Source organism: Streptomyces sp. NPDC006208 (assembly GCF_040613775.1).
GTDB lineage: Bacteria > Actinomycetota > Actinomycetes > Streptomycetales > Streptomycetaceae > Streptomyces.
In genome coordinates, this window is sequence record NZ_JBEXSW010000001.1 from 168621 (window position 1) to 283963 (window position 115343).

General features: G+C 70.6%; 91 protein-coding genes and 3 tRNA genes (2 of these 94 cut by a window edge). 40 read left to right on the forward strand and 54 right to left on the reverse strand.

Annotation, left to right across the window (positions count from 1 at the left end; genetic code table 11):
- From ABZ208_RS00815 to ABZ208_RS00830, 4 genes are all read left to right on the forward strand, one after another.
- Positions 1–240: the final stretch of a lytic polysaccharide monooxygenase auxiliary activity family 9 protein gene (locus tag ABZ208_RS00815; protein WP_356907410.1), read on the forward strand. 348 nt of this gene lie to the left of the window's left edge; only the last 240 of its 588 coding nucleotides appear in the window; its start codon lies beyond the left edge, outside the window; its stop codon occupies positions 238–240.
- Between the two features lie 175 nt (positions 241–415).
- On the forward strand, positions 416–1675 hold the full coding sequence (locus tag ABZ208_RS00820; protein WP_356907411.1) for a sensor domain-containing protein: 1260 nt from the start codon (positions 416–418) through the stop codon (positions 1673–1675).
- Positions 1654–2304, forward strand: a complete 651-nt coding sequence (locus tag ABZ208_RS00825) for a response regulator transcription factor (protein WP_356907412.1) — start codon at positions 1654–1656, stop codon at positions 2302–2304. Before ABZ208_RS00820 ends, ABZ208_RS00825 begins: the two co-directional genes overlap by 22 nt.
- A gap of 150 nt (positions 2305–2454) precedes the next feature.
- The gene (locus ABZ208_RS00830) at positions 2455–2937 is read left to right on the forward strand and encodes a phospholipase (protein ID WP_356907413.1); all 483 of its coding nucleotides are present in this window, start codon (positions 2455–2457) and stop codon (positions 2935–2937) included.
- Between the two features lie 47 nt (positions 2938–2984).
- Here ABZ208_RS00830 and ABZ208_RS00835 read toward each other — a convergent pair.
- The 6 genes from ABZ208_RS00835 to ehuB form a co-directional block, all read right to left on the reverse strand.
- Positions 2985–3061, reverse strand: a tRNA-Lys gene (locus ABZ208_RS00835).
- A 189-nt stretch (positions 3062–3250) separates the two neighbouring features.
- Complete coding sequence (locus ABZ208_RS00840; protein WP_356907414.1) at positions 3251–4009, reverse strand: IclR family transcriptional regulator C-terminal domain-containing protein; 759 nt, start codon at positions 4007–4009, stop codon at positions 3251–3253.
- A 167-nt stretch (positions 4010–4176) separates the two neighbouring features.
- A complete protein-coding gene (ehuA, locus tag ABZ208_RS00845) occupies positions 4177–4929 on the reverse strand; it encodes an ectoine/hydroxyectoine ABC transporter ATP-binding protein EhuA (protein WP_328400271.1) in 753 nt (250 codons plus the stop codon).
- The gene (gene ehuD / locus ABZ208_RS00850; protein ID WP_328400273.1) at positions 4919–5569 is read right to left on the reverse strand and encodes an ectoine/hydroxyectoine ABC transporter permease subunit EhuD; all 651 of its coding nucleotides are present in this window, start codon (positions 5567–5569) and stop codon (positions 4919–4921) included. Before ehuD ends, ehuA begins: the two co-directional genes overlap by 11 nt.
- Positions 5566–6225 carry an ectoine/hydroxyectoine ABC transporter permease subunit EhuC gene (gene ehuC / locus ABZ208_RS00855; protein ID WP_356907415.1) on the reverse strand — a complete coding sequence of 220 codons (660 nt, stop codon included), beginning with the start codon at positions 6223–6225 and terminating at the stop codon, positions 5566–5568. The genes ehuD and ehuC overlap by 4 nt, the downstream gene beginning before the upstream one ends.
- Positions 6222–7076, reverse strand: a complete 855-nt coding sequence (ehuB, locus tag ABZ208_RS00860; protein WP_356907416.1) for an ectoine/hydroxyectoine ABC transporter substrate-binding protein EhuB — start codon at positions 7074–7076, stop codon at positions 6222–6224. Before ehuB ends, ehuC begins: the two co-directional genes overlap by 4 nt.
- A gap of 69 nt (positions 7077–7145) precedes the next feature.
- On the opposite strand from ehuB, the gene ABZ208_RS00865 reads away from it, so the two are divergent.
- Positions 7146–7646: a DUF3830 family protein gene (locus ABZ208_RS00865; protein ID WP_356907417.1), complete on the forward strand. Its 501-nt coding sequence runs from the start codon at positions 7146–7148 to the stop codon at positions 7644–7646.
- 451 nt (positions 7647–8097) lie between these two features.
- Here the strand turns inward: ABZ208_RS00865 and ABZ208_RS00870 are convergent, their stop codons facing one another.
- On the reverse strand, positions 8098–9513 hold the full coding sequence (locus ABZ208_RS00870; protein WP_356907418.1) for an amidase: 1416 nt from the start codon (positions 9511–9513) through the stop codon (positions 8098–8100).
- Positions 9494–10456, reverse strand: coding sequence for a D-2-hydroxyacid dehydrogenase (locus tag ABZ208_RS00875; RefSeq protein ID WP_356907419.1), 963 nt, complete (start codon positions 10454–10456; stop codon positions 9494–9496). Before ABZ208_RS00875 ends, ABZ208_RS00870 begins: the two co-directional genes overlap by 20 nt.
- Before the next feature lie 130 nt (positions 10457–10586).
- Between ABZ208_RS00875 and ABZ208_RS00880 the strand changes: the two genes are divergently transcribed.
- The 4 genes from ABZ208_RS00880 (at position 10587) to ABZ208_RS00895 (ending at position 15212) form a co-directional block, all read left to right on the forward strand.
- On the forward strand, positions 10587–11408 hold the full coding sequence (locus ABZ208_RS00880; RefSeq protein ID WP_356907420.1) for a decarboxylase: 822 nt from the start codon (positions 10587–10589) through the stop codon (positions 11406–11408).
- Entirely contained in the window at positions 11405–12145 is a 741-nt protein-coding gene (locus tag ABZ208_RS00885) for a decarboxylase (RefSeq protein ID WP_356907421.1), read from the forward strand. The genes ABZ208_RS00880 and ABZ208_RS00885 overlap by 4 nt, the downstream gene beginning before the upstream one ends.
- Before the next feature lie 75 nt (positions 12146–12220).
- The gene (locus tag ABZ208_RS00890; protein WP_356907422.1) at positions 12221–13294 is read left to right on the forward strand and encodes an LLM class flavin-dependent oxidoreductase; all 1074 of its coding nucleotides are present in this window, start codon (positions 12221–12223) and stop codon (positions 13292–13294) included.
- A 208-nt stretch (positions 13295–13502) separates the two neighbouring features.
- Positions 13503–15212, forward strand: a complete 1710-nt coding sequence (locus tag ABZ208_RS00895; RefSeq protein WP_356907423.1) for a glycosyl hydrolase family 18 protein — start codon at positions 13503–13505, stop codon at positions 15210–15212.
- Positions 15213–15333: 121 nt separating this feature from the next.
- On the opposite strand, the gene ABZ208_RS00900 is transcribed toward ABZ208_RS00895, so the two are convergent.
- A complete protein-coding gene (locus tag ABZ208_RS00900) occupies positions 15334–17166 on the reverse strand; it encodes an EAL domain-containing protein (RefSeq protein WP_356907424.1) in 1833 nt (610 codons plus the stop codon).
- A 440-nt stretch (positions 17167–17606) separates the two neighbouring features.
- Between ABZ208_RS00900 and ABZ208_RS00905 the strand changes: the two genes are divergently transcribed.
- Positions 17607–18836: a M6 family metalloprotease domain-containing protein gene (locus ABZ208_RS00905; RefSeq protein ID WP_356907425.1), complete on the forward strand. Its 1230-nt coding sequence runs from the start codon at positions 17607–17609 to the stop codon at positions 18834–18836.
- 110 nt (positions 18837–18946) lie between these two features.
- On the opposite strand, the gene ABZ208_RS00910 is transcribed toward ABZ208_RS00905, so the two are convergent.
- The 4 genes from ABZ208_RS00910 to ABZ208_RS00925 all read right to left on the reverse strand — a co-directional run bounded on the left by ABZ208_RS00910 (position 18947) and on the right by ABZ208_RS00925 (position 24968).
- A tRNA-Lys gene (locus tag ABZ208_RS00910) sits at positions 18947–19020 on the reverse strand.
- The gene (locus tag ABZ208_RS00915) at positions 19011–19673 is read right to left on the reverse strand and encodes a hypothetical protein (RefSeq protein ID WP_356907426.1); all 663 of its coding nucleotides are present in this window, start codon (positions 19671–19673) and stop codon (positions 19011–19013) included. The genes ABZ208_RS00910 and ABZ208_RS00915 overlap by 10 nt, the downstream gene beginning before the upstream one ends.
- Before the next feature lie 242 nt (positions 19674–19915).
- Positions 19916–20257, reverse strand: a complete 342-nt coding sequence (locus ABZ208_RS00920; RefSeq protein WP_328400294.1) for a hypothetical protein — start codon at positions 20255–20257, stop codon at positions 19916–19918.
- Positions 20258–20432: 175 nt separating this feature from the next.
- A complete protein-coding gene (locus ABZ208_RS00925; protein WP_356907427.1) occupies positions 20433–24968 on the reverse strand; it encodes an FG-GAP-like repeat-containing protein in 4536 nt (1511 codons plus the stop codon).
- 726 nt (positions 24969–25694) lie between these two features.
- Between ABZ208_RS00925 and ABZ208_RS00930 the strand changes: the two genes are divergently transcribed.
- Both ABZ208_RS00930 and ABZ208_RS00935 read left to right on the forward strand, forming a co-directional pair.
- Positions 25695–32738, forward strand: a complete 7044-nt coding sequence (locus tag ABZ208_RS00930) for a polymorphic toxin-type HINT domain-containing protein (protein ID WP_356907428.1) — start codon at positions 25695–25697, stop codon at positions 32736–32738.
- 100 nt (positions 32739–32838) lie between these two features.
- Complete coding sequence (locus ABZ208_RS00935) at positions 32839–33447, forward strand: hypothetical protein (protein WP_356907429.1); 609 nt, start codon at positions 32839–32841, stop codon at positions 33445–33447.
- A gap of 400 nt (positions 33448–33847) precedes the next feature.
- Here the strand turns inward: ABZ208_RS00935 and ABZ208_RS00940 are convergent, their stop codons facing one another.
- From ABZ208_RS00940 to ABZ208_RS00960, 5 genes are all read right to left on the reverse strand, one after another.
- Positions 33848–34384: a putative immunity protein gene (locus ABZ208_RS00940; RefSeq protein ID WP_356907430.1), complete on the reverse strand. Its 537-nt coding sequence runs from the start codon at positions 34382–34384 to the stop codon at positions 33848–33850.
- A gap of 150 nt (positions 34385–34534) precedes the next feature.
- The gene (locus ABZ208_RS00945) at positions 34535–35875 is read right to left on the reverse strand and encodes an AAA domain-containing protein (RefSeq protein WP_356907431.1); all 1341 of its coding nucleotides are present in this window, start codon (positions 35873–35875) and stop codon (positions 34535–34537) included.
- Positions 35872–37458, reverse strand: coding sequence for a hypothetical protein (locus tag ABZ208_RS00950; protein WP_356907432.1), 1587 nt, complete (start codon positions 37456–37458; stop codon positions 35872–35874). The genes ABZ208_RS00945 and ABZ208_RS00950 overlap by 4 nt, the downstream gene beginning before the upstream one ends.
- Positions 37459–37543: 85 nt before the next feature.
- Entirely contained in the window at positions 37544–38689 is a 1146-nt protein-coding gene (locus ABZ208_RS00955; protein WP_356907433.1) for a hypothetical protein, read from the reverse strand.
- Positions 38619–39497 carry a phosphatase PAP2 family protein gene (locus ABZ208_RS00960; protein ID WP_356907434.1) on the reverse strand — a complete coding sequence of 293 codons (879 nt, stop codon included), beginning with the start codon at positions 39495–39497 and terminating at the stop codon, positions 38619–38621. Before ABZ208_RS00960 ends, ABZ208_RS00955 begins: the two co-directional genes overlap by 71 nt.
- A 137-nt stretch (positions 39498–39634) precedes the next feature.
- On the opposite strand from ABZ208_RS00960, the gene ABZ208_RS00965 reads away from it, so the two are divergent.
- Positions 39635–40231, forward strand: a complete 597-nt coding sequence (locus tag ABZ208_RS00965) for a histidine phosphatase family protein (RefSeq protein ID WP_356907435.1) — start codon at positions 39635–39637, stop codon at positions 40229–40231.
- Between the two features lie 68 nt (positions 40232–40299).
- Here ABZ208_RS00965 and ABZ208_RS00970 read toward each other — a convergent pair whose 3' ends face one another.
- Positions 40300–41718, reverse strand: a complete 1419-nt coding sequence (locus tag ABZ208_RS00970; protein ID WP_356907436.1) for a tetratricopeptide repeat protein — start codon at positions 41716–41718, stop codon at positions 40300–40302.
- A 239-nt stretch (positions 41719–41957) separates the two neighbouring features.
- Here ABZ208_RS00970 and ABZ208_RS00975 point away from each other — a divergent pair, with 239 nt between their 5' ends.
- Both ABZ208_RS00975 and ABZ208_RS00980 read left to right on the forward strand, forming a co-directional pair.
- Complete coding sequence (locus ABZ208_RS00975) at positions 41958–42401, forward strand: hypothetical protein (RefSeq protein ID WP_356907508.1); 444 nt, start codon at positions 41958–41960, stop codon at positions 42399–42401.
- A 62-nt stretch (positions 42402–42463) separates the two neighbouring features.
- The gene (locus ABZ208_RS00980) at positions 42464–43348 is read left to right on the forward strand and encodes a fused MFS/spermidine synthase (protein WP_356907437.1); all 885 of its coding nucleotides are present in this window, start codon (positions 42464–42466) and stop codon (positions 43346–43348) included.
- A gap of 157 nt (positions 43349–43505) precedes the next feature.
- Here ABZ208_RS00980 and ABZ208_RS00985 read toward each other — a convergent pair whose 3' ends face one another.
- Positions 43506–44054: a hypothetical protein gene (locus ABZ208_RS00985; protein ID WP_356907438.1), complete on the reverse strand. Its 549-nt coding sequence runs from the start codon at positions 44052–44054 to the stop codon at positions 43506–43508.
- Positions 44055–44142: 88 nt separating this feature from the next.
- Here ABZ208_RS00985 and ABZ208_RS00990 point away from each other — a divergent pair, with 88 nt between their 5' ends.
- The 3 genes from ABZ208_RS00990 to ABZ208_RS01000 all read left to right on the forward strand — a co-directional run bounded on the left by ABZ208_RS00990 (position 44143) and on the right by ABZ208_RS01000 (position 47993).
- Positions 44143–44865 (forward strand): response regulator transcription factor, encoded by a 723-nt coding sequence (locus ABZ208_RS00990; RefSeq protein WP_356907439.1) that lies wholly within the window; start codon positions 44143–44145, stop codon positions 44863–44865.
- Positions 44866–44919: 54 nt separating this feature from the next.
- The gene (locus tag ABZ208_RS00995; RefSeq protein WP_356907440.1) at positions 44920–46314 is read left to right on the forward strand and encodes a HAMP domain-containing sensor histidine kinase; all 1395 of its coding nucleotides are present in this window, start codon (positions 44920–44922) and stop codon (positions 46312–46314) included.
- Between the two features lie 191 nt (positions 46315–46505).
- Positions 46506–47993, forward strand: coding sequence for a cellulose binding domain-containing protein (locus tag ABZ208_RS01000; RefSeq protein ID WP_356907441.1), 1488 nt, complete (start codon positions 46506–46508; stop codon positions 47991–47993).
- A gap of 241 nt (positions 47994–48234) precedes the next feature.
- Here ABZ208_RS01000 and ABZ208_RS01005 read toward each other — a convergent pair whose 3' ends face one another.
- The 8 genes from ABZ208_RS01005 to ABZ208_RS01040 form a co-directional block, all read right to left on the reverse strand.
- Positions 48235–49647: a GH1 family beta-glucosidase gene (locus ABZ208_RS01005; RefSeq protein ID WP_356907442.1), complete on the reverse strand. Its 1413-nt coding sequence runs from the start codon at positions 49645–49647 to the stop codon at positions 48235–48237.
- Positions 49648–49719: 72 nt separating this feature from the next.
- Positions 49720–50682: a carbohydrate ABC transporter permease gene (locus tag ABZ208_RS01010; RefSeq protein ID WP_356907443.1), complete on the reverse strand. Its 963-nt coding sequence runs from the start codon at positions 50680–50682 to the stop codon at positions 49720–49722.
- Between the two features lie 9 nt (positions 50683–50691).
- The gene (locus ABZ208_RS01015; protein WP_356907444.1) at positions 50692–51690 is read right to left on the reverse strand and encodes a sugar ABC transporter permease; all 999 of its coding nucleotides are present in this window, start codon (positions 51688–51690) and stop codon (positions 50692–50694) included.
- 11 nt (positions 51691–51701) lie between these two features.
- Positions 51702–53015 carry an ABC transporter substrate-binding protein gene (locus ABZ208_RS01020; RefSeq protein WP_356907445.1) on the reverse strand — a complete coding sequence of 438 codons (1314 nt, stop codon included), beginning with the start codon at positions 53013–53015 and terminating at the stop codon, positions 51702–51704.
- A 726-nt stretch (positions 53016–53741) separates the two neighbouring features.
- Positions 53742–53814: transfer RNA gene (locus tag ABZ208_RS01025), tRNA-His, on the reverse strand.
- An 80-nt stretch (positions 53815–53894) separates the two neighbouring features.
- Positions 53895–54497 (reverse strand): oligoribonuclease, encoded by a 603-nt coding sequence (gene orn, locus ABZ208_RS01030; protein WP_356907446.1) that lies wholly within the window; start codon positions 54495–54497, stop codon positions 53895–53897.
- 10 nt (positions 54498–54507) lie between these two features.
- Positions 54508–55722, reverse strand: coding sequence for a helix-turn-helix domain-containing protein (locus ABZ208_RS01035; RefSeq protein ID WP_356907447.1), 1215 nt, complete (start codon positions 55720–55722; stop codon positions 54508–54510).
- A 386-nt stretch (positions 55723–56108) separates the two neighbouring features.
- Complete coding sequence (locus ABZ208_RS01040; RefSeq protein WP_356907448.1) at positions 56109–56579, reverse strand: hypothetical protein; 471 nt, start codon at positions 56577–56579, stop codon at positions 56109–56111.
- Positions 56580–56833: 254 nt separating this feature from the next.
- Between ABZ208_RS01040 and ABZ208_RS01045 the strand changes: the two genes are divergently transcribed.
- A complete protein-coding gene (locus ABZ208_RS01045; RefSeq protein ID WP_356907449.1) occupies positions 56834–57355 on the forward strand; it encodes a universal stress protein in 522 nt (173 codons plus the stop codon).
- Positions 57356–57604: 249 nt separating this feature from the next.
- Positions 57605–58174: a GPR1/FUN34/YaaH family transporter gene (locus ABZ208_RS01050; RefSeq protein ID WP_328400340.1), complete on the forward strand. Its 570-nt coding sequence runs from the start codon at positions 57605–57607 to the stop codon at positions 58172–58174.
- Positions 58175–58431: 257 nt separating this feature from the next.
- On the opposite strand, the gene glmS is transcribed toward ABZ208_RS01050, so the two are convergent.
- From glmS to ABZ208_RS01065, 3 genes are all read right to left on the reverse strand, one after another.
- A complete protein-coding gene (gene glmS, locus ABZ208_RS01055) occupies positions 58432–60249 on the reverse strand; it encodes a glutamine--fructose-6-phosphate transaminase (isomerizing) (protein ID WP_356907450.1) in 1818 nt (605 codons plus the stop codon).
- A gap of 65 nt (positions 60250–60314) precedes the next feature.
- Complete coding sequence (locus ABZ208_RS01060) at positions 60315–60593, reverse strand: hypothetical protein (protein ID WP_328400343.1); 279 nt, start codon at positions 60591–60593, stop codon at positions 60315–60317.
- Positions 60594–60660: 67 nt separating this feature from the next.
- Entirely contained in the window at positions 60661–61551 is an 891-nt protein-coding gene (locus tag ABZ208_RS01065; RefSeq protein WP_356907451.1) for a DUF4429 domain-containing protein, read from the reverse strand.
- A gap of 209 nt (positions 61552–61760) precedes the next feature.
- Between ABZ208_RS01065 and ABZ208_RS01070 the strand changes: the two genes are divergently transcribed.
- Complete coding sequence (locus ABZ208_RS01070; RefSeq protein WP_356907452.1) at positions 61761–63383, forward strand: beta-N-acetylhexosaminidase; 1623 nt, start codon at positions 61761–61763, stop codon at positions 63381–63383.
- Positions 63384–63833: 450 nt separating this feature from the next.
- On the opposite strand, the gene ABZ208_RS01075 is transcribed toward ABZ208_RS01070, so the two are convergent.
- From ABZ208_RS01075 to ABZ208_RS01100, 6 genes are all read right to left on the reverse strand, one after another.
- Complete coding sequence (locus ABZ208_RS01075; RefSeq protein ID WP_356907453.1) at positions 63834–64673, reverse strand: siderophore-interacting protein; 840 nt, start codon at positions 64671–64673, stop codon at positions 63834–63836.
- Positions 64674–64675: 2 nt separating this feature from the next.
- Positions 64676–65710, reverse strand: a complete 1035-nt coding sequence (locus ABZ208_RS01080) for an ABC transporter substrate-binding protein (RefSeq protein WP_356907454.1) — start codon at positions 65708–65710, stop codon at positions 64676–64678.
- Between the two features lie 189 nt (positions 65711–65899).
- A complete protein-coding gene (locus tag ABZ208_RS01085; RefSeq protein WP_356907455.1) occupies positions 65900–67060 on the reverse strand; it encodes an acyl-CoA dehydrogenase family protein in 1161 nt (386 codons plus the stop codon).
- A gap of 5 nt (positions 67061–67065) precedes the next feature.
- Positions 67066–68007 (reverse strand): hydroxymethylglutaryl-CoA lyase, encoded by a 942-nt coding sequence (locus ABZ208_RS01090; RefSeq protein WP_356907456.1) that lies wholly within the window; start codon positions 68005–68007, stop codon positions 67066–67068.
- Positions 68004–69971 (reverse strand): biotin carboxylase N-terminal domain-containing protein, encoded by a 1968-nt coding sequence (locus ABZ208_RS01095; protein ID WP_356907457.1) that lies wholly within the window; start codon positions 69969–69971, stop codon positions 68004–68006. Before ABZ208_RS01095 ends, ABZ208_RS01090 begins: the two co-directional genes overlap by 4 nt.
- A gap of 30 nt (positions 69972–70001) precedes the next feature.
- Positions 70002–71618 (reverse strand): carboxyl transferase domain-containing protein, encoded by a 1617-nt coding sequence (locus ABZ208_RS01100; protein ID WP_356907458.1) that lies wholly within the window; start codon positions 71616–71618, stop codon positions 70002–70004.
- A gap of 88 nt (positions 71619–71706) precedes the next feature.
- Between ABZ208_RS01100 and ABZ208_RS01105 the strand changes: the two genes are divergently transcribed.
- The gene (locus tag ABZ208_RS01105; RefSeq protein ID WP_328400357.1) at positions 71707–72300 is read left to right on the forward strand and encodes a TetR/AcrR family transcriptional regulator; all 594 of its coding nucleotides are present in this window, start codon (positions 71707–71709) and stop codon (positions 72298–72300) included.
- 103 nt (positions 72301–72403) lie between these two features.
- Here the strand turns inward: ABZ208_RS01105 and ABZ208_RS01110 are convergent, their stop codons facing one another.
- A complete protein-coding gene (locus ABZ208_RS01110; protein WP_356907459.1) occupies positions 72404–73015 on the reverse strand; it encodes an ABATE domain-containing protein in 612 nt (203 codons plus the stop codon).
- A 121-nt stretch (positions 73016–73136) separates the two neighbouring features.
- On the opposite strand from ABZ208_RS01110, the gene ABZ208_RS01115 reads away from it, so the two are divergent.
- From ABZ208_RS01115 to ABZ208_RS01130, 4 genes are all read left to right on the forward strand, one after another.
- On the forward strand, positions 73137–73880 hold the full coding sequence (locus tag ABZ208_RS01115; RefSeq protein WP_356907460.1) for a metallophosphoesterase: 744 nt from the start codon (positions 73137–73139) through the stop codon (positions 73878–73880).
- 126 nt (positions 73881–74006) lie between these two features.
- Positions 74007–74795 carry a phosphatase gene (locus tag ABZ208_RS01120; protein ID WP_328400361.1) on the forward strand — a complete coding sequence of 263 codons (789 nt, stop codon included), beginning with the start codon at positions 74007–74009 and terminating at the stop codon, positions 74793–74795.
- Between the two features lie 496 nt (positions 74796–75291).
- Positions 75292–75957: a response regulator transcription factor gene (locus tag ABZ208_RS01125; protein WP_356907461.1), complete on the forward strand. Its 666-nt coding sequence runs from the start codon at positions 75292–75294 to the stop codon at positions 75955–75957.
- Positions 75954–77039, forward strand: coding sequence for a histidine kinase (locus ABZ208_RS01130; RefSeq protein WP_356907462.1), 1086 nt, complete (start codon positions 75954–75956; stop codon positions 77037–77039). Before ABZ208_RS01125 ends, ABZ208_RS01130 begins: the two co-directional genes overlap by 4 nt.
- 41 nt (positions 77040–77080) lie before the next feature.
- Here ABZ208_RS01130 and ABZ208_RS01135 read toward each other — a convergent pair whose 3' ends face one another.
- The 5 genes from ABZ208_RS01135 to ABZ208_RS01155 all read right to left on the reverse strand — a co-directional run bounded on the left by ABZ208_RS01135 (position 77081) and on the right by ABZ208_RS01155 (position 82451).
- The gene (locus ABZ208_RS01135) at positions 77081–77353 is read right to left on the reverse strand and encodes a hypothetical protein (RefSeq protein WP_356907463.1); all 273 of its coding nucleotides are present in this window, start codon (positions 77351–77353) and stop codon (positions 77081–77083) included.
- 66 nt (positions 77354–77419) lie between these two features.
- Positions 77420–78301, reverse strand: a complete 882-nt coding sequence (tesB, locus tag ABZ208_RS01140) for an acyl-CoA thioesterase II (RefSeq protein WP_356907464.1) — start codon at positions 78299–78301, stop codon at positions 77420–77422.
- Between the two features lie 22 nt (positions 78302–78323).
- Complete coding sequence (locus tag ABZ208_RS01145) at positions 78324–79481, reverse strand: acyl-CoA dehydrogenase family protein (RefSeq protein ID WP_356907465.1); 1158 nt, start codon at positions 79479–79481, stop codon at positions 78324–78326.
- Positions 79482–79938: 457 nt separating this feature from the next.
- Positions 79939–80421: a hypothetical protein gene (locus tag ABZ208_RS01150; RefSeq protein ID WP_356907466.1), complete on the reverse strand. Its 483-nt coding sequence runs from the start codon at positions 80419–80421 to the stop codon at positions 79939–79941.
- Positions 80422–80672: 251 nt separating this feature from the next.
- A complete protein-coding gene (locus tag ABZ208_RS01155; protein ID WP_356907467.1) occupies positions 80673–82451 on the reverse strand; it encodes a PucR family transcriptional regulator in 1779 nt (592 codons plus the stop codon).
- A 141-nt stretch (positions 82452–82592) separates the two neighbouring features.
- Here ABZ208_RS01155 and ABZ208_RS01160 point away from each other — a divergent pair, with 141 nt between their 5' ends.
- Genes ABZ208_RS01160 through ABZ208_RS01170 form a run of 3 tightly spaced genes read left to right on the forward strand, consistent with a single transcriptional unit; the run spans position 82593 to position 86805 of the window.
- On the forward strand, positions 82593–84092 hold the full coding sequence (locus ABZ208_RS01160; RefSeq protein WP_356907468.1) for a sodium:solute symporter: 1500 nt from the start codon (positions 82593–82595) through the stop codon (positions 84090–84092).
- A gap of 53 nt (positions 84093–84145) precedes the next feature.
- Positions 84146–85126 (forward strand): agmatinase, encoded by a 981-nt coding sequence (gene speB / locus ABZ208_RS01165; RefSeq protein WP_356907469.1) that lies wholly within the window; start codon positions 84146–84148, stop codon positions 85124–85126.
- A complete protein-coding gene (locus ABZ208_RS01170) occupies positions 85123–86805 on the forward strand; it encodes a thiamine pyrophosphate-binding protein (RefSeq protein ID WP_356907470.1) in 1683 nt (560 codons plus the stop codon). Before speB ends, ABZ208_RS01170 begins: the two co-directional genes overlap by 4 nt.
- Before the next feature lie 94 nt (positions 86806–86899).
- Here ABZ208_RS01170 and ABZ208_RS01175 read toward each other — a convergent pair whose 3' ends face one another.
- From ABZ208_RS01175 to ABZ208_RS01190, 4 genes are all read right to left on the reverse strand, one after another.
- The gene (locus ABZ208_RS01175; protein WP_356907471.1) at positions 86900–87313 is read right to left on the reverse strand and encodes an SgcJ/EcaC family oxidoreductase; all 414 of its coding nucleotides are present in this window, start codon (positions 87311–87313) and stop codon (positions 86900–86902) included.
- A gap of 69 nt (positions 87314–87382) precedes the next feature.
- Positions 87383–87739, reverse strand: coding sequence for a hypothetical protein (locus tag ABZ208_RS01180; protein ID WP_356907472.1), 357 nt, complete (start codon positions 87737–87739; stop codon positions 87383–87385).
- 47 nt (positions 87740–87786) lie between these two features.
- A complete protein-coding gene (locus tag ABZ208_RS01185; protein WP_356907473.1) occupies positions 87787–88158 on the reverse strand; it encodes a hypothetical protein in 372 nt (123 codons plus the stop codon).
- A 120-nt stretch (positions 88159–88278) separates the two neighbouring features.
- A complete protein-coding gene (locus ABZ208_RS01190) occupies positions 88279–90276 on the reverse strand; it encodes a TerD family protein (protein WP_356907474.1) in 1998 nt (665 codons plus the stop codon).
- A 338-nt stretch (positions 90277–90614) separates the two neighbouring features.
- Here ABZ208_RS01190 and ABZ208_RS01195 point away from each other — a divergent pair, with 338 nt between their 5' ends.
- The 5 genes from ABZ208_RS01195 to ABZ208_RS01215 all read left to right on the forward strand — a co-directional run bounded on the left by ABZ208_RS01195 (position 90615) and on the right by ABZ208_RS01215 (position 99238).
- Positions 90615–94346 (forward strand): ABC transporter ATP-binding protein, encoded by a 3732-nt coding sequence (locus ABZ208_RS01195; RefSeq protein ID WP_356907475.1) that lies wholly within the window; start codon positions 90615–90617, stop codon positions 94344–94346.
- A 168-nt stretch (positions 94347–94514) separates the two neighbouring features.
- Positions 94515–95774 carry an LPXTG cell wall anchor domain-containing protein gene (locus ABZ208_RS01200; protein ID WP_356907476.1) on the forward strand — a complete coding sequence of 420 codons (1260 nt, stop codon included), beginning with the start codon at positions 94515–94517 and terminating at the stop codon, positions 95772–95774.
- A 149-nt stretch (positions 95775–95923) separates the two neighbouring features.
- Complete coding sequence (locus ABZ208_RS01205) at positions 95924–97192, forward strand: LAETG motif-containing sortase-dependent surface protein (protein WP_356907477.1); 1269 nt, start codon at positions 95924–95926, stop codon at positions 97190–97192.
- Between the two features lie 98 nt (positions 97193–97290).
- Positions 97291–97704 (forward strand): hypothetical protein, encoded by a 414-nt coding sequence (locus tag ABZ208_RS01210; RefSeq protein WP_356907478.1) that lies wholly within the window; start codon positions 97291–97293, stop codon positions 97702–97704.
- Positions 97705–97804: 100 nt separating this feature from the next.
- Positions 97805–99238 carry a S28 family serine protease gene (locus tag ABZ208_RS01215; RefSeq protein ID WP_356907479.1) on the forward strand — a complete coding sequence of 478 codons (1434 nt, stop codon included), beginning with the start codon at positions 97805–97807 and terminating at the stop codon, positions 99236–99238.
- An 81-nt stretch (positions 99239–99319) separates the two neighbouring features.
- Here the strand turns inward: ABZ208_RS01215 and ABZ208_RS01220 are convergent, their stop codons facing one another.
- Together ABZ208_RS01220 and ABZ208_RS01225 are read right to left on the reverse strand one after the other, a co-directional pair.
- Positions 99320–101125, reverse strand: coding sequence for a glycoside hydrolase family 3 protein (locus tag ABZ208_RS01220; protein WP_356907480.1), 1806 nt, complete (start codon positions 101123–101125; stop codon positions 99320–99322).
- Between the two features lie 337 nt (positions 101126–101462).
- On the reverse strand, positions 101463–102374 hold the full coding sequence (locus ABZ208_RS01225; protein WP_356907481.1) for a LysR family transcriptional regulator: 912 nt from the start codon (positions 102372–102374) through the stop codon (positions 101463–101465).
- 128 nt (positions 102375–102502) lie between these two features.
- Between ABZ208_RS01225 and ABZ208_RS01230 the strand changes: the two genes are divergently transcribed.
- The gene (locus ABZ208_RS01230; protein WP_356907482.1) at positions 102503–103432 is read left to right on the forward strand and encodes an EamA family transporter; all 930 of its coding nucleotides are present in this window, start codon (positions 102503–102505) and stop codon (positions 103430–103432) included.
- A 3-nt stretch (positions 103433–103435) separates the two neighbouring features.
- On the opposite strand, the gene ABZ208_RS01235 is transcribed toward ABZ208_RS01230, so the two are convergent.
- The 3 genes from ABZ208_RS01235 to ABZ208_RS01245 all read right to left on the reverse strand — a co-directional run bounded on the left by ABZ208_RS01235 (position 103436) and on the right by ABZ208_RS01245 (position 106433).
- On the reverse strand, positions 103436–104221 hold the full coding sequence (locus ABZ208_RS01235; RefSeq protein WP_356907483.1) for a sugar phosphate isomerase/epimerase family protein: 786 nt from the start codon (positions 104219–104221) through the stop codon (positions 103436–103438).
- A complete protein-coding gene (locus tag ABZ208_RS01240; RefSeq protein ID WP_356907484.1) occupies positions 104218–105156 on the reverse strand; it encodes a helix-turn-helix domain-containing GNAT family N-acetyltransferase in 939 nt (312 codons plus the stop codon). The genes ABZ208_RS01235 and ABZ208_RS01240 overlap by 4 nt, the downstream gene beginning before the upstream one ends.
- A 206-nt stretch (positions 105157–105362) precedes the next feature.
- A complete protein-coding gene (locus ABZ208_RS01245) occupies positions 105363–106433 on the reverse strand; it encodes a LacI family DNA-binding transcriptional regulator (protein WP_356907485.1) in 1071 nt (356 codons plus the stop codon).
- Between the two features lie 136 nt (positions 106434–106569).
- Between ABZ208_RS01245 and ABZ208_RS01250 the strand changes: the two genes are divergently transcribed.
- From ABZ208_RS01250 to ABZ208_RS01270, 5 genes are all read left to right on the forward strand, one after another.
- Positions 106570–107721: a Gfo/Idh/MocA family oxidoreductase gene (locus tag ABZ208_RS01250; RefSeq protein ID WP_356907486.1), complete on the forward strand. Its 1152-nt coding sequence runs from the start codon at positions 106570–106572 to the stop codon at positions 107719–107721.
- Positions 107718–108875: a dihydrodipicolinate synthase family protein gene (locus tag ABZ208_RS01255; protein ID WP_356907487.1), complete on the forward strand. Its 1158-nt coding sequence runs from the start codon at positions 107718–107720 to the stop codon at positions 108873–108875. Before ABZ208_RS01250 ends, ABZ208_RS01255 begins: the two co-directional genes overlap by 4 nt.
- A gap of 26 nt (positions 108876–108901) precedes the next feature.
- Positions 108902–109699 (forward strand): sugar phosphate isomerase/epimerase family protein, encoded by a 798-nt coding sequence (locus tag ABZ208_RS01260; protein WP_356907488.1) that lies wholly within the window; start codon positions 108902–108904, stop codon positions 109697–109699.
- 399 nt (positions 109700–110098) lie between these two features.
- Positions 110099–112300, forward strand: coding sequence for an ATP-dependent RecD-like DNA helicase (locus ABZ208_RS01265; RefSeq protein ID WP_356907489.1), 2202 nt, complete (start codon positions 110099–110101; stop codon positions 112298–112300).
- Between the two features lie 293 nt (positions 112301–112593).
- Positions 112594–113883, forward strand: a complete 1290-nt coding sequence (locus ABZ208_RS01270) for a citrate synthase (RefSeq protein ID WP_356907490.1) — start codon at positions 112594–112596, stop codon at positions 113881–113883.
- Positions 113884–114648: 765 nt separating this feature from the next.
- On the opposite strand, the gene ABZ208_RS01275 is transcribed toward ABZ208_RS01270, so the two are convergent.
- The gene (locus tag ABZ208_RS01275; protein WP_356907491.1) at positions 114649–114966 is read right to left on the reverse strand and encodes a heavy-metal-associated domain-containing protein; all 318 of its coding nucleotides are present in this window, start codon (positions 114964–114966) and stop codon (positions 114649–114651) included.
- 119 nt (positions 114967–115085) lie between these two features.
- Positions 115086–115343, reverse strand: partial view of a TetR/AcrR family transcriptional regulator gene (locus ABZ208_RS01280; RefSeq protein WP_356907492.1) — the final stretch only. Its footprint extends 420 nt past the window's final position; only the last 258 of its 678 coding nucleotides appear in the window; its start codon lies off the right edge, out of view; its stop codon occupies positions 115086–115088.

Below are 115343 nucleotides of genomic sequence, written 5' to 3' on the forward strand. Positions count from 1 at the left end.
ACGACCGACTTCAAGTACTACATCACCAGGAACGGCTGGAACCCGAGCCAGAAGCTCACCCGCGCCGTCCTCGAATCGCAGCCGTTCCTGACGATTCCGTACGGAGGCCAGCGCCCGCCGTCCACGCTCAGCCACTCCGGGACGCTGCCGTCGAAGTCCGGCCGCCATCTGATCCTGGCGGTCTGGACCGTGCACGACACCGGCAACGCCTTCTACGCCTGTTCGGACGTCCAGTTCTGACAGGCCCGCCAACCCCCCACCCGCCGCGGGCCTGAGCCGGCCCGCGGTACGGGGGGACGCGGGCACGGCGGCCGGGGTGAGCGGCCGGCCGGGCACGAGGTAGGCCCAGCCCTACCCTCTCCCGGCCCGCTGGGCCCATGGTCCACGCGCCGGGCCGCCGCCTACGGTGTGCCGCATGACCGTCGTCATACGCAATCCCTGGCAGGCCCTGGCCCGAGGCGGCTTTCTGCGCGGCGTCTGGCCCTGGCGCTCGGCCGGCTACCTCGCGAGCAGCGTGCTCACCGGGCTTCCCGCCCTGGTCGCTCTCGTCGTGCTCGCCGGGTTCTCCCTCGTGCTCGTCGTCCTGCCGCTCCTGGTGCTCGGTGGTGTGTCTCTTGCCGTCGTCGAGCGGCGGCGGCTGGGGATCGCCGACGACGAGCCCGCGCCCAGCCCCCACCGCACCCCCGCCGAACCCGGCCTCGCCGCCTGGCTACGGCTTCGGCTCGCGGAGCAGGCGACCTGGCGGGAGTTCGCGTACGGACTGCTGCACGCCCTCGTGCTGTGGCCGCTCGACCTGCTGGCCGTGGGCGTCGCGATCGGGCTGCCGCTCGGGATGGCCGCCGCCCCTCTCCAGCTCGCCCTCGACGGCCATGAGGCGCGTGTCGTCAAGACGGTCCTGGTCACCGGCTACCCGCAGGCGTTCGCCGCCGCGGCCGCCGGGGCCGTGCTGCTCGCCGTACTGCTGTATCCGCTGGCCGCCCTGGCCGGTGCACGTGCCCAGTTGACCAGGCTGCTGCTCGCGCCGCGCGAGGGGGAACTGCGGGACCGGCTGACCGAGGTGACCCGCTCACGGGCCCGGCTCGTCGCCGCCTTCGAGGCGGAACGGCGGCGCATCGAAAGGGACTTGCACGACGGAGCGCAGCAGCGGCTGGTCGCCCTCACCATGACGCTCGGCCTCGCGCGTCTGGACGCCTCCGCGGGACAGCAGGCCGACCGGCTCGAGGCCGCCCACGGCGAGGCCGGGCGCGTGCTGACCGAACTGCGCGAGCTCATCCACGGAATCCATCCCCAGGTGCTCTCCGACTACGGGCTCGGCGCCGCGCTTGCCGACGCCGCCGACCGGTCGCCCGTGCCCGTGGACGCCGACCTCCGGCTCCCCCGTCTCGACCGTTCCGTCGAGACCGCCGCGTACTTCGCGGTGAACGAGGCGCTCGCGAACGCCGCCAAGCACAGCGGGGCGGACCGGATCCGGCTCGATGCCCGGTACGGGGACGGGCTGCTGGTCATCGAGGTCCGGGACGACGGCCGGGGCGGCGCCGCCGCGGACAAGGGCACCGGACTGACCGGACTGGCCGACCGGCTCGCCGTACTCGATGGGACACTGACGATCACCAGCCCGACCGGCGGGCCGACGTCCCTGCGAGTGGAGATCCCTTGCCGAGCTCTCTGCGGATAGTCCTGGCCGAGGACAGCGTGCTGCTGCGGGAAGGGCTCATCGGCCTGCTGACCCGCTTCGGCCATGAGACGGTCGCCGCGGTCGGCGACGCGGACGCCCTGAAGGACGCGGTCACCGCCCACGACCCGGACATCGTCGTCACCGACGTGCGCATGCCGCCCGGCTTCCAGGACGAAGGGCTGCGTGCCGCCGTCGCCCTGCGCTCCGAGCGTCCCGCCCTGCCGGTCCTGGTGCTCAGCCAGTACGTGCAGCGGACCTACGCCGCCGAACTTCTGGACACCGGCGACGGCACCGGGGTCGGCTATCTGCTCAAGGACCGTGTCGGCCAGATCGAGGAGTTCATCGACGCCCTGGCCCGGGTCGCGGCGGGCGGTACGGTCGTCGACCCCGAAGTCGTACGTCAGTTGCTGCGCCGCCGCCGCGATCCGCTGCAGGCGCTGACCCCGCGCGAGCGCGAGGTGCTCGCCCTGGTCGCCGAGGGGCGGTCGAACGCGGCAATCGCCCGGCACCTCGTGATCAGCGAGGCGGCCGTGGGCAAGCACATCGGCAACATCCTGGGGAAGCTCGACCTCCCCCCGGCCGAGGACACCCACCGCCGGGTCCTGGCCGTTCTCACCTATCTGCGCTGAGCGTCTCCCGCGTGCGCCGGTCGGAGAAAATTCACCCGCTGCTTGTGACGCGAAGACTGTGCAGGACGCGCGTATAGCGGGACTCTGGATCCGCCCGTGGACCGGCCACGTGGCGCGCACCAACTCCCGTCCTACGTACGGAGGTTCTGCATGCGTCGCCGTTCTGCCCTTCCGCTCGCCGCCCTCGCGCTGGCTCTGCCCGCCGCCCTGATCCCGGCGGGGGCCGCCTCGGCCGCCCCCGCCGACAAACCCCAGGTCCTCAGCTCCTGGACGCAGACCAGCGCATCCAGCTACAACGCCTGGGCCGCCGCCCGGGCCAACCAGGGCGCCTGGAGCGCCTACGGCTTCGACTGGTCCACGGACTACTGCTCCTCCTCGCCCGACAACCCCTTCGGCTTTCCTTTTCAGATGTCATGCGCACGCCATGACTTCGGATACCGGAACTACAAGGCAGCCGGCACGTTCAGCGCCAACAAGGCGAGACTCGACTCGGCGTTCTACGAGGATCTGAAGCGCGTGTGCGCCCGCTACTCGGGTGCCACGCGTACCTCCTGCAACGGCACGGCTTGGACGTACTACCAGGCGGTGTCGATCTTCGGGTACAAGGCCCCGGCGGAAACGCCGGCCGCCTGACGCACGCATGAGAGGCCCCTCGCCGAAACGAGGGGCCTCTCATGAGATGGTGCGCCGCCAGGGACTCGAACCCCGGACCCGCTGATTAAGAGTCAGCTGCTCTAACCAACTGAGCTAGCGGCGCGGGCTGCCGTTCCGCCGCCTTCGGCGGCTGACGACGGAAGTAATACTACCTGGTCCCGAGGGGTGCTCCGGACCACCCGCCGCGCCACCTGCCGAGCCGCCCCCAGAGCCCTTCTTCCGGATCCTGCCAGGCGCGCGTGCCCTGGCATCAGACCCGCTCACTGATCCGGCGCGATCCGGAAGAAACGCCCTAGATCGCCAGGGAAAGGACCACCGGAGCCGCTCTGCGGTTCAGCGTGTCCGCCGCCGCGCGCAGCCGGTGCGCATGCTCGATCGGCAGCGACAGTGCCAGGCAGCCCACCGCCGAGCCCGCCGTCAGCGGCACCGCCGCGCAGACCGTGCCCACCGCGTACTCCTGCAGGTCCAGGACGGGGACGGTCGGCGGCTGTGCGTCCAGCTTGGAGAACAGGAGCTTCTCGCTGGTGATCGTCCGGGAGGTGAGCCGGGCGATCTTGTGCCGGGACAGGTGGTCCCGTCGCCCGTTCACGTCGAGCTGGGTCAGCAGGCACTTGCCGACCGCGCTGGCGTGCGCCGCGGAGCGGAAGTCCACCCACTCGTTGACCTTCGGGGTGCGCGGGCCGTCGGCGAACTGCGTGATCTTGACCTCGCCGTCGATGTACCGGCTGATGTAGACGGCCGCGCCCACCGAGTCGCGCAGCTCGGTGAGGGTGTCCTGGAGCTTGGCCTCCAGGGCCTGCTGGCGGGAAGCCCCCGAACCGAGCAGGACCAGCGAGTCACCGATCACATAGGCGCCGTCGGCGACCTGCTCCACGTACCCCTCGCGGCGCAGCATCGACAGCATGGGAGCCAGATGACCGGTCGGCAGACCGGTCTCGCGTGCGATCTGGACATCGGTGACACCGCCACCGTGCTTGGAGACCGTCTCCAGGACGCGCAAGACGTATTGCACCGAGTGGAACGGCGCGGTCGGCTCGGGCTTCAGCGCCACGGTTTCCCCCTACCAGGTTAGGACCGCAAGCTTCCGTACCACGATAGCGGTCAAGAGCCGTTTGGGGGGCGGCTGTTGGCGGAAATGATGCGGTGCCCCAGCCGCATACGCTGGGGCGCATCACACTGGCATATGCCACGGACATTCCTACATGAAAGAGTGAGAGGTCAGAGCACCGCACCGAGAAACTCGCGGGTACGCGTCTGCTCCGGCTCGGAGAAGATTTTCTCCGGCGGACCAGATTCGATGACCTTGCCGGAGTCGAACATCAGCACCTCGTCGGAGATGTCCCGGGCGAAGTTCATCTCGTGCGTGACGCACAGCATGGTGATGTCCGTCGAACGCGCGATGTCCCGCAGGACGTCCAGCACACCGGCGACCAGCTCGGGGTCGAGCGCCGAGGTCACCTCGTCCAGCAGCAGCACCTGCGGCCGCATCGCCAGCGCGCGGGCGATCGCCACCCGCTGCTGCTGGCCGCCCGACAGCTGGGTCGGCCGGGCGTCGCAGCGGTCGCCGAGGCCGACCATCTCCAGCAGCTCCCTGGCACGCTCCTCGGCCTCGTCACGGGACAGGCCGAGGACCCGCACCGGGGCCTCGGTGATGTTGCGCAGCACGCTCATGTTGGGGAACAGGTTGAACTGCTGGAAGACCATTCCGATCTTCTTGCGCGCCTCGCGGCGCTCCTTCTCGGGCGCCGGGTGGAGCCGGTGCCCGTTGACCTGGATCGTGCCCTCGTCGGGCGACGTCAGGGTCATCAGCAGCCGCAGGATGGTGGTCTTGCCGGATCCGGACGGGCCGATCAGTGTGACGTGCTTGCCGGGCCGGACCGAGAAGCACAGGTCGTCCAGGACGGTGGTGTCGCCGAACCGCTTGGTGACGTTCTCGAAGCGGATCAGCGGGGTCTTCGTGTCAGCGGACAAGGCGGCGCTCCAGGGTTCGTACGAGCAGGGAAGCCGGACAGGCGATGAGGACGAAGGCGATGCCGACCACCGTCAGCGGCTCGGTGTACTGGAAGGTCGAGGCGCTCTCCAGCCGGGACAGCTGCAGCATCTCCAGCACGCCGATCGCGGCGAGCAGCGGAGTGTCCTTCAGCATCGCGATGACGTAGTTGCCCAGCGCGGGGGTGATCCGGCGGATCGCCTGCGGCAGGATCACCGCCAGCCAGGTGCGGTGGGCGGGCAGGCTCAGCGCGGTCGCCGCCTCCCACTGACCGGCCGGCACGGCTTCGATACCGGCCCGGTAGACCTGTGCGGTGTACGTCGAGTAGTGCAGCCCGATCGCGATCGTGCCCGTGGTCAGGGCGGAGAACTGGATGCCCCACTCGGGCAGCACGAAGTAGAAGAAGAACAGCTGCACCAGCAGCGGGGTGGTGCGGATGAACTCGGTGAACACGTGCACCGGCCACCGCACGAAGCGGGTCGGCGCGCGGAAGCCGATCGCCCACACCAGGCCGAGCGTGAACGAGATCAGCGAGCCCAGCACCAGTATCTGGAGCGTGAGCAGCACGCCTTCCCAGAAACGCGGCATGAAGTCCGCGACCGCGGACCAGTCCCAGGTCACTTGACCACCACCCCGATGTTGGCCTTGGTCCGGCGCTCCAGCGCCTTCATGGAACGGGTGATGGCGAACGCGATCACGAAGTAGATCACCAGCACGACCGTGTAGATCTGGGCGCTCTCCTGCGTGGCCAGGCGCACCAGATAGGCGGCGAACGACACGTCACCGACGCCCAGCAGCGACACCAGCGCCGTGCCCTTGAGCAGCTCGACCAGCAGATTGCAGAACGAGGGGATCATCTCCGGCACCGCCTGCGGCAGCAGGATCAGCCGCAGCCGCTGCCAGGGCGTGAAGCTCAGGGCGATGCCTGCCTCGCGCTGGGATGCGGCCACCGAGTTCAGCGCGCCGCGGACGATCTCGGCGCCGTACGCCCCGTAGGACAGGCCGAGCGCGAGGACCGCGGCCCACATCGGGACCAGCTGCCAGCCGAGCAGCGGCGGCACCACGAAGAACAGCCAGAACATCAGCACCAGGGCCGAGGTACCGCGGAAGACCTCCGTGTAGAAGCCCGCGAGGAAGCGGACCGCACGGGAGCGGTGGGTGCGGGCCGTACCCACCGCGAAGGCGACGGCGGCGGCCAGCACCGCGCTGTACACCAGCAGTTGGACGGTGATCCAGATGCCCGGAAGCACCCAGTTCTGCCAGAGTCCGGCTGTCATCGGCACAGCTCCTCGGCAGTGAGCGTGGTCATCTCCTTCTCCGTGAAGCCGAACGGCTTCAGGATGCGGAAGAGTTCGCCGCTCTTCTTCATCTTGTGGATCTCGACATTGAACGCGTCGCGCAGTTCGGTGTCGGTGGGGCGGAAGGCGAAGCCGCCGCCGTCGATCTTCTTCTCGCCGTCCACGACGGCGGCGAACGCCTCGGTCGCCTCGGCCTTCGCGCTCTTGCGGACCACCTCGCGGGTGGTCAGCGCGGTGCCGGCGAACACGTCGACGCGTCCGGACTCGACTGCGTTCAGCCCCGCGACCTGGTCCTGGAGGATGACGATGTCCTTCTCGGGGTACCCGGCGGCGACCGCGTAGTCGATCTCCGCGTAGCCGGTGCCGGTGGCGAACTTCGCCTTGGCTTTCACGACGTCCTCGTAGGTACGCAGATTCTTGGGATTGCCCTTGCGCACGATGAAGGAGTCGAGCATCTGGTACTCGGGGTCGGCGAATATGACCTGCGCGCAGCGCTCCTTGTTGATGTACATCCCGGCCGAGACGACATCGAACTGCTGCGAGTTCAGCCCGGGGATGAGCGAGGCGAAGTCGGTCGCGACCGGCTGGACATCGTCGATACCGAGCCGCTTGAAGATCACCCGGGCGAGCTCGGGGGCCTCGCCCGTGAACTCGCCCTGCTTGTCGACATAGCCGTACGGCACCTCACCCGCGATGCCGAGACGCACCGTGCCCTGCGACTTCAGCCGCGCCAGCGCATCACCGGAGGGCACCTTGCTGCAGCCCGCCGCGCCGGTCACGCCCAGCGCGCCGACGGCCGCGGTGCCGAGCAGCACGGTGCGTCTGCTCATCGATCCTCGTTGTCTTGTTCGAACCATGGGCGCGCGGCTACCCGGCCCGGCTCGGGGTATGCGTGGACAATGGCCGACCGATATCTGACCGTTGCCCTCGAGTCGCGCGGCGTCCAGTGCACCGCCCGGCTGCTCACCGACAAGGCTCCGCGCACGTGCGAGGCGGTGTGGCAGGCGCTTCCGCTCGCCGGGGGCGTCTATCACGCGAAGTACGCGAGGAACGAGATCTACGCCCTGTTCCCCGCGTTCGCCGCCGAGGAGCCGCCACTGGAGAACCCGACCGTGACCCCGATTCCGGGCGATTTGTGCTACTTCACCTTCTCGGACGTCCAGTTGGGCACGGCGTCGTACGGCTACGGCGAGGGGGCCCAGCACCAGGGGCGTTCGACCGTGGTCGACCTGGCTCTGTTCTACGAACGCAACAACCTGCTGCTGAACGGGGATGTGGGGTGGGTGCCGGGGATCGTGTGGGGGACGGTGGTGGAGGGCCTGGACGTGATGGCCGAGGCATGCCAGGACCTGTGGCGCAACGGGGCGGCGGGGGAGACGCTGAGCTTCCGGCGGGCCTGAGGTCCCCTACCCTCCCCCCTACGCCTGGCGGCGTGGGGACCCCCACTTCCCGTAGCTGGGGGCGAGCCCCCAGACCCCCCGTACGGCCTGAGGTGGGGGTACCTCCCACGCCCTGAGGGCGCGGCGGGAGTGTCCTCAAACGCCGGACGGGCTGGAAAGCAGCCTCGTGGGGGTCCCCCCGGACGGAGTCTGGGGGAGATTGAGGCGCGAGCCCCAGTCTGCGGTGGGGGTACCTCGCACTGCTGCCGGGCCGTAGGGGGACGGCAGAGAGGGGAACACGCCCGCCGCAGGCGCCCCGGTCCGACAGGCGCACGGGCTCGCAGGGCACCGGGTGTCCACCCCGCCGCCCGCGCAGCCGCGGCGCCCGCCCCGGCGACGGCGCGCACCCGGTGTCCGCCCCGTCGCCCCCGCAGCCGCGGCGCCCGCCCCGGCGAACGGCGCGTACCCGGTTCTACCCCGCCGCCCCCGGCAACCGGGGAGCCGGCACCTCCGCCGCACCCGACTCGTACAGCGCGTGCGCCGCCCTCAGTACCAGTCCGTCCGCATGCCGCGGCCCGATCAGCTGCACCCCGATCGGCAGCCCCTCCTCGTCCACACCGCACGGCACCGTCGCCGCCGGCTGCTGCGTCAGGTTGAACGGGTACGTGAACGGGGTCCACCCCGTCCAGCGGCCGAGGCCCGAGCCCGCGGGCACCTCCACCCCCGCCGAGAACGCCGTGATCGGCAGCGTAGGGGTGACCAGCAGGTCGTACGACGTGTGGAAGCGGCCCAGCCGCCGCCCCAGGTCCATCCGCGCGTCCACCGCCGCCAGATACTCCAGCGCACTGTGCCGCGCCCCCGCCTCGCAGATCTCGCGCAGCCCCGGGTCCAGCAGTTCCCGCTGCTCCGCGCCCAGATGCTGCACCAGCCGTGCCGCGCCGCTGAACCACAGCGTGTGGAACGCCTCCACCGGGTCGGCGAGATCGGGGTCGGACTCCTCGATGTGCGCGCCGAGCCCGGCCAGCGCCGTCACCGCCCCCCGGACCGCGGCCGCGACCGACGGGCGCACCGCGACCTGGCCGCCGAAGGACGCCGAGTAGCCGATCCGCAGCCCCTTCACGCCCTCGTCGAGGCCCTCGCGCACGCTGCGCGCCGCTCCCAGATGCGACCAGTCCCGCCAGTCCTCGCCGCTCATCACGTCCAGCATCAGTGCCGCGTCCGCCGCGTCCCGGGTCATCGGCCCCACATGGGAGAGCGTCCCGAACGGGCTGGAGGGGTACATCGGCACCCGCCCGTACGTCGGCTTCATCCCGAAGATCCCGCAGAACGAGGCCGGAATGCGCACCGAGCCGCCGCCGTCCGTGCCGATCGACACGGCCCCGGCCCCCAGCGCCACGGCCGCCGCGCTGCCGCCGCTCGATCCGCCCGACGTGCGGGACAGGTCGTAGGGGTTATGGGTCACCCCGTGCAGCGGCGAGTCGGTGACCCCCTTCCACCCGAACTCGGGTGTGGTCGTGCGGCCCACGAACACCGCGCCGTGCGCCCTCAGCCGGGCCACCGACGGAGCGTCCTCGTCCCAGGCGCCCTCAGCGCTGACGGTCCGGGAGCCGCGCAGGGTCGGGGTGCCGCGCTGCAGCAGGAGGTCCTTCACGGTCAGCGGCACCCCGTCCAGCAGCCCCAGCGTCTCCCTGCGGTGCCACCGGCGCGCCGACGCCTCCGCCTCTGCCAGCGCCGCCTCGGCGTCGATCCGGACGAAGGCGTTCACCAGGGGCTGCACCACCTCCGCCCGCTCCAGCGCCGCTCGCGTCGCGTCGACGGGGGAGAAGTCGCCCTGGGTGTAGCCGGCCAGCAGTTGGCGGGCGGTGAGATCAGTCAGCGGACTTGTCATGCATGGGGACGTACCCACGATTCTTGTCGACCACGTTCGGGAGCTGCTTTCCGGCCACCCACAGCTCGAAGAGCTCGACGAACTGCTCGCCGAGCCGGTCGCGCCAGCCGACCGTGTCGCCGCTCATGTGCGGCGAGACGATCAGTCCCGGTACGTCCCACAGCGGGCTGTCGGGCGTGAGCGGCTCCCGGTCGAACACGTCGAGCGCCGCTCCCGCCAGCCACCGGTTCCTGAGCGCCGCGACCAGCGCCTCCTCGACGACCAGCGGGCCGCGTCCCACATTGATGAACCGGGCCGAGGGCTGCAGCAGACCGAAGCGCCGCGCGTCGAACATGGCGCGGGTGTCGTCGGTGAGCGGCGCCGCGCACACCACCCAGTCGGCGCGGATCAGCAGCCGGTCGAGATCGGCCACGCCATGGACGCCGGGACGGGGGGTGCGGCCCACGACCGCGGTCCGTACGCCCAGTGCATCGAGGGTGCGGGCCACGGCACGCCCGATCGGGCCCGCGCCGACGACCGTCGCCCGGGTCCCGGCCACCGGCAGCCCCTCGCGGTGGCGCCAGCGCCGCTGCCGCTGCAGCTCCAGCGTGCCGGGCAGATCCTTGGCCATGGCGAGCACCAGGGCGGCCACGTACTCGGCGATCGGCTGGTCGAAGATGCCGCGGGCGTTGGTCACCACGGTGTCGGACTCCACCAGCTCGGGGCAGAGCAGCCGGTCCACACCCGCGCTCGGGGTGTGCACCCAGCGTGGCCGGGGACCCTCACCGGGCCAGGCGCGCCGCAGCGCGTCGGAAGTGAAGTCCCACATCAACAGGGCGTCCGCGTACGGCAGTCGGGCCGCGAGCGTGTCCTCGTCGGCGTACTCGACGCGGGCCCGTCCGGTCAGCCGGCCCAGTCGGGGCGGGGGGTCCGCGGCCAGTACGAGGAGGGTGGGTTCGGACATCAGGTGGGACCCGTTTCGTAGGGGGCACCTCCCGTGCCCGGCAGGGCTACGGGGGAGTCTGACATGTACGGATTGACCCACGCTCGCACCCGCACCTACCGTCGTCAACAAGACGCCAAGGGGGCCTGCGATGGATGTCTCCTTTCTCGGCGGACCACAGCCGCAGCACGGTGTCGGCGTGGTCGCCCCGTTCGATTTCGCGCTGGACCGGGAGCTGTGGCGCTGGGTGCCCGACGCGGTGTCCCTGCGCCTGACCCGTACGCCGTACGTCCCGGTCGGGGTCTCGCTCGATCTGGCCCGGATGGTCAGCGAGCACGAGACGCTGCGCGAGGCGGTGCGGGCGCTGAGCGCGTCCGAGCCCGAGGTCGTCGCGTATGCGTGTACCTCGGGCAGTTTTGTGGGCGGCCTCGCCGGGGAACGCGCGATGTGCGAGGTGATGAGCTCGGAAGGGGAGGTGCCCTCGCTGACCACCTCCGGCGCTCTGCTCGACGCACTCGACGAGCTGGGCGCCGGCCGTATCGCCCTGGTCACGCCGTACACGGAGTCGGTCACCCGGTCACTGGAGGACTATCTGGGAGAAGCTGGGGTCACGGTCACGGGCCGCGCCTTCCTCGGGCTGACCCGGCACATCTGGAAGGTGCCGTACCGGTCGGTGGTGGACATGGCGCGCCAGGCGGTCGTCGGAGCGGCGGACGCCCTGTTCATCAGCTGCACCAATCTGCCGACGTACGACGCGATTCCGCAACTGGAGGCCGAGCTGAGAATGCCCGTGCTGTCGGCCAACCAGGTGACCATGTGGGCCGCGCTGCGGACCATCGGGGTGCATGCGGTCGGCCCGTACCAGGCGCTGCTGCTCCAGCCCGATGCCGGGCCCGAGGTGCCGGACGAGGTGCCGCCCCCGGCCCCCGGCGCCCTGCCCGCACAGCCCGAAGAACAGGAAGGATGGACATGACGTCGGTCGGACTCCTCTACCCGGGGCACTCGGCAGAGGACGACTATCCACGGATCGCGGTTCTGCTCGACAGCGACATCCGGTTGCCGATCTTCCACACCGACATCGGCGTGGACGCGCACCGGGTGGACGCGCTCATGGAGATGGGTTCCCCGGCGCGGCTCGCGGCCGGGGTCGAGGAGCTGCGGCTGGCGGGAGCCGAGACCCTCATGTGGGCCTGCACCAGCGGCAGCTTCGTGCGCGGCTGGGACGGGGCGCACGAGCAGACGCGCGAGCTGGCGAAAGCGGCGGGTCTGCCGGCGTCCAGCACCTCCTTCGCCTTCGCGCACGCCGCACAGGCGCTGGGCGTCGGGCGGGTCGCCGTCGCGGCGACGTACCCGCAGGACATCACCGCGTCGTTCGCCGGCTTCCTGCGCGCGGCCGGCATCGAGGTGAGCGCGGTGCGGGCGAGCGGGATCGTCACGGCTGCCGAGGTCGGCACATGGGGGCGCGAGCAGGTGCTGGAGCTGGCGCGCGCGGGCGATCACCCGGACGCCGAGGCGGTGCTGCTGCCGGACACGGCCCTGCACACCGTGGCCCATCTGGAGGAGCTGGAGGAGGCGCTGGGCAAACCGGTGCTGACGGCGAATCAGGTGACGGTGTGGGAGGGGCTGCGGCTGGCGGACCGCCGTGTGTGGGCCGAAGGCATGGGCACGCTGTTCGCCCGCCCGGAGGACCGGGAGTGGGTCCCGGCATGAGGTCCCGGGAATAAACGGAGAGGCCCTCCTGTTGGCTGCGGACGTACGTACGACATCCCGCAGGAGGTCCCACCCGTGGACGAGATCCGAGGCGCGGCGGCCGGCACCGCCCCCGTACCCCTGTCCGTGCTCGACCTGGTCACCGTCGGCAGCGGCCGCACGGCGGCCGAAGCCCTGCGGACCAGTGTGGACATCGCCAGGCTCGCCGAGGCCCGCGGCTTCCACCGGCACTGGGTCGCCGAGCATCACTCGATGCCGGGTGTCGCCTCCTCGTCGCCGGCGGTGATCCTCGCCCATCTCGCCGCCCACACCGAGCGGATCCGGCTCGGGTCGGGCGGTGTGATGCTCCCGAACCACGCGCCCCTCGTGATCGCCGAACAGTTCGGCACGCTGGAGGCGCTCGCGCCGGGCCGTATCGACCTGGGCCTCGGCCGCGCCCCCGGCACGGACGGCGCCACGGCCGCGGCGCTGCGCCGCTCCGAGCGGCTTGCCGAAGGTGCCGACGACTTCCCGCAGCAGCTCGCCGAACTGACCCGCTTCCTGGACGACGACTTCCCGGACGGCCACCCGTACGCGCGGATCCATGCGGTCCCGGGGCCCGTGCAGGGCCCCACCCACCGTCCGCCGATCTGGCTGCTCGGCTCCTCCGGCTTCAGTGCCCGGCTGGCGGGCGTACTCGGCCTGCCCTTCGCCTTCGCCCATCACTTCTCCGCGCAGAACACGGTGCCGGCGCTCGATCTCTACCGCGAAAGCTTCCGCCCCTCGGCGGTGCTGGACGCCCCGTACGCGCTGATCGGAGTGTCCGCGCTCGCCGCGGACGACGAGAAGGAGGCCCGCCGTCAGGTGCTGACCGGCGCGCTGTCCATGCTCCGGCTGCGCAGCGGCCGGCCCGGGCTGATCCCGACGCCGCAGGAGGCGGAGGCGTATGCGTTCAGCGCGCCGGAGAGGCAGTTCGTCGAGAGCTGGCTGTCCAACATCGTGCACGGCACCGCGGACGAGGTACGTACCGGCCTGGACGACCTCCAGAAGCGCACCGGAGCCGACGAACTGATGCTCACGGCCAACGCGCACAGCGGGGACGCACGGCTGCGCAGCTACGAACTGATCGCCGACGCCTATGAATTGCCTGGTGGAGTGGTTCGTTCCTGAACCGTTCCACCGCAGCTCCTTAAAGCCGGCTTAAGCCGCTCGTCACCGATGGTGGCGAGCGGCTTTTTGTCATGGGTGCACGCCTCTGACAGGCGGTTTTTGGCTCAAATTGGTCTAGTCCTCATTTGGTGCAGACCATTGACGCGGACTTTGCGCGGCGGCTATCTCTTCTTCAACTTCCTTACTGCGCACCCCCCGGAGGCAGCACGTGCACGTCCGCAGACCCCTGATGGCCGCGCTCACCAGCGCCGCTCTCGCCGCCGGAGCGCTGGCGGCCGTCGCCGGCCTCGGCTCGGCCCAGGCGGCCGACGCCGCACCCGCCGCCGCGTCCACGGGCGGTGTGAAGATCGCCTACTACGACCAGTGGAGCGTGTACGGCAACGCCTTCTACCCCAAGCACCTCGACACCCGGGGCATCGCGGGCAAGCTCGACATCCTCAACTACTCGTTCGGCAACATCCATCCGACCGACCTGACCTGCTTCGAGGCGAACAAGGCGGCGGGTGACGACAACAACCCCAACGCCGGTGACGGCGCGGGAGATTCGTACGCCGACTACCAGAAGTCCTTCACCGCGGCGGACAGTGTGGACGGCGTCGCCGACACCTGGAACCAGCCGATCGTCGGCGTCATGAACCAGTTCAAGGAGCTGAAGGCCGAGTACCCGAAGCTGAAGATCAACATCTCGCTCGGCGGCTGGACCTACTCCAAGTACTTCCACGACGCGGCCAAGACCGACGCGAGCCGCAAGAAGTTCGTGGCTTCCTGCGTCAAGCAGTACATCCAGGGCGACCTGCCCGTCGAGGGCGGCTTCGGCGGTCCGGGCACCGCGGCCGGCATCTTCGACGGCATCGACATCGACTGGGAGTACCCGGGCTCGTCCGGCGGCCACCTCGGCAACCACTACGGACCCGAGGACAAGCAGAACTTCACGCTGCTGCTGGCCGAGTTCCGCAAGCAGCTCGACGAGTACGGGGCCGCCCACGGCGGCAAGAAGTACCTGCTGACGGCGGCTCTCCCGGCCGGCCAGGACAAGATCAAGTACATCGAGACCGACAAGATCGGTGCATACCTCGACTACGCGAACATCATGACGTACGACATGCACGGCGCCTGGGACGGCGACGGGCCCGCGTACCACCAGTCCCCCCTGTACTCCCCGGCCTCGGACCCGACCGACCCCATCGCGCCGGGCACCGAGAAGTACAGCATCGACAACGCCATCGACTCCTGGATCGACGGCAAGCCGGCCTACGGCATCGCCGGCGGCTTCCCCGCGAACAAGCTGACGCTCGGTTACGAGTTCTACTACCGCGGCTGGAAGGGCGTCCCGGCGGGCACGCAGAACGGCCTCGGCAGCAGCGCCACCGGCGCGTCCACCGCGCGGCCGGTCAGCCAGCAGGCGGGCATCGCCAACTACAAGGAGCTCGGCGGCATCGTCGACAACCCGGCGACCACGTTCTGGGACGACCAGGCCAAGGCCGCCTACTTCTACAAGGACGGCGAGTTCTTCACCGGCCTCGACAAGCGGTCGATCCAGGCCCGCGCGGACTACGCCCACCAGCGCGGCCTGGCCGGCGCGATGATGTACTCGCTGCTCGGGCTCGACGCCAACACCACGCTGCTGAACGACATCGTGGCCGCGGTCGGCTCCTCCCCGGCGGACCCCGGCCCGACCCCGTCGCCGTCCGACCCGACACCGACCCCGTCGCCCTCGAGCTCCGGCCCGGCGCCGACCCCCTCGCCGTCCACCCCGGCCGGCTGCTCGTCGGCGGCCTGGTCCGCCTCCGCCACCTACACAGGCGGCAACCAGGTCTCGCACAAGGGCCACCTGTGGAAGGCCAAGTGGTGGACCCAGGGCGAGGAGCCGGGCACCACGGGCGAGTGGGGCGTCTGGCAGGACCTCGGCGCCTGCTGACCCGCTGAGCCTCCGTCCCGCCGACCCCCAGGTCCCCCACGGTCCGCCGCCCCCGCCGGAAGTCCCTGCCGGCGGGGGCGGTCGGGCCGGCGGCCCGGTGGTGGCCGCCGCCGGCCGGTGCTCAGTGCGAGGTCGCCGCGTGGATCGCCTGCGGGCCCGCGCCCAGCATCTCCCCGATGCGCTCGGGGGACACCGCCCGTGAGTACAGCCAGCCCTGGCCCGTGTCACAGCCGATGCTGCGCAGCCTCGAGGCCTGACCCGAGGTCTCCACGCACTCCGCGGTGACCGTGAGGCCCAGCCGGTGCGCCAGGTCCACCAGCGCCTCGACGATGGTCTCGTCGGCGGGGTTGGCGTGCGCCTCGTCCTGGAAGCCGCGGACAAACGTTCCGTCGAGCTTCAGTACGGATACCGGAAGCCGGCTCAGATAGGCGAGGTTCGAGTACCCGGTCCCGAAGTCGTCGATCGCGATGTGCACGCCCATGTCGCTGAGCGCCTGCAGGGCCTGCAGCGGCCGGCCGGCCGACCCCATCACAGCGGACTCGGTGAGCTCCAACTGCAGCAGATACGGCGGCAGTCCCGTCTCGGCCAGGATCTCCGCGACATCCGCGACCAGGTCCGAGTCCCATACCTGCCGTACGGCGACATTGACACTGACGAACAGCGGGGGCACGTCCGGGTGGTCCAGCTGCCACTGACGCGCCTGGCGGCACGCGGTGCGCAGCACCCACTGTCCGAGCTGGACGATCGAGCCGTCCTCCTCGGCGATCGCGACGAACCGATTCGGCGTGAGCGTGCCGAACTGCGGGTGATTCCAGCGGACCAGCGCCTCCACACCGCGCGTGACTCCGTCCGCGAGCCCCACCAGAGGCTGGTACTGCAGCTCGAACTCCCCGCGCTCGACGGCCGGCCGGAGCGTGGACGAGAGCGCCTGACGGGTCATGCGGTGCGCGTTGCGCTCGGGGTCGAAGAGGGTCCAGCGGGCCTTGCCGTCCTCCTTCGCCCAGTACAGCGTCGTGTCCGCGGCCTGCATCAGCCCCGTCGCGCTGGTCCCCGCCACCGCGCGTTCCACCACGCCGATCGACGCCGAGACCGAGAGCCGCTGCCCGGACAGGTCGAACGGCTCCTGGAGCGCGGCCAGTACGGACCGGGCGAGATCGGCGAGCTGCTCCGTGCCGGTGGAGTCCTCGACCAGGATCGCGAACTCGTCGCCGCCGAGCCTGGCCACCAGATGACCGCCGCTGCGCCCGGAGCGGCTGCCCTCGGCGCAGGCGGCCAGCCGTGCCGCCACCTCGGCCAGCAGCCGGTCGCCGACCCGGTGGCCCAGGGTGTCGTTGACCGCCTTGAAACCGTCCAGGTCCAGGTAGCACAGCCCGATCCGGCCGGTGGAGCCCTGCTCGTACGCCGAGGACTCCAGCGCGGACGACAGCCGTTCGAAGAACAGCGTGCGATTGGGCAGCCGGGTCACCGGGTCGTGCATCTGCAGGTGACGCAGTCTCGCCTGCAGTTGTCTGCGGTCGCTGATGTCCGTGACGGCCAGCAGCACACTGCCGCCCTCCGCGACGGGGGTGACGCTGACCTCGGCCCACAGGGCCCGCCCGTCGGGGTGTTTGAGACGACGGGTGCAGCGGAAGCGGGAGCGGCTTCCGTGCAGCACTTCGCGGTACGCGTGCCAGGTGCGGGCGTCGGACGCGAGGTCGATGAGATCGGCCGCGTGCTGCCGGTGCAGCTCGGCCCGTTCCGTGCCCAGCAACACGGCGAGCGCGTCGTTGGCGCTCACGACGACGCCCTCGTGGTCGATGACGGCCATCGCCAGCTGGGCCGCGTTGAACGCGGCCCGGTAGTCGCAGAGTTCGGCGGAGGTCAGGCCAGTGCCGTGACGCTCCGTGACCGACGGTCGGGCCCGGCGGGAGACTGCGACGCCCGCGGGCCCTGGTCCTTCGGAGGTTCCGCTCACCGCTCACTCCCGCAGTGCAGTTGTGTCGAACAGGGTCGTACAGATGTGGTCGGCCGATGGCCGACCCACACAGTCGGCGAAGAAATCCGGGAAGAACTCGGGGAAAGTGTGCCGATCATAGAGGCTGCCGCCGGAGCCCTTCCAGCTTCGCCGTCGTGGGACGGGCCACTCGGGGTCGCTCATGACCAACGGCCGATCGTTTCTGCGCGGGTGTGAACCGGGGTCGACACCGTTCTGACCGAATGTGACGTTCAGTGAGCCATCGGAGTGTCGGCGCATACCGGCTCGGTCTCGGGGTGGTGTCGGGCCGGTCACCCGGGTGGTGCAGCGCAGCAGGGCGTACCGCCATAAACCGGCACAGGGTGGTTGTGGTGTCCCGCATTCCCCAGCCGGAGGTCCATGTGGAGGGTCAGCAGCCGCCCGAGGGAACACCCGGGAGAGTGGAACGAGTGCGTCTGCGCAGTGCCGCAGCCGCACTCACCTCTCTCATGGCGTTCACCGCGACCTCCCTCGTCGCGGGCCCCGCGGTGGCCGACGCGACGGCCGGGCCCTGCGCGCTGCCCCGCACCTCTGCCCACCACTCCCTCGGCCTGGACACCTGGAACGGCTCCTACACCCGGCCGGACGCCACCCTCGACGCGGTGATGATCTTCCTGTCGTTCCCGGACTCCGTGCCGCTGAGCACGCCCGACGAGCTCGTCGGCGACCACTTCCCGGCCACCAGCGACTTCTTCCGGCGCGCTTCGTACGGCCGGTCCCAGCTGCGCGTGCACCCGCTCGGCGCGTGGCTGGAGATGCCTGAGTCGTCGACCGCGTACGGGATACAGCGGGACTGGGACCCCGGGCGGCGCGGCACCTATCTGCACGACGCCGTCACCGCCGCCGACCCGACGGTCGACTTCTCGGTGTACGACATCGTCTATCTGGTCGCCGACCCGGACGCGCCCGGCGTCGACTCCGACGCCACCAAGGTCGTCAACTTCGACCGGCCGATGAAGGCCGACGGCACCGACATCAAGCGGGTCGTCACGGTCTTCGAACGCCACCCGCCGGACCGGAACGTGCTCGCCCACGAGACCGGGCACGTCTTCGACCTGCCGGACCTCTACCACCGGCCCATGGACGGCAAGGGCGACTGGGACACCTACGTCGGCGACTGGGATGTGATGGGCAGCCAGTTCGGCCTGGCACCGGACCTGTTCGGCTGGCACAAGTGGAAGCTCGGCTGGCTCGGCGGCGACGAGGTGCGCTGCATCACCGGCGGGGGGCACGGCGGGAAGCTGGTCACCCTGGAGCCGCTGGCGGCCGCGCCCGTGCGCGGCACCAGTCTCGGTACGCGGCTCGTGGTCGTCCGGACCGGTGAGAGCACCGCCCTCGCCATCGAGGCGCGCGGCGCCACCGGCAACGACCAGGACACCTGCACCGAGGGCATTCTGCTCTACCGCGTCCAGGCCGAGGCAGGCTCGGGCGGCGGTCCGATCGAGGTGATCGACACCCATCCGGAGTCCGACGCGTGCTGGGACGAGTCGGTCTACCCGGCGCTCGCGGACGCGCCGCTGCGGGTGGGGGAGACGTACACGATGCCGGGGGAGCCGGGTGGTCGGATCCAGGTGGAGGTCGTGGACCGGGCGGGTACCGGCGCGTGGACGATCAAGATCGCGATGGCGTAGAGACGCCATCGCGCGGACACGCGGTGGCGTGGACATGCGAGTGCGCGGACATGCGAGTGCGCGGACATGCGAAAAGGCCCCTCGCTCGCGCGAGAGGCCTTTTCCGTCTGTGCGCCGCCAGGGACTCGAACCCCGGACCCGCTGATTAAGAGTCAGCTGCTCTAACCAACTGAGCTAGCGGCGCCTGCTGACGTCGTAGACCTTAGCACCCTGATCGGCGGGAGGAAAAATCGATATGCGGACACTGCTGGAGGAGCCTGTGCGGGCGGCCCGCACGCACGCCCACAGCAGCACATCGGGCCCCGGCAGCCAGGGGTGCCGGGTGTCCGGGGCCACCACCCAGCGCGGCCCGGAACCCGCGCCCTCGCCGGTGGCAGGGGTCAGCGGCGGGATCGTGACGGCGTCCCCGGTGCCGTGGCACAGCAGCGGTGGCACGGCGTCCCCCCACTCCTCCCAGTCGAGCAGGGACGGCAGCCGCTGGGCGGTGCCGGGCGAGGCGAACAGCATCATGCGGCCGCGGTGCATCGCCACCGGCCCCGATCCGGGCCCCTCGGACCACAGCTGGTCGAGCATCCGGCGGCCGAAGATGTCGGGCACGTTCACGACGTCGAAGGCGGTGCCGCAGGGGAGCACCGCGGGGGAGGTGGGGGTGGTCTCCCACAGGGCCAGGGCGGAGCGGGGATACGCCTCCGAGGAGACGAGCCAGCCGGCTCCGGGTGCGGTGACCTCGGCCGCGTGATGACAGCTCTCCTCGCGCAGCAGGGCGAAGATGTCCGTCCGAGTCCGACGCTCCGGCTCGGAGGTGGTCAGCAGGGTTTCGTCCAGCCATGCGCTCATGTCGACAACATCTACCCGGAGTAACCATTTGGTTTCCCCGGGTTGGACGAAACGAGGACAGGTCGGGCTTCGGGGGAGTATCTTGTCCCGTCATATGCCATGGGGGAGTGGTCCTGACCATTGACGGTGGCCGGTCGGACCGCGGTCCACAGCTGCACCCGGATCAGTCTCGGATCTGATCCGGACCTGGTCCGGTCCTGTTCCGGAACCACAGCCGGACCGGCTACGAGGGAGCGGTCGAGCTACGAGGGTGCGGTGCCGCGCAGCAGATCGCGGCCGAACTCGATCATTTTCTTGGCGTAGTCCTCGGACCAGCCCGCCCGCTCGCCGATGTCCTGTGGCGTCAGCCGGTCGAAGCGGCGCGGGTCCGCGAGCTGGGCGGCCGCGATCGCCTGGTACTCCACCGCCCGGTCCGTCGCCGCACGGAACGCCAGCGTCAGTTCCGTGGCCCTGGACAGGAGCTCCCGGGGGTCCTCGATCGACTCCAGGTCGAAGAAGTGCTCAGGGTCGGCGGCAGCCTCCGACGGCTCGAACAGGAGCGGGGACGGCCGCAGCCTGCGCTCGGTCCGCTCGGGTTCCGCCATGTCCGTTCCTCCTCGCACCGTGGCCCGCGCTCCGGGGGCCGCCATCCATTGTCCCGCGCCTCGCAAGAGGGCCTCGCTGCCGGGGCCGTCCGGCGCATGAACCAGCCGCCCGGGCACCTTACGGTGCCCGGGCGGCTGTCAGCACGGATGTGTGGGATGCGTTACGCCGAACCGGTCACCAGGTGCCGGGTTCGGCGTGCCAGGACCGCTGCGGGTTCTCGAATCCGCCGTCTGCCCGGCCCGGGAAGGTGAAGGCCCGGGTGGCGCCGGTGGCGTAGTTGTACATGACCAGGACATCCGCCCGGCCGTCGCCGTCCGCATCCCCGGTGACCGGAGTGCCGGAACTGCTCGCGAACCAGCCGCCCGGCTGGGACTTCCAGCTCGTCAGCGGAGCGCCGAAGCCGCCGTCCACCTTCGCGAGGAAGGTGTTCATCGAGGTCACGCCGTCGTCGTACCGGTACATCACCGCAGCGTCGGCGCGCTTGTCGCCGTTGTAGTCGCCGCTCGTGAGCTCGATCCGGTCCCGCTCCCAGGCGCCGGCGGCCGCGCTCCACGACTTGAACGGCTTGTCGAGGGTGCCGTCGGCCTTGGCGAGGAACGTCCACAGGGCCGCTTCCCCGTTGGCGTAGCCGTAGAAGGCGATCAGATCGTCGCGGCCGTCGCCGTTGGAGTCACCCATCGTGTACCGGGCGTTCGTCGCCCACCAGTTGCCCTCGCCGGACATCCAGCCGCGGACGGGGTCGTCGAAACCGCCGTCGGCCCTGGCGAGGAACTTGTGGGTGCCCGTGAGGCCGTCGGAGTAGTCGTAGACGGCCGTCAGGTCGTCCTTCTTGTCGCCGTTGAGATCACCGGCCTGGATCGAGACGACCCGGTCCATGGACCAGGTGCCCTTGGGCAGCGCGGCGCTCTTGAGCGGCTTGAAGCCACCGTCCTTCTGGGCGATGAAGGACCACATGGCCACGGAGCCGTCCGCGTACCCGTAGAAGGCGGCGACGTCGGCGAGCCCGTCGCCGTTGAAGTCGCCCGAGGTCCACTTGGCCCGGCCGGCGTCGAAGCTGCCCCGTCCACTGGTCCACTCCTCCTTCGGCGGGCGGACCCCGCCGTCGGTGTCCGCGGTGAGGACATGGATGCCCGTCGAGGCGTTCCCGTAGTTGTAGACGGTGATCATGTCGGTGCGGCCGTCGCCGTTGTAGTCGCCGGCGAGGTCGGTGCGCAGGTGGGCCGTCCGGTCGTCGGGCTTGTGCTCGACGGTGGTGCCGCTGGTGCGGTTCCAGCGGATGTAGCCGTGCTGGAAGTCCGCGCGGACACCGCCGGTGACCTCGTACTCGTCGGAGGTGGGGAAGCCCAGGGCACTGTTCTCGTACTTGAGCGAGGCCCACTTGTCGTAGATACCGCCCCGCACATGCCAGGCACCGGTGGAGCTGGTCCAGAAGATCGCGGAGCTGTCCTCGGTCTCGTTGCGGAACCGGAACTTCTGGAAGCGGCCGGGGTTGGGGTTGGTGGGCCGCTCGTCGGTGGTCGGGTAGCCGAGGACGGCCGGACCGCCGAGCGCGCGGTACTTCGCGTAGATGCCGCCGATCATGGCGAACGATCCGGTTTCGCGGGAGTAGTAGATGGCTCCCGCACGGCCGGTCTTGCTGAAGGTCTGGTACCAGCCCACACCGTCACTGGTGTGCCGCTCGTCCGAGGTCGGATAGCCGAGAATGCCGCCCTCACGCGCGATCGCCGTCCACTTGACCCACAGCGATCCGGCGACCGACCAGGCACCGGTGTCCGGGCTCCAGTAGATCGAACGGTTGTCGGCCGAGGAACCGGGCGCGCGGAAGTGGGTGTAGCGACCGTTCTTGTCGGGGGCCGTCACGACGTCCGTGCTGGGATAGCCCCACTTGGCCGGCCCGCCGAGGGCCTTGTACTTGGCCAGGATCGGCCCGCACAGGCTGCGCTTGCCGGTGTCCTTCGACTCGAAGGTCTCGCAGGTGCCCCAGGGGGTGCCGGCGGTGACGAGCGGGCGGGCGGCACCGAAGGCGGAACCGTCCTTGAGCGCCTGGCCGGGGAACTCGACGGTGCTGCCCTCGGCGTTGCGCGCCCAGAGGTCCGCGAAGCCGTCCTTCTCGAAGTCGCCGTTGGTGGACAGGTGCGGGTAGGCCGCGGCCGTGAAGCCGGAGCCGATGGACGTCGAGCGCACCGAGGCGTCGGCGTACACGGTCAGGTCGGCGAACGTGACGTCGCCGTCGACCGGGTTCTTGCGGCTGGTGTACTGGTGGATCTTGCCGGACTTGGTGTCCCGGGCCCACAGCTCGGGCAGGCCGTCCTTGTTGAGGTCGCCGGGCGCGAGCATGGTCATGTTCTGCCAGTCGGCGTTGCCCAGCGAGACGGGCGCGACCTCGTCGAGCAGCGGGCTGCCCTGGTAGCCGAGGTAGAGCCACAGCTCACCGCCGGTCTTGACGAGTAGGTCGGGGGTGTCGTTGTCGTCGACCTTGCCGTCGCCGTTGTCGTCGCTGACGCTGCCGATGGAGAGCACCTGATCGGCGTTGCGCCAGTGGTTGTCCTCCTCGGAGGCGACGCCCAGCTCCCAGCGCTCGGTGTCCTCGCCGCCGAGCTCGCCATCGCCGCGGTTGCCGTAGACCCACAGCTCCTTGAGCATCGGGTCCTCCTGGCCGGGGCGCAGGGCGACGAGGTCCTCGTAGTAGTCCTCGTTCCAGCTGCCGCGGTGGGTGAGGACGCTGTTCGGGAAGGACGCCTCGTCGGCCTGCCGTCCCACGCCGAACTTGCCGTTGCCCTGACCCGGGTGGATCCACAGCGCGTTGCTGCCCGGATCGACGGTCCACAGGTCGACGGTGGTGTCGCCGTTGAGGTCACCGGGCTTGTCCCGCTCCGGTGCCCGGGTCGGGTAGAAGAGGTAGGTCCTGAGGTCCGAGCGGTTGCCGGCGGCGTCGAGGCTGCGGACGTACATGAACTGGGGACCTGCGTTCAGCGGCTTGTAGGTCACCGGCTCCTTCGCGGGGCCACCGGGCCTGGTGGCGTCCACGAAGTGCTCCTTGGTGTCCGAGTCGGTCCACCACACATAGCGCGTGACGTCGGTGACGCCGCCCGCCGTGAACATGAACTTGCCGTCCGTACGGGCCGGGTTGCCGTCCTTCTCGGCCGGGAACTCGTCCGAGGTGACGCCCGGCAGCTTCGACGGCCGCGTCTTGTCGAGGGTGAAGGAGCACTTGCTGCCCCACGGGCCGCTGCCCGCCCCGTCGTGGACCCTGACGTTCCACCAGTAGGTGCCGGAATTCAGCGTCTTGGCATCGATACGGAGGCTGGCGACCGTGCCGCGGCTGAAGTCACGCCTCGCCTTGACCGGTGTGTCGTCCCCGGCCGGGGCGTAGTTGAACTCCACCGAGAGGTTCTTGTCCTCGGCATCGTTGACCTTTGCACGCAGCGTGACGTAGTCCGTGGTGCCGAAGGTGCCGCCCGTGCAGGGGACGGACGGGTCGGTGGACTGGTCCTTCGGCCTGTCCGGGAGGGTGTTCAGATACGTCGAGACCCGCACCGAGTTGGGGTCGAACTTCCGCCAGGAAGTGTCGACCGCGCTGCTCTTGGAAGTCAGCACGAAGGCCCAGGAACCCCATTTCCCCTTGGCGGCCTTGCTGATCGCGGACGTCACGTCGAACTCGACGAGACCGGCGCTGTCGGCAGGGCAGTTGCGGCCGCCGAAGGACTCGCCCGAGGAGTCGACGACGCTGCCCCAACTGGGCTGCTTGTTCCAAGTGATGTTCGTGGGAAGGGATTTGCCGATGTCGCGAACGAGAAGCTCACCCGACTTGCACGACCACGAACCGGCGTGGGTCTGCTTGATGCGCAGCGTCGATTTGATGATCTGCTTGCCCCACACATTGCCCGTGGCGACACGGAAATACGTGTGGGCGCGTACGGTTCCGCCGCGCTGGGTGTCCTCGGCCACACCGACCCGGGCGAAATCGGAGATCGTTCCGCCGTTCCAGTAGACCGTGTCGTCGGAGCTGGGGTACGCGCTGTGCTTGTACGCGATCGACCAGGCGTTCTTCCAGGCGTCCTTGGCCCACATCGGGTCGATGACGACGGGGAAGACGGTGTCCTGGCCTCGCAGCAGCTCTTTGTCCGGCCGCAGGGTGAGCGTCCGGTCCGTCAGACCGACGCCGATCGCGGCCTGACGGGAGCCCTCCGTCGCGCCGCCGAGCGTTTCGGCGAGCGGACGGGGGTCGGCGTCCCCTGCGGCGGCCGATCGTGCCGACCGGACCTTGCTCGAGGTCTTCGCTGCCTTCGCCGCGCCGGCGACGGGACGCACGTCCTCGGATCCCGCCGAGTCCCACATCCGCGGCTGCGGAGCCGAGAAGACGGCCGTGCCGGTGGGGTCGAGGGCCTGGAGCTCGCCGTTCTCACCCGTCTTCACGTCGAGCCCCTTCTGCCCGATGCCGAAGGTGATGTTCTCGAGCGCGGGGTTCTTCGCGGCCTCCGCGTTCTTCACCACCAAGGCGTGGGAGAAGGAGTCCACATCGGCCTTGGCGGTCAGGTCGACGCCGGGAAGCACGTTCGTGTACGTCGCCGTGTCGCCGGAGACGTTCGGCTCGGGGAGCTTGCCCGGCCAGGACAGGGACAGCTCACGGCCGTCCTTGACCATCGTGGCGAAGGCCCCGTCGCCGCCGCCGGAGAACGAGACGGACATTCCGGTTGCCTTGGGCGCCACCCGTCCGTCCTCCCGGACGGAAAGGCGCGGATCGACGGATACCAGATTTCCGCTCTGTCGTACCCGGACCGGAATGAGCGCCCGGTCCACGGTGAATGTTCCGTCCGGATTGGCGAACACCTCGTCGGTCTCGGTCCGCCGGGAAACAATTTCGACGCGCTTTCCGGTCTCGGCGGCCTTCTTTGCGGCCAGATCGCTTTCCGTGCGCTGCTTTTCTGCAAGGCTATGTGAGGAATCGGGCCGGTTTGCTGATCCGGTCCGATCCGCAGCGGCGGCGTCAAAAGATGGAAGGGTCACCATTCCTGCGGAGAGGGCGATCAGCAGGGCAGCCGATATCGCTCTTCTCCCGGTCCCCCCGGGGCCGTTGACGACCCCTCTCGGTGTACTGCTCATATGGATTCTTTCCCGCCCGTTTCTTTACGTGCAGTGGTCAATAGGCGCAGGGCGGCGCACGAACATGTCGGAGCGGAGCATTCCGCTTTTCCCCCGGATCGCGCCCCGTCGCTCAGTGTGACGAATGGCGAGCGCGCACCCCCTCCGTGCTTTCTAGCAGGCCCGACCGGACGAACGCGACCCCGCCCCATAACAGGTGGCCTCGTCGGAAAGTGTGGGAACCCGGTGGTAACTTTGTAACGACTGTTTTTGATTTACGGGGGATGGAGTGGGGAAATCTCTATGCCAAAACGGGGTGGGCACACCTATGTCCACAGACGAATACGTAAGGCAATGCGCTGGTCACTGCCCGCGCTCGCCACGTCTCTGCTGCTGACCGGACTTCCGGCGATGACGCCGGACGCGCAGGCGGCCGGCGGCTCCCTGCCCGAGCTGCAGAAACTCGTGAATGTGCCGGGCAAACCGGCAAAGGGCGGCAAGGCCGGGACCGGTGCGAAGAACCGGATTCCGAAGCGCACTTGGAACGGCAATCCCGCGGTGGTCTGGCCGAAGGCCGGCGCCGCGGAAGTAACCGTTCCGGTCGAGGATGCCGCGCGGGTGAAGGCCGGCTCGCTGCCGGTGCGCCTGTCCGCGCCGGAGCACGGACCGAAGGGCCGGAAGGCGCAGAGCCGGAACGCCCCGGACGAGAAGCCTCAGCAGGTCACCGCCGAGGTCGAGCTGGCGGACCGTACGGCAGCGCAGAAGGCGGGCCTGGACGGCGTCCTGCTGAAGGTGCAGCGCACCGACAAGGCGTCCGGGCCGGCCCCGGTCTCGGTGGAGCTGGACTACAAGGGCTTCCGCAACGCCTATGGCGGCAACTGGGGTTCGCGCCTGACGTTCGTCGCCCTGCCCGCCTGTGCGCTGACCACGCCACAGAAGGCCGAATGCCAGCAGCGTACGCCGGTGACCACGGCCAATGACCCGGCCAAGGGCACCGTGACGGCGACCGTGCAGGCGCCGCCGGCGGGTGCCACCGCCAAGGCCAAGGGGGCCGCCCCGGCGTCACGTGCGGCGGCAGCCGCGCCGCGCGCCATGGTGCTGGCCGCCGCTGCCGCGCCGTCCGGTCCCACCGGTGACTACCGCGCCACCTCGCTGAGCCCGTCCGGCTCCTGGCAGGGCGGTGGCTCCTCGGGCGACTTCTCCTGGCAGTACCCGATGGAGATCCCGTCGTCCCTTGGCGGACCCGGCCCGAACCTGGGCCTGAGCTACTCCTCGTCCAGCGTCGACGGCCGGTCCTCGGCCTCCTCGCAGCAGCCCTCCTGGGTCGGCGACGGCTGGGACACGGGAGCGAACTACGTCGAGCGCACGTACGTTCCCTGCTCCAACGACCGGAAGGAGGGCTCGGGTTACAACAACCCGAAGAACCCGACCGGTGACCTGTGCCAGGGTCCGCCGATGGTGACGCTGTCACTGAACGGCTCGTCCACCCAGCTCGTCCTGGACGACAAGGACAAGAAGTGGCGCCCGTCCAACGACGACGGCTCCCGTGTCGAGCTCCTCAAAGGTGCCGCCAACGGTGACACGGAGAAGGAGTACTGGCGCGTCACCACCATGCAGGGCGTGCAGTACTACTTCGGCAAGGAGCGACTGCCCGGCTGGGCGGACGGAAAGGCGGAGACCAACTCCACCTGGACCGTGCCGGTGTACGGCAACCACTCCGGCGAGCCGTGCCACAAGGCCGCCTACGCCGACTCGGTCTGCGACCAGGCCTGGCGCTGGAACCTCGACTACGTCGTGGACCCGCGCGGCAACGCGATGACGTACTGGTACGAGAAGGAGCGCAACCACTACGGCTCCAACGTCACCGAGATGGGCAAGTCCACCGCTCGCGGCTACGACCGCGGCGGCTGGCTCAAGCGCATCTCGTACGGCCTGCGGGACGACAACCTCTTCGCGGCGGCCCCGGCCCAGATCGTCTTCGACGTCGCCGAACGCTGCATCAAGACGACCTCGTTCGACTGCGCCGAGTCCAAGCTGACCTCCGAGGCCAAGTGGGAGGTCACCCGCAACTGGCCCGACGTCCCGGCCGACCAACTGTGCGCATCGGGCAAGGAGTGCAAGGACCGCTACTCCCCGACGTTCTTCACCCGCAAGCGCCTGACCGCGATCACCACGCAGATCCTCAAGGCGGGCAAGCACGAGCCCGTCGACACCTGGACGCTGAACCAGGACTTCAAGTCCACCGGTGACGGCGGCGTGGCGGGCGAGTACCCGCTCTGGCTCAACTCGGTCCAGCACACCGGAAAGAACGGCACCCCGGTCTCGCTGCCGCCGGTCGTCTTCGAGGGCAAGCAGCTCCCGAACCGCGTCGACAACAACGAGGACGGCAACCCGCCGTTCCTGCGCTGGCGCGTGGAGACCATCCAGACCGAGACCGGCGCCCGGATCGCGGTCAAGTACGCCCCGACGGAGTGCTCCACCGAGGCGCCCAAGAAGCTGCCCGCCTCTCCGGAGACGAACACCCTGCGGTGCTACCCGGTCATCATCGAGGTCCCCGACCCGACGGACCCGACGGGCATCAAGAAGAAGCACTCGACCGACTGGTTCCACAAGCACCGCGTCGACCAGGTCCGTGAGGAGGACAAGAACGGCACCTCGCCGACCAAGGAGACCAACTTCCAGTACCTCGGCGCCCCGGCCTGGGCCTACGACGACGACAGCGAACTGCTGAGCGAGAAGGCCCGCACCTGGTCGCAGTGGCGTGGCTACGCGAAGGTCCGCACCCTCGTCGGTGTCGCACCGGACAAGCGCTCGCAGGTGGAAAACCTGTACTTCCGCGGCCTGGACGGCGACAAGCAGTCCGCCAAGGCCGGCGACAAGCGCTCGGTGCAGATCGAGGACAGCGAGGGCGGCAAGGTCGCCGACCACCGCCTGTTCGCCGGTCAGGTCCGCGAATCGCTGTACTTCGACGGCGAGGGCGGCCCGCTCCAGTCGGCCACCCTGTACACGCCGCGGGTCGACGGTCCCACCGCCACCCGTAAGCGGACCGACGGGGCCGAGCCCCTGCAGGCATGGCGCGGTGGCACCGCCAAGGTCGCCTCCCGCACGGTCCTGTCGGACAACCGGGGCATGCGGCGTACGGCCGTGGAGCACGAGTACGACAGCCAGGGAAGGCTCTCGCACACCACGGACCGCGGCGACCTGGCCAAGCAGGGTGACGAGTCCTGCCTGCGCTACGAGTACACCGAGGAGTTCTCCGCCCAGAAGCGGGTCGAGAGCCTGACGAAGGCCTGTGACGCGAAGGACATCGCGCGTCCGGCGGACGTCGGCAGCGACAAGGTGATGCACTACGACGCCGTCGGCAACGTGGTGAAGGTCGAGTCGCTGTCGGACTACAAGGACGGCAAGCCCGTCTACAAGCTGGACGCGTCACAGAAGTTCGACGCGTACGGCCGCCCCACGTCGTCGACGGATGTCTACGGCAACACCACCGGCACCGAGTACATCCCGGCGTCCGGAGCGCTCGTCACCAAGACGGTCACCACGAACGCCTTGGGCCACACGGACACGACCGAACTGGACCCGGCCCGCGGCCTCGCCCTCGCGAAGGAGGACGCGAACAAGCGGCGCAGCGTTCTGCAGTACGACGCACTGGGCCGGCTCGTGAAGTCGTGGTCGCCGGACCGTGATCCCGCGACCATGATTCCGGATGCGGAGTTCAGTTACACCGTCAGTCCCGACGGCCCGGTCGTCATCACCACCAAAAAGCTGCTGGAGAACGGTGGTTACCGCACCGGTTACGACATCTACGACGGCGCCCTGCGCCTGCGGCAGACCCAGCAGCAGGCCCTCGACGGCGGCCGTGTCATCACCGACACGTTCTACGACAGCCGCGGGCTGATCTGGAAGGAGAACGGGGCCCACTTCAACGACAAGGACCCGTCCCCGGGGCTGTGGACGTCGGACGACAACAAGGTTCCGGCCTCCACGCGCATGATGTACGACGGTCAGGGCCGTCCGGTCGCCTCGATCGCGCGCAAGTTCGGCGAGGAGACCTGGCGGACGACGACCACGTACGGCGGCGACTGGGTGGCGGTCGACCCGCCGAAGGGTGACACCCCGACCAAGTCGCTGGTCGATGCGCAGGGCCGCAAGACCCAGCTCCAGCAGTTCAAGGGCGACGGTCCGACCGGCGCCTTCGACAAGATCGACTACACCTACGAGCGCCGCGGCATGCTGGAGTCGGTCACCGACCAGTCCGGCAACACGTGGTCGTACAAGTACGACCTGCGGGGGCGTCCGTACGAGGTCACGGACCCGGACAAGGGCACGTCGAAGACCACGTACGACAAGGGCGACCGCGTCCTCACGACCACGGACGGCCGTGACCCGGCCAAGACCATTGCCTACGAGTACGACAAGCTCGGGCGCGGCACCGCCACGTACGAGGGTTCGCTCACGGGCAGGAAGCTCACCGAGCAGGTCTTCGACAAGCTGCCCGGGGCGCTCGGCATGCCGGTCTCGTCGACCCGCTACGAGGACGGCAACGCCTACACCCAGGCGGTCACCGGGTACGACACCGAATACCGCCCGCTCGGCACCAAGATCACCATCCCGGCCTCCGAGGGCAAGCTCGCCGGCGAGTACGAGTACACCAACACGTACACCAAAACGGTCGGTCTGCCGCAGACGGTGACGCATCCCGAGGTGGGCGGCCTGGCCCGCGAGCGGGTCACCGTCGGCTACAACGGCCTCGACCAGATCAACACGATGGCGGTCGCGGGCAAGGCGTTCGTGGCCAAGACCGAGTACTCGCCGCTCGGCGACTTCCTGCGCACCCGTGTCGGGCCTGCCGGTAAGCAGCTCATCACGAGCCGCGAGTTCGACGAGCAGACCCGCCGCCCGCTGCGGACCGTCCACGACCAGGAGGTCGGGGCGACCGGAACGGCCAGGATCAGCGATGTCCGCACGACCTACGACCAGGTCGGCAACATCCTGAAGATCACGGACGCGAAGGGCCCCAACCCCACCGCGGCCACGACCGACACGCAGTGCTTCGCCTACGACTATCTGCGCCGGATGACGGACGCGTGGACGGCCACCGACGACTGCGCCGCCAAGCCGGGCGGCTCGGGACCCGGTTCCGCGCCGAAGGTCGGCGGCCCGGACGCGTACTGGTCGTCGTACACCTTCGACGCCGTCGGAAACCGCAAGACCGAGGTCAAGCACGACGTCGCCGGTGACCTCACGAAGGACGTCACCCGCACGTACTCGTACGCCGACGACCCCTCGACCACCAGCAAGCTGGACAAGGTCCACACCAAGGGGCCCGAGGGCGAGCGCGAGGACCGCTTCGAGTACGACAAGGTCGGCAACACCACCAAGCGCACCGTCCAGGGCAACACCCAGGACCTCGAGTGGAACGTCGAGGGACACCTGGAGAAGGTGACGGAAGGCACCGGGGACAAGGCCAAGACCACCGAGTACGTCTACGACGCGGGCGGCAGCCGACTCATCCGCCGCGACCCGTCCGGCACCACGCTGTACCTGCCGGGTACCGAGGTGCAGCTCGACAAGGCCGGCAACGTCTCCAAGGGGACGCGCTACTACCAGCACCCCGCGGGCCCGTCCATGGTCCGCACGGCGCAGGCAGGCAAGATCACCACGTCCTACCTGCTCGCCGACCACAACGGAACGGCGACCACGTCCGTCGACGCCGCCACCCAGGCGGTCACCCGGCGCACGTTCACCCCGTTCGGCGAGGCGCGCGGCGAGAAGCCGTCGATGTGGCCGGGTGAGAAGGGGTTCGTCGGCGGCACGATGGACGAGTCCACCGGGCTCACCCATCTCGGGGCGCGTGAGTACGACCCGGCGCTCGGACGGTTCATCTCGGTCGACCCGATGATGGACATGGCCGAGTCGCAGACGATGAACCCGTACGCGTACGCCAACAACAGCCCCGTCACCTTCAGCGACCCGTCGGGCCAGTTCTGGGGCATCTTCCGCGTCTTCACGTGGGCGATGAACCAGTACAAGAAGGCGATGGCGTCGCTCTCCGGCGGCACCCCGCCGGCCCCGTCCAGGCCGACACCCAGCGTCAGCAAGAAGGACGTGGAGCGCGCCAAGTGGCTGAAGCAGCAGAGCAAGATGGACATGGTCGCGCATGTGGCCAAGGAGGCGGTGAAGGAGGCCAGCGGCTACAACGACATCGTCGACTGTCTGGGCGGAGCCGTCGGCACCTGCGCGATGCTCGCCCTGGAAGCCGCGGTCCCGTTCGCCGGCAAGGCAAAGCGTCTGCTGAAGGCGCTGGAGAAGGCCTGGAGCGCGTACCGGAAGTGGGAGGACGAGGTCAAGTGGGCCACCGGCATCATCCGCCGGATGGACGACGACGCGGCGGCCATGGCCAAGTACACGGAGGACATGGCCAATTGGAAGAAACAGGCGGACGCGGCCAAGAAAGCGAAGAAGGCCAAGGCCGACGAAGCCGAAGCGGCGGCGGCCAAGAAGGCCGACAGCGATAGCGACGGCGGTGGAGGCGGCGACAGCGGCGCAGGCGAATCCTGCCGGGTCAACAGCTTCACGCCCGAGACCAAGGTCCTGATGGCCGACGGCAAGTCCAAGGCCATCAAGGACATCAAGCCGGGTGACAAGGTCGTCGCGACGGATCCGAAGACCGGTGAGACGGCGGTCAAGGACGTCGCTGCCACCATCATCGGCAAGGGGTCGAAGAAGCTCGTCGAGATCACCGTCGACACGGACGGCGAGAAGGGCGACGCCACGGCGAAGGCCACGGCGACGGACGGCCACCCGTTCTGGATCCCGGAACTGCGTGAGTGGATCAAGGCGACGGACCTCAAGTCCGGCGACTGGCTGCGCACCGGCGCTGGCGCGAAGGTCCAGATCACCCAGGTCAAGCGCTGGACCCAGCAGGCGACGGTCCGCAACCTGACGGTCACGGACATCCACACCTACTACGTGGTGGTGGGGTCGGCTCCCGTCCTGGTCCACAACTGTGGGGAAGCCGACGGAGGCGACTGGACGCCCGATGAGAACTACTCGAAGAAGGCGATCGAAGAACGAAGCGCGGAGTGGAAGGCACAGTCGGGTCTGACGAAGAAGCACGACCTGCTCGCCCGGACGGTAGCGTCGAACCCGAACTACCCTCAGCGGATCTCGAATCAGCAACTCGACTACTGGAAGAATTCCGGAAACGCCAAGGGTTGGGGAGACTGGAAGGACTCGCCGATCTTTGACATGGAAGGTCCTGGTCTCGACATGGTCAGTCAGATCCGGGTGATGGTCCATAAGACCACCGGGGAAATAGCCTGGTTCCCGCTCAAGAACGGTGTCCATGACTACAACAATCCGGTCTTCTACAAGTATGCCAAGCGGTCATAAGTAGCCGTGCGCTGATTGCTGTGGTGAATGTGTACGGGCGGGTCGTCGGGTGTGGCGGCCCGCCTGTATTTTCGTGCAAGGAAGGTGAGGGTGAGTGGGTATGGACGAGCTGCATCCAGAGATCCTGGACAAGATTTCATCCACCGGCTTCAGATTTCATGAATTGACCGGGACTCGTGACGATCTCGTTCCGGTTCTCGTGGCGCGGGGGGTGACGCAGCTGTATCGGGAGGACGGGCGGCGGGATGTCAACATCGGCCATGACGAGCCGGACCTCGGTTCCAGGATCAACGAGGAATGGGAGCGGTTGGCACGTGAATGCGGCCTGTTCTCCTTGGCGAGTGATGGTCGGTGTGAGTTCCTGATCGGTATTGACACCGCGGTCGATGTGCCGGACGAGCCGGAATTCGAGTCCCATCGTTGGGTCCGTGTATCACTGGCCGAGGACTGGGACATCGCCGGTGCAGGCTGCGAGAGTGGCCTCCTTGGAATGGGCCGCAACAATCCGACTTTCGTCATGACGTCGGTGAGCGGCGATGTGGTGATGATCGCCGGGTACTGGCAGATCGGCATCGGCATCGGATTCGCCCCGCATCCGGAGAGGATTGCGAAACTCCGGGAACGCGCGGAGCGCATCACGTCCTACGACCATGTGGAGGCTGCGCAACGGGATTGGGCGGAGCGCTGGCTACGCAGTGCGAACGTGTGAGACGGCCACGGACCCGCTGAGGGGCGGGCGGAGTAGCTGGATCCGAAAGGCGCGTCGTCCCTCAGCGCAGGTGTCGGCGCGGCCCTTCCCGGCACCCGCCCCAGGTCTGCGGGGCTCGCGGGTGCGGGAGGCATCAGGTAGGTCGCGCCGGAAAGGCTCGATCCACCCGAGCGGGAGACCCGGTAGTCCATCTCTGTCCGCCGCCGGGTGCTGTCGCGGCACTCGTGCCCTGTGGCAGGACAGGCGCACGTCGAGCCGATGACGCGGTCGGCGTGACAGCGGTGGGGGAAACGTAGCTTCCGGCGGCGGGTCGTAAGCCGCCGTCGGACCTGGAGATGCCGCGCGGCATTGTCTCCGCCTCAACGGGTCCCTCTGCGGGCCTCTGGTATCTGATCGCGCCTCAGGCCCGGAGTGCGGCGTCGAGACCGCGAATGAACTCGCCCACGCGCCCGCCTCCGGGAGGTGCGGCGGGCAGACGGCCGAGCACCGCGGTGACCGCTGCCGGTGCGTGAAGGCGCGCCCATTCAAGGGTCCCCGCAGAAGCGACACTCTGGTCTTCTCCGGATGCCAACTCTTCGGCTCGTGCCGCATGTGCTGCCGCACCGAGAATGTGTTTCACCTGATGAGCGCTTGCCTTGGGATGCAGGTACGCAGCAGCGGCCGCATGGCTTGCCGCTCGTGCCGCGTCGGCCGCAGCGGGTGAAGCGGCTTCTTGCGCCGCTCTGTACGCCGCCCATGCGCTCTGCCGCAGAGCCCCCGTGCGCCGGCCGCCGCCAGCGAAAGCCTGTGCTGCATCGATGGCATCGCGAGGGCGTGTGTCAGCAGGAAGACTCTGTTCGAAGATCGACAGCGCCCTGCGCGCACAATCGGCCGCGTAGCCCGCGATCTCACGAAGTTCGTGTTCGCTCAGCTCGATCTTGTCCGACTCGTTTGGCACCGCTCAATCTTGCCCCGGGTCGCCGATCGGCGCGAATGAGTGGCATCTGACGGCGGGCAAATGCGCCAAGTCTCCGAGCCGGCAGATGTGTTGGGCCGAAAGTGACGTGAAGCAGGCGTGAGGGGCCTCCCCTGTCACTTGCGGCGGGCCCTACGGCCGCCACGCCACCCGGTGCTCCGACAGGTGCGCCAGCACCGCGTGGTTCGCCTCCCAGCCGTCGGGGAATTTGACCGTGACGCCCAACTGGACCGGTTCCGTCGACGGGTGTTCGTCCAGCAGGTCGCCGACGCCCGCCCGGCACACCACGATGCACGCATGCCGGTGGCGCGACGCCAGCACGCACAGGCGGCCCGTCTCCAGGTGGAACGCCGTCGCGTCCGGGCGGCCCGAGAGCGGGTGAAGCACCACCGTCACGTCGTACTCCCGGCCCTGGAGCCGGTTGGCCGTGTCCACGGTCACGTCGGGCACGCCCAGTTCCGCCAGCGCCGCGCGAATGGCGGCCGCCTGGTCGCGGTGGGCCGTGCCGACCGCGATCCGGTCGGCGGTGAGCGGGGCCGGGTCCGCATCGCCGCTGCTCGCCACGCCGCCGCGGTCCAGCAGCCGGCGCACCACCAGTGCCACCGCCCGGACCGCCTCCGGGTCCGTACGCGGGGTGTGCCGCGCGGGCAGTTCCAGCAGGCCCCAGCCCGATTCCGCGGCCTCGTCGAGCACGCGGTCGTGGGCCGAGCCGTCCGAGGCGACCTTGAAGTCCAGCCGCCGATCGCCCGGTCCCGTACCGCTGCGGAACGGCGTGTACGGGTAGAACGCGTCGGACACCAGCGGCGCCGCCGACGCCGGGAGCCGCCAGGAGACCGGCAGCCGGTGCTGCGGCAGCTCCGGATTGTGGGCGAGCAGCGTCGAGACCGCGCTCGCCGACGGGTCGTACGACAGTCCCGCCCACTGCTCGGAGCCCACCAGCGAGAACGGGTCCAACTGGCCCGGGTCGCCCACGAACAGCGCTTGCTCGAACAGGCCGGCGACGGCAAGCAGCGCATCCGAACGCATCTGGTACGCCTCGTCGACGATCGCGTGCCGCCAGGGCTCCACGCCCTGCACATGAGCCCACTTCGCGGCCGTCGAGATGACGATGTCCAGTCCCGCCAGGTCGGCCGCTTTCGACGACTTGCGGACGTGGTCGAGGTCGTCGAGCGCCTTGTCGTACGGGTCCGAATCGTTCGAGTGCAGCCGTCCGACCGGCAGGTCCGGCTCCTTGCCGGCGAGCCGCAGCACCAGATCGTCGACCTGCGCGTTGGTCTGCGCGACGACCATCAAGGGCCGTCCCGCCGCAGCCAGTTCGAGCGCCGCGCGCACCACGAGCGTCGATTTCCCCGCACCGGGCGGCGAGTCCACGACGACGCCGCGGGCGTCGCCGTGCAGCGTGTCCGCCAGGATGTCCGCGGTGGCCCGGGCGGCCGCGGCGGAAGGATCGAGGGCCGGCGCTTCGAGGGTCACAGCAGGTCCTCCGGCGTGGTGAGGTCGGGGTGCTCGGCGGCGCCGCCGGGCGGGCCTCCGTGCGTCCAGGGGGTCTCCTCCGGGTCGGGCAGCTTCGGCCCGCCCCGCTGGTCGTGCTCGAACAGGGTCCACACGATCCGGTCGCCCTTGTCCGGTACCGAGCCCTCCGCCGGGTCCTTGGCGCGCCCCATCCGGTCGGTGATCTGCAGGACGAACGTGCCGTCGCCGTCGGCCCGTACACACTGGGCCGTCTGCGGCTTGCCGTCCAGTGAGCGGTAGACCTTGACCCTCTCGCCCAGATGCGGGTGGTCGTCCGTGCGCACGGTGACCAGCGGGCGGGGGCTCGGCCGCTTCGACTCCGACCAGGCCATCACCACCTCCGTCACCTCCGAGGCGAACGCCTCGCCCGCGAGGCGGCGGCCCGCCAGCACCAGCGGATCGTCCAGCGCTTCCTGCGCCTCCAGTTGGGCCTGGGCGGTCTCCCGGGCGGCGAGCTTCTGCGCGGCGGTCACCGCGTCGTCCCGCCTGGGCTGCGGCGGCTCCCCGGCCCGTACCCGGTCGCGATGGGCCGTGAACGACCAGCGGTCGCGGGTCCAGCGGTCCTCGACGCGGGCGCCCTCGGGCAGTTCCCGCAGCAGGTCCACGGCGCGCCACACGGCACGCCAGGTGGGCTCCAACTGACCCGCGATCAGCCTCCGGACCTCTCCCTCGGCCCGGTGGAGCTCGCCGAGGAGCCGGTCGGCGCTCTCGCCGTCCTGGGCTGCGGCCAGTGTCGTGCGCGCCAGGTCGTAGCGCTCCATCGCCGGTGCGAGCAGCCTGTTGTCGAACGCCGGGTCGGTCGCGGGACCGGCCGGCGGGCACAGCAGCTGCCCGTCCCGGTTCCGCCCCAGCTCCGCCCGCAGTGCCGCCTGGGCACCCGACTCTCCCTCCGGAGGGTCGACCCATGCGAGCAGCGCGCCGAGATGCTGGTCCTCCAGCGAGGACTGGCCGCTCGCCCAGTGCCGGTTGAGCAGATCGGTCGCAGCGAGCAGCAGCGAGGACCCGGGCACCCGGGCGCGCTCGCCGTAGTGCGTCAGCCACCGGCCGAGCAGCGGCACCCGCGGCGGTGCGGGATGGGGCGTGTCCGGGTCCTGCTCTGCCGTACGCCGGAACCGCATCGAGCGGCCCAGCAGGCGCACGAACTCCACACCGGCCCGGCTCGGCACGATCAACTGGGGTGCGTCCGCGCACAGTTCGACCTCGACCTTGACCTTCTTTCCGGTCTCCGGGTCGGTCTCGGAGCGCTCGGCCGGCTCCACGTCGTCCCCGTACGCGTCGAGATACGGCAGCACCGCATCGGCGAGCTCCGTCAGGAACGCCGAGCGCAGATCGCGGTCGCGCGGCTGGGCCACGATCAGCAGCCGCGGCTCCTCGGGGTCCGTGCCGACCAGCGCGCCCAGCGGTGCGCCCGCCTCGCCCGCCGTGGTCAGCGGTACGAGGACCAGCGGCCGCTGCGACACCCTGCGGTGACGCACGGTGGCCAGCGGCTGGGCCCGGCCCGACTCGACGGCCTCCAGGCGCGCCAGTGTGGAGATCAGCGACACGACCGGCCTCCTTGCGACCGCAGAACGGGTCCGGGGCGGGGCTGCTTCGCACTCCGGCCGCACCGGCGACGGGGTTCACAGAGCCTCAGCATGCGAGAGCCTCCGCCCCGCGGTGCGCCGCCGCCTCCAGGGACTCGGCCCGCAGCGCCGCGGCCCGGCGCAGTGCCGCCACCGTCGGATCGTCCGGGTCGCCCGCCTCGCCGCGCGCCGCGGCCAGGACGTCGCCGACCGTGGTCAGCCCGCCCAGTTCGCCGCGCACCGGGCGGCCCAGGGTCTCCACGGCGCCCGCTTCCCGCGCCCGGTCACGGCAGTGGAAGGCCAGCTCGCAGGCGGCCAGGCACTCGGGCGCGTAGGCGTGGGGGACCGATTCGACCGCGGTCGTCAGCTCCTCGGCCGAGCAGGTCTCGAGGTCGAAGCTGAGGTCCTCGGGCAGTGCGGCCGCGATGTCCTCGATCCGGGTGAGCCGGGTCAGCTGGCGCCGGGTGACCGAGAGTTGCTTGCGTACGTCCACCACGGAGGCGGTGGGGAGGTTGGAGAAGTCCTTGGGGCACACCAGCAGCACGGAGTGGGCGACCGACGCCCCGTCCGTCAGCGCCGCGACCCGTTCCAGGGCGAGCACGTAGACGGCGGCCTGGCGGGCGGCCGCGCCCACCTTCGCCGCGTCCGCCGAGCCGTCGATCATCGGGAAGGACTTGATCTCGACGACCGTCCACCGGCCGTCGGGGTGCACGACCACCGCGTCCGGCTCCAGATAGGCAGCCGAGCCCGCCACCTCCAGGACGAGCAGCGGATGGTCGAGCAGTGTCCATCCGCCGGTGGCGGTGGCCTCGCGCAGGGCGAGGGACGTACGTGCCGTACGGCCCTCGGGCCCGGCCGCCGCCAGCTCGGGCACCGCGACCTCGGCGGGACGCTCCAGGCCGAGCAGCTTCAGGAGTTCCCGGCCGCCGTCGGCCTTGACCCTGGCCTCGAAGGCATTGCCCCGCATGAACGCGAACTGGGACTGCCCGAACGTGGCCGGCGATCCGAGGGCGGAGGCGAGCGCTCCCTTGTCCACCCCGGCGCCGTCCAGCAGCGCACGGCGCTTGCATCCGGGGTTGGCGGCGAGCGCGGCCAGTGCGCGGGCGTCGAGCGGATGGGGCTGCGCGGCGGGGCCGCGCAGCTCAGCGAGCCGCTGCCGGAGTGCTGTCGTCGGCGCCTGCGGAGGAGGTCCGCTGTCCAGGGATTCGCTCACCCGCGGAAGTGTCGCATCCGCCACCGACAACGGGGGACTTCGAGGGTGCGGGGGAGCCTTCCAGGCGCTCCCGCACCCGGTCGGCGAGGCGCATGGCGGGCCGGGTCAGCAGGGCGCCGATGCCCATCACGGCGACACCGGCGGCCGCGTCCAGGAAGTAGTGGTTGGCGGTTCCCATCACCACGATCGTGGTGAGCAGCGGGTAGGCGACGGCGAGCGTCTTCATCAGCGGCGTACGGCCGTGCCGCCACAGCATCACTCCGCACCACAGTGCCCAGCCGACGTGCAGGCTCGGCATCGCCGCGTACTGGTTGGTCATGCTGCCGAGCCCGCGTGGCGCGCTCGCCTCGCCACCCCACCAGCCGTACGAGCTGTACTGGGCCATCGTGTCGACGAAGCCGTGCCCGGCCTCGAGGAGCCGGGGCGGGCAGGTCGGCATCAGCGTGAAGCCGGCCAGGCCGAGGAGTGTGGAGCACATCAGCCAGGTGCGGGCGGCCCGGTAGCGGGCGGGACGGCGGCGGAAGAGCCAGACGAGGATCGCGGGGGTGACGAGGTAGTGCAGGGTGGCGTAGGCGAAGTCGGCGGGGATGCCGAGGGCCGGAACATCGGTGAAGAGACGGTTCAGCGGGTGTTCCGCGTTGAGCCGGAGTGCCTTCTCGGCCCGGAGTATCGCGAGGCCGTTGTCGACCGCGGTCGTCACATCGCCGCGGGCCAGCAGCCGTCCCGCCGAGTACGCGGCGTACACGACAGCGAGCAGCAGCAGTTCGGTCCACCAGCGTGGTCGATGGCGCGGCGCGGTATGCGGCATCCGAACGTTTCTCCGTCTTCGGTTCAGGCGGTGGTACCCGTCCTGGAAGGGGACGTCGAGATCTCTCCGGAGGTTGCCTGGCGTTCAGGTGCGCGATGATGAAAGTCCATCGGATCGTGAACTCAGGGAGCTGCCTCATGGCACCGCGGATCCTCCTCGCCCGGCACGGCCAGACGGAGTGGTCGCTGTCCGGAAAACACACCGGCAGGACGGACATCCCGCTGCTCGAGGAGGGCAGGCGCGGCGCCAAGCTCCTCGGTGAGCGGCTCCATCGCCCGCCGTGGTCGGGTCTCGAGGGCGTCGAGGTGCGCACCAGCCCGCTGATCCGGGCGAGCGAGACCTGCGCGCTCGCCGGCTTCGGGGAGCGGGCGCAGCCCTGGGACGCGCTGATGGAATGGGACTACGGTGCGTACGAGGGCCTGACCCCGGCGGAGATCCACGCGGTCGAGCCGGGCTGGCTCCTGTGGAACGACGGCGCCCCCGAGGGCGAGACCCTCGCCGATGTCTCGGCCCGCGCGGACGAGATCGTGGCCTGGGCGCGCTCGGCCGACCGCGATGTGCTGGTCTTCGCCCACGGCCACATCCTGCGCTCGATCGTGGCCCGCTGGCTGGGCGAGGACATCTCCTTCGGCGCACGGGTCAGGCTCGACCCGACGAGCCTGTCGATCCTGTCCTGGCAGTACGGCGCCCCGGCGATCGAGCGCTGGAACGACATGGGGCACCTGGAGGGCTGAGACCCGGGGCGGAACGGGTCAGGTCCGCGGGCGCCGTCCCTGGACCCCCGGCCGTACGGGGCGCGGTGTCACACCCGGCGGGTCGACGCCGCGTGACGGTCCAGGAAGGCGCCGACGCCCGCCGTGCGGCGGTGCGGGAGCAGGACGCGGGCCGTGTCCGCCAGCATCGTCTGGATGCGTGACGAGCGGACCTCGTCCATCAGGTCCAGTACCTGGCCGCCCGCGGCCGCTGCCTCGTCGGGGGATCCCGCCCGCGCCAGGTCCGCGGCCAGTTCCGCGCGGTACAGCGCCAGGTTGCGGGTGAAGCGGCGGTCCTGGAGGGTCGCGGCGCGGCGGGCGTGGCGGGCCGCGCGGGGCCAGTCGCCCAGGGCCGACCAGCACTGTGCCTGCAGCGCCTCGAGCTCCGGCTCCCCGAAGAAGGACATCCACTCGGGGTCCGCGTCCGACGAGCCCCGGTCGAAGTGCGCGTGCGCCCGTGCCAGCGACTGCTCGCAGGTCGTACGGTCCCCGAGCCCGGCCCAGCCGCCCGCCTCGCGCAGGGCCAGCAGGGACAGCAGTCGCGGCGACGTGATCTGCCGGGCGGCCTGCTGGCCCGCCTGCGCGGTGCGCACCGCCTCCCGGTGCCGCCCCGCGTCCCTGGCCAGGAACGACGTATTGCAGAAGGCGTGCGCCTCCAGCGCCGGGTCGTCCGCCACCCGGGCCGTCGCCAGAGCCTCCGCGTAGTGCGAGCGGGCTTCGTCGAACCTGCCCGAGTCGTGGGCCAGCCAGCCCACCGAGATGGCCAGTTCACCGGCGCCCGCGTGGAGCCGCTCCGCCGTCGATCTGCGGGCGGTGGTGCTCGCGTCGAGCAGCGCGTAGGCGGCCCGCAACGGCTGGGCGGCGCGCCGGTAGAGCCCGTCCGCGCCGTGCCGGTCGTCGAGCAGCCGGATCCGGCGTACCGCCTCCTCGACGGCTCTGACCTCGCTCTCGCCGACTCTTGCCCGGGCTTCGCCGGCCGGTCCCGCACGGTCGGGTGCGGGACCGGGCCCGAACCCGAGGGATGCGGCCGCCACCGTGGTGGGGCCGCTCGTGATGAATGCGCGACGCAGCACGTCGCTCTCCTCGTCGCTGTTGCTGTGACTGCTGTGCCGGTCGCTGTCGCGGAGGCCGAGGGGGCTGCACGGCAGGACCGGGCCGGCCTGTGGGCCGTCTTTCGTCCGCGTGCCCGCGCCCCGTCCGCGCACACGTTCCCTCGGCACGAAGCCGAGGTCGGCCAGTGTCAGGCCGGGGAACATGTGCAGGAACACCCGCTCGTACGCGTAGTTGGGACATCGGATCTCGCCGGACTCGACGCGCCCGATGTACCGCGGGTCGCACGAGACCTGCTCCCCGATCTCCCGCGCCGCCCTGCGCACCGCCGTGGCGAACTCGCCCGGCGAGCGCTGTCCGCGCAGCCGGCGGAACGCCAGGTTGGGAACCGCCCGTGATGCCTGTGACGATGACGCCATGGCCGAGCCCTCTCTCGGTGCTGCCGTGTTCCGGCGGAGCAAGAACGTACCTGCTGTGACAGACCGCTCACCCAGGGTTTGACTACAAAAGGGACATCTCGTCGGCGATCTGCCATGAACTGCCATCCTTTGCGGCGGCGTGCCGCCGTAGCCGTTGACGCCGACGGGCGTTGAACCGTACGGAGACCGTCATGTGTCTCCACTCGAGCGAGGAGGCGATCCCCTTGTTGGAGGTCGGCATGGAGACCAGCGCCCCGGACGACGCACACACCATCGCGACGACGGCCCGGCACCGGCCCACGCAGGACAGCAGCGCACCACCGAACAGTGATGTGGCCGAGCCCCTGGACCTGGTCACCGTCCCTGCCCGGCAGGGCCTCGAAGCGGTGGACATCCTGCGCCGCGCCGCCGAGCCCGCCGTCGGACCGGTCATGCACGACGGAGCATGCGACACCCTCGGCTTTCTCGTCCCGCCCGGCACCGCCGACGGCTGGGACATGCCGGGCAGCGCCTGTACGCAGACGTCGGGCCGCGGGCTGCGCATCCCGGCCGAGCCGCCGGGCAGCGGCTCGGGCTGGCTGCTGCCGCCCGACGACACGGACGCCGTCACCGACCCGGAGGTGCTGCGCGAGGCGCTGGGCGAGGCCGCCCGGCTCATCGAGGCCGCCGACAACTGCCGCTGATCCGCGAGGGCACCGGCCGCTGCGAGTGCGCGCGGGGGCACCCTGTCCGCCGGGCGCGGATAATGGGCAGGGTGGCGAAGAGCAAGAGGCGAGGACGTACGGGCGGGGGCGGAAGTCCCGACCCGGTCGTCGCGTCGGTGGACGGCGGGCTGGCGGAGCTGATACCCGACCGGGAGCGGCCGCGTGCCTGGACCCTGCTCGTCGACGGTGCGCCGCAGTCCCATGTGGACCTGGACGATCCGACGTATCTCTCCTTCGAGTACCAGCGCCGACTGGGCCATGTCGCCGATCTCGCCGCCGAGCCGGGACGGCCGCTCCAGGTCGTGCACCTCGGCGGCGGTGCCTTCACGCTCGCCCGCTATGTCGCCGCCACCCGTCCCCGTTCCACCCAGCAGGTGGTCGAGTTGGACGCGGCACTCGTGCAACTGGTGCGCGCGGAGCTGCCGTTGGATCCCGGGGCGCGGATACGGGTGCGGTCGGCCGATGCCCGCGCCGGACTCGCCAAGGTGCCCGACGGCTGGGCGGACCTGGTGATCGCCGATGTCTTCAGTGGAGCCCGTACCCCCGCGCATCTGACCAGCACCGAATTCCTCGGCGAGGTGCGCCGGGCACTGCGGCCGGGCGGTCTCTATGCGGCGAACCTCGCCGACGGACCGCCCCTGGCCCATCTGCGCGCGCAGGTCGCGACCGCCGCCGCGATGTTCGCCGAGCTCGCCCTCGCCGCGGATCCGACCGTGCTGCGCGGCCGGCGCTTCGGCAACGCGGTGCTGCTCGCGTCCGACCGTGTGCTGCCGGTGGCCGAGCTGACCCGCCGTGTCGCGGGCGACCCGCACGCAGGCCGGGTCGAACACGGCCGCGAGCTGGTCGACTTCACCGGCGGCGCGGCCCCGGTCACCGATGCGAGCGCCAAGCCGTCGCCGGTGCCACCGCCCGCGGTCTTCCGTTAGGGGCGTGGGGTGCGCGACGCGACGAGCCGGACGCCGCCCGGCGCGCCGCGGCCGCCTCGGCGTTCCGGGTGACCGAGCCTCGCTCGTACGAGCCGATGCCGGTGGTCGTCAGGCGCTTCGGCTTCGGCCCGGACGTGTCCCCTGTGGCCAAGCGCGCTCATCGCTCGTCGAACTGGGCCATCGGCGGATGGCCGTTCCAGGTGTAGAAGACCGAACTCTCGCGGCCGTCCTTGGTGAACGTCACCCGGATCCAGGTCGGCTGGGTCCACACCTGCATCTGCCAGCCCGCGGCCGGGGTCGCCGACACCAGTTCCGCCGAGGTCTTGCCGACGTCGAACACGGCCATGCCGCCGGTGACGGTATGGCTCTTCACCGTGCCCGGATCGCCGTAGCCGTCCGAACCTCCCGTATCTGACGGGGAGGGGGACGTGGTGGGCGATGTGCCGCCGCTCGGCTTGCCGGTCGGCCGCTTGGTGGGCTCCGGCGACTTCGAGGGCGACGGGCTCGGCGGGCGACGGGTGGAGGACGCCTGCGGCCCGACCGCCTGGGTCGTCGAGCTCTGCGCGGTGATCGGGAGTGCGCGCGGCCGGTCGTACGCGGTTCCGGCCATGACCGTGTGAACGCCCCACCAGGACAGCGTCACCGCCGCGCCGGTGGACAGCGACCACGCCACCGCATGTACGAGTCCTCTGCTCACGCGGGCCATAGTGCACCACGCACCCCGTGCGTGTCGCGCGTCCCAGGGTTCCTCCCGCACGGGACCGCGGTCCCCCGGATGGCGTACGGTGCCGCCCATGGCAAGTGTGCTCGTGGTCGAGGACGACCAGTTCGTGCGCTCCGCCCTCATCCGGCACCTGACCGACGCCTCGCACACCGTACGAAGTGTCGGTACGGCCCTCGAGGCGTTGCGCGAAGTGGCTCATTTCCGTTTCGACGTGGTCATCCTCGACCTCGGCCTGCCCGATCTGGACGGGGCCGAGGCCCTGAAGATGCTCCGCGGCATCACCGACGTACCGGTGATCATCGCGACCGCGCGGGACGACGAGACGGAAATCGTCCGCCTGCTCAACGACGGCGCGGACGACTACCTCACCAAGCCCTTCTCGGTGGAACACTTGTCGGCGCGCATGTCGGCGGTGCTGCGCCGGGCGCGCGCGAGCGCCGGGGAGGCGCAGCCCTCGCGGGTGATCCAGGTCGGCGGGCTGTCCATCGACCCGCTGCGTCGCCAGGCCGAGCTGGACGGGGCTCAACTCGACCTCACCCGACGGGAGTTCGACCTGCTGGCGTTCCTCGCCGGGCGACCCGGAGTGGTGGTCCCGCGCAGGGAACTGCTCGCCGAGGTCTGGCAGCAGAGCTACGGCGACGACCAGACCATCGACGTGCACTTGAGCTGGCTGCGGCGCAAGCTCGGCGAGACGGCCGCTCGGCCCCGCTATCTGCACACGCTGCGGGGGGTCGGGGTGAAGCTCGAGCCTCCGGGCAGCCACCGGACGCCCGGAAACGGTCACCGGCCATGAACAGTGGACTCCGGCTGAGAATCGGACACCGGCCTTGAGAAACGGACAACGGTCATGAGATGGGCGCTCGTCAAGGTTTCGCTGGCCGTCACCGTGATGGTGGTGCTGGCCTTCGCCATCCCCCTCGGCATGGTCATCAAGGAGATGGCCAGTGACCGCGCGTTCTCCAACGCCGAGCGGCAGGCCGCGACCATCGGCCCCACCCTCACCGTCACCACCGAGCGCCGGCTGCTGGAGCGTGCCGTGAAGTCCACGCCGGCCGGCTCGGCCGGGCGGATGGCCGTGCACATCCCGTCGACCGGTGAACCGGACAGCGTGCCCCTGGAGATCGGCATGCGGCGCGCGGCGGCCGAGGACCTGGCGACCACGCAGCGGATCGGAAAGGCCTCCATCACCGAGGTGACCGGCGGCTCCGCGCTGCTCCAGCCCACCGCGATCGGCACCGGACAGATCGCGGTCATCGAGATCTTCGTGCCCGAAGGCGAGGTCACCAACGGCGTCAGCACTGCCTGGCTGGTCCTCGCCGGCGTCGGTATCGCCCTGGTCCTCGGCTCGGTTGCGGTCGCGGACCGGCTCGGCGCGCGGATGGTGCAGCCCGCTCAGCGGCTCGCAGGCGCGGCGCACGAGCTGGGGGAGGGCAAGCTGGGGGCGCGCGTTCCCGAGGAAGGTCCTGCCGAACTGCGCTCCGCCGCCATCGCGTTCAACTCCATGGCCGACCAGGTGGTCCAGCTCCTGGCCAACGAGCGCGAACTGGCCGCGGACCTCTCGCACCGGCTGCGCACTCCGCTGACCGTGCTGCGGCTCAACGCCGCCTCGCTCGGGGAGGGTTCGGTCGCCGAGCAGACCAGGGCCGCCGTCGCCCAGCTGGAGCGCGAGGTCGACACGATCATCCGCACCGCGCGGGAGTCGAAGCCGCAGACCGCGGCGACCGGGCCGGGCGCGGGCTGCGACGCGGCCGAAGTGGTCCGGGAACGGATGGAGTTCTGGTCGGCGCTCGCCGAGGACGAGGACCGCAAGGTGCGGGTCGCGGGCGTCGAGCGTCCGGTACGTATCCCGGTCGCCCGCCCCGAACTGATCGCCGCGCTGGACGCGTTGCTCGGCAATGTCTTCCGCCACACACCGGAGGGCACCGCTTTCTCGGTGGACGTGCACAACAGCGACGACGCCGTCATCGTGCTCGTCTCGGACGCCGGCCCCGGCATCGCCGATCCGGACGCGGCGATGGCCCGTGGCAACAGCGGTGCCAGGGACGGCTCGACCGGACTCGGCCTGGACATCGTGCGCCGGGTCGCGGAGTCGACGGGCGGCGACGTCCGCATCGGCCGCTCGGTGCTCGGCGGCACGGAGGTGCGGGTGTGGATCGGCCTCGACCCGCGCGAGGCCGGGCGCGTCGAGCGCCGCCGCGGGCACCGGGGGAGGGTCGCGGGCCGCCGCAGGGCCTCGGTCTGAACACGGCCCGGCGCGGATGCGTACCCCTGCGCGGGCCGGGCAGAGGTCTCTACCATTAATCCGCTCCGATGCCTTCCTTAAGGCCGCCCTAAGAAGCGGAACCCCTGTCCAGAACCGGCTGTTTGTCCGATTCGCTGTCGCTAGCGTGCTGCCTCGGCACCCACCCCCCGCAATGCAGAGGCAGGCACCCGATGGGCAGCAGTACGCACCGGCGCAGGGCGAGCGGCAAGACCAAGGCGATCGGCGCGGCCGTGGTGAGCACGGTGATCACCGGCGCGGCGCTCGTGCTCACCGGCACCGCCCAGGCGGCGGCCGTCGGCGCCGCGTACACCAAGACCAGCGCCTGGAGCGGCGGCTACACCGGGCAGTACGTCATCACCAACGCGACCGGCGCGGCGCAGTCGGACTGGACGCTCGAGTTCGACCTGCCCGCCGGGACCACGATCAGTTCGCTGTGGAACGGGGAGCACACGGTCAAGGACGGGCACATCACCGTGAAGCCCGCGAGCTGGAACAAGAGCCTCGCCCCCGGTGCATCGGTGACCGTCGGGTTCGTCACCTCCGCGAGCGGCACCGCTGCCGACCCGACGTCCTGTCTCATCAACCGGATCAAGTGCTCGGTCGACGACGGGGCCACGCCGCAGCCGACCGGCCGGCCCACCGAACAGCCCACGCCCACGCCGTCGGCGACCGCCACCCCGAAGCCCACACCCACCGCCTCGACCCCGACGCCGACGCCGACCCCGACTCCGACGGCCACGGCCACGGCGACCCCCGAGCCCGGCACGGGTGCCCGTTACGCGCCGTACGTCGACACCTCGCTCTACCCGGCGTACGACCTGCTGGACACCGCCGCCAAGACGGGCGTCAAGGAGTTCAACCTCGCCTTCATCACCTCCGGCGGCAGCTGCGCCCCGCTGTGGGGCGGCGTCACCGGCCTCGCCGACGACAAGGTCGCCTCCCAGATCGGCGCCCTGCGCGCCAAGGGCGGCGACGTCCGGGTCTCCTTCGGCGGTGCGGCCGGCCACGAGCTGGCCCTGAACTGCTCCTCCGCGGGTGAGCTGGCCAAGGCGTACGGCAAGGTCATCGACACCTACAAGCTCACCAAGGTCGACTTCGACGTCGAGGGCGCCGCCCTGCCGGACACCGCCGCCAACACGCGCCGCTCACAGGCCATCGCCCAGCTCCAGAAGGAGCACCCGGGCCTCGACGTGTCCTTCACCCTGCCCGTGATGCCCGAGGGCCTCACCCAGCCCGGCGTGGACCTGATCGCCGACGCCAAGAAGAGCGGCGTGAAGATCGGCGCGGTCAACATCATGGCGATGGACTACGGCCCGGCGTACAGCGGGGACATGGGCACCTACGCGGTCCAGGCCGCCACCGCCACCCAGGCGCAGATCAAGGGCGTGCTCGGCGTGACGGACGCGGCCGCGTGGAAGACCGTCGCCGTCACCCCGATGATCGGCGTCAACGACGTGACCTCCGAGATCTTCAAGGTCGACGACGCCACGCAGCTGGTGGACTTCGCCAGGTCCAAGGGCATCGGCTGGCTGTCGATGTGGTCATCGACCCGTGACAAGCAGTGCGCGTCGGGCGCTGTCGGCCACGCCGACGCCACCTGCAGCTCGATCCTCCAGGAGCCGCTGGCCTTCACGAAGGCGTTCTCCGCCTACAAGTAGCGCCTGCAAGCAGCTCTCTGCGCGCAAGGCCCCGCAAGCACTCCTTCCCCGCACCCCCACCGCGCGCGCCCCGGCCGGGCTTCCCCCACCCCCGGCCGGGGCGCGTCCCTGTCCTCTGCGGCACCGTGCCACCGGCACATCGGAGGTGCCGGCGACAGTGCTGGTCGAACTCGTCCCGCGCCGACGACCGGGGCACCGGTGCCCCTGGGCACGGACCTTCGTTTCGGGGCTCCGCCGCCGGTCAGGCCACCGGTGGCGGCAGCTCGCCCGTACGCGCCAGCTGCCCGTACCAGTGGGCGCTGGACTTCGGGACACGCGCCTGGGTCTCGTAGTCGACGTACACCGCGCCGAAGCGCTTGCCGTAGCCGTACGACCACTCGAAGTTGTCCATCAGCGACCAGAGGAAGTAGCCGCGTACGTCCGCCCCGTCGGCGATCGCCCGCTGCACCGCGGCGAGATGGCTGTGCAGATAGCGGATGCGGTCGGGGTCGTGGACCGTGCCGTCGGCGGCCGGCTTGTCGTCGTACGCCGCGCCGTTCTCGGTGATCATCAGCGGCAGCCCGGGGGCCTCGCGTGCGTAGTGCAGCAGCAGGTCGTACAGGCCGCTCGGATCGACGGACCAGCCCAGCGCGGTGCGCTCGCCGGGCGGTTGGTGGAAGACGACCCGCTCGGAGGCGGGCCAGGGCGAGTGGTCGCTGGGGGCATGTCCGTCCCGGCGCGGGCCCGCCCGGCGGTCCGGGTCCGGGGCCGAGACCACCGCCGGTGCGTAGTAGTTCAGTCCGAGCCAGTCCAGGCGCTGCCGGATCACGGACGGATCGGAGCCCTGGACGAAGGACCAGTCGGTCAGCGACGCGGTGTCGGCGATCAGGTCCTGGGGGTAGGCGCCCTTCAGCAGCGGCCCCGCGAAGATCCGGTTCGCCAGCGCGTCGATACGGCGCCGGGCGTCATGGTCGCCGGGTGCGTCGCTCGCCGCCCTCACCACACTCGGGTTGAGGCTGACCGAGATCTGCGCCCGGGCGGGCAGCGCACTGCGCAGCGCCTGTACGGCCAGTCCGTGCCCGAGATTGAGGTGGTGGGCGGCACGCAGGGCGGCCACCGGGTCGGTGCGGCCAGGGGCGTGCACACCGGAGCCGTACCCCAGGAATGCGCTGCACCAAGGCTCGTTGAGCGTCGTCCACAGCTCGACGCGGTCGCCGAGCGCGTCCGCGACGATCCCTGCGTACTCGGCGAAGCGCTGCGCGGTCTCCCGGGCCGGCCAGCCGCCCGCCGACTCCAGCTCCTGGGGGAGATCCCAGTGGTAGAGGGTCAGGACGGGGCGGATGCCGTGGGCCAGCAGATCGTCGACAAGGGCCCGGTAGAAGTCGAGGCCGCACTGGAGGGCGGGCCCGCGACCGGTGGGCTGTACGCGGGGCCAGGAGACCGAGAAGCGGTAGGCGCCCAGCCCGAGGTCCCCCATGAGCCGCACGTCCTCGGCGCGGCGGTGAAAGTGGTCGACGGCGATGTCGCCGGTGTCCCCGTTCTCCACCTTGCCCGGCGTACGGCTGAAGGTGTCCCAGATCGACGGGGTGCGGCCGCCCTCGGCCGCGGCGCCCTCGATCTGGTACGCGGCAGTGGCGGTGCCCCACAGGAAGCCGGGCGGAAAGCTGACGGGCATGGTGAACTCCCCACATGTACGTGACAACGACTGGATGGGTGACGATGCGTCAGTCCCGGGTGCCCGGGCGGCTCAGCCCTTGATCGCGCCCTGCATGATGCCGCCGACGATCTGCTTGCCGAAGAAGACGAAGGCGAGCAGCAGGGGCAGCGTGCCCAGCAGTGCGCCCGCCATGATCACGGACTGGTCCGGGATGTAGCCGCGGCCGAGCCCGGTGAGCGCCACCTGGACGGTCGGACTGCCGGTCTGGGTCAGCGCGATGATCGGCCAGAAGAAGTCGTTCCAGGCCATGACGAAGGTGAGCATGCCGAGGACGGCCATCGCGGGCCGCGCCGCCGGAAAGACGACATGCCACACCACCCGCCAGCTGTTCGCGCCGTCGACCCGGGCAGCCTCGATCAGCTCGGACGGCAGCGCCTCGGTGAGGTACTGCCGCATGAAGAACACCCCGAAGGCGCTGACCAGGGTGGGCAGGACGACGGACTGCAACTGGTCGGTCCACGACAACTTGGCGATCATCATGTACAGGGGTACGACGCTGAGTTGCGGCGGCACCATCATCGTGCCGATGACCAGCAGGAGCAGCAGGTTCTTGAGCCTGAAGCGCAGCTTGGCGAAGGCGAAGCCGGCGAGGGTGGAGAAGACCACCGTGCCTGCCGCGACCGAGCCGGCCACGATGGTGGTGTTGAGCAGCGCGGTGCCCATGTTGGCGTCGGTCCAGGCGATCTCGAGGTTCTTGAGGAGATTGCCGCCGAACCAGAAGGGCGGCGGGGTCTGGGCGAGCCGTGTGTTGTTGCGGGAGGCCGCGACCGCCGTCCACACCAGCGGGAACAGCGAACCGGCCGTGAACAGGATCAGCACCGCATAGGTGAGTTTCCCGCCGTACAGATGCCGTCCGGCGTGACCGGTGCGACGAGTACGACCGGTGAGTCCGGGGCGAGCCGCGCGACCGGCGGGACCGGCGGGACCGGCGGGACGGGCCTGCTCGGCGTGACCCGCATGCTCGGAGTGCTCGGTAGATCGGGCATTGGGCATGTCGTCCCCCTACGCGCTCTTGCTCAGCCGGCGGGCGAGCAGCCAGTTCACCGCGCCGACGATCAACAGGATCAGGAACATCGCCCAGGCGATCGCCGAGGCCCGGCCCAGATGCAGATTCACCCAGCCCTGCTCGTACAGGTACAGCCCGAGCGTCTGGTACTGGTGGTCGGGTCCGCCGGTCGCCCCCGCGCCGCCGTTGAACAGCAGCGGCTCACCGAACAGCTGGGTCGCGCCGATCGTCGAGACGACACACGTGAACAGGATCGTGGGTCGTAGGGACGGCACCGTGACATGGCGGAACTGCTGCCAGCGCGAGGCGCCGTCGAGCGCGGCCGACTCGTACAGATCGCTCGGAACGGCCTGCATGGCCGCCAGATAGATCAGCGCGTTGTAGCCGGTCCAGCGCCAGATCACGATCGTGGAGACCGCCAGCTGCGAGGTCCACTCGCCGTTCTGCCAGTCGACGTGGTCGAGGCCGGCCAGGCCGAGCACCCAGTTGATCATTCCGTAGTCCCGCCCGAAGAGCAGCACGAAGACCAGGGTGGCCGCGGCGACGGAGGTGGCGTACGGAGTCAGGACGGCCACCCGGAAGAACATCGAGCCGCGCAGCCGGTAGTTGAGCAGATGGGCGATGCCCAGCGCGACGAGCAGCTGCGGCACGGTGGACATCAGGCCGATGGTGACCGTGTTCCGCAGCGCGTTCCAGAAGAACTCGTCCTTGAGGAGCCGGGTGAAGTTGCGCAGCCCCACCCACTCCATGTCGGTGGGCGCGGTCAGCTCCACGCGGTGCAGTGACGCCCAGCCCGTCCAGAGCAGCGGGAAGAGCCCGAAGGCGAGGAAGAAGAGGAAGAACGGTGCGACGAAGGCGTACGGGCTCCACTTCATGTCGAGCCGGTAGCGGCGGCTGCGCCGCGCGCTTCGGCGCTCCTCGGCCGCGCCGGCGACGCCGGTGGCCGGGGCCGCGCCCCCTTCCTTCGAGGGCGCGGCCGGAGCGTCGGATGCCATGTCCGTCACGGTCACTGGTCCAGGGCGTTGTCGATCGCCTTGACCGCGGCGTCCCATCCCTCCTTGGAGGAGCGGCCCTTCTGGTCGACCTGGAGCATGCCGATGTCGGACAGGTTCTGCGCGATGACCAGGTCCTTCGGGCCGACGATCTGGACCGGCACTCCCTCGGCGGCCTGCGAGAAGATCTGGCCTATGGGTGCCCCCGCGAAGTAGGTGTGCTTGGCGCCGGAGACGGCGGGCAGCGCGTACGCGGCCTTGGCGCTCGGGAAGCTGCCGCGCTCGGTGAACAGCTTCGCCTGCTGCTCGGGGGCGGTGAGCCAGGCGGCGAGCTTGGCCGCCTCGGTCTTGTTCTTCCCCGCCTCGGGGACGATCAGGAACGAGCCGCCCCAGTTGCTGGGCTTCGGAGCCGGCGCCACGTCCCATTTGTCCTTGCCCGCCTCACCGGCCTTGTCCTGGATGTAGCCGAGCATCCAGGCAGGGCAGGAAACCGTGGCGAAGGTGCCGTTCGCATAGCCCTGGTCCCAAGCGGGCGTGAACTGCTGGAGTTTGCCCGTGAGGCCCTCGGTGGCGAACGCGGCGGCGATGTCCCAGGCCTTCCTGACGGCCGGGTTGGTCTTGTAGACGACCTTCCCGTTCTCGTCGTAGAAGCGCTTGTTGCTGCTGCCGTTGATGGCGTTGAGCACTCCGGACGCGGAGTCGACGAACGCGGTGCCCTTGGAGGCCTTGGCCTTGAACTTCTTGCCCGCGTCCAGGTACTTGCTCCAGTCGCCCGACCACAGCTTGCCGACCTCCTCGCGGTCGGTGGGCAGCCCCGCCTCGGCGAACAGGTCCTTGCGGTAGCAGATGCCCTGCGGTCCGATGTCGGTGCCGAGTCCGACGGTCCTGCCGTCCTTGGTGGTGGCCTGTGCCCATTTCCAGTCCAGGAACGCGTTCTTGTCCACGCCTTCGGTCTTGCCGAGGTCGACGAGCTTGCCGGCCTGGGTGGCGGTGATCTCGGCGATGTTGTTGACCTCGACGGCCTGGATGTCGGCGAGGCCGCTGCCGCTGCCGAGGTGGGTGAGCAGCTGCGGGTAGTAGTTCTCGTTCCGCTCGATCGAGGTCTGCTTGATGACGATGTTCTTGTGGAGCTTCATGTACTCGTCGTAGAGCCCGGCCTCTTGGAGCCCGAAGGCCCCGAAGACGCCCACGGTGATCGTGGTCTTCCCCTTGGCGTCACCCCCGCCGTTCGAGGCACGGCCGGCGGGTTCCTCGCCGTCCTCGGCACAGCCGGCCAGCAGCCCGGCGCCGAGCGCGGCGACGACCGCGAGGATTACGGTCCTGCGCATTGCGTCCTCCTAGTGCCCTGACGTGCCACCCCGCGGCCAACTGGCGTGTGGCACACGGGCATTGCTGCACCGCGGCGCGGGCGGGGAACGTGCGGGTGGTGTGGTGAGTGCGGGTCAAGTGCTGTGGGAGCGCTCCCATTTGGGATGTGGTTGAAGGTTGGCCGCTCCCCGAGAGGGTGTCAAGGCACCCGGCACGTTATGTTCCCGGGCTGACCGGCAGGGGGTGCGGGGACGCCGTGCCCCGGATCGTTTCGCGCGGGATCAACGGCGTCGCGGGTCGACGACGAGGCCCCGCCGTGGGCCGGGCGGGCGTCGCCGGGCGGGCCGCGTACCCGGCCGGGCGCTCGCGGAGCGCTGCTCGGACGGCTGCCGCGCGGCGGCCACCGGAGCGGCCCCCGGACGCCCGGCTGACCGCCGCGACGGCTTCACGGCCGAGGGCCGCCGCCGGGCGGTGCCTCTGTCGCCGGAACGCTGCGAGAACCTGGACGCGGTCTTCGCGGTCTCGGTCGTGGATCGGCCGGGTATCGGCCCGGTTCTGCGGGGGACCTCGCTCCGGCGGCCTGCCCCAAGAGGACCGGCAGACCGGCGGCAGTCCTGGTGGGCCGGCTGCGGAGGGCGCTCCCGACGGAACAGGTGATCCGCGGGTCGTCGCAGGCGGCCGCGGGCGCCGGGCTCCCCGGCAACGTCAAGGGCCCCGGTCCGAAGACCGGGGCCCTTGACGATCAGGGTGAGTGACGGGACTCGAACCCGCGGCATCCTGGACCACAACCAGGTGCTCTACCAGCTGAGCTACACCCACCATGACCGGTCGTTTTCCCGACCGGCCGAGAAAAAGTGTACATGGTCCCGGAGGGTGCTCGCGCCACGGTTTTCTGCGGCCTACTGTGCGGGCAGTACGTGCCTGGCGGCGATGGTTCTGGCGGTTTCCGTGTCGGGGCCCGGCTGGGCCACGAAGACGGCCTCGCGGTAGTAGCGCAGCTCCGCGATGGATTCGCGGATGTCCGCCAGTGCCCTGTGGTTGCCGCTCTTCTCCGGACTGTTGAAGTACGCCCTCGGATACCAGCGCCTGGCCAGCTCCTTCACCGAGGAGACATCGACGATCCGATAGTGGAGGTAGTCCTCCAGCGTCGGCATGTCGCGCAGCAGGAAGCCGCGGTCGGTGCCGACCGAGTTTCCGCACAGCGGGGCCTTGCCGGGCTCCTTGACGTGCTCGCGTACGTACGCCAGGACCTGCTCCTCGGCGGCGGCGAGCGTGGTGCCGCCCGCCAGCTCGTCGAGGAGGCCCGAGGCGGTGTGCATCTGGCGCACCACCTCGGGCATTGTCTCGAGCGCTGCGTCCGGCGGGCGGATCACGATGTCCACCCCTTCACCGAGCACGTTCAGTTCCGAGTCGGTGACCAGCGCGGCCACCTCGATGAGTGCGTCATCCGCCAACGAGAGCCCGGTCATCTCGCAGTCGATCCACACCATGCGATCGTTCATGCGTCCTACTTTATGGCGCACTCCGCTGGCCGGGCAGACTCGGACGGCCATGACCTGCCGCGTACACGTCGGAATGGGGTTTGCCCAGCTCCGTCGCCGTCGCGGCCGAGTGGCCCGTCAGCCCCGCTGCGGCCGCCGCTGCCCGTCTCGCCCCAGGGGTCGCCTGGGCCGGTACGACGGCGTCCACCACCGAGGACGGCCCCGGGTCGCTCTGGGGCCTGCGAGCCCGGTACGCGGCCCGGTACGCGGCCGGGGACGAGCCCAGCTGCCGCCGGAAATGGCCGCGCAGTGCCACCGGGGAGCGGAAGCCGCACCGGCCCGCAACCTCGTCGACCGAGTAGTCGGAGGTCTCGAGCAGCCGCTGCGCCTGCAGCACCCGCTGGGTGATGAGCCACTGGAGCGGGGCCGAGCCCGTCAGTGACCGGAAGCGGCGGTCGAAGGTGCGCCGGCTCATGTACGCCCGTGCCGCCAGCGTCTCCACGTCGAACTGCTCGTGGAGATGCTCCAGGGCCCAGGAGACGACCTCGGCCAGCGGATCCGAGCCGATTTCCTCTGGTAAAGACCTGTCGAGATAGCGCTCCTGACCGCCGCTGCGCCGAGGAGGTACGACCAGCCTGCGCGCGAGCGCCCCCGCAGCCTCCGTGCCGTGGTCGGTGCGCACTATGTGGAGGCAGAGATCGATCCCGGCCGCCGTACCGGCGGAGGTGAGCACATCGCCGTCGTCGACGAAGAGCTCGCGCGGATCGACATGGACGGACGGATAACGCTTGGCGAGCGTCGGCGCGTACATCCAGTGGGTGGTGGCCGGGCGGCCGTCCAGCAGACCGGCTGCGGCGAGGACGAACGCCCCGGTGCACAGTCCGACGATGCGGGCGCCCTCTTCATGTGCCCGGCGCAGCGCGTCGAGCGCCTCGGGCGGTGGCGGCGAGGTGATCGAGCGCCAGGCCGGCACGACGACCGTGCCCGCCCTGCTGATCGCCTCGAGGCCGTACGGTGCGGTCAGTTCCAGACCGCCCGTGGTCCTCAGTGGTCCGTCCTCGCCACCGCAGACAAGCAGGCGGTAGCGGGGAACTCCGGCGTCCTGGCGGTCAATCCCGAACACCGAAAGTGGGATGGAACTCTCAAAGATAGGGCCGCCGCTGAACAGCAGCACTGCGACGACTTCCCGGCGCCGGCGGCCGGAGAGTTTCCGTGCTGCCTCCGGTGCGGCGGAGTCCTGACTCATGACGCTAAGCCCCCCTCGGTGTTCGCGTCTCCCCGTTCGTTTCGGGCCTTTCGCTCCTGCACGTTTCCCCTCGGTTTTGCACGAGTCCCCAGCCTTCGATACTCATGATCGAATCTACTGCGTCCCGTGGTGCCGTCGTGACAAGTTCGGCATGCACTGGTATGTCGACATGGCAACTTGGCGCGAAGCATTCGATCACGAAGCGTTCCACTCGCGAGCCCCGCAGGGAAGTGGGTCTCCCGTGCATGGCCCGTCCCCGTAGGGTCCGAACGCCGCGATTGGCCCTTTCTTCCCTGGTGGCAAGGGGGTTGGCAGGCCATTTCCCCAAGGAACGGCTCCTGGTGCGAAGTTGGCTGAAAACATATGGGTGTGAGTGTACGAACCCGTCAGTCACCTGGTGCACGCCGGGCCCCCGGACGGGCGCCGCGGTGCCCGTCCGTGCGCGAGAGGGCTGCCGTCCGCTCGGACCGGCGCAGCAGGACCCGGCACGCCGCGGTGACGGCGGCGAGGCCGAGCGCCACCGAGGCGGCTTCCCCGGCGGAGCTCCCGTACGCGACCAGCACCACGGGAACGAGCAGGCAGCTGAACGCCCCCCAGCGCACCACCGCGCCCGCCGAATCCGGGGAGCGTGTGGCAGTGGGCGCCGGTGCGCGGGAAGGCGCCGGCGCGCATGCGTGGCGGGGGCCGGATGCGGGGGCGTGCGCGGTGGCGGCGTACGCGCCCCGCCGCGGGCGCGAGGGCCGGCGGCGGCTGCGTGCGCGCCTGGCGGGGGAGGCGGACGCCGAGGCGCGGCGTGGGGCGGCGGCAGGGGTGGCGGGTCGTGCGGGCATGCCGGGGCCAACGAGGGGCGCAGTCATCCGGTCACTGTGCCGCGGCCGGCGGCCGGAAGACCGCTGTAGGGGCCAAGCGGCATTGCCATCCGGGACGGGCTCGGGCATGCTCCCTGGAACGCCGCGCATGGCGCGGCGGGCCCTGGGCAGGAGAGGAGTGTCGCCGTACCCTTGGGGTATGGGCTTGGGAAGATGATTCCCGGACACAGCTCCACCGCCACGCCAACCCGACGCACCTTCCTCAGACGACCTCCAAGAGGACCTTCTTCGCCGAGACACCGATGGCCGGTCACGAAATCCCCGAACCCGCCGACCGCAAGCAGGTGGCCGACCCTCTGTCGGACCTGCAAGCGGCCGAAGAGTCATGCCACTCCTGCGATCCCGCGTTCCGGCACGGAGTCGTCGTCGGCTTCGACGGATCGACCTCCAGTGAGCGGGCGCTCGCCTATGCGATCGGAATGGCGAGGCGCTCCGGTTCGGGCCTGATCATCGTCCATGTCGCCAATAGGCTGCCGACCACGGTCTGGGCGGGCTGCGAGCCGCCGGTCTTCGTGGACGTCCCCGATCACCGTACCGAGGTGCTCGGGCTGGAGCTGGCCTGCGCGGACTATCTCGCCGAGGTGCCGTGGATCCTGGTGGAGCGCGGCGGCGACATCTGCCATGAGCTCGAAGAGGTCGGCCGCGAGTACTCCGCCGACGCGATCGTGGTCGGTTCCACTCACGGCATCGTCGGGCGGATCTTCGGCTCGGTCGCCGGAAGGCTCGCACGGCGCGCGCAGCGCCCGGTCGTCGTGATCCCTTAGGCCCTGTCCGGCAGGCTGCCCAGCCGTATCCCCTGGCTTTCCTCCAGGCCGCGGCCATGTCCCCTGGCCGCCTCCTCTGCCCCGCCAACCCCTGCCGCCTCATTGGTTCGTGCGGATGAGGCGGCGTCAACTCTCCCTGTACGTACGGAAATCTACCCATCGGTACGAAGTGGATTGTGCGCTTGTGAAGGGTAGATAAGGGTGGCTGGGATGCAGCACAACTGCACAGGACAGGGAAGGGAGCCCGCCGTGGACAAGGATGTCTCTGCGGGAAGCGCTGGTACTTCGACTCTCGGCAACCTCGCACTCGGACTGACGCTGCTGGCCTTCGGCGTCGGCAGCACCGGAGTGATCGACAACGTCACGGCGGGCGACGCAGCCGCCCTCGCGACGTGGGTCGGCGGGGTCGCCCTCTTCATCGTCGGTCTGCTCGAGTTCCGGGCGGGCGACAGCGGCAGCGGCACGGCCTTCGCCGGACTCGGTGCCTTCTGGTTCACCTGGGGCACGAGCGCCGGCAGCGAGGTCTCGGCCGAGGCGGCAGGTCTGTTCATGCTGCTGTGGGCCTTGCTCGCGCTGACCCTGACCGCCGCGTCCGCGGGGAGCGGTGTGCTGGGGCAGGGCGTGTACGGGCTCCTGACCCTGTCGTTGCTGCTCGGCGGTATAGCGGCCTTCGCGGAGAACGACGGGCTCGCCAAGGCGGGCGGCTGGGTCGGCGCGGTGGCAGGCCTCGTGGCCTGGTACGGCGCGACGGCGGCGCTCGCCAAGTGGCCGACCTTCACCGGTCGTGCTGCCGGCCGGGGAGTGACGGCCACCGGCTGAGGCCGCGCCACCCGGGCTCGGGTGAGGTCTCGAGGCAGCCTCTGAGGCCGGCGGATCGGGTGTCGCCGGCCGGAACAAGGAACGCCCCCTGTGTGCTCGGTGGCATGCACAGGGGGCTGTTCTTTGCGGCTGAGCCTTCCCGGAGCTACTACGCCGGCCTCAGGCCGGGGACCCCCAGGAGGTACCCCCTGCTCTCGCGGAGGCGGCTGTCCGCCGTGGAGGTTGCTCGGTGATCGCTGCCGTGATCATCGGTGGAACTACTCCACCGTGACCGACTTTGCGAGGTTCCTGGGCTTGTCGATGTCCCGGCCCAGCGCCAACGCCGTGTGGTAGGCGAGGAGTTGCAGCGGGATGCCCATCAGGATCGGGTCCAGCTCGTCCTCGTTCTTCGGTACCACGATGGTGTGGTCGGCCTTCTCCTGCTCGCGGTGCGCGACCGCGAGGATCCGGCCGCTGCGGGCCTTGATCTCCTCCAGGGCGGCGCGGTTCTTCTCCAGCAGGTCGTCGTCGGGGACGATCGCGACCGTCGGCAGCGCGGGCTCGATGAGCGCGAGCGGGCCGTGCTTGAGCTCGGAGGCGGGGTAGGCCTCGGCGTGGATGTAGGAGATCTCCTTGAGCTTCAGGGAGGCCTCCAGGGCCACCGGGTAGCCGCGCACCCGGCCGATGAACATCATCGACTTGGCGTCCGCGTACTGCTCGGCCAGCTTCTTGATCTCGTCCTCGGTCTCCAGGATCTCGCTGATCTGTGCGGGCAGCTTGCGCAGACCCTCGATGATCCGCCTGCCGTCCGACACCGACAGGTCGCGGATGCGGCCCAGGTGCAGGGCGAGCAGCGCGAAGGCGACGACCGTGTTGGTGAAGCACTTGGTGGACACGACGCAGACCTCGGGGCCGGCGTGCACATAGGTGCCGCCGTCGGCCTCGCGGGCGATCGCCGAGCCGACGACGTTCACGACGCCGAGGACGCGGGCGCCCTTGCGCTTGAGCTCCTGGACGGCGGCCAGCACGTCGTACGTCTCACCGGACTGGGAGACGGCCACGTAGAGGGTGTCGGGGTCCACGACCGGGTTGCGGTAGCGGAACTCGGAGGCCGGTTCGGCGTCCGCGGGGATCCGGGCCAGCGACTCGATCAGACCCGCGCCGATGAGACCCGCGTGGTACGAGGTGCCGCAACCGAGGATCTTGACCCGGCGGATGCCACGGGCCTCCCGGGCGTCCAGGTTCAGTCCGCCCAGGTGCACCGTGTTGAACCGGTCGTCGATACGGCCGCGCAGCACCCGGTCGACCGCGTCGGGCTGCTCGCAGATCTCCTTGTGCATGTACGTGTCGTGGCCGGCCATGTCGTACGACTCGGCCTCCCACTCCACGGTGGTCGGCGTCGCCGTCGTGCGGGAGCCCTCGGTGGTGTACGTGCGGAAGTCGTCGGCCTTGAGGGTGGCCATCTCGCCGTCGTCGAGGGTGACGACCTGGCGGGTGTGGGCGACGAGGGCGGCGACGTCCGAGGCGACGAACATCTCCTTCTCGCCGATGCCGAGGACGACCGGCGAGCCGTTGCGGGCGACGACGATGCGGTCGGGGAAGTCGGCGTGCATGACGGCGATGCCGTACGTGCCCTCGATCGCACGGAGGGCCTCGCGGACCTTCTCCTCCAGGCTCTCGGCCTGGGAGCGGGCCACGAGGTGGGTGATCACCTCGGTGTCGGTCTCGGAGGCGAAGACGACCCCGTCGGCCACCAGCTTGGCGCGCAGCTCGGAAGCGTTGTCGATGATGCCGTTGTGGACGACGGCGACCAGGTTGTCGGGGGACAGGTGGGGGTGGGCGTTCTCGTCGCTCGGGGCGCCGTGGGTCGCCCAGCGGGTGTGGGCGATGCCGGTGGTCCCGGCGAAGCGCTTGGGGACGCGGGCCTCGAGGTCGCGGACGCGGCCCTTGGCCTTGACCATCTTCAGCGCGGCGGACTTGGGGCTGTTGATCACCACGCCCGCCGAGTCGTATCCCCGGTACTCCAGCCGCTGCAGGCCTTCCAGCAGCAGCGGAGCCACATCACGCTTGCCGATGTATCCGACAATTCCGCACATAAAGTCTTGCCCCTCCGTAGATCAGGTGTGTACTCGCTGTCCGTGGCAGCTCGGCCGCAATCCGGTCAGCCGTAGATCATGCGGCGCAGCTGGCGGAGCGAGAGCTCCGGCGGCGCCACGGCGCGGTGCGGCAGCTCTGCCGCGATGCGCTCGAAGATCACGGTGTTCGGATGGCCGCCGGACTGCAGCTCGCGATGGCGCCGCCGGACGAATTCCTCGGTCGTCTCGTCGAAGTACGCCAGCACGTCGAGCACCACCCGGGCCGCCTCACCGCGCCGCAGCGCGGTGCTGCGCACCAGATGGTCGACGAGGTCGTCGTGCGACGACGGACGGTGTTCGAGCACCCGTAGATATTGCGGGGCGAGTCCTCGGCTTTGCAAGAATCCTGCCCGAATCCGGGCAGGAGACTGGTCACATTCGTTTCAGGACGGCTGCTTTGGCGGTGCTGAACTCGTCGTCCGTCAGTATTCCGGCCTGATGCAGCTCGCCCAGCTCGCGCAGTCGGCGCAGCAGCGCGTCGTGATCGTCACCGCCCGGAGGGAGGGCAGCCGGGGGCGCCGGCGCGGATGCGGCGCCGGTCACGGCGGCGCTGTCACCGGCGGCGTACGGATGCGGCAAGCGGGCCACCACCGCCGCCGCCACCAGCGCCATCAACGGGTCCTTGCGGAAGCCCCACAGCTCCACCGCGTGCGGGTCGTACTTCGGCGGAACGCGTCCCGCGCCCTTGGACAGCACGAAGCGGACATAGCCGTTCTCCAGCCCGGCCGCGGGCAGCCACTCCACCGCCTGCACATCCGCCAGCGCCAGGGTGCGCGAGCCACCGGACGCCTTGGACTCGTCCGTCTTCCAGTTCCACTCCAGGCGGATGCGGTCCCCGTCGAAGGTGGCCGTGCCGTCGCCGGCTCCCACGGTGATCGGCAGAGCGGGGCCCGGCAGCAGATAGGCGTCCAGCGGACCTGCCTCCACCTGCTCCAGCAGCAGCGCGTGGCGTACCTCGTCCACGAAGTACTCGGCGACCCCGGAGCGGTCGCTCTCCACGCTCAGCCGGTACGGGTCGGAGCCGTCGTCCAGTCGGCCCCCGGTGATCTGCAGCAGAGGGTCCGCGCCGTCGCGCAGCCGCAGCCGCAGTCGTCCCGCCTTCTTGCCGGGTTCGAACGATATGCCGCCCAACGCCCGCAGCGGTACGGCGACTTCGCCGAGGGACCGGCGCAGCAGGCCCACGCTCTTGTCGCTGCCGGGCACGATGCGCACCGTGTCACCGTCGAACGTCCAGGTCCCGTCCTTCTGGATGATTTCCGCCATGGAGGGATTCTCGCAGCGGCCGGCGGGGGTAGGGCCAAGCGGGGGCAGTTCCGTCCGGTGGTCCGGGGGGCGTCCCCCGGGTGGGCACACGTCATCGCATGAACGAGTAAGTGGTCTACACCTTGACCGCAGTTGAGGTGCACGGTACGCATGGTGACCGATCGGTTGCTCTGCACCACAGTTGTGCCCCCGTCGAAGGGACCCCAGCCGTGAGTCAGCCCAGACCGTTTTCCCGACTGCTCGGATCGCTGCTCCTCGCCGCGGCCGCCACGCTCTCGTGCGCGGTGGCCGCCGATGCCGACGACGCCGCCGAACCAGCTACCGCCCGGGCCCACCCGGTCCGGCCGCTCGGCCAGATCGTCCCCGCGCCCGCCTCCGTACTCCCCGGCGGCCCGCCCTACACCCTCACCCCGCAAACCACCATCCAGGTCGACGGCTCACCGGGGGTGCGCGCCGTCGGGGAGTATCTGGCCGGCGTGCTGCGGCCCTCCACCGGCTACGCCCTGCCCGTCACCGAGGCCCGGGGTCCGGGCGGCATCCGGCTGCGGCTGCGCTCCGCCGAGCGGGAGCTCGGCGACGAGGGCTACCGGCTGCAGTCCTCGCAGGGCGCCCTCACCCTGACCGCGCGAGGGCCCGCCGGGCTCTTCCACGCCGTACAGACGCTGCGCCAGCAGCTTCCCGCGGCCGTGGAGAAGGACACCCGGCAGCCCGGGCCGTGGCAGGTCGCGGGCGGCACGATCACGGACACCCCGCGCTACGGCCACCGCGGCGCGATGCTGGACGTCTCCCGGCACTTCTTCACCGTCGACCAGGTCAAGCGCTACGTCGACCAGCTGGCCCTGTACAAGATCAACAAGCTGCATCTCCATCTCTCCGACGACCAGGGCTGGCGGATCGCCGTCGACTCCTGGCCGCGCCTGGCCACCCACGGCGGCTCGACCCAGGTCGGCGGCGGTCCGGGCGGCTACTACACCAAGGCCCAGTACAAGGAGATCCTGCGGTACGCCGCCGCCCGCCACATGGAGGTCGTGCCCGAGATCGACATGCCGGGACACACCAATGCCGCGCTGGCCTCCTACGCCGAGCTGAACTGCTCAGGCATCGCGCCGCCCCTGTACACGGGCACCTCCGTCGGCTTCAGCTCGCTGTGCGTGCCCAAGGCGATCACGTACGACTTCATCGACGACGTGATCCGGGAGGTGGCTGCGCTCACCCCCGGGAAGTACCTCCACATCGGCGGCGACGAGGCGCACTCCACCAGCCATGAGGACTACGTCGCCTTCATGGACAGGGCACAGGCCACCGTCGCCAAGTACGGCAAGACGGTGATCGGCTGGCACCAGCTGACCGGCGCGACCCCGGCCGAGGGCGCACTCGCCCAGTACTGGGGGCTCGACGGCACCAGCCCGGCGGAGAAGGCACAGGTCGCGAGGGCCGCGCAGAACGGCACCCGGCTGATTCTGTCGCCCGCCGACCGGGTCTATCTCGACATGAAGTACACCAAGGACACCCCGCTGGGCCTGGCCTGGGCCGGCTATGTCGAGGTGCAGCGGTCCTACGACTGGGACCCGGCGGCCTATCTGCCGGGCGCGCCCGCGTCGGCGATCGAGGGTGTCGAGGCGCCGCTGTGGTCGGAGACCATCTCCACCAGCGACCACATCGAGTACATGGCCTTCCCGAGACTGCCTGGGGTCGCGGAGCTCGGCTGGTCACCCGCGTCGACGCACGACTGGGAGAAGTACAAGGTGCGTCTCGCGGCGCAGGGGCCGCGAATGGAGGCGCTGGGGATCGACTACTACCGCTCGCCGCAGGTGCCCTGGCCCGCCGGGTAGCCCAGGTCCGGGGTCCTCCGGCCTTTCGGCCGCGGGACCCCGGGAAGGCAGCCCGCCGGTATGCGCGGGTGGCCCGTGCCGAAACGGACCCTGGGATCCCGCCCCCGGGTCGTCGACCCCCGTCCGCTGCTGCCGCCGGGCGTTGCCCCCGGCCAGGCGGGGCCGGCGAACCGCGCGATCGGGTTCTCCCGGGTGCCGGCCGGCCGCAGTGCGCCCGACGCGCCGGCCGGATCCACCCACTGCTGGTTGTGGCGCAGCCGGAGCCGGTCGGGGAGGTGGACGGCGTCCCGCAGCTACACGTCCTCCGGTTCGTCGGGTGCGGCCGAGGTGGTGCCGCGCGCCCCTGCGAGGTCCACGGCAAAGATCACGGGGGAGTGCCGTCGGGACTCACTCCGGTGCACGGGCGGCGGGTGTCGATTCGTTTCGCCACCCGCTGCCCGACACCTTCGGTCACTCGTCGTCCGACGCCTGCTCGCGCAGGCCGTCCTCGCTCAGGCCCCGCTTCCAGTACCCGACGAACGTGACCCGTCGGCGGTCGAACCGGCGCTCGTTCACCAGATGGCGGCGCAGCGCCTTGACGCTGCCGGACTCGCCCGCGATCCAGGCGTACCCGGTGCCGTCGGGGAACTCGGCCGCCGCGACGGCCTCCACGGCCGACGGGGCATCCTCGTCCCGGACCAGCCAGGTGACCTCGGCGTCGGCCTTGGTGTCCAGGGGCAACCGGTCCCCGGCATGCGGCACTTCGAGCCAGACCCTGGCCTTGCGGCCCGCGGGCAGCCACTCCAGTACGGCCGCGGCGGCGGGCAGCGCCGTCTCGTCCGCCCAGATCAGTACCCAGTCGGTGTCCTCGGGCGGACGGCAGCGAACCCCCGTGTTGTCGGCGACGGCCGGGCCGAGCACCGTCACACGGTGGCCGGGTTCGGCGGCCAGCGCCCAGCGGCAGGCCGGCCCGCCGTCCTCATGTACGGCGAAGTCGATGTCGATCTCGCCCGCCTCTGCACGCTGCTCCCGCACCGTGTAGGACCGCATCACCGCCCGCACGTCGTCGGGCAGGGCCCGCCAGGCCCCGAGGACGGCGTACATGTCACCGGCGTCGACAGGGACCACGGGAGCGTCCTGGCCGGGGTGAGGCAGGAACAGCGAGAGGGACTGGTCGCGGCCGCCGGCGGCGAAGTCCGTCAGGCCGTCCCCGGTGAAGGTGGCCCGGACAAGCGAAGGGCCGAGCCGCCTCGTCCGCACAACCTGCAGGTCGAAGAATCCGAACGGGGCGGTCCCGGCCGGCGTCGTCATGGTCAGGCGACCTTCTTCGCGTTCTCGATGGCCTTGGCGAGGTCCTCGAGGACGGGCGCGCACTTGTCGTAGGAGTAGATCGGCTCGGTGACGCGCGGGAAGACCTGGCCGGCCTTGACGGCGGGGAGCTTGGCCCAGGTCGGCTTGGACTTGAGGGTGTCGGGCTGCAGGGTGCCGGTGCGGTTGTCCAGGATGATGACGTCGGCCTTGTACTTGTCGGCGTTCTCCCAGCTGAGCTCCTCGAAGAAGCCTTGCGCGTTGGGCTTCGGCTCGACGAACTTCACGCCCAGCTCCTGGAAGTAGAGCGTGTCCGCGGACATCTTCGGGACGGAGACGTAGAAGAGGTCCTGGCTGCCGGAGCCGATGAGGACCCTGATCTCCGGCTTGGACTTGGCCGCCTGGCGCAGACGCTCGGCGGCCTTCTCGAAGCGGGCCTTTGCGTCGGTGACCTTCTTGGCCTTCAGATCGGCGCCGAGGGACTCGGCCAGCTCGGCGTGACGCTGGATCGCCTTCGGGACGTTGGTCTGCGCGGCCCACAGGGCGACGCTCGGGGCCAGCGTGAGGATCTTGTCCTTGGACTGGTCCGGCACGTACCACAGGGCGTTCTTCTCCCACATGGCGGTGACCAGCAGCTCCGGTGCGAGCGCCGCGTACTTCTCCACGTTGAACTCGCCCCAGACGTTGCCGAGGATCTCGACCTTGCTGATGTCGAGGTCGCCGGCCTGGACGTCGGGCTTGCCGTCGGCCGTTTTCGTCGGACCGAAGACGCCCTTGACCTCGATGCCGTAGTCGAACAGTGCGGCCGCGGTGCCGGTGAAGGCCACGATGTTCTTCGGGGTGGTCTTCGACTTGGCCTTCTGGCCGCGGTCGTCGGTGAACGACCAGGGGCCGGACTTCGTCTTGCCGGCGCCCTTGTCCGCGGCGTCGGTCCTGGGGTCGTCCTTGCCGCAGGCGGCGAGCGCGGCTCCCAGCCCGAGTGCGCCGCCCGCGGCGAGCAGGCCGCGGCGAGTGAGGTGGGAAGCTCGGGCGTTGGGCATGATGGTGTCCGCTTTCGTACGTGCCGATTCGGCCGCTGGCCGGATTCGAGGCTAGGTTAGCCTAACCTCATCTTCAGTCCGGAGGGGGCTGTGTCAGGGCACTGCGGCGCTGCGCTCTTCGGGACACGCGACTGCGCGCGGCCCCGTCAGGAGGCCGCGCGCAGTAGTGGGGTGCAGTAGGGGTACGGCTCAGCCGGTGAGCCCCAACTCCCGGGCGATCAGCATCCTCTGGACCTCGCTCGTACCCTCGCCGATCTCCAGGATCTTGGAGTCCCGCCACATCCGGGCCACCGGGTACTCGTTCATGAAGCCGTAGCCGCCGTGGATCTGGGTCGCCTCACGGGCGTTGTCCACCGCGACCGTGGAGGAGTGCAGCTTGGCGAGCGCCGCCTCCTTCTTGAACGGCTCGCCGGCCACCAGCCGGGAGGCCGCGTCCCGCCAGGCGAGCCGGGCGGTGTACGCGTTCATCTCCATGTCGGCGATCTTGAACTGGATGGCCTGGTTGTCACCGATCGGGCGGCCGAAGGCGTGACGTTCCTTCGCGTACTTGACCGATTCGTCCACACAGCCCTGCGCGAGGCCCGTGGCGAGCGCGGCGATCGCGATCCGGCCCTCGTCCAGGATCCGCAGGAACTGCGCGTATCCGCGGCCCTCTTCGCCCACCAGGTTGCTCACCGGCACCCGGACGTCGGAGAAGGCGAGCTCACGGGTGTCCGAGGCGTTCCACCCCACCTTGGAGTAGGGGGCGGCCACGGTGAAGCCCGGCGTGCCGGACGGGACGATGATCGAGGAGATCAGCGGCTTGCCCTCGGGGGTGCGGCCGGTGACGGCGGTGACCGTGACCAGTCCGGTGATGTCCGTACCGGAGTTGGTGATGAAGGACTTCGAGCCGTTGATGACCCACTCGTCGCCGTCGCGGACGGCCGTGGTGCGGGTGCCGCCGGCGTCCGAGCCGCAGTCCGGCTCGGTCAGCCCGAACGCGCCCAGCATCTCGCCCGAGCACAGCCGCGGCAGCCACTCCTGCTTCTGCTCCTCGGTGCCGAAGCGGTAGATCGGCATCGCGCCGAGGGAGACACCCGCCTCCAGCGTGATGGCGACGGACGAGTCGACGCGGGCCAGCTCCTCGAGGGCGATGCCGAGGGCGAGATAGTCGCCGCCCATGCCGCCGTACTCCTCGGGGAAGGGCAGTCCGAACAGACCCATCCGGCCCATCTCGCGGACGATCTCGTACGGGAACTCGTGGCGCTCATAGAAGTCGCCGATCTTCGGGGCGACCACTTCCTGCGCGAACTCCTCGACCGTACGGCGGAGTTCCTCGTGTTCGGCGGAGAGCCGGTGGTCAAGGGACATGGGGGTCACTCCTTGTGGGAGAGGGCACGGACGGTACGGGAGGGGCTGGGACGGCCCAGCTGGTCGGCCATCCACGCGCTCGTGGCGGTGAGCCGGCCGAGGTCGACCCCGGTTTCGATGCCGAGGCCGTGAAGCATCCACACGAGGTCTTCGGTGGCGAGGTTTCCGGTCGCGCTCTTCGCGTACGGGCAGCCGCCGAGGCCGCCCGCGGATGCGTCGACGACGCTCACGCCGTGCCGCAGTGCGGCGAGTGTGTTCGAGAGCGCCTGACCGTAGGTGTCGTGGAAGTGCACGGCGATCGTGCCCGTCGGCACGCCCGCCTCGTTCAGCGCGGTGAGCAGGGCCGAGACATGGCCGGGGGTGGCGACACCGATCGTGTCGCCGAGGCTCAGCTCGTCGCAGCCCATGTCCACCAACTGCCTGGAGACCCGGACGACCTGCTCGATCGGGACGGCGCCCTCCCAGGGGTCGCCGAAGCACATGCTCAGATAGCCGCGCACCTTCAGGCCCTGCTCGACCGCTCTTATGACGACCGGCTCGAACATGGCGAGCGCCTCGTCGACGGTGCGGTTGAGATTGGCCTTGGCGAACGACTCGGTGGCACTGGCGAACACGGCGACCTCGCGGGCGCCCAGCGCCAGGGCCCGGTCCAGGCCCCGATCGTTCGGCACCAGCACGGGAAGGCGGACCCCGAGGCCGCGCACGAGCGGGAACAGCTGCTCGGCGTCGGCCAGTTGGGGCACCCACTTGGGGTGCACGAAGCTGGTCGCCTCGATGGTGGTCAGTCCGGCGTCGGCGAGGCGGCGGACGAACTCGGCCTTCACCTCCACCGGCACGACCGACTTCTCGTTCTGCAGGCCGTCGCGGGCGCCCACCTCGTGGATACGGACGCGCTGAGGCAGTCCGGGCTCCCGCACGGCCATCGGCAGTCCTTCGATGCCGGTCATTCCTGCCCCTCCTGCTCAGGCTCGTCCGGGGTGACCACGGCGAGCACCTGGTCCATGGCGACCGTGGTCCCGGCGGTCACATCGAGCTCGGTGACGGTCCCGGCGTGCGGGGCGGAGATGACGTGCTCCATCTTCATCGCCTCCACGACCAGCAGACTCTGTCCGGCGGCCACCACGTCCCCGACTGCCACCTTGACGACGGTGACCGTCCCCGGCATGGGTGCCGCCAACGTGTCGACGCCCGAGCGCGCGGCGCCGCTGAGGGCGGCCTCGACCGGGTCGAAGTCCATGACGTGCCAGCTGTCGCCGTCCCGGCCGAGCCAGTGACCGGCCCGGTGGAACGTGTGGGTGACCCCGTGCAGTTCGACGGAGACACGGTCGTCCGTGACACGGGCGGCGCCCGGCCGGGCCGTGTGCGTCACGGGTTCGAGTCCCGGGACACGCAGCGGGAAGGCGAGCGGGGCAGCCTCGCCGCCCATCCGCCAGCCGCTCGGCACCGAGAAGGGGTCCGTCCAGCCGCCGGCCGTTTCCGGCTCGAGGTCCGCCTGCCGGACCGCCGCCGCCGCTTCGTACACCTCGTCCGGGACCCCGGCGGGGACCAGGGCGTCCGCCTCGCGCTCGACCAGGCCGGTGTCCAGGTCGCCCGCCACGACCGCCGGATGGGCCAGCAGCCGTCGCAGGAAGCCCGCGTTCGTCGGGACGCCGAGCGTGACGGTGTCCGACAGGGCCGCGCGCAGCCGGCGCAGGGCGGTCGCGCGATCGGGGCCGTACGCGATGACCTTCGACAGCATCGGGTCGTACAGACTGCCGACCTCCGAGCCCTCGGTCAGGCCCGAGTCGGTGCGCACACCATCGCCCTGCGGCTCGTGGAGCCGCACGACGGTGCCGCCGGAGGGCAGGAAACCGCGGGAAGGGTCTTCGGCGCAGATACGGGCCTCGATCGCGTGACCCGTGATCGCGATGTCGTCCTGGGTGAAGGACAGTTGCTCACCGGCCGCGACGCGCAGCTGCCACTCCACCAGGTCCAGGCCGCCCCCCGCGATCGACACGGCGAGCTCGGTGACCGGGTGCTCCACCTGCAGGCGGGTGTTCATCTCCATGAAGTAGTACTGGGACGGGTCCTTGCCGGGGACGATGAACTCCACCGTGCCCGCGCCGCGGTAGCCGCAGGAGCGGGCCGCCTGGACGGCCGCCTCACCCATCGCGGCGCGCGTCGCGTCGTCCAGCAGGACGCTCGGCGCCTCCTCGATGATCTTCTGGTGGCGGCGCTGGAGGGAGCACTCGCGTTCGCCGAGGTGGACCACATTGCCGTGGCCGTCGGCCAGCACCTGGATCTCGATGTGGCGGGGGCGGTCGATCCAGCGCTCCACGAGGAGCGTGTCGTCGCCGAAGGACGCCCGTGCCTCGCGCCGGGCGGCCGCGATCTCGTCCAGGAGCGCCGACTCCACGCGCGTGAGCCGCATGCCCTTGCCGCCGCCGCCCGCGGAGGGCTTGAGCAGCACCGGCATACCGATCTCCCGGGCCGCCGCGGCCAGTTCGTCGTCGGTCAGTCCGCTGCCGGAGGAGCCGGGGACGACCGGGACGCCGGCCGCCTTCACCGTCTCCTTGGCGCGGATCTTGTCGCCCATCAGCGAGATGGCTGAGGCGGGCGGGCCGATGAACACCAGCCCGGCCTCGGCGCACGCCTGGGCGAAGCCCGCGTTCTCGGCGAGGAAGCCGTAACCGGGGTGGACGGCCTGCGCGCCGGTGCGCACCGCCGCGTCCAGCAGCCGCTCGACGGACAGATAGCTCTCGGCGGCCGGAGCGGGGCCGATGCGGACGGCGGTGTCCGCCTCGCGGACATGGCGCGCACCGGCGTCCGCGTCGCTGAACACGGCGACGGAACGGACGCCCAGCGTCCGCAGGGTGCGGATGACCCGTACGGCGATCTCGCCACGGTTGGCGACCAGAACGGTGTCGAACATCGGCTGTCCTTTGAATGTCACAGCAGTCCCTTACATCCGGAAGACGCCGAAGCCGCGGTCGTTCAGCGGGGCGTTGGCACAAGCGGTCAGAGCCAGGCCCAGCACCTGCCGGGTCTCCAGCGGGTCGATGACGCCGTCGTCCCACAGCCGCGCGGTCGCGTAGTAGGCGTTGCCCTGGGTGTCGTACTGGGCGCGGATGGGGTCCTTGAAGGCTTCTTCCGCCTCGGTGGGCCACTGCTCACCGCGGCCCTCCAACTGGTCGCGCTTGACGGTGGCCAGCACGGATGCGGCCTGCTCGCCGCCCATCACCGAGATCTTGGCGTTCGGCCACATCCACAGGAACCGGGGGCTGTAGGCCCGGCCGCACATCGAGTAGTTCCCCGCGCCGTACGAACCGCCGACGACGACGGTGAGCTTCGGCACGCGGGTGCAGGCGACCGCGGTGACCATCTTGGCGCCGTGCTTGGCGATGCCGCCCGCCTCGTAGTCCTTGCCGACCATGAAGCCGGAGATGTTCTGCAGGAAGAGGAGGGGGATGCCGCGCTGGTCGCACAGCTCGATGAAGTGCGCGCCCTTCTGGGCGGATTCGGAGAACAGGATGCCGTTGTTGGCGACGATGCCGACGGGGTGGCCGTGGATCCGGGCGAAGCCGGTGATCAGGGTCTGCCCGAACTCCGCCTTGAACTCGGCGAACCGGGAGCCGTCGGTGATCCGGGCGATCACCTCGCGCACGTCGTAGGGCGTGCGGGAGTCCACCGGCACCGCTCCGTACAGCCCGGCGGGGTCGACCTTGGGCTCCTCGGCGGGCTCGACGGACCAGGGGAGGGGCCCGCGCTCGGGCAGGGTGGCGACGATGTTCCTGACGATCCTCAGCGCATGGGCGTCGTCCTCGGCGAGGTGGTCCGTGACACCGGAGACCCGGGAGTGGACCTCGCCGCCGCCGAGTTCCTCGGCGGTGACGACCTCGCCGGTCGCGGCCTTCACCAGCGGCGGGCCGCCGAGGAAGATCGTGCCCTGGTTGCGCACGATCACCGCCTCGTCACTCATCGCCGGGACATACGCCCCGCCGGCGGTGCAGGAGCCGAGGACCGCGGCGATCTGAGGGATGCCGGCGCCGGACATCCGGGCCTGGTTGTAGAAGATCCGGCCGAAGTGCTCGCGGTCCGGGAAGACCTCGTCCTGCATGGGCAGGAAGGCGCCGCCGGAGTCGACGAGGTAGACGCACGGCAGGCGGTTCTCCAGTGCCACCTCCTGGGCCCGCAGATGCTTCTTGACCGTCATCGGGTAGTACGTGCCGCCCTTGACGGTGGCGTCGTTCGCGACGACGACGACCTCGCGGCCGCTGACCCGGCCGATACCGGCGATCACGCCGGCGGCCGGGGCCTGCCCCTCGTACATCCCCTCGGCGGCGAGGGGGGCGAGCTCCAGGAACGGCGAGCCGGGGTCGAGGAGGGTGTCCACCCGGTCGCGCGGCAGAAGCTTCCCGCGTGCGGTGTGCCGGGCGCGGGCCTTCTCGCCACCGCCGAGGCGCGCCGCCGCAAGACGGGACCGCAGGCCGTCGGCCAGCTCCTGATGAGCCGCCTCGTTGGCCTGCCAGGCCTGGGACGCCGGGTCTGCGGCGCTCGCCAGCACTGGTGCCTGCTGCATCGCTCGAGCTCCCTTGCTCGGTTAATGAGCGTTAACGTGTTTCCCTTAGGTTAACGACCGCTAACCGCCCTGTCTAGAATGAATCCTCATGAGCACCAGGACCTCGGCCCCGACGCGCCGCGAGCAGATCCTCAAGGAGGCCGCGCGCCTCTTCGCCGAGCGCGGATTCCATGGGGTGGGCGTCGACGAGATAGGGGCGGCCGTCGGGATCAGCGGCCCGGGGCTGTACCGCCACTTCGCGGGCAAGGACGCGATGCTGGCGGAGCTGCTGGTCGGCATCAGTGAGCGGCTCCTGAGCGGCGGCCGGCTGCGGGTGGCGGAGGCGGCGACGGGCCCGGAGGCGGTGCTGGCGTCCCTCATCGACGGCCACATCGACTTCGCGCTCGACGACCGCCCGCTGATCACTCTGCACGACCGCGAGCTGGACCGCCTGCGGGACAGCGACCGCAAACTGGTGCGTCAGCTGCAGCGGCAGTACGTGGAGCTGTGGGTCACGGTGGTGCGCGACCTGCACCCGCAGGTCCCCGAATCGGAGGCCCGCGCGGCGGTCCACGCGGTGTTCGGCCTGCTGAACTCGACGCCGCACCTGGGCTCGACGGGAGACGGCCTCTCCGGCCGGGCGGCGGCGGAGGCGCTGCTGCGCCGCCTGGCGCACGGAGCGTTCGCGGCCCTGGCGCGCTGACGCCTCACGGTTCGACGGGCCGGCTGCGTCGACCGCCCCGTACGGAGGCGGGTGGTCGCCGCCCACTCGCTCCTGCCGGCGTCCGCCGCGCTCACCCCGGCGCTCAGGACCCGGGACCGCCGTCGGTCACGGTGTGCCGGCGCCGGTAGTGGCGCGCCGCCCGGGCGCGGTTTCCGCATGACGGCTTGCACCACTCCTGCCGTCCGTGGCCCTTGACGAAATAGCGCACGCACCGCGGTGCCGTACAGGCCCGCAGCTGCTCCCGGTCGGGTCCGGTCAGGAACTCGATGGCGGCACGGGCCAGCGCGGCCACGAGCCGCACGGCCGGATCGCCCTCGCCCGACCGCAGCCGGACCGTGGGCGCCCCTCCGGGCGGCCAGTCCAGCTGCGGTGCGACGGACTCCAGCGCGGCGGCCGCATTGAGGTGGGCCAGGGCCTCCTCCATCGGCATCAGGGCGCGTGCATCCGCAGGACTGGCCGGGGCGGGGCTCACCGCGCGTGCGAACAACGCCCGGACCGCCCGCCGCACACCGGTGACCCGCCGCCGGAGTTCCTCGTCGGCCTCGAAGCCGGCGGGGACGACGCTGTCCGGCAGGCCGGCCTGCTCCCGGATCCACCGTGTCGTCCCCTGAACCGTGGTCAGGTCGTCGGCGACGCCGCCGCTGCCGTCGTGGCGGATCGTGCTCGCCAGCTCCAGTGCCGGCCGGCTCTCCATGAGGCGTCCCCTTCCTTCTTCCCGGTCCCCGGACGGCAGCCACTTGATCACATCCGCCCGTGCGCCCTAAAGTCATCTAACGGATAGCACGTAATTTACCGTTAGACATTCTGGGGGGACCATGGCGGCACTGCTCGCCCACATCAGTGATCTGCACCTGGACGGCACCGACAGGGCCACCCGACGCGCCACCCGCGTCATGGACCACCTCAGGGCTCTGCCACGCCAGGTCGACGCGCTCCTGGTCACCGGCGACATCGCCGACCACGGCGACGAGGCCGAGTACGAGGAAGCGGCCCGGATCCTGTCCGCCCCCTTCCCGGTGCTCACCTGCCCCGGCAACCACGACGCGCGTGCGGCCTACCGCAAGGTCCTGCTCGGCAGGGCACCCGCCCAGGACCCGGTCAACGAGGTCCACCACATCGCCGGCACCGCGATCCTGATGTGCGACTCCACGATCCCCGGGCGCGACGAAGGGCGCCTCGACCCACAGACCCTCGCCTGGATCGAGGCCCGCCTCGCCGACCTGCCGCAGGACACCCCCGCCCTGATCGCCTTCCACCAGCCGCCGGTCGACCTGCACCACCCGCTGGCCGACGGCTCCCGGCTCGAACAGCCCGGGCAGCTGGCCGAGCTGCTCGACGCACACCCCCGTGTCGTCGCGGTGCTCACCGGCCACGCCCACACGGCGGCCGCCTCCACCTTCGCCGGACGCCCGCTGATCGTCGGACCGGCCGTCACCTGGACCCTGCGCATGCCCTGGGAGGGCGACGACCCGGCCGACCGCGACCAGCCGCCCGGACTCGCCTTCCACGTCCTCGACAACGACCGGCGCCTGACCACCCACTACCGCGTCGTGCTCTGACCGGCCCCCCACCCGGGCCGCGACATCGCCGCCGAAGGTGCCGCGAGCGGCAGCGCGGCGGGCGTGACACGTCCCACCGTTCGGGATGATGCGTACTGTGCGCGCACCTGACGGCACAATGGGCTCATGCCGATACCCAGCCGTGCCGCCCTCGTCGAACATCTCGTCCGCACCCGTATCGCCGGTGACGTCGCCACACCCCGCGACAACAACCTCTCCCACTACCGCAAGCTCGCCAACGGCGACCGTCACTACTGGCTCGGGCTGGAGCTCGGCGACCGGTGGAGCGACGAGCAGGACGTACTGGCAGTGATGGCCGAGCGGTGCGGGGTCAGCGACGACCCCGGGCACCGGCATGGTCAGGACACCATCGACCCCGAGCTGACCGTCGACGCACTGGAGCGGATGGCGGCCCGGCTGCGCAAGGCCGCCGCCGGGCAGGAGCGCGTGCTGTTCGCGACCGGGCACCCCGGCGGGCTGCTGGACGTGCACCGCGAGACCGCCGCCGCGCTGCGGGCCGCCGGGTGCGAGATCGTACGGATCCCGAGCGGCCTGATGGCGGACGAAGGCATGGTGTTCCAGTTCGCGGACGTCGCCGTGCTGGAGCGCGGCGCGACCCTGTGGCACACCCACTCGCCCGCACCGATGGCCGCGATCCTGGACGGACTGGAGCGTGAGGGCAGACCGCAGCCCGATCTTGTCGTCGCCGACCACGGCTGGGCGGGCTGCGCAGGCCAGCGCGGCCTGGACGCCGTCGGGTACGCCGACAGCAACGACCCCGCCCTGTTCATCGGTGAGGCGGAGGGCACCCTTCAGGTGACGGTCCCGCTCGACGACCACGTCACGGACCCGCGCTTCTACGACCCCATGACCGCCTACCTGCTGGACGCGGCGGGACTCAGCTCCTCCGAGTGACCCATGGGGGACGTCACTCGGAAGGGCTCAGCCCCGCCGGGTGACCGGCGGGGGCGTTCGACGGCGGCCCCGACGCGGGGCAGCGCCGCGCGCGGTGATGCGGCCCGGGCCGCCACTCGCGCCGGCTGCCGCGCACCACGCGGTACGTGCTCCCCAGCAGCACCGCGACCATCGCGCCCCGCGCCCTGGCGTGCCGTCCCGCCGGCGATCCACAGTGCGCGCTCACCTTCCGGGGCCTTCGCCCCGGGCGGCGGTCCCGGCCGCGTCGTACGACAACTCGCCGTACAACGGTTCCTCCTCGGCCGTCCGCTCTGCGCTCACCGGACCGTTTCCCTTCGGCGGCCGGCTCGGCGGCCGGACGGCGTTCCCGGGTGTGCGTGGTCCCGGGGGGTTGGTCGAAGCCCCCGGGGGATCCCCGTGGCGCTTGTGGCGTTCTAGGATCTGCAACCAGGCTCGCAGCCGTCGCCGCCACATCGCTCAGACCACAGGACGACCTTTGCACTACGACTTGAGGCCGGTTCACGTCCTGGTCGTCGACGACGAGGAACTCGTACGCACCGCACTGCAGCAGGTCCTGGATCTAGACGACCAGGTCACCGTCGTGGGCACCTGCGACGGGCCCGACGCCCTCGACACGGTCCGCGCCCTGGCACCCGACCTGGTCCTGCTGGACATCGACATGCCGTCCGCCCACGGCCTCGACGTGCTGCGCACGCTCAAGGCCCTGCCCACCCCGCCCGCCGTCGCGATGCTCACCGCCCTCGACACCGCAGACCACCTCGACCGGGCCCTGCGGGGCGGTGCGTCCGGCTTTCTGCTCAAGACGATGGAGCCACGTCTGTTCGCCGACGCCGTGCGGCTGCTCGTCGCGGGCGGCGTGATGTGCACGCCGCCCGGCAGCGCGGCCGTGCTGGCCGGATACGCGGCGAAGGCCCTGCTGCCGGACCCGCCCGTCCTTCCCGGCCACCTGGACACCCTCACCGAGCGGGAGCGGGAAGTGCTGGCACTGATCGCCGCCGGGCTGTCGAACGCCGACATCGCGGCGCATCTCGGCATGGGCGTGACGACGGTGAAGACGCACATCGGCGCGCTGAAGCGGAAGCTCGCCGTCGACAGCCGCGTCGGACTCGCCTCCGTGGTCCACCGGTCGGCCGCGCCATGAGGCCGGGCTCCTTCCGGACGTGGGCCGTCGAAGGCCTGGTCGTTGCCGCCGCCGTGGCCGAGGCGCTGGCGACACGGTCCGCGCTCCCCGGCTGGATCTTCCCCGCCGCGCTGACCGTGGCGGGCGTACTGCCCATGCGGCGCCGCTTCCCCCGCACGATCATGCTCCTCGCCCTGCCGACCCTGGCCACCGGTGTGCTGTGGATCCCGGCGCTGGCCGCGCTGCACGCCCTCGCCATGTCCGAACGGCGCCGCCGCGAGGTGGCCGCCGCCGCGGCGGCGGTCGCCGTGGTGTCGTTCGTGCCGTGGCGGTACCTCGACAGCTACCCGTGGTCGATGCCGGACATCACCCTGGGCCTGCTGCTCTCCGGGCTGCTGGCGGTCGCGCCCGCCGCGCTGGGCCTGCTCGGCCGAGCCCGCCGCGAACTCGCCGCCCGTCTCGCCGAACTGGCCCTGTCCCGGGAGCGCGAGCACCGGTACGCCGCCGAGCAGGCGGCACTGCGGGAACGGGAGCGGCTGGCCCGGGACGTCCACGACACCGCCGCCCACCACCTGAGCCTGATCAGCCTTCGCTGCACCGTACTCGCCGCCGCGGCGGACTCCCCCGGCTTCCGCGTGGAGGCCGAGGCGCTGGGCGAGCTGAGCAGACACGCGGCGGCCGACCTGCGCCAGGCGATCCGCCACGAGAACCCGGGCCTGGCACAGCTCCCCGAACTTGTCGCAGCCGCGGGCGAGGGCGTACGCGCGGACCTGGCCCGAGCGGACCTCACGGGCTGCCCGCCGGAGATCCAGCACACCGCCTACCGCATCGTCCAGGAGGCACTGACGAACGTGCGCCGCCATGCGCCGGGTGCCCGGACCGACGTCGCGGTCCACCGCGCACCCGGCACCCTGCGCATCTCCGTCCGCAACGGTCCACCGTCCGTGCCCGGCCTGCGCTCCGAGCCGGGCGGCGGTCAGGGGCTGCCGGGTCTGAGAGCGCGCACGGCGGCCCTCGGCGGCACTCTCACCACGGCCGCCGCGCCGGACGGCGGCTTCGCCCTCGACGCGGTGCTGCCGTTGCCGGCGCCGGCCTCGTGGTGATCACCGCGCACCCGCCTGCCGCCTGATCCCCGCCCGGTCTCTCAGCCGCGCCACCGGCCGCGTACGAGGCCGTACGCGCCGGCCGACAGCAGGCCGAACTCCGCGCACCGCAGCGCGATCGTGCCGTACAGCGGCGTATCGTCCCCGAGGCCCGCGACCTCCATCTGCTCGGCGGCGAGCACGGCGAAGGTCAGCACGATCAGCGCGATGCCGCCCGTGACCCACAGGATGCGGGCCGTACGGGTCGCGGGTGCCTTCATCCGCTCGGAGCCGTCGTCCGCCCCGATGTCGTCGGGGGCGTAGTCGGCAAGCACGTGCTCGGCCCTCTCTCCGGTGCGCTCGCCTGGACGGACGTGTCCACACGGTCAGTCGTCCGAGCGTCAGGACGAGGTGTGCGGAACGCGGACCACGCCTTCCTGGATCACCGAGATCGCGAGCCGTCCGTCCTGGGTGTAGATCCGCGCCTGGCCCAGGCCACGGCCGCCGGACGACGACGGCGACTCCTGGTCGTACAGCAGCCATTCGTCCGCGCGGAACGGCCGGTGGAACCACATCGCGTGGTCCAGGGACGCGCCCACCACGTCACCGACCGCCCAGCCGCCGCGGCCGTGCGCGAGCAGCACAGAGTCCAGCAGGGTCATGTCGGAGACGTACGTCGCGAGGCAGACGTGCAGCAGCGGATCGTCGGCAAGCTTGCCGTTCGCGCGGAACCACACCTGGGAGCGGGGCTCGCGGGGCTGCCCGAACTCGCCGTACGGCGGCTCGTCCACGTACCGCAGGTCGACCGCGGCGCGTGCCTCGATCATCCGCTGCACCGTGTCGGGGTGGACGAACCTGTCCTTGTACCGCGGCAGGATCTCCTCCGCCGTCGGCAGCGTCTCCGGGGCCGGGGCGGGCGGCATCGCGGCCTGGTGCTCGAGTCCTTCCTCGTACGTCTGGAACGACGCCGAGAGATGGAAGATCGGCGCACCGTGCTGCACGGCGACGACCCGGCGCGTGGTGAAGGACCGGCCGTCCCGGATGCGGTCGACCGTGTAGACGATCGGTGCGCCCGGGTCGCCCATGCGCAGGAAGTACGCGTGCAGCGAGTGGGCCGTGCGGTCGTCGGGCACGGTGCGGCCCGCGGCGACGAGCGCCTGGGCCGCGACCTGTCCGCCGAAGACACGGGGCACGATTGCCGAGCGTGACCGGCCCCGGAAGATGTTCTGCTCGATCTGCTCCAGGTCGAGCAGATCGAGCAGATCGTCAAGTGCTGAGCTCATGGAAGGAACGTACAGAGCTTGCTTACAGACCCATGTCCTTGGCGATGATCGACTTCATGACCTCGCTGGTGCCGCCGTAGATGCGGTTGACGCGGTTGTCGGCGTAGAGGCGGGCGATCGGGTACTCGTTCATGTAGCCGTAGCCGCCGTGCAGCTGGAGGCAGCGGTCGATGACGCGGTGGGCCACCTCGGTGCAGAACAGCTTCGCGGAGGCGGCCTCTGCGGGCGTGAGCTCACCGGCGTCGAGGGCCTCCAGGGAACGGTCGGCGACCGCCTCGGCGGCGTCCACCTCGGCCTGGCAGGCGGCCAGTTCGAACTTGGTGTTCTGGAAGGACGCGACGGTCTTGCCGAAGACGGTGCGCTCCTGCACGTACTGCTGGGCGAACCGGACGGCGGCCTTGGCCTGCGCGTACGCGCCGAAGGCGATGCCCCAGCGCTCGGAGGGCAGGTTCGCGCCGAGGTAGTAGAAGCCCTTGTTCTCCTCGCCGAGCAGGTCCTCGACCGGGACCTTCACGTCGACGAAGGCCAGCTCCGCGGTGTCGGAGGTGCGCAGGCCGAGCTTGTCCAGCTTGCGGCCGACGGAGTAGCCCTCGGACTTGGTGTCCACCGCGAACAGGGAGATGCCGAAGCGGCGGTCGTCCTCGCGCGGGGCGGAGGTGCGCGCGCACACGATCACGCGGTCGGCGTGCACGCCGCCGGTGATGAAGGTCTTGGCGCCGTTGAGGACGTAGTGCGTGCCGTCCTCCGAGAGCTTCGCGGTGGTCTTCATGCCCGCGACGTCGGAGCCGGTGCCCGGCTCGGTCATCGCCAGCGCCCACATCTCCTCGCCGGTGACGAACTTCGTCAGGTAGCGCTTCTTCTGCTCGTCATTGGCGAGCATCTTGATGTAGGGCAGGGCGAGCAGCACATGCACGCCGGAGCCGCCGAAGTTCACGCCCGCACGCGAGGTCTCCTCGTAGAGCACGGCCTCGAACTTGTGCGTGTCCAGGCCTGCGCCGCCGAACTCCTCGGGGACGTTGATGCCGAAGACACCCAGCTCACCGAGCTTGTAGTAGAAGTCGCGAGGCGCCTGGCCGGCCGCGAACCACTCGTCGTAGACGGGCACGACCTCAGCCTCGATGAAGGCCCGGATGGTCTCCCGGAACGCCTCGTGGTCCTCGTTGAAAACGGTACGGCGCACGGACGCCTCCTCGTGACTGTGTGGTTACCCTGGATGTCTAAGCGCTTGCTCAGTCCTAAGTTACCCGGCGGTTCGCAGGCCTGTCCAGAGTGAGGATGAGCACGTCCCCCGGCGCCGGCGGTGTGGCGCGGGGCCTCGATGCGCCCGATCCGCGGCATCGGGGTGGCCGCGTGACCGGCCCGGGCGGCAGGCATGGTGCGACTGCTCCCCTGGGGCCGGACGGGAGGGCAGGCTCCGCTGTCCCATCGGCGGCGGGGCCGCAACCGTGTCCCGCGTCGCAGGCGACGCCGAAGCCGTCCAGCCCGGTACGGCCGCCGACCTGATCGGCCGTGTCTCCGGCATGCTCCCGCTCGCACGGTCACCCACGCCCGGCCACGCCGCGTGGTGGTCCGCACGGCCGGGACGCGGCGTGACGTATGCCGGATCGCGCAGAGCCGGGGTCGCGTCGTCTTCCGGCTCAGCCCGGGGCGAGCGGCGGCTGCCCCGGCTGCGGGTCCTCGCCGTCGTAGGCCGCGAGTGCTGACTGGCGGCATTCCAGCAGCTCACCCAGATCCTCGGCGGTCACGTGCTCCTGTGCCAGCTTCACCGTGGCCCTCCCTTCCAGCGCGGCCCACGCATGCCGGGCGCGTTTGTTGGCCCTGCACCTGGTCGCGCTCCGGAGGAATCCCGCCCCGGCGGTGAACCCGGCGGAGGCCAGGGCGAGCAGGGCAGCCGGAATGCGCGCGTCTGCCGTGGCCAGTCCTGTCGCTCCTGCCGTGCCGGCCAGCAGGGCCGCGGGGAAGCCGAGGACGACGTCGGCCTTGGCCCAGAACTCCGCCCGCCGGTGGGCGAGGTCCTTCTGCCGGGTCGCCTCGCCGCGTAGCCGCTCGAGCTCGGCCCGCAGGCGGTGGGCCGGTTCGTCCGGGGGGAGTTGCGCCGGCCCGACAGTGGTGGTCGTCATACCTGGATTCCAACACAGCTGTTGGTCAAGGGACTTGGCTTTTCTCGACAGCCTTGTCACGCCTCCGTGGTGGGCTCCCGCCAGATGGCCGGACGTCCGGACAACCCACTGTGGTCGCGGACAGCGGCGTGGATCCGCTGCCGTATGCCTGAGATGGCCGGCCGCGCGGGTTCCCCGACGGGTCGCCACCGTGGACGGTGAAGCCGCCGCGAGCGTGGATGCCGAAAGGGGCGCAGCCGTACGTCTCGGCGTCAGCTGTGGCGAAGCGCGAACCAGAGCTCCATCCGTACATCCGGGTCGTCCAGGTCGTCGTCCAGCAGCGCCGCGCAGCGCGCGATGCGCTGGCGCACCGTGTTGCGGTGGACCTCCAGCGCAGCGGCCGTACGGTCCCAGCTGCCGTGCAGGGACAGCCAGGTGCGCAGGGTCTCGACGAGCGCGGGGGAGTCGCCGAGGGGAGCGAGACGCTGCAGGGCCTCGTCCGGCGACGGCAGCCCGGCCAGGGTGGTCTCCCGGTGCCTGACGAGCGCGGCCCGCGTGGCGATCGCCCGGCGCACCGCCCGTGCGGCCTGGGTGTCGGCGGCCGCCAGCTCGTCGGGTCCCGCGGGCGCGCTGACTCCGAGCGTCCAGCCGGGCCGGGGTGTCACCTCGCGGCCGGCCCGGAGCAGGATCCGCACGTCACCGTCCGCGTCCGGGTCGACGAGGGAGCTGCCGAGTGCGGCACCGAGCGCGGATGCGGCGAAGGGCGTGCCCCGGCCGCCCCGCGCGCGGACCACCGTCCACGGTCCGGGGCCGAGCAGCCCGGCAGCTTCGGCGGGGCTCGCGCCGAGCAGCAGCCGTACGAGCGCGGTGCTCCGGTCGGTGGCGGCGGCGCCCTGGTGCGGGGCGGTGAGCAGCGAGAGCAGCACCACGGCCACACCGGCGACGGTGTGATCGCCGGCCTCCCGGGCAGGCGCGGCAAGTCCCAGCACGAGGCCTTGGCTGCCGCCGAGGGCGTAGGCGGACAGATGCGTGTCGGAGGGGCCCCCGGGCCCGGCAGCGCCTACGGGGACCCCCGAGGAGGCCCGGGTGGCGGAGGGTGCGCCCGCCGCGCCCCCCGCTGCGCGGGTGCCGCTCCCGGTGGTGGCCTCTGCGCCTGAGGCGGTGCCGGTCCTTCCGGGACGGGGACCGGACGTGTCGCGCGCGGCGGCGGCACCGGCGCCGGGCGCAGCAGTCGCGGCTTCGGAAGCAGCCCCTGCCCCGGAGGCGCCCCGTCCGGGGCGGGTCTCGCCGGCGGCGGGCTCGGCCGCGGCCGAAGAGCCCTCCCCGCCGGACGCCCCCGGTGACGGTGAGGTCACCGTGTCCGTCGCCGACGACGGGGCCGTGCGGGACGTGCCCGCCGAAGCCGTCGTATCGGCCGGCTGCGGGGGATTGACCACGCGCGCCAGCCGCGTGATGCCCGCCACCGCCTCCGGGGCGGGCGTGCGGCCCGCGGCGTGAAGCTGGGTGCCGTCCGGGCCGAGCAGGACCGCCCAGCCCCCCAGCCGCGCCGCCAGCTGGTGCAGCACCGCCGGGACCGGGTCGGGGCGGGCCGCCGCCGCGGCCAGGCCCTGCTGGGCCTGGGTCACCCGGCGCAGCTCACGGTGGCGGGCCTCCGCCATCAGCCGCCACACCGCTCGCGCGACCGCCGTGAACGTCGTCTGCGGCGGCACCTCGACCAGCGGCAGACCGTGCCGGTCGCACGCCTCGATCAGGTCGGGGGGCACCGTGTCGTACACCGGAGCGACCCCGAAGCCGAGCGCCGCCGCGCCCGCCTCGACGATCCGGGACACATAGCGGTCGGGATCCTTCAGCAGGACACCCGCGCTCATCAGCAGCTCGCCGCCGAGGAGATAGGGATAGGGGTCCGCCATCTCGGACGTGTGCACCATGTGAATGGCGATGGCGTCCTCGTCGTCCGGCCCGGCGATCCGGCGGAGCCCCAGCTCCGGGTCGGCCAGCAGTGAGGCCAGCGAGATGGGTGGGTTGGGCGGGGCTGCTGCGGGCTCCGGCATGGACAGTCCATCCATCGGCGGGATGAAGAATAGATAAAACGTACACTTCTGCGTCCCTTTCCAGCCACCTACCGTCGACTCCCAACAGCAGTGCCGCGCACTGACCCGGAGACCGCGGGGGACGAGACGAAAGGAATGCCGATGGCTGTCGACTATGCAGTGATCGTCGTCTATCTGGCCGGCATGCTCGGCATGGGCTGGTGGGGCATGCGCCGCGCCAAGTCCAAGAGCGAGTTTCTGGTGGCGGGCCGCCGGCTCGGCCCCTCGATGTACTCCGGCACCATGGCCGCCATCGTGCTCGGCGGCGCATCCACCATCGGCGGCGTCGGCCTCGGCTACAAGTACGGGCTCTCGGGCGCCTGGATGGTCTTCACCATCGGCCTCGGCCTTCTCGCCCTCTCCATCTTCTTCTCCGCGCGCATCGCGCGGCTGAAGGTCTACACCGTCTCCGAGATGCTCGACCTCCGCTACGGCGGCAAGGCCGGTCTGATCACCGGTGTCGTGATGTGGGCCTACACGCTGATGCTCGCGGTCACCTCGACCATCGCGTACGCCACGATCTTCGACGTCCTCTTCGACATGAACCGGACCGTCGCGATCATCCTCGGCGGCTCGATCGTCGTCGCCTACTCCACCCTCGGCGGCATGTGGTCGATCACCCTCACCGACATGGTGCAGTTCGTCGTCAAGACGATCGGTGTGCTGCTCCTGCTGCTGCCCATCGCCGTGATCAAGGCCGGCGGATTCGCCGAGATGAAGGCGCAGCTGCCCACCGAGTACTTCGCACCGCTCGGTATCGGCGGTGAGACGATCTTCACCTACGTCCTCATCTACACCTTCGGCATGCTGATCGGACAGGACATCTGGCAGCGCGTCTTCACCGCGCGCAGCGACCGCACGGCCAAGTGGGGCGGCACCGTCGCCGGTACGTACTGCCTGGTGTACGCGCTCGCCGGCGCCGTGATCGGCACCGCGGCCAAGGTCCTCTACCCGAAGCTGCCCAACGCGGACGACGCCTTCGCCACCATCGTCAAGGACGAACTGCCCCTCGGTGTGCGGGGCCTGGTCCTCGCCGCCGCGCTCGCCGCGGTGATGTCCACCTCGTCGGGTGCCCTGATCGCGTGTGCCACCGTCGCCAACAACGACATCTGGTCGCGGCTGCGCGGCGCCGTCACCCCCCGCGCCGACGGCGAGGCGCACGACGAGGTCAAGGGCAACCGGATCTTCATCCTGGTGATGGGCATCGCCGTCATCTGCATCGCGATCGCGCTCAACAACGTGATCGAGGCGCTGACCGTCGCCTACAACCTGCTCGTCGGCGGACTGCTGGTCCCGATCCTCGGCGGGCTGCTCTGGAAGCGCGGCACCGTGTACGGCGCACTGTCCTCCGTCGTCGTCGGTGGCCTCGCGGTCATCACCCTGATGTGGAAGTACGGCATCCTCGCCAACGAGCCCGTCTACTACGGCCTGCTGGCCTCCCTCGCCGCCTACCTGATCGTCAGCCTGGCCACGCCTCCGACGGACCAGGCGGTCCTGGCCAACTGGCGCGAGCGCCTGGCGGGACGCGGCGGGTCCGAGGAGGACTCCGAGGCGGAGGCTCCGCTGGAGGAGGCGGGCAGTCCCGCAGCCGTACAGAGTTAAAGTCTTAAAACCGCATCGAAGCGCATTGAAGTGCAGGAAAGAAGGCAATTCTCATGAGCAGCAACGACACGCCGCGCGGCCCGATCGACTCGTCCCGTGTCCCGCGGTACGCCGGACCCGCGACGTTCGCCCGGCTGCCCCGGCTCGACGAGGTCGGCACCACCGATGTCGCCGTGGTCGGCGTTCCCTTCGACGCCGGGGTCTCCTACCGTCCCGGCGCGCGCTTCGGCGGCAACGCAATCCGTGAGGCGTCGAGGCTCCTGCGCCCCTACAACCCGGCGCAGGACGCCTCGCCCTTCGCACTCGCCCAGGTCGCGGACGCGGGCGACATCGCGGCCAACCCGTTCAACATCAACGAGGCCGTGGAGACGATCGAGGCCGCGGCCGACGATCTGCTCGGCACCGGCGCCCGCATGATGACGCTCGGCGGCGACCACACCATCGCGCTGCCGCTGCTGCGGTCGGTCGCCAAGAAGCACGGCCCGGTCGCGCTGCTCCACTTCGACGCGCACCTGGACACCTGGGACACCTACTTCGGAGCCGAGTACACCCACGGCACGCCGTTCCGCCGGGCCGTCGAGGAGGGCATCCTCGACACCGAGGCGCTCTCCCACGTCGGTATCCGCGGGCCGCTGTACGGCAAGCAGGACCTGACCGACGACGAGAAGATGGGCTTCGGCATCGTCACCTCCGCCGACGTCTACCGCCGTGGCGCCGACGAGGTCGCCGATCAGCTGCGCCAGCGCATCGGCGACCGGCCGCTCTACATCTCCATCGACATCGACTGCCTCGACCCGGCCCACGCCCCGGGTACCGGCACCCCGGAAGCGGGCGGCATGACCTCCCGCGAGCTGCTGGAGATCCTGCGCGGGCTCGCCTCCTGCAACCTCGTCTCCGCGGACGTCGTCGAGGTCGCCCCGGCGTACGACCACGCCGAGATCACCTCGGTCGCCGCGTCCCACACCGCGTACGAGCTGACCACGATCATGTCCCGCCAGATCGCGAAGGCGCGTGAGACGGGCGGGGCCAAGTGACGCACGACCACGACCTCGATCTGCGCCCCACAAAGGCGCAGACGGCGGCCGCGCTGAACCCGCCGGCCGGCCGCAACGGCGGTGACCTGGTCGTCGAGACCCTCGAGGGCCTCGGCGCGACCACCGTCTTCGGTCTGCCCGGCCAGCACGCGCTCGGCATGTTCGACGCCCTGCGCCGCTCGAAGCTCGACTACGTGGGCCTGCGGGTGGAGAACAACGCGGGCTTCGCCGCCGACGCCTACGGCCGCGTCACCGGCCAGGCCGCCCCTCTGCTGCTGTCCACCGGACCGGGCGCGCTCATGTCGCTGGCCGCACTGCAGGAGGCGGCCGCCGCCTCCGCGCCCGTGCTCGCCATCGGCAGCCAGGTCCCCACCGCCGGGCTCGGCGGCGGCCGGCACGGCTATCTGCACGAACTGCGCGATCAGCAGGCCTCGTTCCGCGACATCGTGAAGTCCGTGCACACCGTGCGCGCCGCATCCCAGATACCCTCCGCGATCGCCGCGGCCTGGGAGTCGGCGCTGACGGCCCCGCACGGCCCGGTGTGGGTGGAGATCCCGCAGGACGTGCTGCTGGCCGAGACGATGCTTCCGGTGGTCACGGCGCTCGACGCGACCCCGGACGATGTCCTCCCGCGCCCCGAACTGACCGCCGTGGCGGCCGACCTGCTGTCGCGCGCCGTGCGCCCCGTGATCATCGCGGGCGGTGGCGTCGTACGCTCCGACGCGTCCGGCAAGCTGCTGGCGCTGGCGGAGAAGCTGGACGCCCCGGTCGTGACGACCTTCGGCGGCAAGGGCGCGTTCCCCTGGGAGCACCCGCTGTCGCTGCAGTCGTGGCTCGAGGACCGGCACACGACGGACTTCCTCGAGGCCGCCGACGTGCTGCTGGTGGTGGGCTCGGGCCTCGGCGAACTGTCCTCGAACTACCACACGTTCGCCCCGCGCGGCAGGGTCGTCCAGATCGAGGCGGACCTCGGCAAGCTGGAGTCCAACCATGCGGGCCTCGGTATCCACGCGGACGCGCGACTCGCGCTCTCCGTGCTGCTGGAGACCGTGACCGAGCGCGAGGACCCGTCGGCGGCCGACGCCGTGCGCGACGTGCTCTCCCGAGTGCGCGAGCGGATCGCGTCCCAGGAGCTCACGCTGGAGCAGCGGGTGCTGGCCTCGGTCCGCGACGCGCTGCCGGACACGTCTCCCAGCTTCTGGGACATGACGATCCTGGCGTACTGGGCCTGGTCGGCGTTCGACGCCCGCCACCCGAACACGATGCATTCGGCCCAGGGTGCGGGCGGCCTCGGCTACGGCTTCCCGGCCGCCCTCGGCGCGGCGGCGGCCGACCCCACCCGTCCGGTCCTCGCCGTTTCCGGCGACGGCGGCGCGATGTACTCGATCGCGGAGCTGGCGACGGCCCGCCAGTACGACTTCCCCGTCACCTGGCTGATCGTGGACGACGGCGGCTACGGCATCCTGCGCGAGTACATGACCGACGCCTTCGGTGAGGCGACGGCGACGGAGCTGTCCCGGCCGGACTTCGTGGCGCTGGCGGAGTCCTTCGGCGTCCCGGCGACGCGCACAAGCGTCGAAACGCTGACGGAGGACCTGGAGAAGGCCTTCGCGGAGCCGGGCCCGTCGGTGGTCGTACTCCCCGCAGTCCTGCGGATGTTCGCCCCGACGCACGCGTAGTCCCGGCCCAGGCCTCGGTGACCACCCGGCCCCGCCGTTCCCCTCCCCCGGGGCGGCGGGGCCGGGCCCTTTTGCCTCGCTTCCGCCGTCCGCATCAGCCTTCCGCCGTGACGGTGGTGTCGGCGAACGAGTGGTGCTCGTGCGAGACGACCCAGCGGCCCTGCTCCTTGCGGAGCCCGACGGTGAGGCGGAGGCGGTACTCGGGGTGCTCCGCGAGCTCCTGAGGGGTCCCGCAGCGCAGCAGGGCGTACGCGAAGGCGGTGTCCTCGCCGGCGGTGACGTCGAGGGACAGGATGTCGAACACCGCGCCCTTCGCCTGCCACTCGAAGAAGGGCGGCCATGTCCGGCGGTAGGCGTCGCGGCCGCGGACGCCGTCGTGGGGCGGCGGCACGTCGAACATCACGATGTCCTCGGTGTGGTCCGCCAGGACCCCGTCCAGGTCGCCCTTGTGGACCGCTGCCGCCCACTGCTCGATCAAGGTCCGGATCTGCTCTTCGTCGCTGGTCATGGCTCGGCTCCTCATCCAGATCGGGTACAGGGAAGACTCCCCTCCGCACCGGAAGTCATCGCCGGCAGCTCACCAGTCCCGCCATTCGCCCGCGATGTCGTCGGCATCCTTCCCGTTGCGCGCGGCGAGGGCGGCGACGTCCACGCCGTGGCCGGTGAGGACGCCGTCGATGTACTCGCACAGCTCCTCGCGCTCGATGGTGCAGTACGCGCCGTGCTCCTCGTCGATGCCGTTGAGGGCGAGCGCGACCCGTTCGACGGCTGCGAGCAGCTGCGCGTCGGACGCCGGCCTCAGGGCGTGTATCTCGGCCTCGTACGCCTCAAGGACGGCATCGGTGGCGTCCAGCAGGGCAGGTGTGCAGAGCTCGGCGACGTCCGCGTCCCCGGAGGCCTCGGCACGCCATGCTGTCGATGGTCTGTCCGTCATGCCGCGACCGTACCGCCGGGCACCGACAACCCGACGTCACCTCGACGTCACCTCAGCAACTCACCGTGCGCGTCCGTGCACTTGGTCATCTGCTGGGCGTAGCCCTCGTCGAACGCGGTTCGCTGCCGGCCGTCGAGATATCCTGGCAGCCGGCCCCTGGGGGGTAGGAGGTCCGGTATCGACCGGAACAACTCCTCGGCGGCTGCACCGTACTTGTTCCCGCGACCGTGCGCTTTGAGCAGAAGCCGACCCGCTTCGTCCAGCAGATCCGGCAGGAACTTCGACGGGCTGGCCCGGACCTTGTCGTAGGGGCGCAGTGCTTCCAGCTTCCAGCGGGCGGCGCCCACGGCCCGCAGCGCCCGCAGCGTGGCGTACAGCTGACCGCACAGATGGCCGGGGCTCGGCCGGGCGTCAGGCATGCTCCTCCTCCGGTCCGACAACAGCCGTAGGTGCCTACCCAGCGAGCGCCCGCTCTAGGCTGCGGCGCATGGTGCTCCCCGCGCGAAGGGCGCACAGGATGTCGTTCACTGCCGGAGCGATCAGTTCGCCGGACGGCGTTCGAGGGTGGGCAGGTGGGCGACGACATTCGCGTGGAACCGGTCCACCGCGTCGTCGACGCTGCGGATGAATCCCGATTCAGCGCTACCGCGGGTGGCACCCATGCCCTTGAAGAGAGACAGACGGAAGCCCGCGATGCGCGAGCCGTCCTTGGGCAGCAGGTCGGCAGGCTCGGGTCGAAGACGCTCCAGCGTTCCCCGAGGGCCGTTGCCGCCCTCGACAAGAGTCTCGACGTGGAGATCCGCCGGTGCCTCGTTCAGCAAACGTAGGAGGCGCTTGGCCGAGGTCAGCGGGTAGCTGCCCTCCGGGGGCTCGATGTCGATGGAGGTACGCAGCTTGCCGGTTCGCAGGTCGGCGACGATCGCGAGGACGCCCGGCGTGCCGTCGATGCGCAGCTCGGCGGTCAGCCGCCCGTCTTCACACAGGCGATCGGCCAGCGCGACGCGTCGGCTGTGCGGATCCGTGCCTCGCTTGGCGCGTTGCACAGGCAGGGCCTTCTGCCCCAGTTCGCCGCCGAGGCGCAGACATACCTGACGGATGAGCTGCTCCCAGCTCTCCACGACCTCGACAGCACGCTGATCGCCCTGGCACAGCGTCTCCGTGTCGATGCCGTTGCGTACGGGTACCCAGGCAGGGCCCATGTTCTGGAAGCCATGGCAGCCGGAGTTCTCGTGCTGGAGGTAGTGGAGCAGTTCGTGCAGGAGCCAGGCATGAGCCGCATTGCCGACGCCCTCGTGCCGGATGAGCATCTGGGCCTGATGGGCCACTTCGGCCCAGGAAAGATGCCACAGGGTGACCTTGTGCTTGCGTCGTCCGTCGGTCTTGATGTCGACCAGCGGGCTGCCTTCGAGGGCTACGTCGTTGGACAGGGTGATCACGGCCTCGTACCCACGGCGGGCTGCGATGTCCATGTAGTTCTGGACCTGATCGGACCTGAGCGGGTTTCCGTTGGTCTTCGTCTCGATCAGGGCGGTCCACAGCTTGCCCGCACGCTCCACGCGGATCACGCCGTCGGGGCGCTTCGGGGCGTCGCCGTGCGGCAGTGTGACCTCGACGAAGCTCTGCATGCGACCGGCCGGTGCGCCGAAGCCGGCGGTGAGCCGGCGCCCGAACTCGGGTACCTCGGTCATCACCGAGAGCAGTACAGAAGTGGCCCGCAGTTCACGTTCCTTGTCGCTCTTGAGCGATGGCGCGGGGAAGAGCCGAGCATGCTTCCACGAGTCGTTCTCGGCGAGAGACTGCTTGGGCGCCTTGGGCAGCGTCACCTTCTTCTTGGCGGTGCGCGGACCGCGTGGGCGCGCCACTGGCGCATCGGGCGTCCGGCTCGTGGCGTCGGCCTGAGAGGGGATCGCCACCGGCCCCGCAGCGGCCGAGGGCGCCTGCACGGCCGACTCCGGCGGCGCGGCTGCGACCTCCTCCGCGGCGTCCGCGCTCTCGTCGTCGACGGCGATACCGAAGTCCGTGGCCAGCCCCGCCAGTCCGGTTTCGTATCCCTGCCCGATGGCCCGGAACTTCCACTCCTCGGCCCGCCGGTACAGCTCGCCGAAGATGAACGCGCTCTCCACGCTTGCGTCGCTGATCGAGAACCCGAGCAGGGCCTCGCCCGTGCGGTCGGTGACGGTCACTCGCAGATCGTCCAAGTCCCCGAACGTGGAGCCGCCGTACTGACTCGCCGCCACGACGATGCGCTGCACGTCCTGCGGTACGGCGGTCAGGTCGAGGCTGATCCGGTCCTCGCTGCCGTTGTCGGTCGGTTGCTTGCCCAGCAACTGCACGCTGCCGTCCTGGGCCGCGGGGTTGTTGTAGAAGAAGAAGTCCGCGTCGTCGCGCACTTTGCCGTTGTCGTCCAGCAGCAGTACGGACACATCGGCGTCGCCGTCACCCGATGCGCTGCTCCAGCAGAGACTGACGACGACCGCACCGGCGTCGTCACTCAAGGCCGCCAGGCCGACATTGGATCCCTTGGCCATTTCGTGCATGCAGTCCCCCAGCCGTGCAGCCGCGTCAGGGCACGCCGAAGCGGCCGCAACACGTCGTTCTGTGACGTCAGTCGCACTCTGAGTGCGCACGAAGTGAACCGTAGCGCTCAAAGGCGGTGCGGGAGGAGATGATGTGAAGACTCGGTTCAATTCGGGACGACAGTGCACTCGGGGTTCGTGAGTGGGCTCAGTGATCGCCTGTCGGTCGGGGGACCAGGACCACGGGCGGACCCACCTCGGACCTGAGACCGGTGTTTGTTGCGGAGGGATGAAATCCGCATCCTCCGGCGTTGGTGCCTTCCGGAAGATCAGGTCCGAAATCCGACGGGGAGGCCCACGTGGCGGCAGAGCAAGGGTGGGGGCGGCGGCTGGCCGGTTATGCGTGGCGGTACCGGCGCAACGTGCTGCTCGCGCTCGGGTCGTCTCTCGTCGGCATGGCCGTCATGGCCCTTGTGCCGCTGATCACCAAGGTCGTCATCGACGACGTCATCGGGGGCGGTACCCGGTCGCTCGCTGTGTGGACCGGGCTGCTCGTCGCCGCCGCCGTGGTCATATACGTGCTCACCTACGTCCGCCGCTACTACGGCGGACGTCTCGCGCTCGACGTCCAGCACGACCTGCGCACCGAGATGTACCGGACCATCACCCGGCTCGACGGGCGGCGGCAGGACGAGCTGTCGACCGGGCAGGTCGTCGGGCGGGCCACCAGCGATCTCCAGCTCATCCAGGGTCTGCTGTTCATGCTCCCGATGACCATCGGGAACGTCCTGCTCTTCCTCATCTCCCTCATCGTCATGGCGTGGCTGTCCCTGCCGCTGACCCTGATCGCGATCGCTGTCGCCCCCGCCCTCTGGTACATCGCCAGGCGCAGCCGCACCCGCCTGCATCCCGCCACCTGGTACGCGCAGAGCCAGGCCGCCGCCGTCGCCGGTGTCGTCGACGGAGCCGTCGCCGGCGTGCGGGTGGTCAAGGGGTTCGGGCAGGAGGACCAGGAGACCGGGAAGCTCAGGGAGGTCGGGCGCAAGCTGTTCGCGGGACGGCTTCGGACCATCCGGCTGAACGCCCGCTACACCCCGGCCCTGCAGGCCGTACCCGCTCTCGGGCAGGTCGCCATGCTCGCGCTCGGCGGCTGGCTCGCCACCCGCGGCGAGATCACCCTCGGTACGTTCGTGGCCTTCTCCACCTATCTCGCGCAGCTCGTCGGTCCGGTCCGCATGCTCGCCGTGGTGCTCACCGTCGGCCAGCAGGCCCGGGCCGGAGTCGAGCGTGTCCTGGAGCTCATCGACACCGAGCCGACCCTGCGCGAGGGGACCAAGGAGCTGCCCCCGGACGCCGAGGCCACCGTCGAGTTCGACGACGTGAGCTTCGCGTACGAGGACGGCCGCCCCGTCCTCGACGGGTTCTCGCTCGAGATCCGGCCCGGCGAGACCGTCGCCGTCGTCGGTTCCTCCGGGAGCGGCAAGTCCACCGTCTCGCTGCTGCTGCCGCGCTTCTACGACGTCACCCACGGCGCGGTCCTCGTCGGCGGCCACGATGTGCGCGAGCTGACCTTCGACTCTCTGCGGGCCGCCATCGGGCTGGTGCCCGAGGACAGCTTCCTGTTCTCCGACACCGTGCGCGCCAACATCGCGTACGGAAAGCCCGGCGCGACGCAGGACGAGATCGAGACCGCCGCCCGCGCAGCCCAGGCGGACCGTTTCATCACCGAGCTGCCGGGCGGCTACGACACGAAGGTCGGCGAGCACGGCCTCACTCTCTCCGGCGGCCAGCGCCAGCGCATCGCCCTGGCCCGCGCGATCCTCACCGACCCCCGGCTGCTGCTCCTCGACGACGCCACCTCCGCCGTGGACGCCCGCGTCGAGCACGAGATCCACGAAGCGCTCAAGCAGGTGATGGCAGGGCGTACGACGCTGCTCATCGCGCACCGGCGCTCCACCCTCGGGCTCGCCGACCGTATCGCCGTCCTGGACGGCGGCCGGCTCGCCGACATCGGCACGCACGAGGAGCTGGAGCGGCGCTCGGCCCTGTACCGGCGGCTGCTGACCGACCCGGACGAGCTGGGCGGGGTGTCGCCCGGTCACCTGCCGGCCCGCCCGGCCCCGGAGCCGGACGAGGAGCGCACCGTACGAGACGAGCTCGAGGCCGAGTTCGACGTCGAGCGCGGCATCACCCCACGCCTGTGGGTACGCGACGAGAACGCGCAGGAGTCCGAGGAGCCCGGCGCCACCCCCGAACTGCTCGCCCAGGTCGCGGCGTTGCCCCCGGCCACCGACACCCCCGAAATCGACGAGGCCCGCGCCATGCGGCCCGAGCACGACGGCGCGCACGGCGAAGGCGGACGGCTGCGGCGCCTGCTGCGCGGCTTCGGGATGCCGCTGCTGCTCAGCCTGTTGCTGGTCGCCGTCGACGCGGGCATGGGCCTGTTGCTGCCGATCCTGATCCGGCACGGCATCGACGACGGCGTCGAGCAAGCCGCACTCGGCGCGGTCTGGGCGGCATCCGTCCTCGCGCTGGTCACGGTCGTGATCCAGTGGGCCGGGCAGATCGGCGCGATGCGGATGACGGGCCGCACCGGCGAACGCGTCCTGTACTCCCTGCGCCTGAAGATCTTCGCGCAGCTTCAGCGGCTCGGACTCGACTACTACGAGCGCGAGCTCACCGGCCGGATCATGACCCGGATGACGACGGACGTGGACGCCCTGTCCACCTTCCTGCAGACGGGCCTGGTCACCGCCTTCGTCTCGGTCGTCACCTTCTTCGGCATCATGGCCGCCCTCGTCGTCATCGATGTGCAGCTGGCCCTGGTGGTCTTCGCGACGCTGCCCGTCCTGATCGTCGGCACCTACTTCTTCCGAAAGCAGAGTGTGAAGGCGTACGAGCTGGCCCGCGAGCGCATCAGCGCCGTCAACGCCGACCTCCAGGAGTCGGTCTCCGGGCTGCGGATCGTGCAGGCGTTCCGCCGCGAGCACGACGGCGTCGACCACTACGCCGCCGGCAGTGACAGCTACCGTCAGGCCCGGGTACGCGGCCAGTGGCTGATCTCGGTCTACTTCCCCTTCGTCCAGCTGCTGGCGTCCGTCGCCGCCGCGGCCGTAATGATCGTCGGCGCGGGCCGGATCGAGGCGGGCACGCTCACCACCGGCGCGCTGGTCGCCTATCTCCTCTACATCGACCTGTTCTTCGCCCCCGTGCAGCAGCTCTCCCAGGTCTTCGACGGCTACCAGCAGGCGGCCGTCTCGCTCGGACGTGTCCAGGAGCTTCTCCAGGAGCCCACCTCGACCGCCGCGGCCCGGCAGCCGCGCGAGGTACGGGAGCTGCGGGGAGAGATCGCGTTCGACGCCGTGTCCTTCTCCTACGGCGACGAGGAGGAGGCGCTCACCGGCATCGAGCTGCGCGTCCCGGCCGGCCAGACGGTCGCCTTCGTGGGCGAGACCGGCGCGGGCAAGTCGACCCTGGTCAAGCTGGTCGCCCGGTTCTACGACCCGACGAGCGGTCGGGTCACCGTGGACGGCACCGACCTGCGCGAGCTGGACCTGACGGCGTACCGGCACCGGCTGGGCGTCGTCCCCCAGGAGGCGTACCTCTTCCCCGGCACGGTCCGCGACGCCATCGCCTACGGCCGCCCCGGCGCGAGCGACGCGGAGGTGGAGGCCGCGGCCCGCGCGGTCGGCGCGCACGACATGATCGCCACGCTCGACGGCGGATATCTGCACGAGGTCGCCGAACGGGGCCGCAACCTCTCCGCCGGGCAGCGCCAGCTGATCGCCCTGGCCCGCGCCGAGCTCGTCGACCCGGACATCCTGCTGCTCGACGAGGCGACCGCGGCGCTGGACCTGGCCACCGAGGCCCAGGTCAACCAGGCCACCGACCGCCTGACGGGCCGGCGCACCACACTGGTCGTCGCCCACCGGCTCACCACGGCCGCGCGCGCCGACCGGGTCGTGGTGATGGACCACGGCCGGGTGGTGGAGGACGGCACCCACGACGAGCTGCTGGAGCGGGGCGGCCAGTACGCCGCGCTGTGGCGGACGTTCATAGGGATGGGGGAGGACGAGCCCGCGACGGTGTGACGGGCAGGCGGGATGTGTGACGGCTCGGCGGTGTGACGGGCGTGAAACCTGGGACGTGAGCGGCGGCTGCCGTACAACCCTTCGAGTCGGGCGCGTGTCTCACGTGCGGAACCCGGTTCGGCCGGAGTTCGCCGTCCGTTCGTCCGCGCCTTACCTCGAGGGACCCGCATGCCCCACACCACGTCCGGCCGTCGCACGCTTCGCAGAACCGTCGGTGCCGTCGGTGTCCTTGCCCTGCTCGCGCTGGGCGGCACGCCGGCCCACGCCGAAGAGGCCGGGCCGGATCTGGCGGTCGGGCGGATCACCGCGCCCACGGGAGTGAAGCCGGGCACCGGCTTCGATGTGCCGGTCACCCTCACGAACAAAGGCACCGCGGCGGCGGACGGGGTCTGGGTCTCCTTCTTCGTGAGCCAAGGGCTGGGCCTGGAGCGAAAGTACTCCAACTGCCGGTACTACGAGGTGGGTTCGTTCGACGAGAGTCCGGAGCGGAGCGGGGTGCACTGCAGATTCGACCAGGCGGTGGAGCCCGGGAAGGTGTACGCGCTCGGGGAGGCGCTGACGGTGGACGCCCTGGACAACGCCCTCTACGAATCCGTCGGAGTGGAGGTCTCGGTCGGCAACCCCTTCCAGCCCGACTGGGAAGGCCCTCACGTGCCGGGCAGCGGGCCGGAGCTGAAGCTGGTCGAGCAGCCGGATGCAGCCCTCCCCGGCGAGGTGAACGAACGCACCTCGATGCGGGTGGATGTGGCGAACACGGCCGACTTCGGGGTCGAGGCACCCACGGTCCGCGCCCGCGTCGGGCAGACGGTCGCCGTCGACGTGAAGTTCGTCAACGGGGGCCCGGCATGGGTACGGTCGGAAATCTCCGTGGGGCGGGTCGATGTACGGTTCCCGGCCGGTACGACGGTGGTGTCCGTGCCTGGATTCTGCAAGTCCGACGAGCCGCGGCACTACACCTGCGGTCCGTACGACGCCTGGGTCGACGAGCACGGCGGGTGGCCGTACAAGTTCCGCGTGAAAATCGACAAGTTCGTGACGGGCGCCGAGGGCAAGGCGTCGCTCATCGGAGCGCCGTGGCGGTTCGACAAGAACGCGGCGAACGACACGGCGAAGATCGTGTTCGAGAACTCCGCGGCCACCACGACGGGCGGCGGCTCCGGCTCGGCCACGGGGGGCTCCGGGGGTGCGTCCTTGGGCGGATCCGGCTCCACCGGTGGTTCCGGCTCGACCGGCGGCTCGGGCTCCTCGTCCACCGGTGGTTCGGGTTCCTCGTCGTCGACCGGCGGTACGGGTGCGGCGACGACCGGCGGCAACCTGGCCTCCACCGGCTCGGACTCGGCCCTCCCGCTCGCCGGTGCGGCGGGCGCAGCGGTGGCCGTGGGCGGCGGCATCGTCCTCGTGATGCGCCGCCGTCGGGCTCAGCAGTAATCGGCGCCGTGTCCCCCGTCGGCGCGAACGCTTCGCCGAGGTACGGGAGTTGCCGTGCAACCTTTTTCCGTTGGCGGATGTCTCCGTTCAGCAAGCGTTTGCGGAGATGTCGCTGTCCATTTCCCGTGTCTCACAGAGGAATCGTTCACATGCCCCACACCCTGCCCGGCCGTCGCACCTCTCGCACCGCTGTCGGAGCCCTGAGCACCGTGGCGCTCATAGCCCTGGGGACCACGCCCGCGGCCGTCGCGGACGAGGTCGCACCGGATCTGCTCCTCGGAAAGATCGCCCCGATCGACGGCGTGAAGCCGGGCAGCAGCTTCGAGGTGCCGGTCACGGTCACCAACAAGGGCACGAAGGCTGCGGAGAAGGTCTGGGTCTTCTACTCCGTCACCCGGGGGCTCGACTATGCCGAACTGCCCTCCAACTGTGAGGCTCACCAGGTCACGTCGTACGACGAGATGACGGCGAAGTGGAACGCGGTCTGCGCGTTCGATCAGGCGGTGGAGCCCGGCGTCGTCTATGCGCCCGAGAAGCTGCTGTCGGTCAAGGCCCTGGACCGTGCGCTCTACGACGATCTGCGCGTGACCGTCTGGGACTACGCCCCCGGGCTGGACGACGCCGCCACGACGCCCGTGCGGGGAACCGCGCCGGCGGTGAAGCTGGTCGAGCGGCCCGGCGCGGACCAGGGCTCCAAGGACGCCGTCGACGTGCCGGTCACCTCCGTCAACACGGCCGACTACCAGGTGACGGGAGCCCAGCTGAAGGGCCGCGTCGGCGACACGGTCACGATGCAGGTGAAGTTCACCAACGCCGGGCCCGCCTGGGTGCTGCGCTCATGGGACGTGCCCTTCCGTGTCCTGATCACGCCGCCCGCCGGAACGTCGGTCGTGAAGCCCCACGGGTCCTGCGACGACAAGGACAAGCCCGGAACGTACAGCTGCGGTGTCGGCCAGCGCTGGGTGAACGAGGGCGAGGGTGCGTCCTACACGTTCAAGCTGAAGATCGACAAGAAGGTGCCGGGGGCCAAGGGCTCGGTCGTCCTCTCCGACGAGGCGCGGACCTTCGACAAGAACAAGGCCAACGACAGGGCCGACATCACGCTCGACGTGACGGGCGGCGGGTCGTCGACCGGCGGCTCCGGCGGCTCCACCGGCGGTTCGGGTGGCTCCACGGGCGGTTCGGGTGGTTCGGGTTCCATCGGTGGTTCCGCTGCCACCGGCGGCTCGGGCTCCTCGTCCACCGGTGGTTCGGGTTCCTCGTCGTCGACGGGCGGCACGGGTGCGGCAACGACCGGCGGCGACCTGGCCTCCACCGGTTCCGACTCGGCCCTGCCGCTCGCCGGTGCGGCGGCCGCCGCGGTGGTCGTGGGTGCAGGCGCCGTCCTCGTCGTGCGCCGTCGCCGGGCACAGAGCTAGCAGTCGCGTGGTTGCGGCGGCGTTTTCGAGCCGCCGCAACCAATCCCGCACCTCGCGCGTCGTACGCATGTGCGGGGGTAGCGGCAGAAGGAGCGGGCGTGTTCGATGGGGCGGTCGGCAAGAGGAACGGGCGACGACGCCGGGCCTGCTCGCGCCTGACGGCACTGCTGACGGCGGTGGCCGCCCTCACCCTGACCGGTCCCGGTCTCCAGCAGGCCGAGGCCGTCGCGCGCTGTCCCGGGCGGCTGGTGAAGAGCGTCCCGTTCACCACCGGCGAGCTGCGTGTCTACGAGCACCGGCAGTACGTCTGCGCCGTGACCCTCGCCAAGCGCCCCGGCATCAGGCGCCCCATGGCCGTCTCGCTCCAGGCCCGCGGTGGCCGGCCGGACAAGGACCGCGGGAGGTTCGTCCGCCAGGCCGGTCCCGTCACCGTGCACGCACTCAACCGCTGTGTACGCGCCACCGGTTCCGTCGCCGGAACCTCGCGCTCGACCGGCTGGATCCTGTGCTGAGCCGTGCCTCGGACAGCCTCTGAGGCCAACTGGGGCTGGCGGCCGGTGTATCGACCCGGCTAGGTTCACCCGCGACCGCTTGAGATCAAGGGGAGGGTGAATGCGCAAGGCGCTCAGATGGCTGCTGGCGCTCGTGGTGCTCATAGGCACCGTCAGCGTCGCCGGAGCCACGGCCGGTGCGGCTACCGCCGCCGAGCCGACGACCGGCACGGACATCAAGGACCGGATCCTGGCCATCCCGGGGATGAGCCTCATCGAGGAGAAGCCGTACCCGGGTTACCGTTTCTTCGTCCTCAACTACACACAGCCGGTGGACCACCGGAACCCGGGCAAGGGCACCTTCCAGCAGCGGATCACCCTGCTGCACAGGGACACCGCCCGCCCCACCGTCTTCTACACCTCCGGCTACAACGTGAGCACCACGCCGCGTCGCAGCGAGCCGACGGCCATCATCGACGGCAACCAGGTATCCCTGGAGTACCGATTCTTCACCCCCTCCCGGCCGGCCCCTGCGGACTGGTCCAAGCTGGACATCTGGCAGGCCGCCAGCGACCAGCACCGGGTCTTCAAGGCGCTGAAGAAGATCTACACCAAGAACTGGATCTCCACCGGAGCTTCCAAGGGCGGTATGACCGCCACCTACTTCGAGCGCTTCTACCCGCGCGACATGGACGGTGTGGTCGCGTACGTCGCGCCGAACGACGTGGTGAACAAAGAGGACTCGGCGTACGACCGGTTCTTCGAGAAGGTGGGCACCAAGGAGTGCCGCGACAAGCTGAACGCCGTGCAGCGTGAGGCCTTGGTGCGCCGCGAGCCGCTGGAGGCCATGTACGAGAAGTACGCCGCCGACAACGCCTACACCTTCACGACGGTCGGCTCCCTCGACCGGGCGTACGAGGCCGTCGTCCTCGACTATGTCTGGGGCTTCTGGCAGTACAGCCTGCTCGCCGACTGTGAGTCGATCCCCGTCGCGAAGACCGCGACGGACCAGGAGATCTGGGACAGCATCGACGCGATCTCCGGTTTCTCCTTCTACACCGACCAGGGCGTCGGCGCCTACACGCCGTACTACTACCAGGCGGGCACCGAGCTCGGTTCGCCGGACATCACGCAGCCGCACCTCAAGGGCCTGAGCCGCTACGGCTACCAGCCGCCGCGGAACTTCGTGCCGCGTGACATCCCGATGCGCTTCAAGCCGTGGGTGATGAGGGACGTCGACACCTGGGTTCGCCACAACGCCGACCGGATGCTGTTCGTCTACGGCCAGAACGACCCGTGGGGAGCCGAGCCCTTCCGTATCGGCAAGGGCGCCCGCGACAGCTACGTCTACACCGCGCCCGGCGCCAACCACGGCGCCTCCGTGAACGCGCTGGTGGCGGACGAGAAGGCGAAGGCCACCGCCGCCGTCCTGCGGTGGGCGGGCGTCGCCCCGGCCGCCGTGCAGGACGACCCGGCGAAGGCGAAGCCGCTGGCGAAGTCCGACGCGAAGCTCGACCGGCGTGACCTTGAGCGCGAGCCGTTGCTGCGCCCGTAACGCACTGTCAGCACCAGCTGGGACAGGGGCTGGGCCCGCCGGTCATCACCGGCGGGCCCAGCCCCTTCGCTGCGCTCCCCGTCAGTACCTCAGCCCGTGCCCGATCGGGTAGAGCACCTGCGACGGGTCGTCGGCGCGCTGCACCGGCACGGGCAGCCGGCCCCGCGGGCGGGTGCGGCCCGCGATCACCCGGACCGCCGCGCGCAGTTCGACATCGGTCCACGAGTAGGCCGCGAGTGCCGCGCCGACGCCGTTCAGCCGGGCGATGTCGTACGGATTGCGGATGGCGAGCGCCACCACCGGCACTCCTGTCGCGACAAGCCGGTCCACCAGCGTGCGCTGGGGGCTGGTCGCCGAGACGTTGTACGTGCCGACGACCACCACGTCCTTGCCGCTCGCCGCGGCCACCGCCTCCTCGATCTTCGCGCTGCTCGGCGTGATGCCGGTGGACAGCGCGGTCGCCGAGAAGCCCAGCTCGGTGAAGGCGCTCGCGAGCACCGTGGTCGGCGGTCCGGTCGTCCCGCTCGGGGATGCCGGATCGGCGCCGACGACCAGGAGGTTCGGCCGGCTGAGCCGGCTGAGCGGCAGCAGCCCTTCCGGGTTGGCCAGCAGCGTCGTGGTGCCCCCGGCGATCAGGTCGGCGGCTGCGAGATGGGCGGGGGCGCCGACCGTGCGGTCCACACCCCGGTGGGAGACGTACGGGTCGCGGAACAGCCCGAGCTTCTCCTTGAGGGTCAGGATGCGCAGGATCGATTCGTCGATACGGGCCACGCTGAGCTCACCGCTCTTCACCGCGTCGAGCACGGCGTTCCAGGCCACCGCGAGGTCCGGCGGATTGAGCAGCTGGTCCACGCCCGCGAGCAGCGCCAGCACCGGCACCCGGTGGTCGCCGTACTTGTCCCGTACGCCCTGCATGTTGAGCGCATCGGTGACGACGATGCCGGCGTAGCCCAGTTCCTCGCGCAGAATGCCGGTGAGGATCGGGCGGGAGAGCGTGGCGGGGTCGTTGCTCGGGTCCAGCGCCGGGAACTGGATGTGCGCCGTCATGATCGAGTCGATCCCGGCGGCGATCGCGGCCCGGAACGGCGGCGCGTCGATCTCGTCCCACTGCGCCCGGGTGTGGGTGATCACGGGGATGCCGGTGTGACTGTCCACGGTGGTGTCGCCGTGCCCGGGGAAATGCTTGGCGGTCGCCGCGATACCCGCGCCCTGGTAGCCCTTGACCTGAGCCGCGACCATCCTGGCGACGGCGGCCGGGTCCGCGCCGAAGGACCGCACGCCGATGACCGGGTTGGCCGGGTTGACGTTGACGTCGGCGACCGGCGCGTAGTTCTGCGTGATGCCCATCGCGGCCAGCTCGGCCCCGGCGAGTTGCCCCGCCATCTGGGCCGACACGCGGGACGCGCCGGCGCCCAGCGCCATGGCCCCCGGCATCAGGGTCGCCGGCTTGCCGACCCGGGCGACGATGCCGTGCTCCTGGTCGGTGGAGATCATCAGCGGTACAGGGGTGGGCTGAGCGAGCCCGGCCCGCTGGATGCCGTTGGACAGATCGGCGATCTGGTGAGGGTCACGGGTGTTGTGTGCCCAGGCGAAGTAGATGATGCCGCCGACGTGGTACGTGGAGATGAGCTCGGCCGCGGTGCGGACGCCCATCTCCTGGAGATTCAGATCGATGTCCGCCTGATCGGGGGCGGTGGCGGAGTGCCCGTACACCCGCATGACGAAGAGCTGGCCGACCTTCTCCTCCAGGCTCATCCGGGAGATGAGCCGCAGGAGCCGGTCGCGCCGGCTGGAACGGGCCGCCGCGGGGGACGCCGCGACGACCGCGCCCGCAGCGGCGGCGGTCGCGCTGAGGAGGGTGCGTCTGGAGAGGTTCCGGTCGTGCACTGGTGCTCCTTCCGGCCTTGCCCGACAAGGAAGTTGAAGGAAACTTCCAAGGAGTCACGGATATCCGGAAACTAACTGCCAGGTCAAGGCTCCGCGCAGAACCATCACCGATCCGGCTTGCCCTGGCGCTCATGCGGAAGCATCCGGAGCCACGAACCGGCCCGGACGCTTCGGGGCCGCGCGCGCTCAGGCCTGACGCGGCTGGACCGGCGATGACCCGGCGGGAGCTGAGCACCTGCGCGAGCGCAGCTGCCGGTGGCGGCGCTGGACGACGCCGGGCTGTGGGAGCGGGTGCGGGGAGGGGCCGGGGCGCAGGCCGTGACGCGTGACCGGTCGCTCAGGGACGGTGGGCGACCCGCGGCCACCACGCCTGCAGGGTGCGTACCGTCTCGGTGATCGCGGGCCGCCTGGCCGCCCCCGTGCGCCACAGGGCGCGCAGCCTGCGCATCGGCACCGGATCCAGCTGTACGGCGGTGACCTCGGGCGGAAGCGGGCCGCGGCCCAGCCGGGGAACCAGCGCGATACCGAGCCCGGCGGCGACCAGGGCGACCTGGGTGTGGTTCTCCTCGGCCCGGTGGACCACCAGCGGCTCGTGACCCGATGCCCGCAGCGTGCGCATCAGCCAGTCGTGGCACACCGTGCCGGGAGGCTGGGAGATCCACCGCTCCTGACCGAGCTCTTCGCGCCGCACGGTCCGCGCGGCGGCCAGCGGATGGCCCGCCGGTACCAGGACGTCGCACAGATCGTCGCCGATGACCGCCTGCTCCACACCGGGCGGCGTCGGCATCGGCGCGATGTCCCAGTCGTGGGCCACCGCCAGGTCGATCGCGCCGCGGGCGACGAGCTCGATCGACAGATGCGGGTCGACCTCCTGCAACCGGGCGTCCAGGCAGGGGTGCCGACGGGCGAGATCGGCCAGGGCCAGGGGCATCAGGCCGCGGGCGGCGCTGGCGAAACAGGCGATCGCGAGCCGCCCCGACGGCTCCCCGCGCCGCTCTTCGAGCCGCACCTCGGCCTCCTCGACCAGCGACAGCAACTGCTGTGCGGTGGCGGCGAGTTGATGTGCCTCGTCGGTCAGTCGCACACCACGCCCCTGGCGTTCGAGGAGCGTGGTGCGGGTCTCCCTCTCCAGCTTCGCGATCTGCTGGGAGACGGCGGACGGTGTATAGCCGAGCGCGGCGGCTGCGGCGCCGACCGTGCCGTGGACGGAGACCGCGTGCAGGGCGCGCAGCCGGCCGAGGTCGAGCACGATCTTCTCGCTTCCTGCCGTTTCCCGGTGTCTGCCGCTTCCCCGTGTCTTCCGTAAGCAGCGCTTCATCCAATCATGAAGGAACCCGCGCTGGTGCTACATGGTGCCCTGCGGTGATGCTCGGTGGCATGCGTCCCGCTCATATCGCCCTCGCCGCCCTGGTCGCCGCCGTCTGGGGGGTCAACTTCGTCGTCATCGAGATCGGCCTCGGCCGCTTCCCGCCGCTGCTCTTCTCCGCCCTGCGTTTCCTGGCCGCCGCATTGCCCGCGCTCTTCCTCGTCGGACGGCCGAAGGTCGCCTGGAAGTGGATCGTCGGCGTCGGCCTGGTCCTGGGCGTTGCCAAGTTCGGTCTGCTCTTCACGGGCATGGACCGGGGCGCCCCGGCCGGTCTGTCCTCCCTGGTCCTGCAGAGTCAGGCGGTCTTCACGGCTCTGTTCGCCTTCGCGGCCCTCGGCGAACGGCCGGGCCGGGTACGGACGCTGGGCATGGCCGTCGCCCTCGCGGGCATCGCGGTCGCAGCCGTCGACGAGGGCGCTTCGGGTCCGCTGTCCGGCTTCGTCCTGGTCATCGCGGCCGCGGCCTGCTGGGGCGTGTCCAACGTCCTGACCCGCAAGGCTGCCCCGCCGGACGCGCTCAACTTCATGGTGTGGGTGAGCACGGTCCCCGTACTCCCGCTGACCGCCCTCTCGTTGCTGACCGAAGGCCCGCGCCGCGATCTGGATGCGCTGCGGGCACTGGACTGGACCGGCGTGGGAGTCGTCCTCTACGTCGCGTGGGTCACCACCATCTTCGGCTTCGGCGTGTGGGGTTGGCTCCTGCGCCGTCACCCCGCCTCGTCGGTGGCGCCGTTCTCCCTGCTGGTCCCGGTCTTCGGCATGTCGTCGGCCGCGCTCTTCCTCGGCGAGGCGATCAGCCCGCTGCGCTGGTGCGCGGCGGCACTGCTCGTGGGCGGGGTGGCGCTCACGTCCCTGCCGGGCCGGCGCAGGCCCGCGACGCCGGCTGCGGTTCATGCCGGGGCGCAGCCGCAGCAGGAGGTGCCGACAGCTGCCCGGACCTGACGCTCACGCCCCCGGGACCAGCCCGAGCAGATGCTCCCGGCCCGCCGCCAGCAGACCCGGCAGCTCCGCCGCCTGCGGGTACCAGCGCTTCTCGTACTCCCAGCACACCCAGCCGTCCTCGTCCAGAAGCCCCAGGCACCGGCCGAGTGGCAGCGCCCCCGCCCCGAGGGGCACGGGGGTGAGGTCCTCGCCGGACACGACGTCCTTGACCTGTACGTATCCGAGATACGGGCCGAGCGCCGCACGCGTCTGCTCGGGTTCCTCGCCGCCCAGCCAGGGGTGCAGCACGTCCCACAGCGCGCCCGCGTTCCGGTGACCGACCGTGCCGAGGATGCGGGACACATCGGCTCCGGTGGGGTGGGAGTCGTGCGTCTCCAGCAGGATCCGTACGCCGGACTCCGCCGCGGTCTCCGCGGCCACCCCGAGCCGGCGGGCGGCGAGCGCATCGGCGTCGTCGGCGTCCTGATCGCCGCCGCCCGGAAAGACGCGGACGTAGGACGCCCCCACGTCGCGGGCGAGCCGCAGCAGTTCGTCGAGCTCCTCGTGCACCGGGCCGTCGTCGCCCGCCGCCGCGACCCGCGCGTACCCCGCCACCGTGAGGACCTCGACGCCTGCCTGCTCGAACTCCTTCACCACCTCGGCCCGTTCGCGCGCGCCGATACCCTGGTGCACCGGTTCCTCCGGGTGCGCGCGCAGCTCCACACCCTGGTATCCGGTGTCCGCGGCGAGGGCGGCCACTTGGGCGACGGGCATGCCGGGCACACCCAGTGTCGAGAACGCGAACTTCATCCGGCCGTTCCTTCCTTCAGGGGCAGCCGCCAGTCCTGGCCCACCAGATCCACTCCGTAGGAGCGGTGCGGCTTCTCGGAGACGAGCGTGAACCCGGCCCGCTGGTAGATCCGGCGGGCCCCGGCCAGTACGTCATTGGTCCACAGCACCATGTCCCGGTACCCCGCTTCGCGCGCGAAATCCACGGCGGTGCGCACCAGCCGGTCGCCGAGACCGTGCCCGCGCATCTCCGGTTCGACGAGCAGCAGCCGCAGCCGCGCCGTGGCAGGCGCTTCGTCCCGCACGCACATCACCGATCCCACCGGCCGCCCGTCCAGCTCGGCGATCCACACCCGTTCCAGGTGCGGGTCGTGATCCAGCGCGAAGTCCGCGACGATCCGGGCGACCAGGCCCTCGAAATCGGCGTTCCACCCGAACTCGGCGGCATACAGGGCGCCGTGCCGCTGCACGATCCATCCCAGGTCGCCGGCGACGGGCTCGCGCAGCACAGGCCCCTCGTGACGTGCCGCGGGCCGGGCGCCGGACAGAACCCCCCGTACCGTACGCAGCGCGTCGGTGAGCCGCTCCTGCTCGTGCGCCGGCATCCCGTCGAGCAGGGCGCCGACCGCCTGCCGTGACCGCTCGTCGAGGAGCGCGGCGGCCTCGCGTCCCTTCGCGGTGAGCGTGATCCGCTGCCGCCGCGGATCCACATCGGACGGCCCCCGGGCCACCAGCCCGTCGCGCTCGAACCTGGCGAGCAGCCTGCTCAGATACCCGGCATCCAGCGACAGTTCGGCCCGCAGATCGGCGGCGTCGGTACGCGGACTGTGGGCGAGCTCGTAGAGCACACGGGACTCGGTGAGGGTGTACGGGGTGTAGAGGTGTTTGCCGTAGTCGAGCGCGCCGATGAGGTTGGTGTAGAAGCGGTTGAAGGCGCGGATCTCATGGATGGGCATGGGGGACTCCGGGCTTTCCTTTGACTGAGTCAACGGTAGGCCCGTGTGTGCGACCCGGCAAGGCCCGCGCCCGCGCCGGCCTGCCCAAGAGCCGGGGGCAGCCGGCAGGGGCAGGCATCGAGGGCAGGCATGGGGGACCGGCATCGCGGCGGAGGGCCGGGGCGATGCCGGCCCGGGCCCCGTCCGGGTCGCGGGGCCGTCGGGCGTCAGTGAGTCCGCGGCGGAGCCGTCGAGTCCCTCGACATGAGCTCCGCGGAGATCGTCGCTATGCCCCCTGGCGGAGGCGCCTCGGCGCCCATCGCCAGACGCCCGGCCCGGGCGCCCGCCTCGAACAGCGGGAGGCGGACCGTCGTCAGTGACGGGACCACGTCGACCGCGAAGGGCAGATCGTCGAAGCCGGCCACCGAGACGTCGTGCGGGATGCGCAGGCCCTGGTCGCGCAGCGCCGCACAGGCGCCCAGCGCCACCGTGTCGTTCGCCGCGACGATCGCCGTCAGGCCGGGGTCCCTGCGCAGCAGTTCCTGGGCGGCGTCGTAGCCGGAGCGGCGGTCGTACGGGCCGTACACCGTCAGCCGGTCCAGATCGGCCCCCTGGTCGAGCCCCTCGGCCGCCATTGCCGCCCGGTGGCCCTCCAGCCGGTGCCGGGTCGTGGTGCGCTCCACCGGCCCGGCGATGTAGCCGATCCTTCGGTGGCCCAGAGTGATCAGGTGCTCGGTCAGCCGCCGCCCCCCGCCCCGGTTGTCGAAGGCGAGCGCGGCGACGATCGCGTCGCTGCCCGGCAGCGGAGGCCGCCCGCACAGCACCACCTTCGTTCCCGCGTCCGCCAGCTTCGACAGCTTCGCGCTCATCGCCGCGATGTGGCCCGGGTCCTCGACCGCGCCGCCGGTCAGTACCACGGCCGCCGCGCGCTGGCGCTGCAGCAGCGTGAGGTAGGTCAGTTCGCGCTCCGGGGAGCCCCCGGTGTTGCACACGACGGCCAGCTTCTCGCCGCCGGCCCGCCCGGTCCCCTGCCGGCCCCCGATCTCGGTCTGCGCGGCCCCGGCCATGATCCCGAAGAACGGGTCGGCGATGTCGTTGACGAGGATGCCGACCAGGTCGGAGGTGGCCGCGGCCAGCGAGCTGGCCGGGCCGTTGAGTACGTAGTCCAGCTCGTCCACCGCCCGCAGGACCCGCTCGCGGGTCGATGCGGCGACCGGGTAGTTGCCGTTCAGTACGCGGGAGACCGTGGCCGGGGACACCCGGGCGCGGGCGGCCACGTCCGCCAGGGTGACTGTCATCGCTTGCCTCCGCGGGAGATGGAACGACCCCTTGTCCGAGTCGCTGTCGGCAGGCTAGCTTCATATCGTGTAGAAAGCGCTTGCTACGCTCAAATCCAAAGAACTCGGGAAATCCGAGTGGAACGGAGGAAGCTTCGTGACACGCAGGACAGTGCGGATCGCCATGAACGGCGTCACCGGACGGATGGGCTACCGACAGCACCTGGTCCGCTCCATCCTCGCGATACGCGATCAGGGCGGCCTCCGTCTCGGTGACGGCGACGTCCTGTGGCCCGAGCCCGTTCTCGTCGGGCGCCGCGAGCACGCCCTGCGCGAGATCGCGGAGCGGCACGGCCTCACGGAGGTGTCGACCGATCTCGACTCCGTACTCGCCGACGACAGCATCGACATCTACTTCGACGCACAGGCCACCTCCGCCCGCGTCGAAGCACTGAAGAAGGCGATCGCGGCGGGCAAGCACATCTACACCGAGAAGCCGACCGCCACCGACCTCGCCGGCGCCCTGGAGCTGGCCCGGCTCGCCGAGGCGGCCGGCATCAGGCACGGCGTCGTCCAGGACAAGATCTTCCTGCCGGGACTGGTGAAGCTGAAGCGCCTCGTCGACGGCGGCTTCTTCGGCCGGATCCTCTCCGTGCGCGGCGAGTTCGGCTACTGGGTCTTCGAGGGCAACTGGCAGGAGGCGCAGCGCCCCAGCTGGAACTACCGCAGCGAGGACGGAGGCGGCATCGCCGTCGACATGTTCCCGCACTGGGAGTACGTACTGCACGAGCTGTTCAGCAGGGTCGTCTCGGTCACCGCGCACCTCACCACCCACATCCCGCAGCGCTGGGACGAGCAGGGCAAGCCGTACGCGGCGACCGCCGACGACTCCGCGTACGGCATCTTCCAGCTGGACGGCGGCGCCGTCGCCCAGATCAACTCCTCCTGGACGGTCCGGGTCAACCGCGACGAACTCGTCGAGTTCCAGGTCGACGGCACCAACGGCTCGGCGGTCGCCGGTCTGCGCCACTGCCGCGTCCAGCACCGCAGCGCCACCCCCAAGCCCGTGTGGAACCCGGACGGACCCGTCACCGGGTCCTTCCGCGACCAGTGGCAGGAGGTCCCGGACAACGCCGTGTTCGACAACGGCTTCAAGGCCCAGTGGGAGCTGTTCCTGCGCCATGTCGCCCTCGGTGAGCCGTACCGCTGGGACCTGCTGGCGGGTGCGCGCGGCGTACAGCTCGCCGAGCTCGGCCTGCGCTCGTCCGCCGAGGGGCGGCGCATCAGCGTGCCGGAGCTGGTCCTGTGACCATCGAACTACCGCACCGGGACGGCGGGTTGTACATGTACGAACCGCGCACCGAGCCCGCCCCCGTCGCAGCGGGCGGCGCCCCGCTCACCTCCCGTACGGTCTTCGCCGCGGCGCATGTCGTGGCCGACCCGTACGCCGACACCCACCCCGATGCGCCCGCGGCCGTCGACTGGGACGCGACGCTCGCCTTCCGCCGCCATCTGTGGTCGCACGGTCTCGGCGTCGCCGAGGCGATGGACACCGCGCAGCGCGGCATGGGCCTGGACCGGGCGGGCGCGGCCGAGCTGATCCGGCGCTCGGCGGCCGAGGCCAAGGCGGTCGGCGGCACGATCGCCTGCGGGGTCGGCACCGACGGGCAGGCGGGTCCTGTCGGCCTCGCGGGCGTCCGCGGCGCGTACGAGGAGCAGCTGGCCCTCGTCGAGGAGTGCGGTGCCCGCGCGATCCTCATGGCGTCCCGTGCCCTCGCGGCCACCGCCCGCACGCCCGACGACTACCACGCCGTCTACTCGCCTCTGCTGCGCCAGGCTTCGCAGCCGGTGATCCTGCACTGGCTCGGCCCGATGTTCGATCCGGCGCTCGAGGGCTACTGGGGCAGCTCCGACCTGGATGCCGCGACCACGGCCTGCCTCGACATCATCGCCGAGCACCCGGACAAGGTCGACGGCATCAAGATCTCGCTGCTCGACGCTGAGCGCGAGATCGACCTGCGCAGGCGGCTGCCGGAGGGCGTGCGCTGTTACACCGGCGACGACTTCCACTATCCCGAACTGATCGCGGGCGACGAAGTCGGCTTCAGCCATGCCATGCTCGGCATCTTCGACCCGCTGGGCCCGCGGGCGGCCGAGGCGGTGCGCGCTCTGGACGCGGGGGACACGGCGGGCTTCCGCACGCTGCTCGACCCGACGGTCGAGCTGGCCCGCCATCTGTTCGAGGAGCCGACGCGCTTCTACAAGACCGGCGTTGTGCTGCTGGCCTGGCTCGCCGGGCACCAGTCGCACTTCTCGATGGTGGGCGGCCTGCAGTCCGCGCGCTCCCTGCCGCATCTGTGCCGGGCCTACGAACTGGCCGACAGGCTCGGCCTGTTCCCCGATCCGGTACGGGCGGAGTCCCGTATGAAGTCTCTGCTGGCCGTCTACGGGGTGCACCGGTGAGCCGAGGGCGCCTGAGCATCAACCAGATGACGGTGAAGCAACTGTCCCTGCCCGAGCTCACGGACGCGTGCGTCCGCCTCGGCATCCCGGGCGTGGGCCTGTGGCGCGAACCGGTCGCCGCGTACGGCCTGGAGGCGACTGTCACGCTGGTACGGAACGCAGGGCTCGCGGTCACCTCCCTGTGCCGCGGCGGCTTCCTGACGGCGATCGACGCGGACGAGCGGCACCGCGCCCTGGCCGACAACCGCGCGGCCATCGACGAAGCGGCGGCGCTGGGCACGGACACCCTGGTCCTCGTCTCCGGCGGCCTCCCGGACGGCGAGCGCGACCTCGCCGCCGCCCGCGAGCGGATCGCCGACGCGCTGTCCGAGCTGGCCCCCCACGCGGGGGAGCGCGGCGTCCGCCTGGCGATCGAGCCTCTGCACCCGATGTTCGCCTCGGACCGCTGCGTGGTCTCCACCCTGACTCAGGCCCTGGACCTGGCCGAACGATTCCCGGCGGACCAGGTGGGCGTGGTGGTGGACACGTATCACATCTGGTGGGACGACCAGGCCCCGTCAGCGGTGGCCCGCGCGGGGGCCGCGGGCCGCATCCACTCCTTCCAACTGGCGGACTGGATCACCCCGTTGCCCGCCGGGGTGCTGCACGGCCGTGGCCAACTGGGCGACGGCGCGGTGGATCTGCGTGCCTGGCGGGAGCGCGTGGAGTCGGCAGGGTGGACAGGGCTGATCGAGGTGGAGCTGTTCAACGACGGCCTGTGGGCGAGGGACGGGGTGGAGGTCATGGAGGAGACGACGGTGAGGTTCGTTTCGGAGGCGTTCTGATGGGAGGGCGGAACCGGGAGGGCGGAACGCGGTCCCTCCGTCGTCGCATGACGACAGGGTCACGGACCTGTCGATCACTCCAACCACTCGGACGGACAGGCAGTCCGCCGTTCCGAACTGCGGGCACGCAGGCCGACGGCCGTCCGCCCGGAACGCGACCGCCGTGCAAAAAATTACTGCCCGAAGTCGTACAACCCTTTCCGAGTGACGGCAGTCGTATGTGTCGTCAAGGCTCCGGGGGTGGGGATCCGGGGGGATCTGAAGGGGCCTTGAGGTGGGGGATGCTGAGGGGCCCGGCCGGTAGGCCGGGCCCCCTTTGCGTCCGCGGTGCTCCCGGGCTCGGGCCCGGTTCGTCCACAGGCGCTCCGAGCTGTCGGACCTCGGCGGTAGCGTCGGGCCATGTCCAATCTGGCAGTCCTCGAAGGCGTGCTCGAACGCATCACGTACGCCAACGAGGAGAACGGGTACACGGTCGCGCGCGTCGACACCGGCCGCGGCAGCGATCTGCTGACCGTGGTCGGCTCGCTGCTCGGTGCGCAGCCGGGCGAGTCACTGCGCATGGAGGGCCGTTGGGGCTCCCACCCGCAGTACGGCAAGCAGTTCACGGTGGAGAACTACACGACGGTGCTCCCGGCCACCGTCCAGGGCATCCGCCGCTATCTCGGCTCCGGCCTGATCAAGGGCATCGGCCCGAGGATCGCCGAGCGGATCGTGGACCACTTCGGTGTCGACACCCTCGACGTCATCGAGCAGCAGCCGAAGAAGCTGATCGAGGTGCCCGGCCTCGGCCCCAAGAGGACCAAGCTGATCGGCGCCGCCTGGGAGGAGCAGAAGGCCATCAAGGAGGTCATGATCTTCCTCCAGGGCGTCGGCGTCTCCACCTCCATCGCGGTGCGCATCTACAAGAAGTACGAGGACGCCTCGATCTCGGTGGTCAAGAACCATCCGTACCGGCTGGCGGCCGATGTATGGGGCATCGGTTTCCTGACCGCCGACAAGATCGCCCAGGCGGTCGGCATACCGCACGACAGCCCCGAACGGGTCAAGGCGGGCCTGCAGTACGCCCTGTCGCAGTCCAGCGACCAGGGGCACTGCTTCCTGCCCGAGGAACAGCTGATCGCCGACGCGGTGAAGCTGCTCCAGGTGGACACCGGCCTTGTCATCGACTGCCTCGGCGAGCTCGCGGCCGTCGCGGAGGGCGTCGTACGGGAGCAGGTGCCCGGCCCGGACGGCGGTGAGCCCGTCACGGCCGTGTACCTCGTCCCCTTCCACCGCGCCGAGCTCTCGCTGGCCGGCCAGCTGCGCCGGCTGCTGCGGGCCGACGACGACCGGATGCCCTCGTTCCAGGACGTCGACTGGGACAAGGCGCTGGCCTGGCTCGCGCAGCTCACGGGCGCGAAGCTGGCGCCGGAGCAGGAGGCCGCGGTGCGCCTCGCCCTGACCGCCAAGGTCGCCGTGCTGACCGGAGGACCTGGCTGCGGCAAGTCGTTCACGGTCCGCTCGATCGTGGAGCTGGCGCGCGCCAAGAAGGCCAAGGTGGTGCTGGCGGCCCCGACCGGCCGGGCCGCCAAGCGGCTGGCCGAGCTGACCGGCGCCGAGGCGTCGACCGTGCACCGGCTGCTGGAGCTCAAGCCCGGCGGCGACGCGGCCTTCGACCGGGACCGGCCGCTCGACGCCGATCTGGTCGTGGTGGACGAGGCGTCCATGCTGGATCTCCTGCTGGCGAACAAGCTGGTGAAGGCGGTGGCGCCCGGCGCGCATCTGCTGCTGGTCGGTGATGTGGACCAGCTGCCGAGCGTGGGCGCCGGTGAGGTGCTGCGGGATCTTCTCGCGGACGGCGGGCCGGTGCCCAGCGTCCGGCTGACCCGTATCTTCCGCCAGGCCCAGCAGTCCGGCGTGGTCACCAACGCACACCGGATCAACTCGGGGATGCAGCCCGTCACTTCAGGTCTCGCCGACTTCTTCCTCTTCGTGGAGGAGGAGACGGAGGACGCGGGACTGCTCACTGTGGATGTCGCGGCCCGTCGCATTCCGGCGAAATTCGGGCTGGATCCGCGGCGGGATGTGCAGGTGCTCGCCCCCATGCACCGCGGCCCGGCCGGCGCGGGCACGCTCAACGGGCTGCTCCAGCAGGCGATCACCCCCGCCCGTCCCGATCTTCCCGAGAAGCGCTTCGGCGGCCGTGTCTTCCGTGTCGGGGACAAGGTCACCCAGATCCGCAACAACTACGAGAAAGGGCGGAACGGGGTGTTCAACGGCACGGTCGGCGTCGTCACCTCGCTCCACCTCGACGACCAGCGCCTGACGGTGCTCACGGACGAGGACGAGGAGGTGGCGTACGACTTCGACGAGCTGGACGAGCTGGCCCATGCCTACGCGGTGACGATCCACCGCTCCCAGGGGAGTGAATATCCGGCCGTGGTGATTCCTGTCACCACGGGCGCCTGGATGATGCTCCAGCGCAACCTCCTCTACACGGCCGTCACACGGGCGAAGAAACTGGTCGTGCTGGTGGGCTCGCGCAAGGCGATAGGCCAGGCCGTGCGCACCGTTTCCGCAGGCAGACGCTTCACGGCCCTCGACCACCGACTGGCGGGCTGACCTCGTCGCCACGGCCTTGCGGCGGCCGGATCCGGCCGCGCGGGGCACGATGGAATCAGGCTGCCCTTACCCGGTCGTGGTTGCTCGCGGCAGGAGGGTCCCGCGGTTCCTCCGAAACGGGACCCTGGCTTCCACAAGCTGGGCGAAGGGGGCAAGATGAGCAGGTTGGCGGCACTGAGTGCCGCCGATAGGCCCAATGGTCGACCCCGAGTGCACTCTCCTGAGCCAAATGGGGGATGGTAGAGACAGTCAGGGCACCTCGAAGAAGAGGCACTACGTCGGTGAGGGATGACGTGAGCGACAACTCTGTAGTACTGCGGTACGCGGACGGTGAATACACCTACCCGGTGGTCGAGAGCACCGTCGGTGACAAGGGCTTCGACATCGGGAAGCTCCGAGCCCAGACCGGTCTGGTGACCCTGGACAGCGGTTACGGCAACACCGCCGCGTATAAATCCGCGATCACCTACCTCGACGGCGAGCAGGGCATCCTGCGGTACCGCGGCTACCCGATCGAGCAGCTGGCCGAGCGGTCCACCTTCCTTGAGGTGGCGTACCTGCTGATCAACGGCGAGCTTCCCACGGTCGACGAGCTTTCGGCCTTCAGGGGTGAGATCACCCAGCACACGCTGCTGCACGAGGACGTCAAGCGGTTCTACGGCGGCTTCCCGCGCGACGCGCACCCGATGGCCATGCTGTCCTCGGTGGTCAGCGCGCTGTCGACGTTCTACCAGGACAGCCACAACCCGTTCGACGAGAAGCAGCGTCATCTCTCCACCGTCCGGCTGCTCGCCAAGCTGCCGACGATCGCGGCGTACGCCTACAAGAAGTCGATCGGTCACCCCTTCGTCTACCCGCGCAACGACCTCGGGTACGTCGAGAACTTCCTGCGGATGACCTTCTCGGTCCCGGCGCAGGAGTACGAGCTGGACCCGGTCGTGGTCTCGGCGCTCGACAAGCTGCTGATCCTGCACGCGGACCACGAGCAGAACTGCTCGACCTCCACCGTGCGTCTGGTCGGCTCCTCGCAGGCGAACATGTTCGCCTCGATCTCGGCCGGCATCAGCGCCCTGTGGGGCCCGCTGCACGGTGGCGCCAACCAGTCGGTCCTGGAGATGCTCGAGGGCATCCAGGCGGACGGCGGCGACGTCGACTCCTTCATCCGCAAGGTGAAGAACAAGGAGGACGGCGTCCGTCTGATGGGCTTCGGCCACCGCGTCTACAAGAGCTTCGACCCGCGGGCGAAGATCATCAAGGCGGCGGCGCACGATGTCCTCTCGGCGCTCGGCAAGTCCGACGAGCTGCTCGACATCGCGCTGAAGCTCGAGGAGCACGCGCTCTCCGACGACTATTTCGTCTCGCGCAACCTCTACCCGAACGTGGACTTCTACACGGGTCTGATCTACCGGGCCATGGGCTTCCCGACCGAGATGTTCACCGTGCTGTTCGCGCTCGGCCGGCTGCCCGGCTGGATCGCCCAGTGGCACGAGATGATCAAGGAGCCGGGTTCCCGTATCGGCCGCCCGCGCCAGATCTACACCGGCGAGGTCCTGCGCGACTTCGTCCCGGTCGAGGCCCGCTGACGTCTGCGGTACGGGCCGGCTGAGCGCACCGCCGCCGGGCCGGGCCCTGACAACGGAAAGCGCCCCGCTGCCGATCCCCCCACGGGTCGGCGGGCGGGGCGCTTCCCATATCCCCGGAGCGGATTCCCCCCACGGGATCCGGCCGGGCGTCTGTTGGGCTGCAGAAGCTCCACGCGCGGTCTGCCGGGGTACGTACGTACGGGAGGGCCGCTCAAAGCTCCCCGGGCACGTGCCCCGGCCAACGCTTGCCTGGGACGTCCCCCAAGACATCCCATGAACGTCCCCCAAGACGTTCTGGCATCGCCCACTTAGACTCGCGAGGAGCCGTAATGGTTACCCCTAAATATCTGTGATCTAGGTCTCCTTGTGAAGGTCTTGTGACCCATTTGTAGTCACGGGAAGGAGCGCAGCCGCGGGTTGCCCGATGCCGCAAACATGGACGAAAGGGCCATGCCGGATCCGGTGATCATGGGGTTGAGCAGGCATGATGCGGCCGGGGGCGGCGTGGTGTCGTCGGGGTCGAAGGCCGGTAAAGATTCTCTTTGGTCATGGCCGTGGTCCGACGGGCGGGACGGATCGCGTCGCCGCTCATGCGCAGAACGCCGCGTATGGGCGTCAGATCCCCTGCCTCCACTCGGCCGTGTCCGCGCCCGCCCGTGTATCCGCGGGTCCGGTGGCGGTCAGGCGTGGAAGCCGGGCTCAGGCCCGGCTGGAGCGTGGGGTGTGGGGTCGTGGGGCTCGGGCGGGGCAGGGCAGGGGGCAGGCTCAGGCTGTGCCGGTCAGCTCGTAGCCGGCCTCGTCCACGGCGGCGCGCACGTCGGCCTCGCCGACCGGGGTTTCGGAGACCACGGTGACCAGGCCGGTCGCGGCCGAGGCCGTCACGGACGTGACGCCGGCGATCGCGGAGATCTCGCTGGTGACGGCGCCCTCGCAGTGCCCGCAGGTCATGCCGGTCACCCGGTAGACGACGGTGATGCCACCGGTCTGCCCGCCGGACGACCCGTTGTGTCCGGCACCGTTCGAGGAGCAGCACGAGCCCGTCGTCCCCGCGGTCTCGATCCCGGTCTTCGTCTCGGCGGTCATCGCGCTCTCCTCTTCCTGTGGACCTGGCGAGGCCATGGTGCACCAGTGGGCCGGGGGGCTCCGTGCCTTCCCGGCATCATGATTTTATACCCCTAGGGGGTATTGGTCGCCGCGGTAGGTCAAGCGGGCCTCAGGGCCTCGCCGAGGATCGGGTCGAGATAGCGGAGCAGGACCTTCTTCAGCTCATCGGTGTACGCCGCACGCTGCGCGCCCTCGTGGGCCATGATCAGCTCCAGTCCCCCCTTGAAGATCACGAAGATCATCGTCGAAACCCGGGCGATCTCGTCGGCGGGCGTGTCGGGCAGGTAGCCCGCCATCAGTGTCTCGATCCGTTCGAGCAGGCCCAGGTGAACGGTGGTGAACTCGTCGGTGATCTG

Excerpts from the sequence above, each read along its gene's own strand:
- ABZ208_RS00820 (WP_356907411.1), top strand. The coding sequence starts at position 416 with ATGACCGTCGTCATACGCAATCCCTGGCAGGCCCTGGCCCGAGGCGGC.
- ABZ208_RS00830 (WP_356907413.1), top strand. The coding sequence starts at position 2,455 with ATGCGTCGCCGTTCTGCCCTTCCGCTCGCCGCCCTCGCGCTGGCTCTG.
- ehuC (WP_356907415.1), bottom strand. The coding sequence starts at position 6,225 with ATGACAGCCGGACTCTGGCAGAACTGGGTGCTTCCGGGCATCTGGATC.
- ehuB (WP_356907416.1), bottom strand. The coding sequence starts at position 7,076 with ATGAGCAGACGCACCGTGCTGCTCGGCACCGCGGCCGTCGGCGCGCTG.
- ABZ208_RS00865 (WP_356907417.1), top strand. The coding sequence starts at position 7,146 with ATGGCCGACCGATATCTGACCGTTGCCCTCGAGTCGCGCGGCGTCCAG.
- ABZ208_RS00870 (WP_356907418.1), bottom strand. The coding sequence starts at position 9,513 with ATGACAAGTCCGCTGACTGATCTCACCGCCCGCCAACTGCTGGCCGGC.
- ABZ208_RS00875 (WP_356907419.1), bottom strand. The coding sequence starts at position 10,456 with ATGTCCGAACCCACCCTCCTCGTACTGGCCGCGGACCCCCCGCCCCGA.
- ABZ208_RS00880 (WP_356907420.1), top strand. The coding sequence starts at position 10,587 with ATGGATGTCTCCTTTCTCGGCGGACCACAGCCGCAGCACGGTGTCGGC.
- ABZ208_RS00885 (WP_356907421.1), top strand. The coding sequence starts at position 11,405 with ATGACGTCGGTCGGACTCCTCTACCCGGGGCACTCGGCAGAGGACGAC.
- ABZ208_RS00915 (WP_356907426.1), bottom strand. The coding sequence starts at position 19,673 with ATGAGCGCATGGCTGGACGAAACCCTGCTGACCACCTCCGAGCCGGAG.
- ABZ208_RS00920 (WP_328400294.1), bottom strand. The coding sequence starts at position 20,257 with ATGGCGGAACCCGAGCGGACCGAGCGCAGGCTGCGGCCGTCCCCGCTC.
- ABZ208_RS00930 (WP_356907428.1), top strand. The coding sequence starts at position 25,695 with ATGCGCTGGTCACTGCCCGCGCTCGCCACGTCTCTGCTGCTGACCGGA.
- ABZ208_RS00935 (WP_356907429.1), top strand. The coding sequence starts at position 32,839 with ATGGACGAGCTGCATCCAGAGATCCTGGACAAGATTTCATCCACCGGC.
- ABZ208_RS00960 (WP_356907434.1), bottom strand. The coding sequence starts at position 39,497 with ATGCCGCATACCGCGCCGCGCCATCGACCACGCTGGTGGACCGAACTG.
- ABZ208_RS00965 (WP_356907435.1), top strand. The coding sequence starts at position 39,635 with ATGGCACCGCGGATCCTCCTCGCCCGGCACGGCCAGACGGAGTGGTCG.
- ABZ208_RS00970 (WP_356907436.1), bottom strand. The coding sequence starts at position 41,718 with ATGGCGTCATCGTCACAGGCATCACGGGCGGTTCCCAACCTGGCGTTC.
- ABZ208_RS00975 (WP_356907508.1), top strand. The coding sequence starts at position 41,958 with ATGGAGACCAGCGCCCCGGACGACGCACACACCATCGCGACGACGGCC.
- ABZ208_RS00980 (WP_356907437.1), top strand. The coding sequence starts at position 42,464 with ATGGGCAGGGTGGCGAAGAGCAAGAGGCGAGGACGTACGGGCGGGGGC.
- ABZ208_RS00985 (WP_356907438.1), bottom strand. The coding sequence starts at position 44,054 with ATGGCCCGCGTGAGCAGAGGACTCGTACATGCGGTGGCGTGGTCGCTG.
- ABZ208_RS00990 (WP_356907439.1), top strand. The coding sequence starts at position 44,143 with ATGGCAAGTGTGCTCGTGGTCGAGGACGACCAGTTCGTGCGCTCCGCC.
- ABZ208_RS00995 (WP_356907440.1), top strand. The coding sequence starts at position 44,920 with ATGAGATGGGCGCTCGTCAAGGTTTCGCTGGCCGTCACCGTGATGGTG.
- ABZ208_RS01000 (WP_356907441.1), top strand. The coding sequence starts at position 46,506 with ATGGGCAGCAGTACGCACCGGCGCAGGGCGAGCGGCAAGACCAAGGCG.
- ABZ208_RS01005 (WP_356907442.1), bottom strand. The coding sequence starts at position 49,647 with ATGCCCGTCAGCTTTCCGCCCGGCTTCCTGTGGGGCACCGCCACTGCC.
- ABZ208_RS01010 (WP_356907443.1), bottom strand. The coding sequence starts at position 50,682 with ATGCCCAATGCCCGATCTACCGAGCACTCCGAGCATGCGGGTCACGCC.
- ABZ208_RS01015 (WP_356907444.1), bottom strand. The coding sequence starts at position 51,690 with ATGGCATCCGACGCTCCGGCCGCGCCCTCGAAGGAAGGGGGCGCGGCC.
- ABZ208_RS01020 (WP_356907445.1), bottom strand. The coding sequence starts at position 53,015 with ATGCGCAGGACCGTAATCCTCGCGGTCGTCGCCGCGCTCGGCGCCGGG.
- orn (WP_356907446.1), bottom strand. The coding sequence starts at position 54,497 with ATGAACGATCGCATGGTGTGGATCGACTGCGAGATGACCGGGCTCTCG.
- ABZ208_RS01035 (WP_356907447.1), bottom strand. The coding sequence starts at position 55,722 with ATGAGTCAGGACTCCGCCGCACCGGAGGCAGCACGGAAACTCTCCGGC.
- ABZ208_RS01040 (WP_356907448.1), bottom strand. The coding sequence starts at position 56,579 with ATGACTGCGCCCCTCGTTGGCCCCGGCATGCCCGCACGACCCGCCACC.
- ABZ208_RS01045 (WP_356907449.1), top strand. The coding sequence starts at position 56,834 with ATGGCCGGTCACGAAATCCCCGAACCCGCCGACCGCAAGCAGGTGGCC.
- glmS (WP_356907450.1), bottom strand. The coding sequence starts at position 60,249 with ATGTGCGGAATTGTCGGATACATCGGCAAGCGTGATGTGGCTCCGCTG.
- ABZ208_RS01065 (WP_356907451.1), bottom strand. The coding sequence starts at position 61,551 with ATGGCGGAAATCATCCAGAAGGACGGGACCTGGACGTTCGACGGTGAC.
- ABZ208_RS01075 (WP_356907453.1), bottom strand. The coding sequence starts at position 64,673 with ATGACGACGCCGGCCGGGACCGCCCCGTTCGGATTCTTCGACCTGCAG.
- ABZ208_RS01080 (WP_356907454.1), bottom strand. The coding sequence starts at position 65,710 with ATGCCCAACGCCCGAGCTTCCCACCTCACTCGCCGCGGCCTGCTCGCC.
- ABZ208_RS01085 (WP_356907455.1), bottom strand. The coding sequence starts at position 67,060 with ATGTCCCTTGACCACCGGCTCTCCGCCGAACACGAGGAACTCCGCCGT.
- ABZ208_RS01090 (WP_356907456.1), bottom strand. The coding sequence starts at position 68,007 with ATGACCGGCATCGAAGGACTGCCGATGGCCGTGCGGGAGCCCGGACTG.
- ABZ208_RS01095 (WP_356907457.1), bottom strand. The coding sequence starts at position 69,971 with ATGTTCGACACCGTTCTGGTCGCCAACCGTGGCGAGATCGCCGTACGG.
- ABZ208_RS01100 (WP_356907458.1), bottom strand. The coding sequence starts at position 71,618 with ATGCAGCAGGCACCAGTGCTGGCGAGCGCCGCAGACCCGGCGTCCCAG.
- ABZ208_RS01105 (WP_328400357.1), top strand. The coding sequence starts at position 71,707 with ATGAGCACCAGGACCTCGGCCCCGACGCGCCGCGAGCAGATCCTCAAG.
- ABZ208_RS01110 (WP_356907459.1), bottom strand. The coding sequence starts at position 73,015 with ATGGAGAGCCGGCCGGCACTGGAGCTGGCGAGCACGATCCGCCACGAC.
- ABZ208_RS01115 (WP_356907460.1), top strand. The coding sequence starts at position 73,137 with ATGGCGGCACTGCTCGCCCACATCAGTGATCTGCACCTGGACGGCACC.
- ABZ208_RS01120 (WP_328400361.1), top strand. The coding sequence starts at position 74,007 with ATGCCGATACCCAGCCGTGCCGCCCTCGTCGAACATCTCGTCCGCACC.
- ABZ208_RS01130 (WP_356907462.1), top strand. The coding sequence starts at position 75,954 with ATGAGGCCGGGCTCCTTCCGGACGTGGGCCGTCGAAGGCCTGGTCGTT.
- tesB (WP_356907464.1), bottom strand. The coding sequence starts at position 78,301 with ATGAGCTCAGCACTTGACGATCTGCTCGATCTGCTCGACCTGGAGCAG.
- ABZ208_RS01150 (WP_356907466.1), bottom strand. The coding sequence starts at position 80,421 with ATGACGACCACCACTGTCGGGCCGGCGCAACTCCCCCCGGACGAACCG.
- ABZ208_RS01155 (WP_356907467.1), bottom strand. The coding sequence starts at position 82,451 with ATGCCGGAGCCCGCAGCAGCCCCGCCCAACCCACCCATCTCGCTGGCC.
- ABZ208_RS01160 (WP_356907468.1), top strand. The coding sequence starts at position 82,593 with ATGGCTGTCGACTATGCAGTGATCGTCGTCTATCTGGCCGGCATGCTC.
- speB (WP_356907469.1), top strand. The coding sequence starts at position 84,146 with ATGAGCAGCAACGACACGCCGCGCGGCCCGATCGACTCGTCCCGTGTC.
- ABZ208_RS01175 (WP_356907471.1), bottom strand. The coding sequence starts at position 87,313 with ATGACCAGCGACGAAGAGCAGATCCGGACCTTGATCGAGCAGTGGGCG.
- ABZ208_RS01180 (WP_356907472.1), bottom strand. The coding sequence starts at position 87,739 with ATGACGGACAGACCATCGACAGCATGGCGTGCCGAGGCCTCCGGGGAC.
- ABZ208_RS01185 (WP_356907473.1), bottom strand. The coding sequence starts at position 88,158 with ATGCCTGACGCCCGGCCGAGCCCCGGCCATCTGTGCGGTCAGCTGTAC.
- ABZ208_RS01190 (WP_356907474.1), bottom strand. The coding sequence starts at position 90,276 with ATGCACGAAATGGCCAAGGGATCCAATGTCGGCCTGGCGGCCTTGAGT.
- ABZ208_RS01200 (WP_356907476.1), top strand. The coding sequence starts at position 94,515 with ATGCCCCACACCACGTCCGGCCGTCGCACGCTTCGCAGAACCGTCGGT.
- ABZ208_RS01205 (WP_356907477.1), top strand. The coding sequence starts at position 95,924 with ATGCCCCACACCCTGCCCGGCCGTCGCACCTCTCGCACCGCTGTCGGA.
- ABZ208_RS01215 (WP_356907479.1), top strand. The coding sequence starts at position 97,805 with ATGCGCAAGGCGCTCAGATGGCTGCTGGCGCTCGTGGTGCTCATAGGC.
- ABZ208_RS01230 (WP_356907482.1), top strand. The coding sequence starts at position 102,503 with ATGCGTCCCGCTCATATCGCCCTCGCCGCCCTGGTCGCCGCCGTCTGG.
- ABZ208_RS01235 (WP_356907483.1), bottom strand. The coding sequence starts at position 104,221 with ATGAAGTTCGCGTTCTCGACACTGGGTGTGCCCGGCATGCCCGTCGCC.
- ABZ208_RS01240 (WP_356907484.1), bottom strand. The coding sequence starts at position 105,156 with ATGCCCATCCATGAGATCCGCGCCTTCAACCGCTTCTACACCAACCTC.
- ABZ208_RS01245 (WP_356907485.1), bottom strand. The coding sequence starts at position 106,433 with ATGACAGTCACCCTGGCGGACGTGGCCGCCCGCGCCCGGGTGTCCCCG.
- ABZ208_RS01260 (WP_356907488.1), top strand. The coding sequence starts at position 108,902 with ATGACGGTGAAGCAACTGTCCCTGCCCGAGCTCACGGACGCGTGCGTC.
- ABZ208_RS01265 (WP_356907489.1), top strand. The coding sequence starts at position 110,099 with ATGTCCAATCTGGCAGTCCTCGAAGGCGTGCTCGAACGCATCACGTAC.
- ABZ208_RS01275 (WP_356907491.1), bottom strand. The coding sequence starts at position 114,966 with ATGACCGCCGAGACGAAGACCGGGATCGAGACCGCGGGGACGACGGGC.